The 115,343-nt window shown below is 55.0% G+C and carries 99 protein-coding genes (1 of these 99 running past the window's edge); 58 read left to right on the top strand and 41 right to left on the bottom strand.

What is annotated here, in order from left to right; genetic code table 11:
• Both AUP42_RS12720 and AUP42_RS12715 read right to left on the bottom strand, forming a co-directional pair.
• Nucleotides 1–306: the 5' portion of a cupin domain-containing protein gene (locus AUP42_RS12720; RefSeq protein WP_062951990.1), read on the bottom strand. 93 nt of this gene lie to the left of the window's left edge; 306 of the gene's 399 nt are visible here — the first part of the coding sequence; it begins with the start codon at nucleotides 304–306; its stop codon lies beyond the left edge, outside the window.
• A 32-nt stretch (nucleotides 307–338) separates the two neighbouring features.
• Nucleotides 339–1,556 carry a PLP-dependent aminotransferase family protein gene (locus AUP42_RS12715; RefSeq protein WP_062951989.1) on the bottom strand — a complete coding sequence of 406 codons (1,218 nt, stop codon included), beginning with the start codon at nucleotides 1,554–1,556 and terminating at the stop codon, nucleotides 339–341.
• A gap of 231 nt (nucleotides 1,557–1,787) precedes the next feature.
• Here AUP42_RS12715 and AUP42_RS12710 point away from each other — a divergent pair, with 231 nt between their 5' ends.
• From AUP42_RS12710 to AUP42_RS12660, 11 genes are all read left to right on the top strand, one after another.
• A complete protein-coding gene (locus tag AUP42_RS12710; RefSeq protein WP_062951988.1) occupies nucleotides 1,788–3,029 on the top strand; it encodes a hydrolase in 1,242 nt (413 codons plus the stop codon).
• Nucleotides 3,030–3,033: 4 nt separating this feature from the next.
• Complete coding sequence (locus AUP42_RS12705) at nucleotides 3,034–4,053, top strand: arginine N-succinyltransferase (protein ID WP_062951987.1); 1,020 nt, start codon at nucleotides 3,034–3,036, stop codon at nucleotides 4,051–4,053.
• Nucleotides 4,054–4,071: 18 nt separating this feature from the next.
• Nucleotides 4,072–5,553, top strand: a complete 1,482-nt coding sequence (astD, locus tag AUP42_RS12700) for a succinylglutamate-semialdehyde dehydrogenase (RefSeq protein WP_062951986.1) — start codon at nucleotides 4,072–4,074, stop codon at nucleotides 5,551–5,553.
• Nucleotides 5,550–6,911 carry an N-succinylarginine dihydrolase gene (astB, locus tag AUP42_RS12695; protein WP_062951985.1) on the top strand — a complete coding sequence of 454 codons (1,362 nt, stop codon included), beginning with the start codon at nucleotides 5,550–5,552 and terminating at the stop codon, nucleotides 6,909–6,911. The genes astD and astB overlap by 4 nt, the downstream gene beginning before the upstream one ends.
• 119 nt (nucleotides 6,912–7,030) lie before the next feature.
• On the top strand, nucleotides 7,031–8,443 hold the full coding sequence (locus tag AUP42_RS12690; RefSeq protein WP_062951984.1) for an aminotransferase: 1,413 nt from the start codon (nucleotides 7,031–7,033) through the stop codon (nucleotides 8,441–8,443).
• A gap of 102 nt (nucleotides 8,444–8,545) precedes the next feature.
• Nucleotides 8,546–9,007 carry an Lrp/AsnC family transcriptional regulator gene (locus tag AUP42_RS12685; RefSeq protein WP_062951983.1) on the top strand — a complete coding sequence of 154 codons (462 nt, stop codon included), beginning with the start codon at nucleotides 8,546–8,548 and terminating at the stop codon, nucleotides 9,005–9,007.
• Nucleotides 9,008–9,218: 211 nt separating this feature from the next.
• Complete coding sequence (cysD, locus tag AUP42_RS12680) at nucleotides 9,219–10,124, top strand: sulfate adenylyltransferase subunit CysD (RefSeq protein ID WP_062951982.1); 906 nt, start codon at nucleotides 9,219–9,221, stop codon at nucleotides 10,122–10,124.
• The gene (gene cysN, locus AUP42_RS12675) at nucleotides 10,124–12,043 is read left to right on the top strand and encodes a sulfate adenylyltransferase subunit CysN (RefSeq protein WP_062951981.1); all 1,920 of its coding nucleotides are present in this window, start codon (nucleotides 10,124–10,126) and stop codon (nucleotides 12,041–12,043) included. Before cysD ends, cysN begins: the two co-directional genes overlap by 1 nt.
• Before the next feature lie 161 nt (nucleotides 12,044–12,204).
• Nucleotides 12,205–12,969, top strand: coding sequence for an ImuA family protein (locus AUP42_RS12670; RefSeq protein ID WP_062951980.1), 765 nt, complete (start codon nucleotides 12,205–12,207; stop codon nucleotides 12,967–12,969).
• The gene (locus tag AUP42_RS12665) at nucleotides 12,887–14,485 is read left to right on the top strand and encodes a Y-family DNA polymerase (RefSeq protein WP_231858271.1); all 1,599 of its coding nucleotides are present in this window, start codon (nucleotides 12,887–12,889) and stop codon (nucleotides 14,483–14,485) included. Before AUP42_RS12670 ends, AUP42_RS12665 begins: the two co-directional genes overlap by 83 nt.
• 1 nt (nucleotide 14,486) lies before the next feature.
• Nucleotides 14,487–17,828 carry an error-prone DNA polymerase gene (locus tag AUP42_RS12660; protein ID WP_231858270.1) on the top strand — a complete coding sequence of 1,114 codons (3,342 nt, stop codon included), beginning with the start codon at nucleotides 14,487–14,489 and terminating at the stop codon, nucleotides 17,826–17,828.
• Nucleotides 17,829–17,892: 64 nt separating this feature from the next.
• Here AUP42_RS12660 and AUP42_RS12655 read toward each other — a convergent pair whose 3' ends face one another.
• The 5 genes from AUP42_RS12655 to AUP42_RS12635 all read right to left on the bottom strand — a co-directional run bounded on the left by AUP42_RS12655 (nucleotide 17,893) and on the right by AUP42_RS12635 (nucleotide 24,936).
• Nucleotides 17,893–19,656 carry a M14 family metallopeptidase gene (locus AUP42_RS12655; RefSeq protein ID WP_062951977.1) on the bottom strand — a complete coding sequence of 588 codons (1,764 nt, stop codon included), beginning with the start codon at nucleotides 19,654–19,656 and terminating at the stop codon, nucleotides 17,893–17,895.
• On the bottom strand, nucleotides 19,653–20,507 hold the full coding sequence (locus AUP42_RS12650) for an ABC transporter permease (protein WP_062951976.1): 855 nt from the start codon (nucleotides 20,505–20,507) through the stop codon (nucleotides 19,653–19,655). Before AUP42_RS12650 ends, AUP42_RS12655 begins: the two co-directional genes overlap by 4 nt.
• 4 nt (nucleotides 20,508–20,511) lie before the next feature.
• The gene (locus AUP42_RS12645) at nucleotides 20,512–21,435 is read right to left on the bottom strand and encodes an ABC transporter permease (protein ID WP_062951975.1); all 924 of its coding nucleotides are present in this window, start codon (nucleotides 21,433–21,435) and stop codon (nucleotides 20,512–20,514) included.
• A 69-nt stretch (nucleotides 21,436–21,504) separates the two neighbouring features.
• Nucleotides 21,505–23,037, bottom strand: coding sequence for an ABC transporter substrate-binding protein (locus AUP42_RS12640; protein WP_062951974.1), 1,533 nt, complete (start codon nucleotides 23,035–23,037; stop codon nucleotides 21,505–21,507).
• Nucleotides 23,038–23,103: 66 nt separating this feature from the next.
• Entirely contained in the window at nucleotides 23,104–24,936 is a 1,833-nt protein-coding gene (locus tag AUP42_RS12635; protein ID WP_062951973.1) for a dipeptide ABC transporter ATP-binding protein, read from the bottom strand.
• A gap of 627 nt (nucleotides 24,937–25,563) precedes the next feature.
• Here AUP42_RS12635 and AUP42_RS12630 point away from each other — a divergent pair.
• Both AUP42_RS12630 and AUP42_RS12625 read left to right on the top strand, forming a co-directional pair.
• Nucleotides 25,564–26,277, top strand: coding sequence for a GNAT family N-acetyltransferase (locus AUP42_RS12630; RefSeq protein ID WP_062951972.1), 714 nt, complete (start codon nucleotides 25,564–25,566; stop codon nucleotides 26,275–26,277).
• Between the two features lie 70 nt (nucleotides 26,278–26,347).
• Nucleotides 26,348–27,289, top strand: coding sequence for a glucosaminidase domain-containing protein (locus AUP42_RS12625; RefSeq protein WP_062951971.1), 942 nt, complete (start codon nucleotides 26,348–26,350; stop codon nucleotides 27,287–27,289).
• A gap of 33 nt (nucleotides 27,290–27,322) precedes the next feature.
• Here AUP42_RS12625 and AUP42_RS12620 read toward each other — a convergent pair whose 3' ends face one another.
• From AUP42_RS12620 to AUP42_RS12610, 3 genes are all read right to left on the bottom strand, one after another.
• Nucleotides 27,323–28,519: a CmpA/NrtA family ABC transporter substrate-binding protein gene (locus AUP42_RS12620; RefSeq protein ID WP_062951970.1), complete on the bottom strand. Its 1,197-nt coding sequence runs from the start codon at nucleotides 28,517–28,519 to the stop codon at nucleotides 27,323–27,325.
• A 3-nt stretch (nucleotides 28,520–28,522) separates the two neighbouring features.
• The gene (locus AUP42_RS12615) at nucleotides 28,523–29,110 is read right to left on the bottom strand and encodes an ANTAR domain-containing response regulator (protein WP_007091383.1); all 588 of its coding nucleotides are present in this window, start codon (nucleotides 29,108–29,110) and stop codon (nucleotides 28,523–28,525) included.
• 122 nt (nucleotides 29,111–29,232) lie between these two features.
• Entirely contained in the window at nucleotides 29,233–30,624 is a 1,392-nt protein-coding gene (locus AUP42_RS12610; protein ID WP_231858269.1) for an MFS transporter, read from the bottom strand.
• Nucleotides 30,625–31,317: 693 nt separating this feature from the next.
• Between AUP42_RS12610 and nirB the strand changes: the two genes are divergently transcribed.
• Genes nirB through AUP42_RS12585 form a run of 4 tightly spaced genes read left to right on the top strand, consistent with a single transcriptional unit; the run spans nucleotide 31,318 to nucleotide 37,858 of the window.
• Nucleotides 31,318–33,786: a nitrite reductase large subunit NirB gene (nirB, locus tag AUP42_RS12600; RefSeq protein ID WP_062951969.1), complete on the top strand. Its 2,469-nt coding sequence runs from the start codon at nucleotides 31,318–31,320 to the stop codon at nucleotides 33,784–33,786.
• A gap of 5 nt (nucleotides 33,787–33,791) precedes the next feature.
• The gene (gene nirD, locus AUP42_RS12595) at nucleotides 33,792–34,142 is read left to right on the top strand and encodes a nitrite reductase small subunit NirD (protein WP_062951968.1); all 351 of its coding nucleotides are present in this window, start codon (nucleotides 33,792–33,794) and stop codon (nucleotides 34,140–34,142) included.
• Nucleotides 34,132–36,867, top strand: coding sequence for a nitrate reductase (locus tag AUP42_RS12590; protein ID WP_062951967.1), 2,736 nt, complete (start codon nucleotides 34,132–34,134; stop codon nucleotides 36,865–36,867). The genes nirD and AUP42_RS12590 overlap by 11 nt, the downstream gene beginning before the upstream one ends.
• On the top strand, nucleotides 36,839–37,858 hold the full coding sequence (locus tag AUP42_RS12585) for a precorrin-2 dehydrogenase/sirohydrochlorin ferrochelatase family protein (protein ID WP_062951966.1): 1,020 nt from the start codon (nucleotides 36,839–36,841) through the stop codon (nucleotides 37,856–37,858). Before AUP42_RS12590 ends, AUP42_RS12585 begins: the two co-directional genes overlap by 29 nt.
• Here AUP42_RS12585 and AUP42_RS12580 read toward each other — a convergent pair.
• Nucleotides 37,855–38,802 carry a LysR substrate-binding domain-containing protein gene (locus AUP42_RS12580; RefSeq protein WP_062951965.1) on the bottom strand — a complete coding sequence of 316 codons (948 nt, stop codon included), beginning with the start codon at nucleotides 38,800–38,802 and terminating at the stop codon, nucleotides 37,855–37,857. The genes AUP42_RS12585 and AUP42_RS12580 overlap by 4 nt on opposite strands.
• A gap of 117 nt (nucleotides 38,803–38,919) precedes the next feature.
• On the opposite strand from AUP42_RS12580, the gene AUP42_RS12575 reads away from it, so the two are divergent.
• The 3 genes from AUP42_RS12575 to AUP42_RS12565 are packed head-to-tail and all read left to right on the top strand — an operon-like array spanning nucleotide 38,920 to nucleotide 40,362.
• Complete coding sequence (locus AUP42_RS12575; RefSeq protein WP_062951964.1) at nucleotides 38,920–39,312, top strand: tautomerase family protein; 393 nt, start codon at nucleotides 38,920–38,922, stop codon at nucleotides 39,310–39,312.
• A 40-nt stretch (nucleotides 39,313–39,352) separates the two neighbouring features.
• A complete protein-coding gene (locus tag AUP42_RS12570) occupies nucleotides 39,353–39,796 on the top strand; it encodes a cupin domain-containing protein (RefSeq protein ID WP_062951963.1) in 444 nt (147 codons plus the stop codon).
• Entirely contained in the window at nucleotides 39,793–40,362 is a 570-nt protein-coding gene (locus tag AUP42_RS12565) for a DUF4865 family protein (protein ID WP_062951962.1), read from the top strand. The genes AUP42_RS12570 and AUP42_RS12565 overlap by 4 nt, the downstream gene beginning before the upstream one ends.
• On the opposite strand, the gene AUP42_RS12560 is transcribed toward AUP42_RS12565, so the two are convergent.
• Nucleotides 40,353–41,555, bottom strand: a complete 1,203-nt coding sequence (locus AUP42_RS12560) for a pyridoxal phosphate-dependent aminotransferase (RefSeq protein ID WP_062951961.1) — start codon at nucleotides 41,553–41,555, stop codon at nucleotides 40,353–40,355. The genes AUP42_RS12565 and AUP42_RS12560 overlap by 10 nt on opposite strands.
• 168 nt (nucleotides 41,556–41,723) lie before the next feature.
• Between AUP42_RS12560 and AUP42_RS12555 the strand changes: the two genes are divergently transcribed.
• Both AUP42_RS12555 and AUP42_RS12550 read left to right on the top strand, forming a co-directional pair.
• On the top strand, nucleotides 41,724–42,359 hold the full coding sequence (locus tag AUP42_RS12555) for a CDP-alcohol phosphatidyltransferase family protein (protein WP_062951960.1): 636 nt from the start codon (nucleotides 41,724–41,726) through the stop codon (nucleotides 42,357–42,359).
• 156 nt (nucleotides 42,360–42,515) lie between these two features.
• A complete protein-coding gene (locus AUP42_RS12550) occupies nucleotides 42,516–43,610 on the top strand; it encodes an ABC transporter substrate-binding protein (RefSeq protein ID WP_231858268.1) in 1,095 nt (364 codons plus the stop codon).
• A gap of 125 nt (nucleotides 43,611–43,735) precedes the next feature.
• On the opposite strand, the gene AUP42_RS12545 is transcribed toward AUP42_RS12550, so the two are convergent.
• A complete protein-coding gene (locus tag AUP42_RS12545) occupies nucleotides 43,736–45,247 on the bottom strand; it encodes a S41 family peptidase (RefSeq protein WP_062951959.1) in 1,512 nt (503 codons plus the stop codon).
• A gap of 327 nt (nucleotides 45,248–45,574) precedes the next feature.
• On the opposite strand from AUP42_RS12545, the gene AUP42_RS12540 reads away from it, so the two are divergent.
• The 7 genes from AUP42_RS12540 (at nucleotide 45,575) to rsmA (ending at nucleotide 55,159) form a co-directional block, all read left to right on the top strand.
• Nucleotides 45,575–47,350: an acyl-CoA dehydrogenase gene (locus tag AUP42_RS12540; protein WP_062951958.1), complete on the top strand. Its 1,776-nt coding sequence runs from the start codon at nucleotides 45,575–45,577 to the stop codon at nucleotides 47,348–47,350.
• Between the two features lie 195 nt (nucleotides 47,351–47,545).
• Nucleotides 47,546–48,664: an LPS export ABC transporter permease LptF gene (gene lptF / locus AUP42_RS12535; protein ID WP_231858267.1), complete on the top strand. Its 1,119-nt coding sequence runs from the start codon at nucleotides 47,546–47,548 to the stop codon at nucleotides 48,662–48,664.
• Complete coding sequence (gene lptG, locus AUP42_RS12530) at nucleotides 48,661–49,764, top strand: LPS export ABC transporter permease LptG (protein ID WP_062951956.1); 1,104 nt, start codon at nucleotides 48,661–48,663, stop codon at nucleotides 49,762–49,764. Before lptF ends, lptG begins: the two co-directional genes overlap by 4 nt.
• A 4-nt stretch (nucleotides 49,765–49,768) precedes the next feature.
• Nucleotides 49,769–51,952 (top strand): LPS-assembly protein LptD, encoded by a 2,184-nt coding sequence (locus AUP42_RS12525; RefSeq protein WP_231858266.1) that lies wholly within the window; start codon nucleotides 49,769–49,771, stop codon nucleotides 51,950–51,952.
• Nucleotides 51,953–51,964: 12 nt separating this feature from the next.
• Nucleotides 51,965–53,236: a peptidylprolyl isomerase gene (locus tag AUP42_RS12520; RefSeq protein ID WP_231858265.1), complete on the top strand. Its 1,272-nt coding sequence runs from the start codon at nucleotides 51,965–51,967 to the stop codon at nucleotides 53,234–53,236.
• A gap of 20 nt (nucleotides 53,237–53,256) precedes the next feature.
• Nucleotides 53,257–54,288, top strand: coding sequence for a 4-hydroxythreonine-4-phosphate dehydrogenase PdxA (gene pdxA, locus AUP42_RS12515; RefSeq protein ID WP_062951953.1), 1,032 nt, complete (start codon nucleotides 53,257–53,259; stop codon nucleotides 54,286–54,288).
• 4 nt (nucleotides 54,289–54,292) lie between these two features.
• The gene (rsmA, locus tag AUP42_RS12510; protein WP_062951952.1) at nucleotides 54,293–55,159 is read left to right on the top strand and encodes a 16S rRNA (adenine(1518)-N(6)/adenine(1519)-N(6))-dimethyltransferase RsmA; all 867 of its coding nucleotides are present in this window, start codon (nucleotides 54,293–54,295) and stop codon (nucleotides 55,157–55,159) included.
• A gap of 21 nt (nucleotides 55,160–55,180) precedes the next feature.
• Here rsmA and gmk read toward each other — a convergent pair whose 3' ends face one another.
• Both gmk and AUP42_RS12500 read right to left on the bottom strand, forming a co-directional pair.
• Complete coding sequence (gene gmk, locus AUP42_RS12505; RefSeq protein WP_062951951.1) at nucleotides 55,181–55,813, bottom strand: guanylate kinase; 633 nt, start codon at nucleotides 55,811–55,813, stop codon at nucleotides 55,181–55,183.
• 10 nt (nucleotides 55,814–55,823) lie between these two features.
• Nucleotides 55,824–56,708 carry a YicC/YloC family endoribonuclease gene (locus tag AUP42_RS12500; protein ID WP_062952173.1) on the bottom strand — a complete coding sequence of 295 codons (885 nt, stop codon included), beginning with the start codon at nucleotides 56,706–56,708 and terminating at the stop codon, nucleotides 55,824–55,826.
• Between the two features lie 190 nt (nucleotides 56,709–56,898).
• On the opposite strand from AUP42_RS12500, the gene AUP42_RS12495 reads away from it, so the two are divergent.
• Entirely contained in the window at nucleotides 56,899–57,723 is an 825-nt protein-coding gene (locus AUP42_RS12495; protein ID WP_062951950.1) for an SDR family NAD(P)-dependent oxidoreductase, read from the top strand.
• Between the two features lie 21 nt (nucleotides 57,724–57,744).
• Here AUP42_RS12495 and mltG read toward each other — a convergent pair whose 3' ends face one another.
• The 5 genes from mltG to fabD all read right to left on the bottom strand — a co-directional run bounded on the left by mltG (nucleotide 57,745) and on the right by fabD (nucleotide 62,226).
• Nucleotides 57,745–58,719 carry an endolytic transglycosylase MltG gene (gene mltG, locus AUP42_RS12490; RefSeq protein WP_062951949.1) on the bottom strand — a complete coding sequence of 325 codons (975 nt, stop codon included), beginning with the start codon at nucleotides 58,717–58,719 and terminating at the stop codon, nucleotides 57,745–57,747.
• Nucleotides 58,720–58,752: 33 nt separating this feature from the next.
• Nucleotides 58,753–60,012: a beta-ketoacyl-ACP synthase II gene (gene fabF / locus AUP42_RS12485; protein WP_062951948.1), complete on the bottom strand. Its 1,260-nt coding sequence runs from the start codon at nucleotides 60,010–60,012 to the stop codon at nucleotides 58,753–58,755.
• A gap of 87 nt (nucleotides 60,013–60,099) precedes the next feature.
• Entirely contained in the window at nucleotides 60,100–60,336 is a 237-nt protein-coding gene (locus AUP42_RS12480; protein ID WP_007090351.1) for an acyl carrier protein, read from the bottom strand.
• Between the two features lie 169 nt (nucleotides 60,337–60,505).
• Complete coding sequence (fabG, locus tag AUP42_RS12475; RefSeq protein WP_062951947.1) at nucleotides 60,506–61,246, bottom strand: 3-oxoacyl-[acyl-carrier-protein] reductase; 741 nt, start codon at nucleotides 61,244–61,246, stop codon at nucleotides 60,506–60,508.
• 38 nt (nucleotides 61,247–61,284) lie between these two features.
• Complete coding sequence (fabD, locus tag AUP42_RS12470; RefSeq protein WP_062951946.1) at nucleotides 61,285–62,226, bottom strand: ACP S-malonyltransferase; 942 nt, start codon at nucleotides 62,224–62,226, stop codon at nucleotides 61,285–61,287.
• Nucleotides 62,227–62,728: 502 nt separating this feature from the next.
• Here fabD and rpsF point away from each other — a divergent pair.
• From rpsF to AUP42_RS12410, 12 genes are all read left to right on the top strand, one after another.
• Complete coding sequence (gene rpsF, locus AUP42_RS12465; protein WP_062951945.1) at nucleotides 62,729–63,106, top strand: 30S ribosomal protein S6; 378 nt, start codon at nucleotides 62,729–62,731, stop codon at nucleotides 63,104–63,106.
• A gap of 22 nt (nucleotides 63,107–63,128) precedes the next feature.
• Complete coding sequence (gene rpsR / locus AUP42_RS12460) at nucleotides 63,129–63,362, top strand: 30S ribosomal protein S18 (protein WP_062951944.1); 234 nt, start codon at nucleotides 63,129–63,131, stop codon at nucleotides 63,360–63,362.
• Between the two features lie 47 nt (nucleotides 63,363–63,409).
• Nucleotides 63,410–64,348, top strand: coding sequence for a DUF2232 domain-containing protein (locus AUP42_RS12455; RefSeq protein WP_062951943.1), 939 nt, complete (start codon nucleotides 63,410–63,412; stop codon nucleotides 64,346–64,348).
• Nucleotides 64,348–64,953 (top strand): 50S ribosomal protein L9, encoded by a 606-nt coding sequence (gene rplI / locus AUP42_RS12450; protein ID WP_062951942.1) that lies wholly within the window; start codon nucleotides 64,348–64,350, stop codon nucleotides 64,951–64,953. The genes AUP42_RS12455 and rplI overlap by 1 nt, the downstream gene beginning before the upstream one ends.
• A gap of 187 nt (nucleotides 64,954–65,140) precedes the next feature.
• Complete coding sequence (locus tag AUP42_RS12445; protein ID WP_062951941.1) at nucleotides 65,141–66,679, top strand: replicative DNA helicase; 1,539 nt, start codon at nucleotides 65,141–65,143, stop codon at nucleotides 66,677–66,679.
• A 42-nt stretch (nucleotides 66,680–66,721) separates the two neighbouring features.
• Nucleotides 66,722–67,843 carry an alanine racemase gene (gene alr, locus AUP42_RS12440; RefSeq protein WP_062951940.1) on the top strand — a complete coding sequence of 374 codons (1,122 nt, stop codon included), beginning with the start codon at nucleotides 66,722–66,724 and terminating at the stop codon, nucleotides 67,841–67,843.
• 58 nt (nucleotides 67,844–67,901) lie between these two features.
• Complete coding sequence (locus AUP42_RS12435) at nucleotides 67,902–68,675, top strand: MlaE family ABC transporter permease (RefSeq protein WP_062951939.1); 774 nt, start codon at nucleotides 67,902–67,904, stop codon at nucleotides 68,673–68,675.
• Between the two features lie 9 nt (nucleotides 68,676–68,684).
• The gene (locus tag AUP42_RS12430; RefSeq protein WP_062951938.1) at nucleotides 68,685–69,461 is read left to right on the top strand and encodes an ABC transporter ATP-binding protein; all 777 of its coding nucleotides are present in this window, start codon (nucleotides 68,685–68,687) and stop codon (nucleotides 69,459–69,461) included.
• Nucleotides 69,462–69,515: 54 nt separating this feature from the next.
• Nucleotides 69,516–70,928: a DNA repair protein RadA gene (gene radA, locus AUP42_RS12425; protein WP_062951937.1), complete on the top strand. Its 1,413-nt coding sequence runs from the start codon at nucleotides 69,516–69,518 to the stop codon at nucleotides 70,926–70,928.
• A 62-nt stretch (nucleotides 70,929–70,990) separates the two neighbouring features.
• Nucleotides 70,991–71,677: a CvpA family protein gene (locus AUP42_RS12420; RefSeq protein ID WP_062951936.1), complete on the top strand. Its 687-nt coding sequence runs from the start codon at nucleotides 70,991–70,993 to the stop codon at nucleotides 71,675–71,677.
• Between the two features lie 62 nt (nucleotides 71,678–71,739).
• On the top strand, nucleotides 71,740–73,200 hold the full coding sequence (gene purF, locus AUP42_RS12415) for an amidophosphoribosyltransferase (RefSeq protein ID WP_062951935.1): 1,461 nt from the start codon (nucleotides 71,740–71,742) through the stop codon (nucleotides 73,198–73,200).
• Entirely contained in the window at nucleotides 73,197–73,910 is a 714-nt protein-coding gene (locus tag AUP42_RS12410) for an SDR family NAD(P)-dependent oxidoreductase (protein WP_062951934.1), read from the top strand. The genes purF and AUP42_RS12410 overlap by 4 nt, the downstream gene beginning before the upstream one ends.
• A gap of 53 nt (nucleotides 73,911–73,963) precedes the next feature.
• Here the strand turns inward: AUP42_RS12410 and AUP42_RS12405 are convergent, their stop codons facing one another.
• The gene (locus tag AUP42_RS12405) at nucleotides 73,964–74,869 is read right to left on the bottom strand and encodes a LysR family transcriptional regulator (protein ID WP_062951933.1); all 906 of its coding nucleotides are present in this window, start codon (nucleotides 74,867–74,869) and stop codon (nucleotides 73,964–73,966) included.
• A gap of 103 nt (nucleotides 74,870–74,972) precedes the next feature.
• Between AUP42_RS12405 and AUP42_RS12400 the strand changes: the two genes are divergently transcribed.
• Complete coding sequence (locus tag AUP42_RS12400; protein ID WP_062951932.1) at nucleotides 74,973–76,010, top strand: aldo/keto reductase; 1,038 nt, start codon at nucleotides 74,973–74,975, stop codon at nucleotides 76,008–76,010.
• A 213-nt stretch (nucleotides 76,011–76,223) separates the two neighbouring features.
• On the top strand, nucleotides 76,224–76,724 hold the full coding sequence (locus AUP42_RS12395; protein WP_197468285.1) for a TlpA disulfide reductase family protein: 501 nt from the start codon (nucleotides 76,224–76,226) through the stop codon (nucleotides 76,722–76,724).
• A gap of 45 nt (nucleotides 76,725–76,769) precedes the next feature.
• On the opposite strand, the gene der is transcribed toward AUP42_RS12395, so the two are convergent.
• The 3 genes from der to AUP42_RS12380 form a co-directional block, all read right to left on the bottom strand.
• Nucleotides 76,770–78,251: a ribosome biogenesis GTPase Der gene (gene der / locus AUP42_RS12390; protein WP_062951930.1), complete on the bottom strand. Its 1,482-nt coding sequence runs from the start codon at nucleotides 78,249–78,251 to the stop codon at nucleotides 76,770–76,772.
• A 122-nt stretch (nucleotides 78,252–78,373) separates the two neighbouring features.
• The gene (locus tag AUP42_RS12385; RefSeq protein WP_082824761.1) at nucleotides 78,374–79,714 is read right to left on the bottom strand and encodes a PQQ-like beta-propeller repeat protein; all 1,341 of its coding nucleotides are present in this window, start codon (nucleotides 79,712–79,714) and stop codon (nucleotides 78,374–78,376) included.
• A 49-nt stretch (nucleotides 79,715–79,763) separates the two neighbouring features.
• On the bottom strand, nucleotides 79,764–80,414 hold the full coding sequence (locus AUP42_RS12380; protein WP_062951928.1) for a tetratricopeptide repeat protein: 651 nt from the start codon (nucleotides 80,412–80,414) through the stop codon (nucleotides 79,764–79,766).
• A gap of 452 nt (nucleotides 80,415–80,866) precedes the next feature.
• On the opposite strand from AUP42_RS12380, the gene AUP42_RS12375 reads away from it, so the two are divergent.
• The 3 genes from AUP42_RS12375 to AUP42_RS12365 all read left to right on the top strand — a co-directional run bounded on the left by AUP42_RS12375 (nucleotide 80,867) and on the right by AUP42_RS12365 (nucleotide 82,583).
• A complete protein-coding gene (locus AUP42_RS12375; RefSeq protein WP_062951927.1) occupies nucleotides 80,867–81,292 on the top strand; it encodes a hypothetical protein in 426 nt (141 codons plus the stop codon).
• A 112-nt stretch (nucleotides 81,293–81,404) separates the two neighbouring features.
• A complete protein-coding gene (locus tag AUP42_RS12370) occupies nucleotides 81,405–81,800 on the top strand; it encodes a DUF2794 domain-containing protein (RefSeq protein WP_231858264.1) in 396 nt (131 codons plus the stop codon).
• Nucleotides 81,801–81,887: 87 nt separating this feature from the next.
• Nucleotides 81,888–82,583 carry a tetratricopeptide repeat protein gene (locus tag AUP42_RS12365; RefSeq protein ID WP_231858263.1) on the top strand — a complete coding sequence of 232 codons (696 nt, stop codon included), beginning with the start codon at nucleotides 81,888–81,890 and terminating at the stop codon, nucleotides 82,581–82,583.
• A 113-nt stretch (nucleotides 82,584–82,696) separates the two neighbouring features.
• Here AUP42_RS12365 and AUP42_RS12360 read toward each other — a convergent pair whose 3' ends face one another.
• The 3 genes from AUP42_RS12360 to AUP42_RS12350 all read right to left on the bottom strand — a co-directional run bounded on the left by AUP42_RS12360 (nucleotide 82,697) and on the right by AUP42_RS12350 (nucleotide 84,240).
• Entirely contained in the window at nucleotides 82,697–83,044 is a 348-nt protein-coding gene (locus AUP42_RS12360; protein WP_007091369.1) for a hypothetical protein, read from the bottom strand.
• Between the two features lie 78 nt (nucleotides 83,045–83,122).
• Nucleotides 83,123–83,377 (bottom strand): GIY-YIG nuclease family protein, encoded by a 255-nt coding sequence (locus AUP42_RS12355; RefSeq protein WP_082824775.1) that lies wholly within the window; start codon nucleotides 83,375–83,377, stop codon nucleotides 83,123–83,125.
• An 80-nt stretch (nucleotides 83,378–83,457) separates the two neighbouring features.
• Nucleotides 83,458–84,240, bottom strand: coding sequence for an SDR family oxidoreductase (locus tag AUP42_RS12350; RefSeq protein WP_062951924.1), 783 nt, complete (start codon nucleotides 84,238–84,240; stop codon nucleotides 83,458–83,460).
• 339 nt (nucleotides 84,241–84,579) lie between these two features.
• On the opposite strand from AUP42_RS12350, the gene AUP42_RS12345 reads away from it, so the two are divergent.
• On the top strand, nucleotides 84,580–86,199 hold the full coding sequence (locus AUP42_RS12345; protein WP_062951923.1) for an inverse autotransporter beta domain-containing protein: 1,620 nt from the start codon (nucleotides 84,580–84,582) through the stop codon (nucleotides 86,197–86,199).
• A gap of 36 nt (nucleotides 86,200–86,235) precedes the next feature.
• Here AUP42_RS12345 and AUP42_RS12340 read toward each other — a convergent pair whose 3' ends face one another.
• Together AUP42_RS12340 and AUP42_RS12335 are read right to left on the bottom strand one after the other, a co-directional pair.
• Nucleotides 86,236–86,895 carry a 2-dehydro-3-deoxy-6-phosphogalactonate aldolase gene (locus AUP42_RS12340; protein WP_062951922.1) on the bottom strand — a complete coding sequence of 220 codons (660 nt, stop codon included), beginning with the start codon at nucleotides 86,893–86,895 and terminating at the stop codon, nucleotides 86,236–86,238.
• Between the two features lie 32 nt (nucleotides 86,896–86,927).
• Nucleotides 86,928–87,923 (bottom strand): 2-dehydro-3-deoxygalactonokinase, encoded by a 996-nt coding sequence (locus AUP42_RS12335; RefSeq protein ID WP_231858262.1) that lies wholly within the window; start codon nucleotides 87,921–87,923, stop codon nucleotides 86,928–86,930.
• Nucleotides 87,924–88,166: 243 nt separating this feature from the next.
• On the opposite strand from AUP42_RS12335, the gene AUP42_RS12330 reads away from it, so the two are divergent.
• Complete coding sequence (locus AUP42_RS12330) at nucleotides 88,167–88,556, top strand: DUF6152 family protein (RefSeq protein WP_231858261.1); 390 nt, start codon at nucleotides 88,167–88,169, stop codon at nucleotides 88,554–88,556.
• 3 nt (nucleotides 88,557–88,559) lie between these two features.
• Nucleotides 88,560–89,033: a DUF6644 family protein gene (locus AUP42_RS12325; RefSeq protein ID WP_062951920.1), complete on the top strand. Its 474-nt coding sequence runs from the start codon at nucleotides 88,560–88,562 to the stop codon at nucleotides 89,031–89,033.
• A gap of 553 nt (nucleotides 89,034–89,586) precedes the next feature.
• Here AUP42_RS12325 and atzF read toward each other — a convergent pair.
• Genes atzF through AUP42_RS12300 form a run of 5 tightly spaced genes read right to left on the bottom strand, consistent with a single transcriptional unit; the run spans nucleotide 89,587 to nucleotide 96,627 of the window.
• Nucleotides 89,587–91,377, bottom strand: a complete 1,791-nt coding sequence (gene atzF / locus AUP42_RS12320) for an allophanate hydrolase (protein WP_062951919.1) — start codon at nucleotides 91,375–91,377, stop codon at nucleotides 89,587–89,589.
• A gap of 49 nt (nucleotides 91,378–91,426) precedes the next feature.
• On the bottom strand, nucleotides 91,427–93,061 hold the full coding sequence (locus AUP42_RS12315) for a dipeptide ABC transporter ATP-binding protein (RefSeq protein ID WP_197468284.1): 1,635 nt from the start codon (nucleotides 93,059–93,061) through the stop codon (nucleotides 91,427–91,429).
• Entirely contained in the window at nucleotides 93,058–93,945 is an 888-nt protein-coding gene (locus AUP42_RS12310) for an ABC transporter permease (protein ID WP_062952171.1), read from the bottom strand. The genes AUP42_RS12315 and AUP42_RS12310 overlap by 4 nt, the downstream gene beginning before the upstream one ends.
• Before the next feature lie 47 nt (nucleotides 93,946–93,992).
• Complete coding sequence (locus AUP42_RS12305; RefSeq protein ID WP_062951917.1) at nucleotides 93,993–95,018, bottom strand: ABC transporter permease; 1,026 nt, start codon at nucleotides 95,016–95,018, stop codon at nucleotides 93,993–93,995.
• 4 nt (nucleotides 95,019–95,022) lie between these two features.
• Entirely contained in the window at nucleotides 95,023–96,627 is a 1,605-nt protein-coding gene (locus AUP42_RS12300; RefSeq protein ID WP_062952170.1) for an ABC transporter substrate-binding protein, read from the bottom strand.
• A 139-nt stretch (nucleotides 96,628–96,766) separates the two neighbouring features.
• On the opposite strand from AUP42_RS12300, the gene AUP42_RS12295 reads away from it, so the two are divergent.
• Both AUP42_RS12295 and AUP42_RS12290 read left to right on the top strand, forming a co-directional pair.
• Entirely contained in the window at nucleotides 96,767–97,666 is a 900-nt protein-coding gene (locus tag AUP42_RS12295; protein WP_062951916.1) for a LysR family transcriptional regulator, read from the top strand.
• Between the two features lie 275 nt (nucleotides 97,667–97,941).
• On the top strand, nucleotides 97,942–99,687 hold the full coding sequence (locus AUP42_RS12290; RefSeq protein ID WP_062951915.1) for an ABC transporter ATP-binding protein: 1,746 nt from the start codon (nucleotides 97,942–97,944) through the stop codon (nucleotides 99,685–99,687).
• Between the two features lie 55 nt (nucleotides 99,688–99,742).
• Here the strand turns inward: AUP42_RS12290 and AUP42_RS12285 are convergent, their stop codons facing one another.
• The 7 genes from AUP42_RS12285 to AUP42_RS12255 form a co-directional block, all read right to left on the bottom strand.
• The gene (locus tag AUP42_RS12285; RefSeq protein WP_062951914.1) at nucleotides 99,743–100,540 is read right to left on the bottom strand and encodes an ABC transporter ATP-binding protein; all 798 of its coding nucleotides are present in this window, start codon (nucleotides 100,538–100,540) and stop codon (nucleotides 99,743–99,745) included.
• Nucleotides 100,537–101,586, bottom strand: coding sequence for a FecCD family ABC transporter permease (locus AUP42_RS12280; protein WP_062951913.1), 1,050 nt, complete (start codon nucleotides 101,584–101,586; stop codon nucleotides 100,537–100,539). Before AUP42_RS12280 ends, AUP42_RS12285 begins: the two co-directional genes overlap by 4 nt.
• Complete coding sequence (locus AUP42_RS12275; RefSeq protein WP_082824759.1) at nucleotides 101,573–102,706, bottom strand: ABC transporter substrate-binding protein; 1,134 nt, start codon at nucleotides 102,704–102,706, stop codon at nucleotides 101,573–101,575. Before AUP42_RS12275 ends, AUP42_RS12280 begins: the two co-directional genes overlap by 14 nt.
• A gap of 78 nt (nucleotides 102,707–102,784) precedes the next feature.
• On the bottom strand, nucleotides 102,785–105,082 hold the full coding sequence (locus AUP42_RS12270) for a TonB-dependent receptor (RefSeq protein WP_062951912.1): 2,298 nt from the start codon (nucleotides 105,080–105,082) through the stop codon (nucleotides 102,785–102,787).
• A gap of 173 nt (nucleotides 105,083–105,255) precedes the next feature.
• The gene (locus tag AUP42_RS12265; RefSeq protein WP_197468283.1) at nucleotides 105,256–106,302 is read right to left on the bottom strand and encodes a FecR family protein; all 1,047 of its coding nucleotides are present in this window, start codon (nucleotides 106,300–106,302) and stop codon (nucleotides 105,256–105,258) included.
• A gap of 165 nt (nucleotides 106,303–106,467) precedes the next feature.
• A complete protein-coding gene (locus tag AUP42_RS12260) occupies nucleotides 106,468–106,998 on the bottom strand; it encodes a sigma-70 family RNA polymerase sigma factor (protein WP_062951910.1) in 531 nt (176 codons plus the stop codon).
• A 417-nt stretch (nucleotides 106,999–107,415) separates the two neighbouring features.
• Nucleotides 107,416–108,111, bottom strand: a complete 696-nt coding sequence (locus AUP42_RS12255; RefSeq protein WP_062951909.1) for a GntR family transcriptional regulator — start codon at nucleotides 108,109–108,111, stop codon at nucleotides 107,416–107,418.
• 175 nt (nucleotides 108,112–108,286) lie between these two features.
• Between AUP42_RS12255 and AUP42_RS12250 the strand changes: the two genes are divergently transcribed.
• From AUP42_RS12250 to AUP42_RS12225, 6 genes are all read left to right on the top strand, one after another.
• Nucleotides 108,287–109,324 carry a C-terminal binding protein gene (locus tag AUP42_RS12250; RefSeq protein ID WP_062951908.1) on the top strand — a complete coding sequence of 346 codons (1,038 nt, stop codon included), beginning with the start codon at nucleotides 108,287–108,289 and terminating at the stop codon, nucleotides 109,322–109,324.
• Nucleotides 109,325–109,410: 86 nt separating this feature from the next.
• Nucleotides 109,411–110,427: a TRAP transporter substrate-binding protein gene (locus AUP42_RS12245; RefSeq protein WP_062951907.1), complete on the top strand. Its 1,017-nt coding sequence runs from the start codon at nucleotides 109,411–109,413 to the stop codon at nucleotides 110,425–110,427.
• Nucleotides 110,428–110,503: 76 nt separating this feature from the next.
• Nucleotides 110,504–111,103 carry a TRAP transporter small permease subunit gene (locus tag AUP42_RS12240; protein WP_062951906.1) on the top strand — a complete coding sequence of 200 codons (600 nt, stop codon included), beginning with the start codon at nucleotides 110,504–110,506 and terminating at the stop codon, nucleotides 111,101–111,103.
• Complete coding sequence (locus AUP42_RS12235) at nucleotides 111,096–112,424, top strand: TRAP transporter large permease (protein WP_062951905.1); 1,329 nt, start codon at nucleotides 111,096–111,098, stop codon at nucleotides 112,422–112,424. Before AUP42_RS12240 ends, AUP42_RS12235 begins: the two co-directional genes overlap by 8 nt.
• 22 nt (nucleotides 112,425–112,446) lie before the next feature.
• Entirely contained in the window at nucleotides 112,447–114,054 is a 1,608-nt protein-coding gene (locus AUP42_RS12230; RefSeq protein ID WP_062951904.1) for a GMC family oxidoreductase, read from the top strand.
• A gap of 38 nt (nucleotides 114,055–114,092) precedes the next feature.
• Nucleotides 114,093–114,950 (top strand): fumarylacetoacetate hydrolase family protein, encoded by an 858-nt coding sequence (locus AUP42_RS12225; protein WP_062951903.1) that lies wholly within the window; start codon nucleotides 114,093–114,095, stop codon nucleotides 114,948–114,950.
• The last annotated feature ends 393 nt before the right edge of the window (nucleotides 114,951–115,343 follow it).

Here is a 115,343-nt window from a genome sequence, read left to right as displayed (position 1 = left end):
GGTTTTATCGGTCGCCCCATGCCAATGCTTTTCCCCCGGTTCGAACCAGACGATATCGCCGGGGCGGATTTCTTCGCGGGGCCCGCCTTCACGCTGCGCCCAGCCAAGGCCGCTTGTGATGATCACGGTCTGGCCTAGCGGATGGGTGTGCCATGCGGTGCGGGCACCCGGTTCAAACGTTACGATGGCACCGCCGACGCGCGCCGGATCGGTGGTTTGAAACGGACTGTCGATCCGGACCGTACCGGTAAAGTAATCCGGCGATCCCTTGGTCGATGCCTTTGATGCGTTGCGTTGGATGTTCATGATGATCCTTCGGCTGTGTTTCGCAATACGCCTTACTGATTGTGCACACGCCGGATCAGCAATGCCAAGCGTTCGATGCCGTCGCGAATGCGATCCGCCTTTTCAGTGGCGAAGCTGAGACGTGCGGTATTACGGCCCGTGTGGTCACAGAAAAAGGCCTGACCGGGGACGAAGGCGACCTTGGCGTCGTGCAGGGCCTGTTCCAGCAATTGGCGACTATCGATATTTTCCGGCAGGGTCAGCCAGATGAACATCCCGCCTTCGGGTCTTGTATAGGACACGGTTTCAGGCATGAATTCGTCAAGGGCGGCCAGCATCGTATCGCGTTTGGCGCGATAGGCATCGCGGGTGGTATCCAGATGCCCCGGAAACAGTTTGCGTGCCGCACGCAGGGCGACTTCCTGATTGATGGTCGACACATGCAGATCACCGGCCTGCTTCATCAGAACCAGCCGTTCGATCACCGGACGCGGCGCACAGACCCACCCGATCCGAAGGGCAGGCACCAGCGTTTTGGAAAATGTGCCAAGCTGGATGATGGTTCCGGCCTGCGGATCGCCGTTGGTTTCATCAAGGGCAAGCAACGATGGCAAGACATCGCCTTCGTAGGACAGCTTGCAATAGGCTGCGTCTTCAAGAATGACCGTACCATATTTACGTGCAACTTCAAGCACCGCCAAGCGCCGATCAAGACTATAGGACCGCCCGGTCGGGTTCTGGAAATCCGGCGCCAGATAGGCAATGCGCACACCACGTTCAAAGGCTGCTTCGAGTTCGGCAATCACCGGGCCATCGTCATCCATATTCACCCCGATATAGGTCGGACGGCGCATGGAAAAGGCCTGCATCGCGCCAAGGTAGCTTGGTTTTTCCACGACGATTTCACGCCCCGGTTCCAGCAGCAAACGGGCAAGCATATCAAGCCCCTGCTGCGCGCCACAGGTAATCAGAATGTTATCAATCCCGCGCACTGCCCCGCTGGCGGCCAGATCATCGGCAATCCATTGACGAAGCGCGGGCAGGCCTTCGCTGATGGAATATTGCAGGCTTTTGCGACCGGCGACCTCGTCGGTCGTCAGGTCACCATAAACGGCGTTGAAATCGGCCAGCGGGAAAAGCGACGGGTCGGGCACGCCCCCGGCAAAGGAAATGATTTCCGGCCGGTCGGCCACTTTAAGCAAATCACGGATTTCGGATGCGGTAAGCGCACGGGCATCGCGAACGATCAGGTCATTCCATTGGACAGTCATGGGGCTTCTCTTTAGGTCAGTGTTGTTGCCATTATTTGGTAAGAAAGACTGACCTAAATCAAGTTTATTTTTCTACGGATATTAATTTTGAAATAAAATTACCTTCATGCCTTTTGCTCGCCCGCATGTAATTCCGTTTCCGTCCCCCGATCCCGCACCACCTGCCGGGCGTTTTTTGGCACGATAAACCCAATAATCAATCAACAATGCCAAAATGTCCCGAAGGTTATCATGACCGAATATGCAAAGTTTCAGCCTTGGCTCGACTGGCTTGATCAGCGTTACGATGAAACGCTTGGTCGCCTGAAATCGTGGTCGGCGATCAATAGTGGCACGGGCAATATCGACGGTCTTGACCGGATGCGCGATGCCATTCTGGATGCCTTTGCCGAACTTGATGCCACAACCACCGTCATCGACCTGCCCGATGGCGAAGCAGTCGCCACGGACGGCAGCATCGCGCCCGTGTGCTATGGCAAGCTTTTGCATTTTTCCAAACGGCCACAGGCCCCGGTTCGGGTTTTGCTGTGCATTCATTATGACACGGTCTTTGCCATCGACAGTGCCTTTCAAACCCCGCGCCTGATCGATGAAAACACCTTGAACGGGCCGGGTGTTGCCGATGCCAAAGGCGGCATCCTGACGATCCTCAATGCGCTAAGCGCGCTGGAACGAAGCCCGTTTGCGGGTGGCATCGGCTGGGACGTGATCCTGAACCCGGATGAAGAAACCGGCTCCATCGGATCGGCACCGTTTCTGGCGGAGCGCGCCCGTACCGCCGATTTCGGCATGCTGTATGAACCGGCACTGGAAGACGGCACCCTTGCCGGGGCACGCAAGGGATCAGGCAACTTTTCCGTCCGGATCAAGGGGCGCGCCGCCCACGCGGGCCGTGAATTTCATGCCGGGCGCAGTGCGATGGTCGCGGCCAGTGACTGCGTCATGCGCCTTGATCAGCTTAACGGCAAGGTTGGCGAGGCCACATTCAATATCGGCAAGATTGATGGCGGCGGGCCGGTCAATGTCGTGCCCGATAGCGCCGTCGTGCGCTTTAATGTCCGGGTTTCAAACCATGACGAACGCCATCAGGCCGAAAATGAAATTGCCGATGTCATTGCCGCGATCAATCAGCGTGACGGCATCACGGCCGAACTGCATGGCCAGTTTGGCCGCGCGCCAAAACCAATGGCCGGCAGAACCAGGGCGCTTTTTGAATGGGTGCGCGAGCTCGGTCATGACCTTGATCTGGACATCTCATGGAAGGCAACGGGGGGCTGTTGCGATGGCAACAATCTGGCCGAGGTCGGATTACCCAATATCGATACCCTTGGGGTACGCGGTGGCCTGATCCATTCCGATCAGGAATTTGTGAAGCTCGACAGTTTGATCGAACGGGCAAAGCTTTCGGCCCTGATCCTGATGAAAGCCGGTTCAGGCGATTTACCCGACGCATTGAAAAAGACGGAGATATAAAATCATGATGCGTGTCCGCCCCGCCCGTATGAGCGACCTTGACCGGCTGGTTGATCTGGCATCCTCGGCCAGCAAGGGTTTGACCACCCTTCCGGCCAATCGCGACGTGCTCGAAGCCCGCATTACTGAAAGCATCGAGGCCTTCGGGGCCGATATCGACGGCCCCGGTGGTGAAAGCTATTTCATGGTTCTCGAAGATACCACCAATGGCAAGGTCGCAGGCACCTGCGCGATCTATGCCGGGGTCGGGTTATCAAAGGCCTTCTATAACTACAAAATCCTGAAACTGACGCAGTATTCGCATGAACTGAATGTCACGGTGACGTCACGCCTGCTCACACTCGTGAACGATTATCAGGGTGCTACCGAGGTCGGAACTCTTTACCTTGACCCGGACTATCGCAAGGACGGCAACGGGCAGCTTCTGGCGCGGTCGCGATATCTGTTGATGGGGTGCTTCAAGGAACGGTTTTCGGAAATGGTCATGGCCGAAATGCGCGGCTGGCAGGATGAAAACGGCAAATCACCGCTTTGGGAAGCGCTGGGATCGCATTTCTTCAATATCCCGTTCCCCGATGCCGATTACATTTCGGGGATTGGCAATAACCAGTTCATTGCCGATCTGATGCCGAAATATCCGATCTATATCGAAATGCTGCCCAAGGCAGCACAGGATGTGATCGGCAAAACCCATGATGAAACGCGCCCGGCACTGAACCTTTTGAAAAAGGAAGGTTTCCGGTTTTCAAATGCGGTCGATATTTTTGATGGCGGACCCTGCGTTGATGTCCGGCTTGATGACATCCGCACCATCCGTCATTCCAAAATCGCCACCATCCGCAAAATTGTTGATCGCAGCCCGTCTATGGAACGCCATCTTGCCTGTACGCTGGAACTTCGCGGCTATCAGGCAAGCTGGCTTTATATGACGATTGTTAATGGTACGCATGTCGATCTGGACCGCGATCAGGCCGAAATCCTTGGTCTGCGTGCTGGCGATCAGATCCGTTTTGTCACCGATTAACACGCAGGAGCAGGCATCATGGCCCAGAAATCAAATCCCGCCCTGTTCATCAATGGCACATGGCAGACCGGCAATGGTACGCCGTTTCACGCCGAAAACCCGGCCAATGGTGACATCATCTGGCAGGGTAATTCCGCCAGCCCAGATGATGTTAACACCGCGATCATGGGGGTACGAAACGCCTTTCCGGCATGGGCAAAACGCGATCTGAATGAACGGATTGAAATCCTTGAACGGTTTGCCGGGTTGCTCAATGATCACAAGGACGCACTGGCACGCACCATCAGCCTTGATGCCGGAAAGCCGCATTGGGAAGCCCTGACCGAAGTCGGCGCAATGGCTGGCAAGATCGCGATTTCGATCAAGGCCTATCATGATCGCACCGGCACCCGCCACGGCGATGCGCCGGGCGGCGGACAGGCGATCTTGCGCCATAAACCCCATGGGGTGGTTGCGGTCTTTGGTCCCTATAACTTTCCCGGTCATCTGCCGAACGGCCATATCGTCCCGGCCCTTCTGGCGGGCAATTGCGTGATGTTCAAGCCATCCGAGCTAACCCCGCTCGTCGCCGGGGAAACCGTAAAGCTCTGGCAACAGGCTGGATTGCCCGACGGGGTTCTGAACCTTGTGCAGGGCGAACGCGAAACCGGTATTGCCTTGGCGCAGCATCCGGGTATCGACGGGCTGTTCTTTACCGGCAGTGTTCCGACCGGGCGCCATTTGCATCATGCCTTTGCCGGGCAGATGGACAAAATCCTGGCCCTCGAACTTGGCGGGAATAATCCGCTTGTGGTCTGGGACACCGCCGATCTCGATGCCGTCGCCCATCATACCGTCATGTCGGCCTTTATCACGGCGGGGCAGCGTTGCACCTGTGCGCGCCGCCTGATCGTGCCATCCGGCACAAAAGGCGATGCAATGATCGCCGCGATCAATGATTATTGCGACAGGCTGATCGTTGGCGTACCGGATGATGATCCCGAACCCTTTATGGGGCCGGTAATTTCCAACCGGGCGGCCGATGGCCTTATCGCGGCACAGGCAAAACTTGTTGCCGATGGCGCCAAAATCATCCGCGAAATGACGCGACCCGATCCTGCCCGCCCGTTCCTGACACCGGGTCTGATTGACGTGACCGATGTAAAGAACCGCGCGGACGAGGAACTGTTTGGCCCGATCCTGCAAATCATCCGGGTCGATCACTTTGACGACGCGATCCGTGAAGCCAACAATACCCGTTTTGGCCTTGCCGCCGGGTTGCTGTGCGATAATGCTGACCTTTGGCAGCGCTTCATCCATGAAAGCCGCGCCGGGATCGTCAACTGGAACAAGCAACTGACCGGCGCATCCAGTAGCGCCCCGTTTGGCGGCATCGGCGAAAGCGGCAACCACCGCCCGTCGGCCTATTACGCCGCCGATTATTGCGCATGGCCGGTCGCAACCCTTCAGACCGACAAACTGATCGCCCCCGATACCGCCCCCAAAGGAGTCCGCCCATGACCCGATACGCCATCGAAGCCAATTTTGACGGTCTGGTCGGGCCAACGCATAATTATGCGGGATTAAGCTTTGGCAATGTCGCATCAACCAGCAATGCCAGCACCCATTCCGATCCAAAATCGGCCGCCCTTCAGGGCCTGACCAAGATGAAGGCCCTGCATGACATGGGCTTTGTGCAGGGCGTGCTGCCGCCCCATGAACGCCCGCATGTCAAAACCCTGCGCGATGTTTTCGGCTTTGGCGGATCGGATGGCGATGTTCTGGCCTCGGCCTGGAAAACCAATCCGAACCTTGTTCTCGCGGCATCATCGGCATCCCCGATGTGGACGGCCAACGCCGCAACCGTTTCGCCTAGCGGTGATACTGCCGATGGCAAGGTGCATTTCACCCCGGCCAATCTGTGCGCGATGTTCCACCGATCCATCGAACATCCGGTGACGGGTCGTGCACTTGCCGCGACATTCGCCAATCCCGATCATTTCACCCACCATGCCGCCCTGCCCGGCACGGATCATATGGGGGATGAGGGTGCGGCCAACCATACCCGTTTTTGCGGAGACTATGGCGCGCGCGGGGTCGAATTTTTTGTCTATGGCCGCCACGCTTTTGATCCTGGCAAAACCCGGCCAAACCGTTATCCGGCGCGCCAGACGTTCGAAGCCAGCAGCGCGATAGCACGCCATCATGGCCTATCGGAAAACGGTGTCGTTTATGCGCAGCAAAACCCGGACCTGATTGATGCCGGGGTCTTTCATAATGACGTGATTTCGGTCGGCAATGCCAATGTCCTGTTCCATTATGAGGACGCCTTTGTCGACACGCCCGCCGTCATTGACGACATCCGGCGCAAGATGGACGGCATTGCCGATTTCACCAGCATTGAAGTGCCCAAAAGTGCCGTGCCGCTTTCTGACGTGATCAAAAGCTATCTGTTCAATTCACAGCTTTTGCGCCTACCGGAAAATGGTCAGATGATGCTGATCCTGCCGACCGAGGCCGAAGAAACCATATCGGTCCGCGATTACCTTTATGACCTGATCGGCAAGGGCACTACACCGATCAGACAGATCAAGTTTTTCGACCTGCGCCAAAGCATGCGCAATGGCGGCGGGCCTGCCTGTTTGCGGCTCCGCGTTGCCTTGACCGATGCCGAACTTGCTGCCACCAATCCCCAAAGCCTGATCAACGATCAACGCTTTGCCGAACTGACAAGCTGGGTCGAAAAACATTATCGTGACCGCCTGAGTGCGGATGATTTACGCGATCCAAAGCTTCTGAACGAAGTCCGAACAGCACTAGATGAGCTAACGCAACTTCTTGACCTTGGCCCGATTTATGATTTCCAGCGGGATGGATAAGCCATCCCGCATTCCCTGCCGTGCAGCCGGGTTGCTTCGAAATTTAATACCGGGCCAACCGTGGCAGAATAACCGGAATAACAAGTTTCACGCCCCACACAAAGTCCGGGAGACCCGCCATGTCGACCCCCTATGATACCGAACTCCTTAAAAGATCGGATGCCGCCAATATCCTGCATCCGGCATCCGTGGTTGCCGATGTATCAAACAACGGCCCGGCCCGCATTTTTGTCGAGGGCAAGGGCGCGTTCATTACCGACACCGACGGCAACAGGATGCTGGACGGGGTTGGCGGACTTTGGTGCATGAATATCGGCTATGGCCGGACTGAGATCGGCAATGCGATGAAGGCCGCATCCGATCAGATGGGCTATTTCCATACCTTTGCCGGGGCATCCAACCCGGCCCAGATCGAACTGGCCGAAAAGCTGGTGGCAAAGATGCCGGGTCACATAACAAAGGTCTTCTTTGGCAGCTCCGGGTCGGACGCCAACGACACATTGATGAAGATCGTCTGGTATTATAACGGGCTTCGCGGCAAACCGGAAAAGCGCAAGATCATCGCCCGCAAGCAGGCCTATCACGGCACCACCATTGCCACCGCCAGCCTGACCGGGCTTGCATCCTTTCATCGCAATTTCGGCCTGCCGATCCCCGAAGTCAAACACACGTCACTCCCGCATTATTACCGCGAAGCCAAACCGGGCGAGAGCGAGGAACAGTTTTCGGCCCGGCTGGCAAACGAGCTTGAAGACCTGATCATCGCCGAAGGTCCTGAAACGGTCGGAGCCTTCATTGCCGAACCGATCATGGGGGCCGGTGGAGTCATCACCCCGCCAAAGGGCTATTTCAAGGCCGTTCAGGCGGTTCTGAAAAAGCACGATATCCTGTTCATCTGTGACGAGGTTGTTTGCGGTTATGGCCGCACCGGGCATTGGTTTGGTCATCAGCTTTATGACATTCGCCCCGATATGATCGCCACCGCCAAGGGCCTGACCAGCGGCTATTTCCCGATGTCGGCAGCCTTTATCAGCGATGATATCTGGAAAGTCCTGCGTGACGGGTCGGCAACCCTTGGCGCATTTGCCCATGGCTTCACCTATTCCGGCCATCCGGTCGGGGCGGCCGTGGCACTGGCGAACCTTGCAATCATCGAAGGTGAAAATCTGGTCGCGAATTCCGCAGAAACCGGAGCCTATCTGCATGCGCGGCTTAACGACACCTTTGGCCATCATGCCCATATCGGCGAAGTGCGCGGTGTCGGCCTGCTGGGTGCCTTGCAGCTGATGGTGGACCGCGACACCAGAACCGGGTTCGATCTGAAACACAAGATCGCCGCGCGCTGTGCGGCGGCGATTGGTAATCATGGTGTAATTGTCCGCCCGCTTCCAACCGCAGACAGCCTGGCATTTTCCCCGCCCCTGACGCTAAGCCGGGACGAAGCCGACCAAATGGTCGATGCGATCAAAAAGGGCATTGATCAGGTGATGGGCGAACTGAGTGCCGAGGAACGCAAGGGCATTGCGGCCTGATTTTCGAAACACCCCAAATCCTGCCCTACTTGCCCGACCGGAATACTGGTCGGGCCGTTTTTTTATGTGTAAGGTGGCGCAAACAAGATAACGGCGACCCCGATGATCAAGATCGACGAGATCAACCTTAAAATCCTGCGCGCCCTTCAGGCCAATGCAAAGCTGACCAATCTTGCCCTTTCAAAGCTGGTGGGACTAAGCCCGAGCCCGTGCCTTGACAGGGTCAAAAAGCTTGAAAAAGAAGCCGTGGTCAAACGCTATCGCGCGGTACTTGATATCGAAAAAATCTGCCCGCATGTCCGGGTCTTTGCCGAGGTCACACTGACCGGCAAGACCGCCGCCGATTACAAACGCTTTGCCGATGCGGCCAAAACCATCCCCGAAGTCGTTGCCGCCTACCGGATTTCAGGACCGTATGATTATATGCTGTGCCTCGTCTGTCGCGATGTGCAGCATTATCATTCCCTGTCCGAAGACATGATCCACGGCAATCTTGGCATTACCAAATTCATCGGCCATGTCGCTTTGGCCCAGACCAAGGCATTCAAAGGCTATCCGGTTTGACGTCCGGGCTTCATCGACCACAAAGAAAACACCCAAAGAACATATTTCCTTTGTACTAGAAAATATGTGGTTATCTTTTTTGTGTGATTTGGATAGATCGCGCTTGCATCAAAGCCGTTTCCATATTACCCATCAAAGCAACGTGAAATACATTTATAAACACAAATTTTGTGTTATTTGCCACCGTTTTGATTGATCGTCAGGAACGAGAATGCAGCCTAATCTGACCCATCTCCGCCAGCTTGAGGCCGAGAGTATTCACATTATCCGCGAAGTTGCGGCGTCGTTCGAACGGCCGGTGATGCTTTATTCCATCGGCAAGGATTCGTCGGTTTTGCTGCATCTGGCGCGCAAGGCATTTTACCCGGCCCCGCCGCCCTTCCCGTTGATGCATGTCGATACCACGTGGAAATTCCGCGAAATGATCGAATTTCGCGACAAGGTGGCGGCGGAATATGGCTTTGAGCTGATTGTTCATATCAATCAGGAAGGCGTTGATCAGGGCATTGGCCCGTTCACCCATGGATCGAGCCTGCATACCGACGTCATGAAAACCCAATCGCTGAAACAGGCGCTGAACAAATACAAGTTCGATGCAGCCTTTGGCGGTGCGCGCCGGGATGAGGAAAAGGCACGCGCGAAAGAACGCGTATTTTCGTTCCGCACCGAAACCCATCGCTGGGATCCGAAAAACCAGCGCCCGGAGCTTTGGGATATTTACAACGCACGGATCAACAAGGGCGAAAGCATTCGCGCCTTCCCGATCTCGAACTGGACCGAGCTTGATATCTGGCAATATATCTATCTCGAACAGATCCCGATTGTGCCGCTGTATTATTCGGCCAAGCGCCCGGTTGTTGAACGTGACGGCATGCTGATCATGGTCGATGACGATCGCATGCCGCTTAATCCGGGTGAAAAACCGGAAATGAAATCGGTGCGTTTCAGAACGCTTGGCTGCTATCCGTTGACCGGTGCGGTTGAGTCCGAAGCCGCCACCCTGCCCGACATTATCCAGGAAATGCTGCTGACCCGTTCAAGCGAACGTCAGGGGCGCATGATCGACCATGATCAGGCCGGTTCAATGGAAAAGAAAAAGCAGGAAGGCTACTTCTGATGTCACACAAATCCGATCTGATTGCCGATGACATTCTCGGCTACCTGAAAGCCCAAGAGGAAAAAAGCCTGCTGCGTTTCATCACGTGTGGCAGCGTTGATGATGGCAAATCGACCCTGATTGGCCGTCTGCTTTGGGATTCCAAACTGATCTTCGAGGATCAGCTTGCGGCCCTTGAATCTGATAGCCGCAAGGTCGGCACCCAGAATGGCGAAATTGATTTCGCCCTGCTGCTTGACGGGCTTCAGGCCGAACGCGAACAGGGCATCACGATTGATGTCGCCTATCGGTTCTTTTCGACCGACAAACGTAAATTCATCGTCGCCGATACCCCCGGCCACGAACAATATACCCGTAACATGGCAACCGGCGCCTCGACCGCCGATGTCGCCGTGATCCTGATTGATGCCCGCAAAGGTATCCTGACACAGACCCGTCGCCACAGTTTCATTACCTCGTTGCTGGGGATCAAGCATGTGGTATTGGCGGTGAACAAGATGGACCTGATAGACTATGATCAGGCCAAATTCGACACCATTGTTGCGGACTATAAAGAATTCGCCAAAGACCTTGGCTATAGCTCGATCACGCCAATCCCGTTATCGGCCCTTCGCGGCGATAACATGATCGAAGCCAGCCCGAATACCCCGTGGTATGAAGGCCCGACACTGCTGAGCCATCTTGAAACCGTTCAGGTCGAACAGGATGCAATTGAAAAGCCGTTCCGTCTTCCGGTGCAGTGGGTCAACCGTCCGAACCTTGATTTCCGCGGCTTTTCCGGCACCATCGCGTCGGGCATCATCAAGCCGGGCGATCCGATTGCCGTCACCGCATCGGGTCAGACCAGCAAGGTCAAGGAAATCGTCACCTTTGACGGCAACCTTGATCAGGCCTTTGCCGGTCAGGCCGTCACCTTGACGCTTGAAGATGAAATCGACATTTCGCGCGGCGATGTTCTGGCGCGTCCGGATGAACGCCCGGAATTTGCCGACCAGTTCGAAGCCCGTATCATCTGGATGCACGAAGATCATCTTCTGCCCGGCCGCCCCTATATCATCAAGATGGGCGCACAGGTCACCAACGCGCAGATCAGCGACCTGAAATACAAGGTCAATGTCAACACGCTGGAACATATTGCCGGCAAGACGCTGGAACTGAACGAAGTCGGCATTGCCAATATCGCAACCGACAAGGCACTTGCCTTTGATCCCTATGATGACAACCGCCATTCGGGCCGGTTCATCATCATCGACCGTTATTCCAACGCCACCGTTGGCGCAGGCATGGTCAACCATTCGCTTCGCCGTGCGACCAACGTCAAATGGCAGGAAATGGACATCAACAAAAAGTCACGTGCCTATCAGAAAGGTCAGCAATCGGCCGTTCTGTGGTTCACGGGTCTTTCGGGTGCCGGTAAATCGACCATCGCCAACCTGGTCGAGAAAAAGCTGCATGCCATGGGCAAGCACACCTACACCCTTGATGGCGACAATGTCCGTCACGGATTGAACAAGGACCTTGGCTTTACCGATGCCGACCGGGTGGAAAACATCCGCCGCGTCGGTGAAACCGCCAAGCTGTTTGTCGATGCCGGGATCATCACGCTGGTATCCTTCATCTCGCCGTTCAAAAGCGAACGCCAGTTTGCGCGCAACCTTGTCGAAGACGGCGAGTTCATCGAAGTCTTTATCGACACCCCGATTGAAGTCTGCGAACAGCGCGACGTGAAAGGCCTTTATAAAAAGGCCCGCGAAGGCAAGATCGCCAACTTCACCGGGATCGACAGCCCGTATGAAGCACCAGAAAACGCCGAGATCACAGTCAATACATCCGATCAAACCGCCGAACAGGCCGCCGAGATCATCGTTGCCAAGCTTGAAGAATTCGGTGTTCTGGGTGCGTGGTATCCGGAAATCTGATCATCTGACGTCCATAATTCAAATGCAAAACCCGATGCTCCTGGCATCGGGTTTTGTTTTGGCACAATGACTTGGACCGTTCCTGACATTTCCTGGATCGATGATGCTTGACTCCTGTTTCATCCTGACCACATAAAAAGAACAAATCAGGAACAAATGTCATGTCGGACAGACGTCTTCATCTTGCCCGTGCCGCGTTGCAACGGGCCGAAAAACAATGGAAAGGACAGGTTACCTGTCTGCCCGGCGGGGTGGACCGGATCATTCGCCGTGCCTTTGGCGGGGTCGATCTTCCACATCATATCAGCATCGGCGGCATTGCCCCGGTTGGCCTGCATGAAATCATGTGCGGCCATGATGATACCGCCGCATCGGTTCTGGCATGGTATCTGGCGCGACTTTCCATCGGGGACCAGACAGGCAAAAGCCTGTTTTGGGTTCGACAACGGCGCGCGATTGATCAGGGCGGGCTTTACCCGCTTGCGCTGCCAATAACGGACATGCCGGTCATGATGGTGGTTGATCAGCAGGCCACCGCCCTTTGGACCTGCGAGGAAGCGGCAAAATCCGGACAGATCGCCAGCATCATAGTCGAAACCACGGATTATGACCTGACCGCGGCACGCCGCCTGCAACTGGCCTGCGAAGCCGGGCACACCCGCCTGATTGCGATCCGGCATATGCGGTCCGATGGCAAAACCATCGCATCCAGTGCGCATACACGCTGGCGGATAACGCCGGATGCACCGGATGCAACGAAACATTCAACAACAGGCAACCGACACATACTCAGCCTGATCGGGGGACGCGGGGTTCGACCGGGCAGCTGGAGAATGCAAATTGATGCAACAACGTTTTCTTTATCTGTGGCTGACGCATTGGAAAACAGATTGCCACCGGATCGATATGCCGAAAACCGGGGATGACAGCCCCAAACCGGAACCGGTCGTGATAACACGCGCCGATCACAAGGGCGTTCTTGTCTGTGGCAGTGACAAGGCAGCACAATCACGCGGACTTGCACCGGGCATGCGCCTTGCCGAAGCACGCAGCATATATCCCGCCCTGCACGATATCCCCGAACAGCCCGATCTTTATGAACGCCATCTGGCCCGTTTGATCCGGGCGATGGACCGATACAGCCCGTGGGTTGCCCGCGACCGGTTCCTGCAGGAAGCAGGTCAGGACGGCCCCATGGATGGGGGCGATGCCGGATTGTGGCTCGAAATTACCGGCGGCAGTCATCTTTTTGGCGGGGAAAGCGCCCTTCTGGAATTGGTTCTGCGCGATGGGAAATCACGCGGCTATGCCTGCCGGGCGGCCATTGCCGATACGGCAGGTGCGGCATGGGGTGCGGCACGATGCCACCCTGCCCCGGCTGAACAACGGATTTTAAGCCTGCCGCGCGACCACGATATTGCCGCCGGTTTTCCGATATCCGCCCTGCGCCTGCCCGAACAGACACGGGTCACCCTGTTTCGGCTGGGGCTGAAACATCTGGGCGACATCACCCCGATGCCGCGCGCCAATATCACCACACGTCTGGGGCCGGAAGTTTTGCAACGGCTGGACCAGTTTTATGGTCGCCTGCCCGAACATCTGAATTTCGATCTGCCAGATCGGCCATGGCTGATCCGGCGCAGCTTTGGCGAACCGCTGGGCGATGCGGCCAATCTGGCAATTGCCGTTGAAAGCATGATCACGGAACTATGTGATAATCTGGCGCAGGAAAATCTTGGCCTGCGTCGGATCATCCTGCGCTGTGTGCGGGTTGATGGGCATACCCATACCATCACACTTGGCACAGGAAGCCCGTGCCAGTCCGCCCCGCATGTCTTGCGGTTGCTGGCGGAAAAAATGCCCGGTGTCGATACCGGTTTTGGCATCGAACAGGTGATTGTCTATGCCCCGTGGGTCGAACATGTGGCCTTTCGCCAGTCGCGCCTTGATCAGCAACAGGAAGAAACCACCGACCAGATTGCCCTTGCCCAGTTGATCGACCGGATTTCCCATCATCTCGGCCCACGCGACATGCTGTTTCATCCCGGCCACCACGCAAGCCATTTGCCTGAACGGGCTTCGGTGCGACAGGCTGTTAACGCCCGGACATATCCGGCCAGACGCACCGACATGACATTACCCAAACGCCCGGTGCGCCTGATCGACCCACCCGAACCGGTCGAAATCCTTGCGCGCGACACCAATGGCACGCCAAGCCGCCTGCGCTGGCGCAAAATGGCGGTCGATATCATCCATGCCGAGGGACCCGAACGGATTTGTCCGGAATGGTGGCAATGCCTTGATCAGGATGAATATGCCCTATCCCCCAAAACGCGGGATTATTTCCGCATCCGTGATCAGGCAGGCCGGTTGTTATGGGCCTTTCGCACCGGCACAACCGGGCAGGACATCTGGTCCATCCATGGATTGTTCGGGGACTGACATGACCGATTTCCCCCTTCCCCAAACGGCACCTGCCTATGCCGAATTACAGGTCAGCAGCAATTTTTCCTTCCTGCGCGGCGCTTCCCACGCCGAGGAACTGGTTCTTATGGCCGCGACCAAAGGATTGCATGCCATTGCGATAACCGACTGCAACACCTTGGCCGGGGTCGTGCGTGGCCACACGGCACATCAGCCCCACAGGGACCGGCTGAATTATATTGTCGGCTGTCGGCTTGATCCCGTCGATGGTCCGTCGCTGTTATGTTACCCGACGAACCGCACCGCCTATGCCCGGCTATGCCGGTTACTGACCCTTGGCAAACGCCGTGCGCCAAAGGGCGAATGCGAAATTTATCTGGCGGATATCATAAGTCACGCCGACGGATTGCTCTTCATCGCGGTCCCGCCACAAGTCCCCGATGACACCTTTCGCACGCAGTTGATCGCCCTTAAACGCCACTTATCAGGCCGTTTGTGGCTTGCCATCGGGCGGTTCATGGACGGGTTTGATAGCGAACGGCTGGCCTTTACCGAGGCGGTCGAGGCAGAACTTGCCATCCCCGCAGTTGTCACCAATGACGTTCATATGCATGTCCGGTCGCGCAAACCGTTGCAGGATGTCCTGACCTGCATCCGCCATCATTGCCGGATCGAGGATGCCGGATATCTGCTGTTTCCCAATGGTGAACGCCATATCAAAAGCCCGCAGGACATGGAGAAACTTTTCCCGACCCATCCCGAATGGCTGGCGCGCACGATTGAAATCGCCGATCAATGCCAATTCTCGTTATCCGAATTACGCTATGAATATCCCGATGAAAATGACGGATCAGGCGAAGGCACACAGGAACGCCTGACCCGCCTGACATGGGAAGGTGCGCATAAACGCTATCCCGACGGCATCCCCGACAAGGTCCGGGGATTGATCGAAGCAGAACTTAAACTGATCGACGAACTCGGCTATGCCCCCTATTTCCTGACCGTGCATGACATTGTCGCCTTTGCCAGATCGCAAAACATTCTGTGTCAGGGACGCGGATCGGCGGCCAATTCATCGGTCTGTTTCTGCCTGCATGTCACATCGGTTGACCCGGCCAAGGTGGAACTTCTTTTTTCGCGCTTCATCAGCAACGCACGGAACGAGCCGCCCGACATCGATGTTGATTTTGAACATGAACGTCGCGAAGAGGTGATCCAGCATATCTATCAACGTTATGGCCGGGACCGCGCCGGGTTGACGGCAACCGTGATTTCATACCGGTCGCGCAGTGCCATCCGCGATGTCGGCAAGGTGTTCGGCCTGCCCGAAGATACCATTGTCAAACTGACCAAAACCATCTGGGGATCGGGCAGCAAGGGGGCCCATGATGAAATGATGCGCCAGTCGGGCATTCATCCCGATGAACCGCGTCTGAAAGCCGTTCTTGATCTTGCGGGCGAACTGACCGGTTTCCCGCGTCATCTGTCGCAGCATGTTGGCGGTTTTGTCATCACCCGTGGCCCATTATGCGAATTGTCCCCGATTGCCAATGCCGCGATGGAGGACCGCACGACCATCGAATGGGACAAGGACGATATCGATGCGCTGGGCATCCTCAAGGTCGATGTTCTTGCCCTTGGAATGCTAAGCTGTATTCGCAAGGCATTCGATGAACTGCGAAACCACAAGAATATCGATCATGATCTGGCAAGCCTGCCCAAGGAAGACGGGCGTGTTTACGACATGCTGGAAAAAGCCGACAGCATCGGCACGTTTCAGGTCGAATCCCGCGCACAAATGAGCATGCTGCCGCGATTAAAACCACGCAGCATCTATGACCTGACCATTCAGGTTGCCATTGTCCGCCCCGGCCCGATCCAGGGCGGCATGGTTCACCCCTTCCTGCAACGGCGCATGGGCCGCGAAAAGGTCGATTACCCATCAAGCGAACTGGAGGCCGTTTTGAGGCGCACCTGTGGCGTGCCCCTGTTTCAGGAACAGGCCATGCAGATCGCCATTGTCGCCGCCGGTTATACCGGCGGCGAAGCCGATGAGCTGCGCCGTGCCATGGCAACCTTTCGCCGCACGGGCACGATTGGCGCGCATCGCGACAAATTCATCAATGGCATGCTGAAAAACGGATATGACGCCGAGTTTGCCGAACGGTGCTTCAAACAGATCGAAGGCTTCGCCGATTACGGTTTCCCCGAAAGCCATGCCGCCAGCTTTGCCATCCTTGCCTATGCATCATCATGGCTTAAATGCCATCATCCCGATGTGTTTTTATGCGCCCTTCTGAACGCACAACCAATGGGGTTTTATGCCCCGGCGCAACTGGTTGCGGATGCCAAGAATCATGGTGTCCGGGTACTTGAAATCGATATCAATCACAGTTTCTGGGACAATCATCTGGAACGGGAACCGGGCCGCGCCAGCGGTCATCTTTCCGTCCGGCTGGGCTTTCGCCAGATCAAGGGGTTCGGGCAGTTCGATGCCCTATCCCTGATATCAAACCGCCCGGTCGGCGGGTTTCAGGATATCTTTCTGATGGCACGCCAGACCGGGTTATCGCCCGCCGCCCTTGAAAAACTGGCTGAGGCCGATGCGTTTGGCTCCCTTGGCCTGTCCCGGCGCGAAGCATTGTGGGCGGTCCGCCGGTTTGGCAAGGGGCGCAAGGCCCCGGCGGCCCTGCCCCTGTTTGAAGCAGCCCAGAATTTCAACCACAATATGGGCGTTTCCGCCGAATTCGGGCCCGAGGCCCCGGTCAATCTGCCAATCATGGGACCAGGCGAAGAAATCATCGAGGATTACGCAAGCCTGCGGCTGTCGCTTAAGGGGCACCCGGTATCGATGCTGCGCGATGCCCTGTCCGCAGCCGGGGTTTGCAAATCGACCGATCTGGTCAATTTCAAGAATAACGAACGGATCAACCATGCCGGTCTTGCCATTGTTCGCCAGCGCCCCGGCACCTCGTCCGGCGTGGTTTTCATAACGCTTGAGGATGAAACGGGCATCACCAATCTTGTGGTTTGGAGCAAGGTGATGGAACAGTTCCGCCGCGAGGTCATGACCGCAACCGTCCTTGGCGTATCAGGCAAGCTTCAGCGTGAAGACGGTGTCACCCATATCATCGCCGATAAACTTGTCGATCTGTCGGGGATGCTGCAAAGCCTGACGGATAACACCCGAATTGCGCGCGCCAATAACACCCATCCCCGCAATCTGCGCTGGGCCACACCCGCAGCAGGACCATCCGATCAAACCGGCCCCCTTGCCCAAAACCTTGAACAGCTTGAACAACGCCACGGCAAACAGCAAAACACATCACGCCTTAAGGTCGATAGCCACGATTTCCACTAATCCCTCAAACGAAAACACCCCGGCATTTGCACCGGGGTGTTTTGCAAAAGACCGACATGATCGATCAATCTTTATCAAGGCTCTGCCATGCGTCATAGGCGGCAACAACCGTTGCCAGCTGCGCGGTATGGGCCGCGATGAAGGCATCGCCATAGATCGTTTCATCGGGATATTCAGTAATCAGGGTCAATGGCACGTCATGGCGGTCATCAACCGAAATCATGCATGGGAAACCATTGATGATCCGAAAACCGGTATCACCGGCATGAATGCGATAAAGATCAATCTGTGCCGCGTTGAATGCCAGAAGCCCCGGAATGGCCGCAAGTTTTCGGGTAACCTGATCGATAAAGTTTTCCGCCCGTTCCGACCATTCATCATGATGGCGCATGATCAGGAAAAACCCCTTTGGCAGGGTCCACATGCCAAACCCGCGCGGAACATATCCCGAAAGCGGCCGGGTCCATTCATGACAGGGATAGCCATGCAGATTGACATGCAGGCTTGCCTCGCTGATGGCACGCGCCCGAACCCGGATTTCCTTTTCATAAAGGCCATCACCGCTGCGGTATTCCATATCATCGCCAAGCGCTGTATAGCGCGCCGCGTGATGCATATGGTTCGGGTTATCGACAATCAGGCGCTGATGAAGGGCATAACCATCCGGGTTTTCCAGCGGTGAAATCGTGAAATGTGCCCCATCACGCTTCGCCAGCTCCAACGCCCCACGAAGTGCGCCCGCAACACCGGAAATCTCGTTGGGATGCTGCCCGCCACTGATCATGACTGGCAAATCCGTACCCTTGTGATAGCGCGCATTCAGAATGCGCCCGGACCGTGACATCGCGTGGAATTCTTCGCCGCTGATCCCGTCAAGCTCTGCCCGGATTTGCGCAACCGTCAACGGGCGGGTGGCGCGATCAATCTGTTGCATCTCACCCGTTGTTTCGTCCTTTGACAGGGGGCGCAATTCAACCGTGACATGGGCCTCGCCATCCCCATCACCAGCACTGGACACCTGACGGATTTCCGGGACAATCTGCCCCGGCTGCAATCCACGATCACCCAGCGGGCGGCCCGATTTGACCTGAAAATATTCCAGGAGCGAGAAATAAAAATCCTCATGCAGGGCTTCATGCAGGCTCAGAACCTCGTGGCCATGGGCGATCTTCTGATCATGCCCGGGCAGATCGACCGTGATATTCAGCTCTTCGAAATAGGGTTCCTGATCGCCCCAGTCATGATCGGCAATGGCCGTCATGGTCCGGGCAAAAAGCGCCTCATATTCGGTTTCAATCCGTTCATCGCGGACAATCTGACCATCGGCATCGGCAATCCGCACCCACCCGGTCGGCGACAGGTGGGTTTCATCAACCACATCCTGATGCACTCGGTTTGGCGCAAAGACTTCATGACGGGTTTCCGCCCCGTCTGAGCCGCGCAGGATCACATCATAGGTGCAATCACAACGATCCGATGCCTCGAACGTGATCAAGGCTGGCGCAACCAGTGCCGCCAAGGGATAGGTTTCAAGCAGGAAACGATTATCCGCCGCATTTTCATGACGCGGATAACGCACCGTGATATCGGCAATGCCCGACTTTGCCAGATCAATATCTTCAAGGAAGAAATGCAAAAGCGGCTTATAGGCACTGCGAATGCGCGCCTGGATCCCCTTCTCGGCCAACTTTGCCTCGGCTGCGGCACGGGTTTGGGCATCGTTAAACAGCCATGCCTCGATAAACTGCCCGGGGCGGGCGGCCTTGACGATTTCATCAATCAGATTTGGGAGGGTCGGCGCAAAGGTGGTGGCGAAAATCTGTGTCATTTGGACGTCCTGCCTGTGGGATCAAGGCTATCGCGCAGCCAGTCGCCCAGAAGGTTCAGGCCAAGTACGGTCAGAAGAATGGCAAGCCCGGGGAAAACCGATACCCACCAGGCATTCTGCAAATAGGTCCGCCCATCCGCTAGCATCCCGCCCCAGCTCGGAATCAGGGGATCGACACCCAGTCCAAGGAAGGTCAGGCTGCTTTCAAGCAAAATGTTGGTCGCAACATTAAGCGTCATCAGAACAATCACCGGCCCGATCAGGTTGGGCAGAAGGTGACGGAACAGGATATGAATATCGCGCACGCCAATCGCCTTGGCCGACTGGATGAATTCCCGGTCCCGCAATGATAGAACCGATCCCCGCACCAGACGGGCATATTGCACCCATTGCGCAATGATCAGCAGAATGATCATGTTGGTCAGTCCACCGCCGATAATCGCGATAAAAGTGATCGCCAGCAAAATGAACGGCAATGCCAGCTGCACATCGGCAAAGCGCATCACGATCATGTCCCAGAAACCGCGATAATATCCCGATATCAGGCCCATGATCACGCCAATGACAACCGCCCCGGCAACGGAAAGCAAACCCACCTGAAGCGATATTTTACCACCTGAAACCACACGCGCCAGAACGTCACGCCCCAGCGGATCGGTGCCAAAAATATGATCGGTATTGGTAAACGGCGCAATCAGGCGGGCCGAAAGATCAATCTTGTCCGCCCCACCGGGAAACAGCAGATCGGAAAACACGACCAGAAAACAGATGCCACCGGTCAGAACAGCACCCAGAACGAATTCAAGATTTTTAAAGCGCGCAAACCGCGCCTTGGTTGCAGTGGTCGCCATGGGGTTACTCCGTCCGGATACGTGGATCAATCAGGCCATAGGCAATGTCGACAAGCAGGTTCACCCCGACAATCATGATCGACAGAACCGTAATCACGGCCTGCAGAACCGGATAATCACGTGCACCAACGGCATCAAAAGCCAGCGTGCCCATTCCCGGCCAGTTAAACACCAGTTCGACGACAACAATCCCGCCCAGAAGATTGCCAAACTGCAAACCGAAATAGGTCACAAGCGGGATCGCACAATTGCGAAGCGCGTGTTTATAAAGAACGACCTTCTCGCTAAGCCCCTTGGCGCGTGCGACCATAATGTATTGCGACTGAAGGGTTTCCAGCATCGAGGTCCGCACAAGCCGCACATTGGTTGCGGTCAGGATCACCCCCATGGTGATCGCCGGCATGATGAAGTTCTCAATCCCCGTCATGCCACTTGGCGGCAGAAGCCGGAACGTGATTGACAGCAACAGCACCAGCATGATCGCCAGCCAGAAATTCGGGAATGACAGGCCAACCAGCGACAGGATGCGAATGACCTGATCGGGCCATTTGCCCCGCGAAATGGCCGCCTTGATCCCCAGTGGGATCGAAATCACGATGGATACGAACATCGATGCAAACGCCAGCATCAGGGTCGCGGGCAATGCATTACCAATCAGGGTGGAAACCTGCGTTCCACCAAGGAAGGATCGACCGAAATCAAGGCTGAAAAGCCCCAGCATGAAATCGGCATACTGAACAAAAAATGGCTGGTTCAAACCAAGGGATTCACGAATACGTGCAAGGTCTTCCTCGGTGATGCTGCCGGCCCCCTGGCTTAACATCAGCGCCGGGTCACCCGTCAGGCGGATGGCAAACGAGACAATCAATGTCACCGCGACGACCACGAAAATCGCCTGCAAAAGGCGTTTGATCAGAAAACCAGCCAAAACACTTGTCCTTTAAAGAAATAGGCATGAAAGCCGCCCGGCATCTGTCCGGGCGGCTTTCGCTTCACATCAGTCGACAGTCACTTCCGTCAGGCGCAGACGGCTGTCGGGAACCGGGGTGAAATTCTTGACGCGCTTGGAAACCCCAAAGATCGCATTAAGGTTATAAAGCGGCATTTCCAGCGCACGATCGGCCGTGTAATGCGCAATCGACTGCAGGATTTCTTCACGTTTGGCACGATCGGTAATCGCACGCTGGGATTCCAGCAGCTTGTCGAGTTCCGGATCGCTGTCATACGGGTTCCACTTTTCGCCCGTGTGATACATGGAATAAGCGGTATTATCATAATCAAGCGTCCAGCCACCCCACGACTGCTGGAACATCGCGCCGGTTTTACCCGCCGGAATGATGTCGTTAAGCAGAACGTTGGTTTCATATGGCTTGATCGTCGCATTCAGGCCAATCACCTGAAGGTAGCTGGCAACGGCCTGAACAACTTCGTTAAAGGTTGCGTCATTGCCGCGAATGTCGATCTGGATTTTCGTGCCCGGTGCAACACCGGCTTCTTTCAGAAGCGCCTGTGCCTTGGCCGGATCATACGGCAACGGTTTCATCGACGGGTCATTGCCAAACGACAATTCACCCTGGAAACTTGCAATCGGCGATGCCTGACCACCAAGGATCGAGTCAATGATCGCCTGACGATCCACACCGTAAATCATCGCCTTACGGACTTTTTCATCCGCCGTGATGCCATTGCCGGTGTTAAAGCGAAGCGCATAAACCGTCGGGCTTACGGTGGTGACGATATCGATGTTTTCGTCTTCCTGAATGGTCGGGATCATACCAATCGGAATGGTCGGCGGAATGACAAGATCAACGTTCCCGGCCTGAAGTTCCGCAACCGCGGTCGACGGTTCACTGATGAAGCGATACTTGATGGTCGAAAGTTTCGGCGCACCGCCCCAATGATCGGCATAGGCTTCAAGAGTCAGACCAACTTTCGGCTCATAGGAAACCATTTTGAACGGACCGGTGCCGATCGGATGGGCGTTAAAATAATCTTCGCCTTTTTCCGCGATATATTTCGGCGGAACAATCATCGCACCATAACCGGCAAGCTTGGTCAGAAGCACCGGATCCGGCTGGGTCAGATGCATGTCGACGGTGTTTTCGTCAATAACTTCGACCGATTTGATCGCAGCATAGTTTGACCGCTGCGGTCCCTTTTTGCCTTCATCACCCATCAGGCGATCAAAGGTGAATTTGACCGCTTCGGCATTGAAAGCTTCGCCATTCTGGAAAGTCACGCCTTCGCGCAGATGGAAACGGATGCGCGTGCCGCCATCAAATTCTTCCCATGATGACGCAAGCCCCGGAACCAGTTTGGCATCCGGCCCGCGATAGGTCAGACCGTCATAAATATTGGTCGCAACCGACGACCAGTTGACCAGAAACGTATCGACCGGGTCCCAGCTACCGGGGTCCTGTGGTGATGAGATGGTCAAGGTGCCTTCGGCATATGCCGGCGCAGTTGCCATCAGGCCGCCCGCAAAGGCAAGAGCCATCAGCGCACTGCGCATTCCCTGTTTTTTCGTCATGTTATTTTTTCTCCGTTGTTGGTGGCTTGGCGCGAGGGGAGACAAGGCTTGCGACCCAAGGGCCGCTTAACGTGCGTCGGCCACAAAGTGACCGGGCGCAATTTCACGATGGGCAAGAATGGCCGGTTCATCACCGACCCGGCGGATCGGGCTTGGAATTTCACCATCCATCAGGATGCGGTCGCGCACGATTGTGGGATCCGCGACCGGCACGGCACTCAGAAGCCGCTGGGTATAAGGATGTGTCGGCGTTTCAAGAACCTGCTGGCGCGATCCAAGTTCGGCAACCTGACCAAGGTAAAGCACGGCGACCCGGTGGCTCATTTTTTCGACCACCGCCATGTCATGGCTGATGAACAGATAGGCAAGCCCGTGTTCTTCCTGAAGCTCCATGAACAGATTGATGATCTGCGCCTGGATCGACACATCAAGCGCCGAAAGCGCCTCGTCGGCAATGATCAGCTTGGGATTGGATGCCAAGGCGCGCGCGATGCAGATACGCTGGCGCTGACCGCCGGAAAATTCATGCGGGTAACGATTGGCATGGGCCGATGTCAGGCCGACCCGTTCCAGCAACTGGTCAACGCGTGCGGCAATCTGTTTTTCACCGTCAATCAGGCGGTGCGTGCGGATCGGCTCTGCAATCGAAAATCCGATTTTCTTGCGCGGATCAAGGGACGCAAACGGATCCTGAAAGATATACTGGATTTCCTGACGCAGGCGCTGCTGTTCACCTTTGCCCATGTCACTAAATGCGCGGCCTTCAAAACTGATATTGCCGGCCGTTGCCTTCTGCAATTGCTGGATCGTTCGGCCGATGGTCGATTTGCCCGATCCGGACTCTCCAACAAGGGCAAGCGTCTCGCCACGATAAATATCAAAACTGACATTCTCGACCGCATGCACCCGGTGGGAAACCCCGCCAAACAGGCCCTTTTTGATGTCAAAGCGCGTCACCAGATCACGCACCGACAATAACGGGGCCTCGTCGTAACGTGCTGTGTTCTGGATATGCTCCGTCCCGACCAGACGCGGCGTATCGCCATCCATCATCGTCACCGGGAACCGTTTGGGGAATGCTTCGCCCGTCATGCTGCCCAGTTTGGGCACCGCGGACAACAGGGTTTGGGTATAGGGATGGGCCGGATTGGCAAAAATATCGGCAACCGTACCTTCTTCAACCTTTTTGCCCTTCCACATGACGACAACATCATCGGCAACCTCGGCAACGACCCCCATGTCATGAGTGATGAAAATCACCGCCATGCCAAGTTCCTGTTGCAGATCGCGGATGATGGTCAAAATTTGCGCCTGAATGGTCACGTCAAGGGCCGTTGTCGGTTCATCCGCAATCAGGACCTTGGGCCGGCAGGCAAGCGCCATGGCAATCATGACGCGCTGGCGCATCCCGCCCGAAAGCTGATGGGGATACCGCCCCAGAAGTTCCTGCGCATCGGGCAGTCGCACCATATCAAGCAACCGTTTGCTTTCAACAAGCGCATCGGGCTTCGACATGCCTTCATGCAGCATCAGGGATTCCGCAATCTGATCGCCGATGGTGAAAACCGGGTTCAGCGACGTCATCGGTTCCTGAAAGATCATCGCGATGTCTTTGCCGCGAATGCGGCGCATCTGTTTTTGCGATAGCGCCAGCAAATCTTCATCGCGATCTTTTGACGTAAACCGGATGCGCCCCGATGCATAGGATGCGCCCATCATATCGGCCAGACGCATGATCGACATCGATGTCACCGACTTGCCCGATCCGGACTCTCCGACAATTGCCAATGTTCTTCCGGGTTTCACGGCAAAACTCAGATTTTCGATGACCCGGCTGTCGCCGAACTCAACGGACAAATCTTCGACGGACAGGATCGGAACAGAAACAGAATCAGTCACGCAAACATCCTCGGCAATGTAAGGCGGATGCGCGGGTGGCGCGCACCGGTCAAACCGGTGTCAGTGCTGCAAGACGTGATTGGCGCCAGATCGGGTTTCTCGTCCGGCACGGTGGGGGCCGTAGCCTTATGACGATGCGTAACGGAAAGTTGTAACGCGGTCCCTCTTAACGACGATTGCCAACAACCCTGATACCGAATTCATGGTTTTTTATTTTGTATACAAACCTCATCATTTATTCGACAAATTGTCAACGAATTGAATTTAACTAAATTCAATTCGGTTTGAATGCCCTGTCGCCGCATAATCCACCGCACAGCGCGGACGCATTAAAGGTTTGTTTCAAAACCATAATTTCGCACCGCAGCATTTCTCCTTATATCACGGGCAACCCAACACGCCTTACAACCCAAAGACGAACGCATCACAACACTTTCGTCACACGCCCCAAAGACTCCTCATGACCCGGTGTCAAACCACCCTTCCATTTGCCAAATCGGGCCAGTTTTTCGGTCATCCCTTAAGCCCCGCAAAATTGGCTCCCTTCATTTTGCCAAAACGGCTCTTTATGACGCACCAATAATATCCCAGACTGCATGCCCCTCGCCTCGCAACAAAGGTCATCAGATGCCATCCGAATATAAAAACGAATTTGGTCAGCCGGTCGGCCGCCCGGTTGAAAACTGGAAAGAATGCCCGATGCCACCACGCAGTGACATGGCGGGCCACCATGTCATTGTCAGCCCGATTGATGTAAAACGCGACGCCAGGCAGCTATTTGACGCCAACCGCGAAGCCATGGACGGATCGCGCTTTACCTATCTTTTCACGGACGCATTCACCGATTTTGACGCTTATCAGGCGTGGCTTGAAAGCATGGCCGCCACCAGCGACCCGATGCTGCACACCATCATCGACAAGGCATCCGGCACCGCAGTAGGTGTCGCCGCCTTCATGCGGATTGATACCAAATTTGGCGGCATTGAAATCGGCAATATCAACTATTCCCCGGCCCTGTCGCAAACCATCGGCGGCACAGAGGCGATGTATCTGATGATGAAACGTGCCTTTGACGAACTTGGATACCGCCGGTACGAATGGAAATGCGACGATCAGAACGCCCCGTCACGCGCCGCTGCCCTGCGATACGGCTTCACCTACGAGGGCACCTTCCGCAACCACATGGTCTATAAGGGGCGCAATCGCGACACTGCATGGTTTTCGATCACCGATCTTGAATGGCCAAGCGTCAGGGCCGCGTTCGAAGCATGGCTTGCCCCCGGCAACTTTGATGAGAGCGGCAAACAACGCAATAGTCTGCAAAGCTTCCGCAAGGTATAATCACGCGCAGGGAACAAGTGAACACAAGCAACGCGCGCATCCATGATCGCGCATAGCGGGAGGTTATGCCATGCCGTCCTTTTCCGTTTGCCTGCAAAAAAGCATGAAATACCTGATAACAAGCATCTTTCTGATCGGCGCGGCACAAATTGCACGCGCCGATATTACCCTGCCGATGCCCGCCCCGGACCAGATCAATCGGATCGAGCTTGACGGTTACGAACAGCTTGAAGAGCTTTACGAAAGCCTCGATTACACCCAGCAAAGCTGGCAGGAAGGCAAACGCGAAGTTCCGCGCCTGTTCCTGCAAACCATCCCCGAAAGATGGCGAAGTGAAATCAGCGATCAGGTCACCGTTGCCACCAAAAAACGGATTTTCTTCCGCACATTAGGGCCGCTTGCCCTGCTCGCAAACGAGGAAATCGAATTCCAGCGCGCCGCACTGGAAAAGGCCATTGCCGATGGTGACAATACCGTAATTACGGAACTTGCCACCCAGTACAGGGTCGATGGCGCCCCGGGTGACAGCACAACCATCGCCGAACTGCGCGAACGGATCAATCCGGTGCCGCCGTCACTTGTTCTGGCGCAGATGGCAATTGAAAGCGGCTGGGCCACATCGCGCTTTGCCGCCCTTGGCAATGCCCTGTTCGGCCAATGGACCTATGATGGCGAGGGCATCACCCCCGAACAGCAACGCACACATCTGGGCGATTATAAAATCGCCTCCTTCCGAACCCCGTTCGGATCGGTGCGCGCCTATCTGCTGAACCTCAACACCCATAATGCCTATGCCGATCTACGTGACATGCGCGCAAGCGATATCGCGGCAAACCGTCAGTCAACCGGCATGGAACTGGCCGAAGCCCTGATCCGCTATTCCGAACGCGGGGAAGAATATGTCAAGGAAGTCCAGGCCGTCATCCGGCAGAACGGCTTGCAGGAAGTCGACAATGCCGTCCTTGAAGGGCAATATTATCACCTGATCCCAATCGGTGCGACGGCCCAATAGGTTCGCATTCAAAAGCCGACAGCCGGTGCCGGGCTATTCCCCGACACCGGCAAAGCTGCGCATGTCAAATATGCTGTTATCCAGAAACGCATCCGGGCCGACAAACGCCCGGTCGGCGGCATCATTCACGCCCTCAACCCGCCAGTCATCATGCGGAAGCGCAACATCAAGCCCCTTGACCGCACGGCGATAAAGGTCGGGACGGTAAATGTCGGAAATAAGCGTATTGAAATCGACGCTAGCATCCACCTGCCCCCACCGCTGCATCTGTGTGCCAACCCACGCCCCCTGCGACAGCCACGGGAACGTTGCGGTATAGCGATAAAACACATGGCGATCAGGCGCCTCAATCGGATTGTCCCCGGGTTTAAGCACCGGTCGGCCAAGCAACGATGCCCGCAGAATATCAAACGATGCGCCGACGTGATTTTCACCAGACAGCAATTGCGCCAGTTCGGTGCGGTTTTCCGGCTGATCGGCCCATTCGGCCGACCGGACAAGCGCACGCACCAGTGCATCCACCGTATCGGGATTGGACTGCACCCAGTCTTCGCGCACGCCAAGAACCTTTTCCGGGCTGCGCGCCCAGATATCTTCCTTAAGCGCGACAATCACGCCATCCCCATGGAACACCGCCCGCTGGTTCCATGGCTCCCCCACGCAATAGCCATCGACCCAGCCATTGCGCAGACTGTCAAACATCCGTGGTGGCGCAATCACGCCAATATTGACGTCCTTATCGGGGTCAATACCGCCCGCCGCCATCCAGTAACGCAGTTCGTAATTATGGCTCGAATACGGGAATACGGTCGCAAAGGACATGATCGGACGACCGGCCGCCCGGTCCTCGTCGATCACCTTTTTAAGTGCCCGTGCCGAAAGCCCGCGCGGCCCATGCATCGCCGCCGGATCCGCTTCAAGCATCCGCTGATAAAGCCGGGTTGAAACCGTAATCGCATTCCCGCCGCGCCCCAGCGCCATCGGCACCGCAATGCGCTGCGACGGCATCCCGCCAAGCCCAAGCCGCGCTGCCAGCGGAATACCCGCCAGCAAATGCGCCGCGTCATAAACCCCATAAGACAGCTTGTCGCGAATGGCGGCCCAGGACATTTCCCGGATCAGGGTCAGGTCGATATTTTCTTCCTCGGCAAAGCCCTTGGCACGCGCCACGACAGGCAGGGCACAATCCACAAGTGGCACAAAGCCAAGTCGAACCTGTTTAAGGGACATGCGTTAGAACTCCAACTGAAAGGCCGTGATCACGCTTTGCGCGATTTCAGAAATTTTGCGGTTCTGTTTCATGGCATTTTTGCGCAGCAGGTTATAGGCCTCGTCCTCGCTCAGCCCCTTTTCCTGCATCAGAAGTCCTTTTGCCCGATCAATCAACTTGCGATCATTAAGCTTGGCCTTGGCTTCGTCCCGTTCCCGGCGCAACTGGTCAAACGCGTTGAAACGCGAAATGGCCATTTCGACGATGGGCCGAATACGATCCTGACGCAAGCCATCAACGACATAGGCACTGACCCCGGCCTCTACCGCCTCGCGGATCGTGTTGCTGTCGCTTTGATCGACAAACATCGCAATCGGGCGCGCAATAACACGCGATACCTGAAACATCTGTTCCAACGTATCACGGTCCGGGTTTTCAAGATCAATGATGATGATGTCGGGGGCCAACGCCTGAATGCGTTCGACCAGATTGTATGACGTGCCGATGCGGCTGACGCGGGTATAGCCACTTTCGACAAGGCCGCGCTCAACAATGGCGGCACGGTCCGGGTTTTCGTCGATCACCAGAATGCTGAAGTCTTCAAGCTTCATTTAAACCAACCCAAATCCCTGACGATCAAGGTCTCTCTCCTGTCTGTTCTTTTTCGCCCGAACCTTGATGGCCCGGTGAGAACCGGGATGCGGCACATGCCGCATCCCGGAAAGATCGTACGTTATTCCGCCGGAACCGCCTGCGCACCGGATGGCAGCGCATCGCGTTCCTGCATGGCTTTTTCGAAACGTTCCTTTTCCTCGGCCACGGTCTTTTCCGAGAAACGAACCGCAAGCGCTGCAAAGGAACAGATAATCACGGCAATGCCAAGATACATCAGGCCCTGCTGATAGGTCAGCGCCTCGGATTTGAACAGGAAGCCCGCGGCAACCGCCCCGGCATTCCCGCCCGCACCGACAATACCGGCAACCGAGCCAAGCGCCTTGCGGTTAACAAACGGAACAATCCCGAATGTTGCCCCTTCGGACATCTGCACGAAAAGCGAGAAGACCACCATCATCGAAACCGCGATGACCAGCGCATCCATCATCGAAAACGCAACAAGTGCAACACCTTCGATGAACAGCGCCAGGAACAGGAATTTGACGCGACCCGAAAGCCCGCCCTTGGCGGCAAACTTGTCGGAAAACACCCCGCCCAGCGTACGGGCAAAGATGTTCATCAAACCAAACAGACCGGCAATCAAACCGGCTGTCTGAAGGCTAAGCTCGAACCGGTCAAAGAAATAGATCGCGGCGATGTTGTTGATCGTAAGCTCGACACCGAAACACGCCCCGTAAACCAGAAACAGCGCCCAGACCCGGTAATCCTTGGCCGCGGCCAGCATGCCCTTGGTCGCACCGGCATGATCATCTTCCGGTGACAGGGCACCGCTTTTGCGCATGTCGGCATAGTTGCCATCCGGCGCATCGGTGGTGAAGAACCAGTAAAGTGCCGCAACCACCAGCATGATCACACCCGGGAAGACCATCGCCAGACGCCAGCCCATGGTTTCCGAAACGCCAAAGCCAAGCACCATGGCAAGGATCAGCGGCATGACCATCTGTGTCACACCCCCGCCAAGGTTGCCCCAGCCCGCCGTGGTCGCATTTGCGGTACCGACAACGTTCGGCGCAAACATGGTCGAGGTATGATACTGCGTGATCACGAACGATGCCCCGATCGAACCGATGGCAAGACGCGCCAGCAGGAATGTTTCGTAACTATCTGCAAGCCCGATCAGCATGACCGGCAAAGACCCCAGAACCAGCAACGCCGTATAGGTCTTGCGCGGGCCGATTTTATCGCAAAGCGGCCCGATCAGAAGGCGCACAAGAACGGTAATCGCGACAGACGCGATGATGGTATTGCCGATTTCACCCTTGGTCAGGCCAAGATCATCGCGCACAAGCGGCATCAGCGGTGCGATACCGAACCAGCCAAAGAAACACAGGAAGAACGCAAGCCAGGTCAGGTGGAAAGTCCGCATCTGAACAGTCTTGAGACTGAAGAGATTGATCCGCGGAGCCTTGTTTTTGATTTCCATAACAATGAAGCCCTTCGTTTGGGTCACTCCGAACCGGTTTCCCGGTTGTCGCGACCGACGGTTATTTCCCCAAGGGCCGCACGCTTCATCAGATGGATTCCGCTGGCGGCCCGTCATTCGTTTCGACTGCGGCTGCGCCATCGTTGCGCGCCAAAATCAAACGTCTGATCGCCCGCCATTGGACGAAGAACTGTGAGTCACCCGTCATTGGGCCTGCTTCCGTCGAAGCGGCTCACACGAAACAAGTTGTGCAAACCGCGCGCCAATTTTTTCGCAACGCGGAAATTTTCAAATAATTCCCTGAAATTCAATACAATTTATCCACCGCAACTGCACAGACGAAAAACCCGCCCTGTCTGGAAGCAGCATGTTTGCACATTTTTTAATCTCATCATTTTGTGTGTGGTTATTTTTTAAACAATCACAGGTTTCGTGCAATTCTTGCTTATCCCGTGGGCATCAAAAATCTTATTTTAAATCAGTATTTTGCAAGTTTTTCGGCGCAATCTGCAGTTCTGGCACGCAACTTGTATAGTAAGGGACAAGAGCGCGGGCAAGGTCGCCTGCTGCCACGGCAGAAATGCCAACCCCATATATAGAATCCAATGGCGGGTTCACCCGGATAACGACGTCCGTTGCGAGATTGCCTTTTTGACAGGCAGTGCGCACCGGGCGTTTTTTTTTGCCAATTCGCTTCCCGCGATCAGGAGCCAGAGACAAATGAACCACGTCCCTGCAGCACTTACCAAGAAACCCCGCCTTGTCGTCATCGGCAACGGCATGGCCGGCATGCGCACCGTCGAGGAAATCCTCGGTCGCGCCCCTGACAAATACGAAATCACCGTTTTCGGGGCCGAGCCACGCGTGAACTATAACCGCATCATGCTATCCCCGCTTCTGTCGGGCGAAAAGGAATTCAACGATATCGTCATCAATACTGCCGAATGGTATCAGGAAAACCGTATCCATCTGTTTTCCGGCGATCCGGTGGTTGAAATCGACCGCACCCGCAAGGTCGTCATTTCCAAAAGCGGCACCGAAACCGCCTATGACCAGCTTCTGCTGGCCACCGGGTCCGACCCGATCATGATCCCGGTCCCCGGCCACAAGCTTTCGGGTGTTGTCACCTTCCGCGATGTCGATGATGTCGATACCATGCTGAAAACCGCGGCAAATGGTGGCCCGGCTGTCGTCATCGGTGGTGGCCTTCTGGGTCTTGAGGCCGCCGTCGGCCTGCAGGCGCGCGGCATGTCGGTCACGGTCCTGCATCTGGCCGGTCACGTGATGGAACGTCAGCTTGATCCGTCGGCCGGTTACCTTCTCGCGCAGGAACTTGGCCGTCGGGGCATCAATGTCATTACCGAGGCCGACACCGCCGAAATCGTCGGCACCGATTGCGTAACCGGCGTCCGGCTTAAGGACGGGCGCATGATCCCGGCTGATCTGGTGGTCATGGCTGTTGGCATCCGCCCCAACGGGCGCCTTGCCGCAGACGCGGGACTGACCGTCGAACGCGGCATTGTCGTTGACGATGTCATGACCACCAGTGATCCGGATATCTTTGCCGTTGGCGAATGCGTGCAGCATCGCGGCCAGTGCTATGGCCTTGTTGCACCGCTGTTTGAAATGGCAAAATCCTGTGCCGATCATCTTGCCGAAATCGCAACCGATGGCTATGCCGGTTCGGTGACCTCGACCAAACTGAAAGTCACCGGGGTCGATGTTTTTTCCGCCGGTGATTTTTCCGGCGGTGGCGAAACCGAAGAAATCGTCTTCCGCGATGCCGGACGCGGCGTTTACAAACGCATCGTTCTAGAAGACGGCAGGATCAAGGGGGCCGTCCTTTATGGCGATACATCCGATGGCGGCTGGTATTTCCAGCTGATGAAGGATGGTCAGGACGTGACCGAACTTCGCGATACCCTCGCCTTTGGTCAGGCCTTTGCCGGGGGATCTGCCGGAAACCCTCTTGATGCCGTTGCCGCCCTGCCAGACGACGCAGAGATTTGTGGCTGCAACGGCATTTGCAAGGGAACCATCGTTTCGGCCATCACCGAAAAGGGCCTGACAACGCTTGACGAAGTCAAAGGCCACACCAAGGCATCCGCATCCTGTGGTTCATGCAGCGGCCTTGTCGAAAACCTTCTGGCGGCAACCCTTGGCGGTGATTATCAGGCGGCTGCGGTCAAACCGATCTGCACCTGTACCGATCATGACCATGACAATGTCCGCCGCCTGATCAAGGCGAAAGAACTGAAATCCATGCCAGCCGTCATGCAGGAACTGGAATGGAAATCATCGGACGGCTGCCATGTCTGCCGCCCGGCGCTGAACTATTACCTCCTCGCCGCATGGCCGGGTGAATATGTCGATCATGGTGCGTCGCGCTTCATTAACGAACGCGTTCACGCCAACATTCAGAAAGACGGCACCTATTCGGTGGTGCCCCGCATGTGGGGCGGTCTGACCAACCCGCGCGAATTGCGCGCCATTGCCGATGTCGCTGACAAATTCGATATCCCGACCGTCAAGGTCACCGGCGGGCAGCGCATTGACCTTCTGGGTGTGAAAAAGGAAGACCTGCCTGCCGTCTGGGCCGATCTGAATGCGGCCGGGATGGTTTCGGGTCATGCCTATGGCAAGTCCCTTCGCACGGTCAAAAGCTGTGTCGGACAGGAATGGTGTCGTTTTGGCACCCAGATGTCGATGAGCATGGCCGTCGACCTTGAAAAAATGACCTGGGGCTCCTGGATGCCCCACAAATTCAAGATGGCCGTATCAGGTTGCCCGCGTAACTGTGCCGAAGCCACGATCAAGGATTTCGGCGTTGTCGCAACCGATGGCGGCTGGGACCTTCATGTCGGCGGCAATGGCGGCATTCATGTGCGTGCGACCGAACTTCTGTGCAAGGTCACAACCGATCAGGAAGTAAAAGAATATTGCGGTGCCTTCATCCAGCTTTACCGCGAAGAAGCCCGCTATCTGGAACGCACCGCACCGTGGATCGAACGTGTTGGCCTGAAACATGTTCAGGAACGTGTGGTCGATGATGCCAAAAATCGCGCCGCCCTGTTTGAACGTTTCATGGAAAGCCAGAAAACGGCACAGGTTGATCCGTGGGCCGAACGCGCCAGCCAGGGCGTGGATGCGCACGAATTCAAATCCCTTTCCCTGATCGCAGCGGAGTAACGGCAATGACGGATATCGTAAACTGGGTAAATGTCGGACCGGTCGCCAATATCCCGCTTCAGGGCGCGCGCACCTTTCAGACCGAAACTGATCGCATCGCGATTTTCAGAACCCTTGATGATCAGGTCTACGCCCTTCTGGATCGTTGCCCGCACAAGAACGGGCCGCTGGCACAGGGGATCGTGCATGGCCATTTTGTCACCTGCCCGCTGCATAACATGGTCTTTTCGCTTGAAACCGGCGAGGCACAGGGCCCCGATGACGGCTGTGCGGCCAAGGTGGAACTGCGCGTCATTGACGGCACGGTCCATATCGGCCTGACGGCGGAACAAATCGGTCTGCGCCATGCGGGGTGAGGTTAAAACCACCTGTCCTTATTGCGGCGTTGGCTGCGGCCTGATCGTCTCCCCCACCCGGGACGGCTGGGCGGTCGGGGGCGACCCCGATCACCCGGCCAACCGGGGCCGGTTGTGTTCAAAGGGTGCCGCCCTGATCGATACGATCACCGCCGAGATGAAGCGCGATTTCCGCCTGCTGAAACCCGAAATCGACGGCAAAACCGTCGACTGGCCAACGGCCACACAGGAAACCGCGGATCGCCTGCGCGCAACCATCCAGAAACACGGCCCGAAATCGGTGGCGTTCTATGTTTCCGGTCAGTTATTGACCGAGGACTATTATATCGCCAACAAGCTGATCAAGGGCTTCATCGGGTCGCCGCATATCGATACCAATTCCCGGCTTTGCATGGCATCAACCGTGGTCGGGCACAAACGTGCCTTTGGCGCCGATGTCGTACCGGGATGTTACGAAGACCTGGAAATTGCCGATCTGGTCATCCTGACCGGATCGAACCTGGCATGGTGCCATCCGGTCCTGAACCAGCGTTTGCGCGCAGCCAGGGAAAAGCACGGCACCAAGATCGTCGTGATCGACCCGCGCAAAACCGCAAGCTGCGACACCGCCGATCTGCACCTGCCAATCAAACCGGGCAGCGACGTTGCCCTGTTCAACGGCTTGCTGGCATGGCTTGACCAGAACGGTCATTGCGATCTTCAATATGTCGCCCGCCATGTCAGCGGCTATGAAACCGCCATCGCCGAGGCACGCGCGGACTGCCCCGATATCGAGAGTACAGCCAAAAAATGCGGCCTCGATTATCCTTCCGAGATCAGCGCGTACGCCGATCATGACGGCTCGGGTCTGGGGAAACTGGAAACGTTCTTTAACTGGTTTGCCGCCTTTGACCGCACGGTCACCGTGTTTTCGCAAGGTGTCAACCAGTCCAGCAGCGGCTCTGACAAGGTCAATGCGATCATCAATACCCATCTGGCGACCGGACGGGTCGGCAAACCGGGATCAAGCCCGTTTTCCGTCACTGGCCAACCCAATGCCATGGGTGGGCGCGAGGTTGGTGGCCTTGCCAACCAGCTTGCCGCCCATATGGACCCGAACGATGTTAACGACGTTGACCGCGTCCGCCGGTTCTGGAAATCCGATATTCTGGAACCGGGCGAGGGATACAAGGCGGTCGATATGTTCCGCGCCATCGAACGCGGTGAAATCAAGGCCGTCTGGGTCATGGCAACCAATCCCGCCGTCAGCCTGCCCGATGCGGACCGCGTCCGTCTTGCCCTGTCGCGTTGCCCGCTGGTGATCGTATCGGACACGGTGAATGACACCGACACGCTGCGTTATGCCCACATCAAACTGCCCGCCGCCGGGTGGGCTGAAAAATCCGGCACGGTTACCAATTCCGAACGCCGCATTTCCCGTCAACGTCCGTTCCGCGAACTACAGGGCGACGCCAAACCCGACTGGTGGATCATGACTCAGGTCGCACGCGCCATGGGCTATGGCAAGGCGTTCAAATACCGCGATCCTGCCGATATTTTCGCCGAACATGCCGCCCTGTCGGAATTTGAAAATGACGGCATGCGCGCCTTTGATATCGGCCAGTGGCACAAGGCAAAGAAATCGACCTATGATGCCATGGAACCGTTCCAATGGCCGGCATCGCGCAAACATCAACCCGCTGGCGGCGCCGAACGCCTGTACGGCAATGGCATTTTCACCACCTCAAACGGGCGGGCCCGTATGCTGGCGGTTGCGCATAAACTCCCCATGTCGCAACCGGGCAAGGAATTCCCGCTGATCGCCAATAGCGGCCGGTATCGCGACCAATGGCACACCATGACCCGTACGGGCACCGCCGCGCGCCTTTCAGCCCATCGGCCCGAACCGCTGCTCGAAGTCAATATCCTTGATGCCAAGCGTTACAAGCTGACCGATGGCGGCCTTGCCCGGATCAAAAGCAAACGCGGCACCGCCCTGATGCGGGTATCCGTATCAGACGCCCAGATGCCCGGCGAAGTCTTCATGCCGATGCACTGGAACGATGTTTATTCATCGGCGGGCGGTATCGGGCGTTTGCCAACCGCGCATGTTGATCCCTTTTCCGGGCAACCGGAAACCAAACATATCCCGGTTTCCATCGAACCGTTTGAACCGCTGTGGCAGGGATTGCTGTTTTCCAACACGCCGGTTGATCTTTCAGACCTGCCCTATTGGGTGGCGGCAACTGGCCCCGGCTGCATGATCTACGAAATCGCCGGTGACAGGCCCTGCCTGTTCAAATCCATGCTACCGATGGCGGCCAACAATATTGGTGATGAAAACGCCATCGAGCACATCATCGAATATAACGACGGCAAAAAAGGCGTTCATCGCTATGCACGCCTGAATGGCGACCGTATCACCGGCGCACTTTTTGTCGGCCCGGATCGCCCCGCCCTTGGCCGCGACTGGATATCGGCACTGCTGGGCAATGATGCGATCAGCGGGCCGGAACGCAATGCCCTGCTTGCCGGGCGCATGCCCGATGCCGGGGCCATCAATGATCGTTTGATCTGTTCGTGCTTCTCGGTCGGGCTGGCGGCCATCACACGCGCCATCCATGACCAGAATGCGGTCAGCACCGCCGATATCGGTCGCCTGTTGCAAGCCGGAACCGGATGCGGCTCCTGCCTGCCCGAACTCAAGGAGATTCTTGATGACGCATTACCGCGCGCCGCAGAATAAGCAGCAGTATAAAACGGCCAAGCCCGAAAACCTGTATGGCCCTGAAACGGAAAACCGGGAAACCTTCCCCTTCTTTCCGGCCTTTGTCCATGTCACCGGCAAAAAGGTCGTCGTGCTGGGCGGGGGTGAGGTCGCGGCGGGCAAACTCCGCCTTTTACTGCGCAGTCAGGCCGATATTACCGTCATCGCCCCGGAACTGTGCACCGACATCGCAACGATGGTCGATACCGGCGCGATCCGTTGGGAAGCAACCCCGTTTGTCGATACCATGCTAAATGGCGCGGTGATGATCTTTGACGCCGCCGATGACATGCACATGACCCGCCGGGTCAAGATCGCGGCCAAACGGCGCAACATCCTTTTGAATGTCGTCGACAAGACCGAACATTGCGATTTCATCGTCCCTGCAATCCTTGACCGGGCACCGGTGATGGTCACGATCTCGACGGGCGGCTGCGCCCCGGCACTGGCCCGCATCATCCGCCAACGGCTTGAAACCACCCTGCCGGCCTCAATGTCACAATTGGCAAGCCTCGCCCGCAGCGCCCGCCGTCGCGTTGCCGCCCACCTGCCCGACAATGTCGCAAGACAACGGTTCTGGACGCATTTTTTCCAGAACGGTTTGCAGGACACCCATCTGACGCAAAGCACCCCGCAGGACCTTGACGCCGCTCTGACCCGCTTCGTCCCCGAAGGCAGTTCCGCCACCGTCCCGGGCGGTCAGATCCTGCATGCGGATGTCATGGCTGACAATGCCTTTGACCTTGCCCATGGCATTGCACGCGCGATTGAAACATCCGACATCATCTTCCACATGCCCGGCATCGCCGCCGACATTCTGGGCCTTGCCCGCCGCGACGCCACCGTAATCGAACTCGAAAGCAGCGGCGATGACGGAAACATCGATGACGACGCCCGCGAACGCCTGAAACACCAGGCCGCCTTTTTCGCCCGCCAAGGCAGCAATATCACCTGCCTTTATCGTAATTAGGCCGCATGTAACCGTTCCAGATACCCCGGCATCGCATCACGCACCGATCCCATCAGGATATCGGCCAGCCGCCGCACGATATCGCTTGGCTCGCTCTCAGAACCCAAAAGGTTAAGGTCAAGCGACGGCAGGGCCGGAAGCCCCCCATCAATGACACGAAGATTGGCGGGCAATCCGATCGGTGTCCGCACCATGACGCCAAGCCCGGCCGCGGTTGCCGCCCACAACCCGCCAAGACTGGGACTGACGAACGCCATCCGCCACGCAACCCCGGCCCGATCAAGCGCCGTTGTCGCGCAATCGCGTAACAGGCAGGGAGGCTCGAACGCAACAAGCGGCAGGGGATCACCGCCTAAAGTCATCTGCCGCCCCCCTACATCATCCGGGGCCAGAAACGCGCCCCCGTCTTGCCCCGCTGCCGTGATCCAGCACATCGGGACTTCGGCAATACGGGCAATATAGGGTGCGGATGCTCTATCCATCCCCGGCTGCCCCCATGTCAGCGCCAGATCAATCTGCCCCTTTTCGATCCGCTCGATCAAATCGGCATTACGGCCAACCCGTGCCTCGATCCGCACTTTGGGATGGGCGCGGGCAAACTGCCCCAAAATGGCGGGCAAAAGCGCTTCACCAAAATCTTCCTGCAAACCCAGCCTGACCCAGCCCTCAAGGTCCGCACCATGCAGGGCGGTTGCCGCCTCGTCATTCAGGTCAAGCAAACGGCGCGCATAAGACAGCATGGTTTGCCCGGCATCCGTCAGCGCCAGATTACGCCCCGCTTTGCGAAAGATCGCCGTGCCAGCCTGTTCTTCAAGCTTTTTCATCTGCGCGCTGACCGCCGATGTCGAACGGCCCAGACGATCCGCCGCACGCGCATAACTGCCAAGGTCCATGCCCGTCACGAAACTGCGTAGCACATCAAGATCAAAATTTACGCGCCGCATCTCTCAATCCTGTTTTTCCGGACTATTAATTCAAAATAATCTGATTTTCAGGATTAAATTGCGCTGCGATAAGGAACACGTCAAGTCCTTCCGCCACATGATCCAAAGAGGCCCATCATGCCCTTCACCCGTATCTCGCTTCGCAAAGGCAAATCAGCCGAATATCTGCGCGCCGTTTCCGATGCGCTGCATCAGGCCCTGACGGAAACCTTTCACGTCCCCAAAGATGACCGGTTTCAGGTCATTCATCAGCATGACGCTGCCGAACTCGACTTTGACCCGAATTACCTTTCTGGCCTGCGCAGTGACGATTTCATCCTGTTTGCCATTACCGCAGGCAAGCCGCGCGACACGGCAACAAAACGGAATTTCTACAAACGCCTGACCGACCTGTTGGCGCAAAAAGCCGATATACGCCCCGCCGACGTCATGATCGTGATCACCACCACCGCCTACGAGGACTGGTCATTCGGGAACGGCGTAATGGCAACCGATATCGCCCAATCCTGATCTTCACGGTTTGAAATCCCGAACGGAACGGAGGCCAAAAATGCCCAAAGAAAATCCGCTGGGCGGACAGCACCATCGCGCGCCCGAACATATGACAATTCGTCGCGCCAACACTAATATCAGCGCTGTGCCAGACGGCATTTCGACCGGCCCGTTTAAGGTAGAGCCCCTTTTGCAAAGCTCCATTGACGGCGAAAATACAGCCATGCGCGCAATTGTCGGCCCCGGTGTCATCACACACTGGCACAGCCATCCGCGCGGACAACTGCTTTATGTCCTCTCGGGAAAGGGGCGTGCCTGTGTTGAGGGCGGCGAAATCGTCGATCTTCATCCCGGCGACAGCATCTGGTTCGCTCCTCATGAACGCCACTGGCACGGCGCCACCGATGACATGACTTTCAGCTATCTCAGCATTCAGGCAATCGCGGACGGCGCATCTGTCCACTGGTTTGATCCGGTTACCGTCAAGGAGTACGCATCATGATCGCCATGCAATACAGCTTCACCCTGCCTGCCGATTACGACATGACCATCATTGATCGCCGTATCTCGGAAAAAGGCCCGATGCTGGACGGTTTCGCGCATCTGAAATTCAAAGCCTACCTATCGGCACGAAAATCAGATACCGCCACAGGCAATCAGGAAAACCTGTATGCACCGTTCTACGTCTGGAACGATCCACAGGGCATCAGCAACTTTCTCTGCGGCCCCGGTTTCACCGGTCTTACCCAATCCTTTGGCCGCCCATCGGCCAAGACATGGATCGTCTGGGATTGCGATCTGGAGGCAGATTTCAAAAATGCCCGCTTCGCCAGCCGCATGACATCGGCAATCGCGCCCGGCACCAATCTTGAGTCACTTCGCACTATCATCGGAAAATCGACGCCCCCCGTGCAAAAGAATCTGGCCGGTATTGTCACCGGTTTTGATCCGACATGCTGGACACGCGTTGATTTTCGCCTGTGGTTTGATCTGCCTGCCCCGGAAACAGTCGGCAACGCGACGATCTATTCCATCGGCCATATGTCGCTCGGCCAAGATCAAACCTGACGCGTTAAAAACCGCGCAAGCCCGTCCATCGCCCTGTGAATGCGGTCTTCCGATACCGCATAACAGGCGCGGATATGGCCTGCCCCCTCTGGCCCGAATGCATCGCCGGGCGCAAGGCCGATACCCTCGGATAGCAAAAGATCCTTGGCAAAGGAAAGCGTATCCTCAACCCCATCAACCCGGAAAAACGCATAAAACGCGCCGTCTGCTTCGGGCAGGTGGATGCGGTTCATGTCGCGCAAACGTTCGATGATTGCTGCACGTGCACGGCTATATCTGGCGCGAGAGCCCGCAACAAATTCCTCGCCCTGTTCAAGGGCGACAATGCCTGCCTGCTGAATGAACCCAGCCGGACAGGACACATTGAATTCCATCAGCTTTTCAAGTTTACTGCCAACCCCCTTGGGTGCAGTGATCCAGCCCAGACGCCAGCCTGTCATTGCCCAGCTTTTGGAAAAGCTGTTGATCACCATGATCCGCGTATCGTCGCTGACATAAGGCACAAATGACGGTGCTACGTCCGATCCGTCATAGATCAGGCGCGCATAAACCTCATCCGCGATCAACCAAATGCCCCGTTCAGAGGCAAACTCGACCAGCTTTTTCTGATCCTCGGCGGGCATGACCCAGCCGGTCGGATTATTCGGCGAATTGATCAGTATGGCGCGCGTATCGGGCGCACAGGCGGCAATGAATTCATCGATATCAAGCTGCCAGCCGTCATTCCCGGACCGCAACGGCACGGTTGTCACCTGCGCGCCCAGAACCTTTGGCATCGCAACGATGTTGGGCCAGATCGGGGCTGTGGTCACCATCCTGTCGCCCGCCTTCAGGATCGACTGCATCGCAATCATCAGGGCATTTAACCCCGATACCGTCACGGTGATGTTTTCACGGTCCAGTGCCGTGCCATAAAGTCGATTGCCATAAACCGCCAGCGCATCGCGAAGTGGTGTGATACCCCGGTTGGGCTGATAGAAAGTATCGCCCGCCTCAAGGGCCGCAATCGCCGCCTTGCGAATGAATTCCGGGGTCGGCTGATCGGGTTCACCAAACCATAGCGGCACGATATTTTCGCGCCCCATGCCCAGATGGGCAACCTCGCGGATCAGCGACGCGCCAATGTCACGCACGTCATGTCGAATGCCGTTTGCGGTAAACGGGGAAACAGGCAGGCTATCTGAAACGGACATCTGGGGCGCACCGATAAGGGATCAAAGGTTTTCCAACCGATAGCCAATCCCGTTTTCAACGCCCCGTCAATCGGACAATTTTCAACCGGCATCATCACGCGTGCATGATTTCCCCAAAGACCGTGATAGGATTATGATGCGCCTGCAATGATTTAACCGGAAACCAAAATGTTTGATGCCCGTCTGCGTCCCCTGATCGACAAACCGCTCAATGCCGTCGCCCGCCAGCTATCAGGAAGCGGCATTACACCGAACATGGTCACCGGCCTTGGTTTTGCCTTTGGTCTTCTGGCTGCCGCCGCACTCGCCTTCCGGCTTGATCACATCGCGCTTGGCCTGATTATACTCAGCCGCATCATGGATGGTCTTGACGGCGCCGTTGCCCGCCATACCCAGCCCCGGTCCCGCCATGCCGGATCAAAATCACAGGAAAGCGACCTTGGCGGCTATTACGATATTGTCGCCGATTTCCTGTTTTATGCTGGCATCATTCTCGCCTTTGCCATCGGACGGCCGGAGCATGCCCTTATGGCGGCATTCCTGATTTTCTGTTTTGTCGGCACCGGATCAAGTTTTCTGGCCTATGCGATCATCGCGGCCAAAACCGGCCGCAACCATGAAACACAGGGCAAGAAAAGCTTCTATTACCTGACCGGCATTACAGAAGGCAGCGAAACCATCCTGGTCCTTGTGCTAATATGCGTTTTTCCGCAATGGTTTAATCAGATTGCCGGGATTTTCGGGGCGTTATGTCTACTGACGACGGTGGGCCGCGTAATGCAGGCACGTCGGGACTTCGGATAAGGCAAACACCCCGCGTTCGGGAAACTTGAAGTCGTGATCGGCGCGCGCCATATCAAACAGTCTGATAACACAAACAATAATCTTCTTTTTCAACCGGTTCGGCAAAATATGAACAAGCACGAAGATCGCGCATCAAGACCGGTAAAGAAGCCCGGATTGTCCATCCGTTTTTGTGCCATCGCCGCGGCTGCGATGATGCTGTTTGGCTGCGGGGAAAGCGGCCCGATTAAAATCGGTTTCATTGCCGGTATTTCCGGTGACGGTGCCGATACCGGAATTGCGGCACTTCATGCGCTTGAGCTTGCCGTCGAACAGGTAAACCAGCAAGGCGGCATTCACGGTCGCAAACTTGAAATCATCGCACGCGACGATCAGAAAAATCCCGAAACGGCAAAGGCTGCGGTTCGCGAATTCAAGGAACTTGGCGTGACCGCCATTATCGGACCAATCATAAGCTCGGTCGGCATGGCAATGCTGCCGGTGGTCAACGAACTTGATATCGTGACCATTTCACCGACCGCTTCCGCTGCAGAATTCACCGGCCTTCGCGATAACTTTTTCCGCATGAATTCAACCACGCGGGAAAATGCCGATGCCTATGCCAGACGCAATATCGATAAGGGGCGCATGCGCATTTCCCTTGCCCTGGACGGTGAAAACGAAGCCTTCACCGAAAGCTGGTACCGTGAATTCCTGCTGACCTTTGACAAGCTCGGCGGTCGGGTTGTCTCGAAAGTCTGGTTCAACACCGCCGATACCACCAAACCGGATGTCGCCCGGCAACTTCTGGCCGATAATCCCGATGCGATCATCTTTGTTGCCAACGGTGTCGACAGTGCCGAACTGGCAAAGGAAATCCGCAAAACAGATCAAGATATTCCGCTTTCGACCGCCGAATGGGCCGGAACAGAGCAATTGATCACCCTTGGCGGGGACGCTGTCGAAGGCATGGAACTGCTGCAAACCTATGATCGTTATGCCACCAATCCGCGCTATCAGAAATTTGTCGCCGATTACCGTCAGAAATTCAATGAACAGCCCGGCTACACCAGTGTCCTGGCCTATGACGCAATGACGGTCCTGACCGCCGCCATGGAAACCCGGGCCCCCGATCAACCGCTTTCCGATGCGCTTGTGACCCTGCCACCGCAACAGGGCCTGCATCAGGAATTGATGTTTGATCAGTTCGGCGATGGAAAACGCAATGCCTATTTCGTGAAGATCAAAAACGGGCAGTTCATTCTGGAATAGAATATTACTTAGTTTTCAATGATGCATGCCTTTTCAGAGGCTTCCCATGAAAAGGCATACAAAGCTTCAAAAGGCTCAAATTACATTAGTTCTACGGCATCTCCCAAAATCGTCAGGCTTTAAAATTAAAGGCCCGCACGCAAGAGAGGCTCGACCTGGTCCCGATACACTGCAAGCCTCCCGTCACTGAAATAGCCCACAGCACATTCCAGAACGGTATCGCGCTGCAACTCCTTGTCCTCGCCATCGCTTTCGGCATCGACCTGGTTATCATTGGTCGCAGACTTGCCAATAGGCGTAACATATATATCGCGTTCGCAACTTGCCGCATCCATTGATGCCAGAACCTTGCGCGGGTCACGACGGCGTGGCGGCAACGCGTGCTCCAGATCGACTTCGCGTTCGAACGGCTCGGCATCCTGAAGTTTGACTTCGATATCCGGAATGACGCCGTTACCCTGAACGATATGGTTTTCCGGCGTTGTGTAATACCCGGTCGTGATTTTAAGCCCGCCGCCCGACGTCAAGGGCATGATGCGCTGCATTGACCCTTTGCCGAATGACTGTTCACCAATGATAACGCCTCGCCCGTTTTCACGAAGAGCCGCTGCCATCAGTTCAGCCCCGGATGCCGACCCGCGATCCAGCAGGATCGCCATGGGCACACCATCGAAATAATCACTGCTGTCAGCTTCATAACTGCGCAGCTTGCGTTCACCCCGTCCTTCGGTCGCGACAATCAGACCGTCGCTCAGGAACTGATCGGCAATGTCTGCGGCACTGTCAAGTAAACCGCCCGGGTTGCGGCGCAAATCGACAATGATCCCACGCGGGTTCCCGATCTGGTCTTCCAGCATTTCAAGATATTCGCGTGTCTGATCAAGTGTGCTTGCATCAAAACGCGATACCCGAACATAGGCGAGATCATTATCAATGATTGACGCTGTCACAGACGGGACCTCGATCCGGGCACGTTTGACGGTAACATCAAAATTTTCCTGCTTGCGCTGGATTGTCAGTGTCACGGGGTCACCAATCCGCCCGCGCATCAGACGAACGGCCTCTGCAATCGGCTCGCCCTTCATATCATGACCATCGATATGAGTAATCCGGTCGTTGGGCTGCAACCCGGCCCGTGCGGCAGGCGTATCGTCAATCGGCGATACGATACGGATCAGTTTGTCTTCGTCCTGTGAAATAACGATCCCGACACCGGCAAAACTTCCTTCGGTGCTTTCCTGTAAACGGCGGAACATCTCGTCTGTCATATAAGCACTATGCGGATCAAGGTCGTGCAGACTTTCATCGAGCGCCGCCCCGACGATAGCGGATGGCGTGTTATCTTCTGCTTCGAGTTCCGGCAAACTTGCAATCGCCCGCTCGACAAAGGCAGGGCGATCAATGTTTTCGACATAAGTGTCAGAGAGAACCTGCACGGCTTCGACAAACAGCTTGTCTGCACGGTCATACTGATCACTGGTTGCACTATCTGCGACATAATCGCGATAGGCATCCAGAAATAGCTGTTCATCATCGCTTGGCCAAACCGGACCGGCACATGCCACCAACCTGGTCCCGGCAAATGAAATCACCACTGCAAGTAAGATTGGCAATATTCCTTTGCGCAGCACGGCCATACTCCTGTGTTTTCTCATTCTTTTATATCGTGTCCCGATTACCGGTTTGGCAGTTTAGCCTGCCAAACCCTGAATGGCGACCCCGCAACCACCTCTCGATCCGATTTATATCGGAACCAGTATGTATTATTGCCAGTACTGCAGTGCAACGTTTGCGGATTGAAAGCAATAATACACGACGAATGTCTGAGAAGAATTTGTCACTTTCTGACGGAAACGGACTCGATCTTGCTCGCGCATCTGATTATGCTGTGCTGCAAGAACAACGTCCCGTAACGAGGGCGATACCGAGCGGGCGCCTCACAATTCAGGGAGACGTCTTTTTCCATGAGCGATTACACACCACCAATCCATGATCTGCGGTTTCTGATCCATAATGTGATCGGTTTGAAAATCGTTTCGGATATTCCCGCCTTTGCGGAAACCACTCCTGACCTTGTCGATGCGATCCTTGAGGAAGCAGGTAAACTGGCAGCAGGTGTGCTGGCACCGTTAAACCGCGTTGGGGATAAGGAAGGTTCCGTGCTTCAGGACGATGGAGGTGTCCGTACCCCGACTGGCTGGAAAGACGCCTATGGAAAATTCTGCGACGGTGGATGGCAAGGCATCAGCGCCCCTGAAGCTGAGGGGGGTATGGGCCTTCCCCTGCTTGTCGGAGCCGCGGTTGGCGAGCTTTGGCATTCGGCAAATATGGCATTTTCTCTTTGCCCGATGCTGACTGCTGGTGCTATCGAACTTCTATCGGCACACGGGTCTGAGCAGCAGCGCAAACTTTATCTGTCACGAATGATCTCGGGGGAATGGACCGGCACCATGAACCTGACAGAATCCCAGGCAGGTTCGGATCTTTCAAAAGTTCGCAGCTTGGCAATTCCAGCCGATGACGGTAGCTATCGCTTAACGGGACAAAAGATTTTCATCACCTATGGCGATCACGAGATGACAGATAATATTGTCCATCTTGTTCTTGCCCGAACTCCCAATGCACCTGAGGGCGTCAAAGGGATTTCACTATTTATTGTACCCAAGTTCCTTGTTAACGCGGACGGCACGACAGGTGAACGCAACGACGTGAAATGCGTATCGCTCGAACACAAGCTTGGTATTCATGGCAGCCCGACTGCTGTGCTTTCATTTGGGGATCAGGGGGGGGCCACCGGATATCTGGTCGGCGCGGAGGGACAAGGCCTCGCCTGCATGTTTACCATGATGAACAATGCGCGTCTTTCGGTTGGTCAGCAGGGTGTTGCGATCTCTGAACGTGCCTATCAGCAGGCAGTGTCTTATGCACGTGACCGCAAACAGGGTAAGTCCGCAACTACGGGGCAGGATGATACCATTATTCATCACGGTGATATTCAACGCATGCTGATTCGAATGCGGTCAACAACCGAGGCAGCACGCGCGCTATCGCTTTATGCAGCCGTTCAGCTTGATATCGCCCATCACCATGAAGACCCGGATGCCCGCGCGGCAGCACAGGTACGGGCCGACCTCCTGATCCCGATGGTCAAGGGCTGGTCAACAGATTTGGGGGTCGAAAATGCTTCCCTTGGAATTCAGGTTCACGGCGGAATGGGCTTTATTGAAGAAACCGGCGCAGCCCAACATCTGCGCGATGCGCGCATTGCGCCGATTTACGAAGGCACAAATGGCATTCAGGCGCTGGATCTGATCGGCCGGAAGCTCCTTCGTGATAATGGAGCCGCGATGCGGTCACTGATTACCGAAATGCGTATGTCTGTATCCAAGCCGCATCTTGATGACAATTTGTCTAAAGCGGCGCGAATGTTCGCCTATGCCATCGATCAACTGGAACAAACCACAAAAGATATCCTCGCCAAGTGCAAAAACTCATCTGGCCTCGCTCAGGCTATCGCCTCCCCCTACCTCCGGCAGACTTCGATTTGTGTGGCAGGTTGGTTAATGTTCCGCTCTTTGGAAAAACTGACTGATAGCGACATTGAAGAGGGCTTTGCCAAAGCAAAGGGCCTAAGCTGTAACTTCTTTTTGGCGCAAATCGTTCCTGAAGCCGATTTCATGGCACGGCAGATCGCCAATACGCGACACGAATTGCTGCATGAAACCGCGCCATTATTCTGACACAGCGTTGACGTTGAAATCCTCCAACCTCTTCCGGAACAGATTCTCCAGAAGAGGTTGCTTTCGCCTTTAACGGCAATCGTTTGCAGCATACTCCACCGCAATCAGCCAGCCCCGTCGCGTAACAGTGTAATTGCCGGGATTTACCCCTAATTTCCTGTTTCGGTTTTTGAACGCTTCTCTATAATCCGGCCAATGAATCGTTTAACCCGATATATGCTGAAACAGCAGTTCATCATGATGGTGTTTGTGACACTTGGCTTGCTATGTGTCATTTGGCTGTCGCAAAGCCTGCGTTTCATTGAAATGATTGTGAACCGCGGCCTTTCGGTATCGGTATTTTTGCAGCTAACATCTCTGCTGCTTCCAAGCTTTTTGGCGATTATTTTACCGATCTCGCTCTTTTTCGTTGTAGTTTTCACATATAACAAACTTATTCAGGACCGCGAGTTGATCGTTATGCGATCCGCCGGGTTAAGCCAGTGGGCTCTTGCAAAACCGACACTCATACTAGCATTGCTGACCGCCGCTTTCGGTTATTTCCTGACGCTGTTTTACCTGCCTTACAGCTACCAGCAATTCAAAGAACTGCAGTTCTCAATCCGCAACGATTTCTCATCCGTTCTGCTGCAGGAAGGCAGCTTTACCGACCTTGACGGTCTGACAGTCTATATCCGGGAAGTCGGGCAGGATAACGAGCTACTTGGCATTCTTGTCCATGACGCCAGAGATCCAAACAAACAGGCCACAATGATGGCCAAAAATGGTGCTCTCGTTCGCACGGAAAATGGTCCGCGGATCGTGTTGCTTGATGGAAACCGCCAGGAAGTCAACACAAAGGACGGCACGATGTCGATCCTCTATTTTGACCGCTATGCTGTCGATATTGCGCATAATGCAGAAGATCCGGCCCTTCGTTACAAAGAAGCGCGTGAACGAAGTGTATCCAATCTTCTAACAACCATACCGCCTGATGTTTTGCCGAATGACATTGGTTCATTTCGCGCTGAAGGACATGATCGGCTACTTTCACCGCTACACTCCATCGGCTTTGCAAGCATTGCGCTAGCAGTTCTGGTCTCAAGCAGCTTCTCTCGTAGGGGGCAGACCGGGCGCCTTTTATTTGCGATTGCAATTATGATCGTCTTCCAGGTGATCAGCATTACAATGAAGAACCTTGCTGCAAAGAATCCCGACCTTGTTCCCCTTATGTATTTGAATGCGCTTCTTCCAATCGCAGGGGGTCTCTACTGGACATTCCGCGGGCCGCAAATCCGCGCGAAGGCTGGAAGCCGGGACGAGGTTCCAACATGAGAATCTCCCCGACCCTAACCTGGTATTTCGGCAAACATGTTCTGATATCAATTCTGGGAATTCTCGCCCTTTTGATCGGATTGATCCTGATCGGCGATACAATCGAGTTGCTGCGTCGCGCGGGTGGACGCCCAGATGCGACGGTTGGTATCGTGTTTCAAATGGCAACCAGTCGAATTCCATTCATGACAGAGAAGGTCCTGCCGTTTGCTGTCTTGTTCGGATCGATGTTTTCGTTCTGGAAGCTTACTGGCAATCAGGAGCTTGTCGTCACACGTGCAGCAGGTGTTTCTGCCTGGCAATTCCTACTTCCGCCAATCATGTGCGCGATTTTGCTAGGCTCTATTCAGGTTATGGCGCTTAATCCGCTATCTTCAATTTTGCTACAAAGATACGAAACGCTCGAGGCCCGGTATCTTCAGGGCAACAGCAGTGTCATGAATCTCTCGTCAAATGGATTATGGCTGCGTCAGGGCACGCAGGACGGACAGGCCGTAATATACGCCCGCGAAGTTCGTGGGCAGGCAACAGATAGAGTTGACTTACGGAACGTCACCGTTTTCCGTTTTCAGAATGCCGATGATTTCACAACCAGAATTGATGCGCAGCGTGCAGTTCTCGAGCCCGGCACATGGCGTTTCTATGACGCATGGACCTTCCATCCGGGACGGGCTAGTGAGTTTTCATCCGAATTGATGTTGCCCACAAATCTGACCGCACGAAAAATCCAAGACAGTTTTGCGTCTCCCGAAACGATGTCGTTCTGGGACCTGAGGCCGTTTATCAACCTTCTGGAACGCGCCGGCTTCAACGCAACTCGCCATCGCATCCATTTTCACAGTTTGCTGTCGCGTCCATTGCTGCTTTGCGCAATGGTTCTGATTGCCGCTGCATTCTGTCTTAAATTTTCTCGACGTCGCCGCGCATCTGTTGTTATCGGTGGGGGGGTCGCGACCGGTTTCATTCTTTATTTTTGTACCGATGTCATTTCAGCACTTGGCGTTTCAGGTGGAATCCCGCCCGTCTTGTCGGCTTGGGCACCTGCAGGTATATCTTTGCTATTGGGAGTTTCCACCTTGCTTCATCTGGAGGACGGCTAGCTGAATGGCTCATACAGGGGGAATGATAAAAAGACTGGCAACGGGGACCATCCTGGGCTGTGCATTTGCTTTGGCCGGAACGTATTCGATTGCCGCCAAGGCACAGCAGTCCGATGAAGTGACCACTGCAAACGACGAACAGTCCAAGATTCTTTTCAGTGCGGATGAAGTTGACTATAACCGGGAACTTCAAACGGTAACAGCGCGCGGCAATGTCGAAATCTCGCGGGATGGTCGTATTTTGCTGGCCGATACCGTCAGCTATGACAGATCACAGGACGTGCTTACGGCGTCTGGCAATGTCAGTATTACCGAACCAACCGGTGAAGTGACGTTTGCAAGTCATGTCGAACTCTCGGGTGATTTCAAGGAAGGCATTGTTGAAGACATTTATGTTCTTCTTGATGAAAACACTCGAATTGCCGGTACCGGCGCGCGCAGAAGCGGCGGGAATTTTACCGAAATTGCCAAGGCGGTTTACTCTCCTTGCAAGGTTTGCGAAGACGATCCAGAAACACCACCGCTTTGGCGCATCAAAGCAGCCCGTGTTCTTCACGATGCCAAAGAAAAAACCGTGGAATACGAAGATGCTCGACTGGAATTTGCAGGAATTCCGGTTCTTTATTCGCCGTATTTCCAACATCCTGATCCAACAGTTAAACGTCAATCAGGTCTTTTGGCTCCATCTTTTGGTAGCACGAGTTATGTCGGATCGTTCTTCGAATTGCCCTATTATTGGGCTATTGATCAAAGCAAGGATTTGACCCTTCGTCCTATCTACACAACGGACGAAGGCCCGGTTCTCGCCAGTGAGTATCGCCAACGCTTTGACAGCGGTGAAATGGAAGTTGTCAGTAGTGTTACCAGTGACGATACGGACGACTTTCAGGGGCACATTGATGCAAAAGGCCGCTTTGACATCGATAAAACATGGCGGTGGGGATTTGATGCAGAACAGGCTTCTGAAAAGACCTATATGAGCCGATATGGTTTTGGCTCACCATCTGTTTTGACCTCCAACCTGTTTACCGAGGGTTTCAGAGGGGCTAGTTATAGCCGTGTCGACGGCTATTATTTCCAGGGGCTAAAAGCCGAAGATGATCGGGATACGACACCCATAATTTTACCACATGCACAATTCCACGGTCAAACGGCTCCGGCGAAATATGGCAGTTACACCACCCTTGATTTGGATGCCTTGTCACTCACCCGGGAAGAAGGGGCGGATTCTCATCGCCTTTCCGCCAAAGCAGGCTGGGCACTGCCCTATATCGGATCACTTGGGGACGTAACAAAGCTCTCGATGTCCATTCGCACCGACAATTACATGGTTTCGGATGTATCAAGAGATGGTCAACAGGATTACAACGGATATACAGGCCGAATTCTTCCATTGGCAGCCATCGACTGGAACATGCCATTTGTGAACAATCAGGGCAGCTACCATCATATTGTCAAACCGATTGTCATGGCCGCATGGTCGCCAAACGGCGGAAACCCTAACGAGATTCCGAATGAAGACTCCCAGTCATTCGAGTTTGATGACATCAATATTTTCTCACATGACCGATATAGTGGCCTTGACCGTGCAGAAGACGGTTTTAGAACCAGCTACGGCCTTGAATGGGGGGTCTACGGCGAGGAAGGAGGATATACCAGTGCCATGTTCGGCCAAAGCTATCGCGCCAACAAGGGCGATACCTTTGAAGAAGGCTCTGGCCTCGAAGATCATCTGTCGGATTATGTCGGCAGAGTAACCGTCTCTCCAAACGAATATGTCGACCTGACCTATCGCTTCAGGCTTGATAATGAAGATTTCTCGACACGCCGAAATCAGGTATCAGCAGGTTTGGGTGAAAAGGAAACGTTACGCCTTAATCTGGATTACGTTCACTTTGCAGAAGATGCGGGCAGTGAGGAGTTCGGGCAACGAGAAGAGGTTTACTTCCGTGCTGAACGACAGTTCGGTGAATTCTGGTCGGGAATGGCTTATAGTCGTTATGATCTTGATCAGAACGACCCTCTTGAATACGGTTTCGGCTTTGTTTACGAAGACGAATGCTTCGTGTTTGACGGTCAGGTCAGAAGAACGTTCTACGAAGACCAGGATCTTGGTCAGTCGGATGAGATTCTTTTCCGATTGGTATTCAAAACACTTGGCGAATTTGCGTCAGCAGCCGGATTATAAGGCAGTACAGCTTTGCATATCACTAGACTTTCCCATCTCGTCGCAGCAATTGCCGTTGTGCTTTTTACCGTTGTTTCAATTTCGACAGCGCGAGCTCAAAGCACCATAGGCGTCGCAGCCGTCGTCAACGATGCTCCGATTTCGGTGGTGGATCTGATCGAACGTATCAAGCTTGTAGCCGCCTCCTCAAACATCCCGATGAGCCCGCAGCGCAGCCAGGAAATGGCACCGCAAATCTTACAGCAGCTGATCAACGAGAAGCTGCAACTGCAGGAAGCAGAACGTCGTGGTTTTGAGGTAACCGACGCAGACATTGAACGGGCCCAAAACCTGATTGAGCAAAATTCGGGATTACCCCCCGGAGGATTGGACCAGTTTCTAGCTCAAAATGGTATCGCAACGGAAACTATCCGAAATCAAATCCGTCCGCAAATTGCATGGCAGAAACTTCTAGGATCAATGCGACGCGAAATCCAGATTTCCGATACCGAGATTGATGACAATCTTGAACGTATTCGCAGCAATCAGGGAAAACCGCGAAACAATGTTCAGGAAATTTTCCTGCCTGTCGACAATCCCCAGGACGAGACGAAAGTTTATCAAAATGCCCGCGAGGTGATCCGGGCTCTGGAACAGGGTGCCAACTTTGGTGGCCTTGCGCGGCAGTTTTCGGCAAGTTCCAGTGCGGCAAACGGTGGCAATCTTGGCTGGCTTTATTCCGGCGAAATGGCCGGAGAACTGCAGCAAGCCGTCAATCAGATGCAGCCCGGTGATGTAAGCGATCCTATCAGAACCATTCGCGGATATTACATCCTGAAATTACTTGATCGTCGTCGAGGCGATGCTAATGCTCTGACAGATGTCCGACTTGATCTTTACCAGTTGTTTGTCCCGATAGCGGCCAACACCCCGCAGGATGAGGTAAATACCAAACTCGGTATCCTGCAAAATGCCAAAGAGAACGCCGATAGCTGTCAATCACTGGCCAATGTTGCAGTTGATCTCGGATCGGAAATGAGCGGCAAGACCGGAGGCATTTCTCCAAATGACCTCGCCGGTCCGGTAAGAAATGCAGTTGCAAACCTGGACAAAGGCGGCATTTCCGACCTGATCAAGGTAGATGGTGGCGCGCTCCTTGTTATGGTCTGTGACAAAACCGAAGAAAGTACGCTTCCGGACAGGGAAAACATTCGGGAACGCCTTGAAATGGAACGCCTTGAAATTCTTGCACGCCGCAAACTGCGCGAATTGCGCCGCAATGCGTTTATCGATATCCGGATGTGATCCGGAAAGGACGCAAGCCTATGAGCGATATCAAGCCGATCGCAATGACACTGGGCGAACCGGGCGGCATTGGCCCGGAGCTTGCCATCAAGGCGTGGCTTGGCCGCGCCGACCATAATCTGCCGCCGTTTTTTATTCTGAGCCCCAAGACAATCATGGATCAAACTATCGAAAGTCTGGGACTATGGGTAAAAACCAAGGTGATAGACGAAGCCAGCCAGACAGGCCAGTTCTTCGAGGATGCCCTTCCCGTTTTGGAGATTCCAGGTAACGCTGAGGATATCAAGCCCGGGACGGCATCCAGTAAAACCGCGTCCGTTGTCATAGATAGCATTACCCATGCCGTTAACCTGACACGATCAGGATCCGCAAGTGCTGTAGTGACCAACCCGATCCAGAAGAGTGCACTTTATCAGGCGGGCTTTAAACATCCTGGTCACACAGAATTTCTGGCAGAACTTTCCGGTTCAGATGCAGTTCCGGTCATGATGCTGGCAAACAGCAAGTTGCGCGTCGTACCGATGACAATCCACATCGCCCTGTCCGAAGTTCCCAAACAACTGACAGGTGAGATGATCAAACAGTTGGTCCGCATCACAGCAAAGTCGTTGCAACGTGATTTTGGATTAAAAAAACCGAGGCTCGCGATTGCCGGATTAAACCCGCATGCAGGTGAAGACGGATCAATGGGGGATGAAGAAATCAAGGTCATGCGCCCCGCCATCATGGCATTGCGGGATGAGGGCTTCGATGTTGTTGGCCCCCTGCCCGCCGATACCATGTTCCACGCCGAAGCACGTGCAAACTACGATGTCGCTCTATGCCCCTATCACGATCAGGCTCTGATCCCCGTCAAAACGCTTGATTTCCATGGTGGTGTGAATGTCACGCTCGGATTGCCTTTCATCAGAACGTCCCCGGATCATGGAACGGCTCTTGATATTGCAGGTAAAGGCATAGCACGACCGGACAGCCTGATCGCTGCGATCAAAATGGCGGCGGACATGGCACGAAAACGAGCAGCCGGCAAAGCCGCCTCACAAGGAGCCTGACATCGTGTCAGACCAGAAAAATGAAACCGCCAACCTTGCCAATGACGGGCTCCCGCCCTTGCGCGAAGTAATTGCAACACATGGTCTGTCGGCTCAAAAGAAGTTCGGCCAGAATTTTCTTTTTGATCTCAACCTGACGGGACGGATCGCACGTGCGGCGGCACCACTTGAAGATGCCACTGTAATCGAAATTGGTCCGGGTCCGGGCGGCCTGACACGTGCCCTGCTTTATAATGGAGCCAAAAGCCTAACAGTTATCGAGCGTGATCCCCGCTGCCAGCCTGTCCTTGAACAAATCAGCAATCATTACCCCGGCGCACTTCATGTGATTGACGGTGATGCACTGGAAGTTGACGTCACCTCACTTGGTCCGGCCCCACGAAAGATTGTCGCCAACCTTCCCTACAATGTGGGCACCCAACTGTTGCTGGGCTGGCTGATGCAGATTGACCAGTTTGCCAGTCTGACTTTGATGTTCCAGAAAGAAGTTGCAGAACGTGTTGTTGCTGCCCCGAAAAGCAAAGCCTATGGCCGTCTTTCAGTCCTGTGCCAGTATCTATGTGACTGTCAGATACTGTTCGATGTCCATCGCAGTGCATTTACTCCACCGCCCAAGGTAACCTCTGCCGTCGTTCAACTACGACCGAAAACAGATCGCGGAGAAGCTGTAAATCTTGTCAGTCTGGGCAAGGTCACACAGGCAGCCTTCGGCCAAAGACGCAAAATGTTGCGCGCCAGTCTGAAGACATTGAACATGGATGTCGGGATTTTATTGGAACGTGCACAAATTACAGAGACTGCACGTGCCGAAGAATTAAGCGTGGCCGATTTCGTCCGGTTGACACGTATTCATGATGAAATGGCCGCCTGAACAGGCGGCCATTTCAGATCATCAATCTGTCAAAAGCTTTTTAACGAACCCCGGCAATTGGGATTGGCGTTCACGCTTTACGCGCTCTGCCCCGATAATATGCTGAACATCGGCAAGACAACGATCTAGGTCATCGTTGATCAGCACATAATCAAATTCTTCCCAATGGCTGATTTCGGCACCGGCTTTCGCCATACGCTTCATGATCACATCGTCAGCATCCTGCCCTCGGTCTCGAAGACGACGTTCCAGTTCGGCCGATGAGGGCGGCAAAATGAAAACAGACACAACATCATCACCGCCCTTCTCGCGTATTTGCCGTGCCCCCTGCCAATCGATATCAAACAGAACGTCATGCCCTTCCGAAAGCGCCTTTTCGACCGGGCCGCTTGGCGTGCCGTAATAATTGCCAAACACTTCGGCCCATTCCAGCAATTCGTCATCGGCAATCATATGCTTGAACGCGTCAACGGATTTGAAGAAGTAATGGATGCCCTCCTCCTCGCCCGGACGTGCCGCACGTGTTGTTGCTGAAACCGAAAGTGAAATCTGGCTATCCTTTTCCAGAAGCTGACGCGTGATTGTGGTTTTCCCGGCGCCAGAGGGCGCACAGAACACCAGCATTACACCACGACGTTTTACCTGATCAGTCATCGGGGTATCCTTATTCAACGTTCTGAACCTGCTCGCGCAGCTGATCGATAATCACCTTCAATTCCATCCCGCAATTGGTCAGTTCGATATCGTTCGCCTTGGAACACAATGTATTGGCCTCGCGATTGAACTCCTGACACTGGAAATCAAGCTTGCGGCCAATTGCTCCGCCCTTTTTGATCATGTCACGTGCAGCAACGATATGAGCCTTCAGCCGATCAATTTCCTCACGAACATCAACCTTGGTCGCAAGCAGCGCCGCTTCCTGATGAAGTCGTTCAGGGTCGAATTTACCGGCTTCCATCAACTCGTCGATCTGGCGTTTGAGCTTTGCCTTGATCGCGTCGCTTCGAACCGATGCACAGCTTTCGGCCCGCAAAACAGTTTCCTCGATACGATCGATATGACCGCGCAGCATTTCATCAAGCTTAGCGCCTTCTTCGGCGCGATGGGCTTCCATCTGATCAAGCGCCTCGCCGAAACTTTTGAGGATCGCAGCATCAAGTGTTTCACGACTGTCGTCGTCTTCCTGCTGTTCAACGGCTTCAAGAACACCGCGCACATTCATAAGATCAGCTATGGTGCCAGCCGAAAGACTGCTGGCACGGTCAAATTCCTCGGCCAGAGCAACCAGTTCGGCAAGCAGATCCCGATTGATACGATAGGCACTGCTTTCCCCGGGACGGACAACATTTAATGTTACGCCCATATTTCCCCGTTTGAACCGCTTGGAGATTGCCTCTCGAACCGTTGGTTCCAGACGTTCAAAACCACCATTCAGGCGTGTGCGAACATCCAGCCCCTTACCATTGACACTGCGCAGCTCCCAGGTCCAGCCAAAGCCTTCTGCGCCGCCGTCGGTACGTGCGAACCCGGTCATGCTTGATACGGTCATATTCTTGATCCAGTCTGAATTGTCGGTTGCCCGTTTATAACGGTTGTGCCCCGACGCGCCAAGGGATTGTCGTTTGGGGCAGATCATGAAGACAAGCTGTAATTGCCCGCATTTCATAATGCTGCCCTAATGCTGTCCCATGGTCCGCCCAAACAATCCGGAACATCGTCCAACGGGATCACGAGCAACCATGTCACTGCAATACCATGCCATCCTGATTACCGGTGCCAGCTCGGGCATCGGGGCCGCACTTGCCCGTCATTATGCCAGAACCGGGGTTACTCTTTTCATCAGCGGCCGAGATCAAACACGTCTGAAACTGGTCGAAAATGAATGCCGGGCGGCAGGCGCGAACGTTTTTGCCGACGTGCTTGACGTAACTGAGCGCGAAACGATGGCGGAATATGTCACCAAATGTGATCAGATCACACCGCTGAGCCTGATTGTCGCCAATGCCGGTATTTCGGCAGGAACCGGCAGCGAAGGCGAGGACCCCGATCAGGTACGCGATATCTTTGCAACAAATGTCGCGGGTGTTCTGAACACGATTGATCCTGCGATCACTTTCATGTCAGCACGCGGGCACGGACAGATCGCACTGGTTTCGTCGCAGGCATCATGGCGAGGGCTGCCATCCGCACCGGCCTACTGTGCCAGCAAGGCGGCGGTAAGGACCTATGGCGAAGGACTGCGCGGTGCCCTTGCCCCGTTCGGGATCAAGGTTAATGTGATTTGCCCGGGCTTTGTCAAAAGTCGCATCACCGATGCCAACGACTTCCCCATGCCATTCTTCATGCAGGCGGACAAAGCCGCAATCAAGATCGACAAAGGGCTCACGAAGAACAGAGGGATGATCGCATTCCCATGGCAGATGAATATCCTGATCGGTGTTTTGAAGATTGTGCCGCAATCGTTACTCGACCTGGCAGCATCACGCATCCCGCGCAAGGCTTCGAAAAATGAGGTACATCAAAGACTGGAGTCCCCACCCGAACATGCACAGCCCCGTCAGTAACAGGGAAGCATAACCCGTTACCTATTGGCCGTCCCGGATACGACGCCAGCGCGCGACATTGCGGTTGTGTTGGTCCAGTGTCCGGGCAAACGCATGACCACCGGTGCCATCAGCAACAAAGTAAATCTCATCAGTTTCTGCAGGATGCAGAACCGCAAATATCGCATCCCGGCCCGGATTGGTTATTGGTCCGGGAGGCAATCCCGCCGAAACATAGGTATTATAGGGGCTGTCGAATTTCAGATCAGCCCGGGTCAATGCTCGATCAAGCGGTTCATTCGGGCTGATGGCATAGGCAACCGTCGGATCGGACTGCAAACGCATGTTCATCCTGAGCCGATTGACGAATACACCTGCAACACGCGGGCGTTCGGCGGCAATACCGGTTTCCCGCTCTACGATAGACGCCAGAACAATGGCTTCATCGATGGTATCAAACGGTAGATTGGCCTCTCGCCCCGGCCATAATTGCGCCACCAGCGCATCATGAGCCGCCGCCATACGATCAATAATGCTCTGTTTCGTATCACCAAACGAGAATTGATAGGTTTCGGGTAACAGCATACCGTCGGGCGGGATGTCGGAAATTTCACCTGTCAGACCATCGACAAGATTGATACGAGCAACGATTTCGCTAGACCGCAGTCCTTCGGGGATGGTCACAAACCGCTTAACGGTATCACCGGCAGCAAGAATTTCAGCCGCCTGCTTCGGACTGACCCGTGCGGGGAAATGATATTCACCGGCACGCAACGAACGATCCAGTCCGGCAATACGTACCCCAAGCAGAAATACAAGAGGTTCCTGAATGATGTTTTCACGACGGAATATGTCCGCAATCCCGCGAACACCTGTACCCTGCGGGATGACAATATCACTGCCCTGCACCAGTTTGCTGGGCGATGTATATTGCACATAAACATACACCGCCGCCCCACCAATGGTGAGAGCGGCGGTGATGCATAAAAAGCCAAGAACAAGCAGAAAACGCTTCAAGGGGTTTCCCTCTGTCAGGTTGAATCTGCTGTCTTAAACGCCTTTGAAGACCAGCGAAGCATTGGTACCGCCAAAGCCAAACGAGTTCGACAGTGCGACATTGACTTTGCGTTTTTTTGCTTCGAGCGGAACCAGATCAATCCCGAGGCACGCTTCGGACGGATTGCGAAGGTTAAGGGTTGGCGGAACCACACCTTCATGGATAGCAAGGATCGAGAATACGGCCTCAATCGCACCTGCGGCACCAAGAAGATGACCCGTTGCCGATTTGGTCGAGGACATCGAAAGTTTCGATACCGAATCCCCGAACAGACGTTTTACCGCACCGAGTTCGATTTCATCACCCAACGGAGTCGACGTGCCATGTGCGTTCACATAATCGACGTCTTCCGGGTTGATGCCGGCATTGCGAAGAGCATTGCGCATCGAACGGAAACCGCCATTGCCATCTTCGGCCGGAGCCGTGATGTGATAAGCGTCGCCCGACATGCCATAACCGGCAACTTCGGCATAGATTTTCGCACCGCGTGCTTTGGCATGTTCATATTCTTCAAGCACCACGCAACCGGCACCCTCACCCATGACAAAACCGTCACGGCCCTGATCCCAAGGGCGCGATGCCTCGGTCGGGGTATCATTGTAACCGGTCGACAGCGCACGTGCTGCGGCAAAGCCAGCCATACCCAAACGGCAAACAGCGGCTTCGGCACCACCAGCAACCATGACGTCGGCATCACCAAGCATGATCATGCGCGATGCATCGCCAATGGCGTGTGCACCGGTTGAACATGCGGTCACGACGGCATGGTTCGGACCTTTAAGACCATGTTTGATCGAAACCTGGCCAGAAACCAGATTGATCAGGCAGGATGGAATGAAGAATGGGCTGACACGGCGGGTCTTGCCGTTATTCACCAGTTCCGTGGCTTCGGAGATCTTAGGCAGACCACCAATACCCGAACCAATCAGAACACCGGTATTTTCCTGGTCTTCGTCGGTTTCGGGTTTCCATCCGGAATCGGCCAATGCCTGATCGGCAGCGGCAACACCATAGACGATAAAATCGTCCATTTTCTTCATGTCTTTAACCGAGACATGATCTTCCGCGTTGAAAAGTCCGTCACCCACACCACGCGGCACAAGGCCTGCGATCTTGGCCGGGATATCGGACACATCGAAGGTGTCGATGCTTTTGATTCCGGATTGGCTGTCCAGCAATTTCTGCCAGGTGTTCTGTGCACCGCTGGCAAGCGGAGTAACAGCACCAATACCGGTAACAACTACGCGTCTCATCCCGCACTACGCCTTTATTTTATGAATACAGCAAAGACGAAAAGGGCGCCTGAGGATGCCCTCTGGCGCCCATGTCTCACGGCAAGATTAGCCGTTCGCCTTTTCGATGAAGTCGATCGCGTCTTTAACGGTCAGAATTTTTTCTGCTGCGTCATCAGGAATTTCGCAACCGAATTCTTCTTCAAACGCCATGACCAGTTCGACAGTGTCCAGGCTGTCGGCGCCCAGATCGTCGATGAAGCTTGCGTTTTCGGTGACCTTGTCTTCCTCGACACCGAGGTGCTCGACAACGATCTTCTTCACGCGATCTGCGACATCACTCATAGCTCAAATCCTTCAATAGGTTTTCTGTCAGTTGGTTTTGGTTGGTTCTTCGCGCCTTCCCCCTATTGAAGGAACTTGCGAGGACCGGAATCCGACAACCGCAATTGCCGGTTTCGTGATTTTGTATAGCGGCCTCTTTTAAACAGAAAAGCAAGCAACCCGCAACGGGTTAAATCATCGCCATTCCGCCATTCACATGCAAGGTCTGCCCGGTAACATAAGCTGCTTCGTCGCTTGCCAGATACAGAACCGCTGCTGCAATCTCCTTGCTTTCCCCCATGCGCCCCGCCGGAATGTTGGCCAGAAGCTTTTCTTTCTGCCCATCATCAAGCTCGTCGGTCATCGCCGTGGTAATGAACCCCGGTGCAACACAGTTAACAGTAATTCCGCGAGATGCAACTTCTTGTGCGAGCGATTTTGACCAGCCGATCATGCCAGCCTTCGCTGCAGAATAGTTGGTTTGCCCTGGATTCCCGGTCACACCAACGATCGAGGTAATATTGATAATGCGGCCATGGCGGCGCTTCATCATGCCGCGCAACGAGTTGCGCGCAAGTTTGAATGCCGCAGTCAGGTTGACATCAAGGACCGCCTGCCAGTCTTCGTCTTTCAAACGCATCGCCAGCTGATCACGGGTGATCCCGGCATTATTGACCAGAATATCAAGCTGCCCGCCAAGGGCCTCTTCTGCTTCCTTGATCAAACCGGCGACCGATTCCGGATCAGACAGGTTACCCGGAACGACGACAGCATTTTCGCCGATTTCCGCAGCAACCGCCTGAAGACGTTCAGCACGCGTACCTGAAAGAGCAACCTTTGCACCAGCCGAAGCCAGAAGTTTGGCAATATCACCGCCGATACCACCGGTCGCACCGGTTACGAGTGCGGTTTTGCCTGCAAGATCAAACATCAATCCATCCCTTTGGGTTCGTCTGTTTCGCGCAACACTTAAAGCGTGCTGAGGAAGCTTTCAATATCGGCCGGACCGTTAACAGCCGAACCGGTCAGGTCACGGTCAATACGGCGAACCATACCACTCAAAACTTTACCTGCGCCCAGCTCCACCAAATCGGTGATACCCTGCTTTTTCATATAAAGAACAGACTCACGCCAGCGCACGGTTCCGCAAACCTGCTCCACAAGGAGTTTACGAATGGTTTCCGGATCAGCAGTTTTTTCCGCAATCACGTTTGCGACAACCGGTTTACCCGGGGCATTCATCGTTACCGAAGCCAGTGCTTCGGCCATACGATCCGCAGCCGGTTGCATCAGCGGGCAATGGAAGGGTGCCGATACCGGCAGCAAAACGGCACGCTTTGCACCCTTTTCCTTGGCGATCTCGATCGCGCGTTCAACAGCCGCTTTATGACCCGATACAACGACCTGTCCGTCGGCATTGTCATTTGCAGCGGTACAAACATCGCCTTGGGCGGCTTCTTCGGCAACGGCAACGGCGTCGACATAGTTAAGCCCCAGAAGGGCTGCCATCGCGCCAACCCCGACCGGAACGGCTGCCTGCATTGCCTGCCCGCGGATTTTAAGAAGGCGGGCCGCATCAGCAATCGCAAAGGTACCGGTAGCAGCAAGGGCGGAATATTCACCCAGCGAATGCCCAGCAACCAGATCGCATTTGTCGGTCAGTTTGAAACCGCCTTCGGCTTCCAGAACGCGTGTAACCGCAAGGCTGACCGCCATTAGGGCTGGCTGCGCATTTTCAGTAAGCGTCAATTCGTTTTCAGGGCCTTCGAACATCAGGGTGCTGAGTTTCTGCGACAGCGCATCATCAACTTCCTGGAAAACTTCGCGGGCGACCGGAAATGCGTCAGCCAGTTCCTTGCCCATACCTACCGCTTGCGACCCCTGACCGGGGAAAACGAATGCGCGTGTCATTATATATAATTTACCCTTGTCTGCTTTCGTAAGGACCCGCTTCTGTCAGGCCCCTTTCCGAGCTACCCTTGATACTGCCCGCAAGCCCCGTGTCAAGAACAGACGACAATGTCATGCGACTTTCCGTAGCTTTGTTGCCCGCAAAGTAACAGACTTGCCAAACGTCGAAAACAAAACCTTGTTGCGCGGTGCAATGTAACGGTTTTGGCGATTGGCATGTGTCTCCCTATATATAATGTCGGTCGCATCCTGCAACCGGCCGCAAAAAGCACTGATTTCTGTCGATTCAGAAAAATATGTCCATGACAACGGCACCCGTTCTGGCACAGGCGATTTAAGTCAGATTTCACCAGAAGTTCCGGCGGGCATTTACGGTTGCATGCCCTGTGGAAAAGTGTATATTCCGCCGTCTCACGGCTCCTTGCCGGGATTGCCCGGCTATGCCTGCATGGCACGAGGTCATGTAAGGAAGAGATAAGCCACAAGGAGTAATAGGAGTATTATGAGCAAGTACGAGAGCGTGTTTATCGCACGTCAGGACTTCTCGACCGCACAGGTCGAAGCCCTGAATGAAAAACTCACCCAGACCGTCGAAGGTCTCGGTGGCAAAGTTGCCAAAACCGAATATTGGGGTCTGCGTTCCCTGGCATACCGTGTCAAGAAGAACCGTAAAGGCCACTATACCCTCTTCCAGATCGAAGCCGACAACGCAACGATTGCGGAATACGAGCGTCAGATGCGCCTGAACGAAGACGTTCTGCGTCAGATGACTGTCAAGGTTGAAGAGTTCGAAGAAGAACAGTCAGCCATTCTGCGTAATCGCGACGAGCGCGGTGGTCGTGGCGGTAATCGTCGCGGCGGTCCCCGTCAGCACGGCTAACAGATAGCGAGGAGAATATATTATGGCTGGACGTCGTCTGTTTTTCCGTCGCCGCAAAACCTGCCCGTTCTCGGGTGCGGATGCGCCGAAGATTGACTACAAAGATGTCAAACTGCTGCAGCGTTTCGTTTCCGAACGCGGCAAAATCGTTCCGAGCCGTATCACTGCGGTTTCGGCCAAGAAGCAGCGCGAGCTGGCGAAAGCCATCAAACGTGCACGCTTCCTGGCGCTGCTGCCTTACGCAGACCAGATCTGAGGCAGTCGGCAAGAGATCCTTTTGCGGTCTCGGGCCAGGAGTAGCTGATGTCGCGTAATACCCTAATGGCGGTCGGTGCAGGTCTGGGCAGTTCTGTCCTGTTTCTGCTGGTGTTGTCGGGTAATCCGTTGGCGCTGCTGCTCTCCTATTTCGGGCATCTGCCACTTTTCCTTATTGGATTTTGGCAAGGTCCAAAACGCCTGCTGGTTGCGGCAATTGCCGCATGCAGTGCCCTGGTTCTGCTGGGGGGACTGCTGCCTTTCACGGTCTTTATGGTCGTGTTTGCCGGACCGGCGATGTTGTTGACCCGCATGGCGCTGGTCATCCGCAAGGACGAAATCGGGAAACCGGGTTTTGTTCCGACCGGAATACTGGTCAGTGCCATGGCCGTGATGATTGCAATGGTGATGATTATCATCACCGGCAGCGTAACGGCGGAAGGTTTGGACATTCAGGAATTCATTTCGCAGTTCCTGGGCCAGATGTATTCGGAAATGGGCGTCCCAATGACGCCGGAAGTCCAGAATGTCATCGGTATGTTCCAGACATACTTCCCGGCGATTGTAGCGGTAAGCTGGCTTCTTATGCTGTTTGCCAATGCTGCGATCGCACAGGCAATTCTGGTGCGCTCCGGCCGCAATTTGCGTCCGTCGCCCGATCTGGCCTCGATGGCCTTGCCTGGCTGGTCACTGTTTGCGTTTGCCCTGGCCGGGTTTCTTATCGGTTTTGCCGATGGTTCTCTGGCCTATGTGGCGCGAAACGTCGCGGTGGTGCTGGCAGTGCCGTTCCTTTTGCAGGGATTGGCGCTGGTGCATGGGCAGGCAGCCCGTTGGCCGCAAAAACGTATGATACTGACGGTATTCTATATCGTCGCGGTTCTGTCCACGTGGTCGTTTGTCGCGATCACCGGACTTGGAATTGTAGAGCATTTAATCAGGCTGCGGGGGAAACAACCGATGACCCGTAGCAATGAGGAGGATCGGTGATGGAAGTTATTCTGCTCCAGCGGGTAGAAAAACTCGGTCAGATGGGTGACGTAGTCACCGTCAAGCCGGGCCACGCCCGCAACCGTTTGCTGCCGCAGGGCATGGCCCTTCGCGCAAACAAAGCGAACCTTGCTGCTTTCGAAGCAAAGAAAGTACAGCTGGAAGCTGACAACCTGGAACGCCGCAAAGAAGCCGAAGCGGTTGCCGAGAACATGGGTGAACTTGCTGTTACCCTCGTTCGTCAGGCATCTGACGTCGGTCAGCTTTACGGTTCGGTTACCGCTCGTGATATCTCGAACGCGGTTACCGAAGCAGGTTTCACTGTTGCCCGTACCCAGGTCGTTCTTGATCAGCCGATCAAGACCCTTGGTCTGCACCAGGTCAAAATCAACCTTCACCCGGAAGTTTCCGTTGAAGTGACCGCCAACGTCGCACGTTCCGAAGAAGATGCCGCCGAGCAGCTTCGTAAGGGCGGCGCCGTTCTGGGCACCATCGACGAAATGGAAGCTGAAGAAGCTCTAGAAGCTGCTGAAGAACTCTTCGAAGAAGACGTTCCGGCTGACATTGCTGATGAAGTTGAAGGCGAAGAAGAAGCCAACGTTTAATCGTTGCCCTTCATTCGAAGCCATTTTGGAAACGGCGTATCTGCAAGGATGCGCCGTTTTCTTATGGTTTTGTAATATATTTCAGCTTTTTATCCCTAAAGTCACCTCTGCGCTTGCGGTATACCGGCTATGAGTTATACCGATTAGCCCTTTCGGCCCAACAAGATGACTGATACCTTTTTACGTCATGACTGATCCCCAGCTAGATGCCCTGTTCGCACCCCTCGAAGAAAACCACGGTGGCAACACCGGAATGGTGCTCGAACGGACTCCGCCTCATAACTTCGAGGCCGAGGCTGCTTTGCTTGGGGCTATCCTCAATAATAACGCTGCCTACGAGCGCGTTTCAGATATCCTGCGCCCCGAACATTTCGCGGACGCCCGCCACGGTCGTATCTTTGAGGCGTGCGGCAAACTGATCGAACGCGGACAGCTTGCCAACCCGGTGACCCTGTCGGCGTTCTTCCGTCAGGACGAACATCTCGCCGAAATCGGTGGTGCGCAGTATCTGGCCGAATTGTCCAACAACCTTGTCTCGGTGATTAACGCCGGCGACTACGGTAAACTCGTCTATGACCTGTATCTGCGCCGCGAACTGATCGAAATCGGTGAAGACACCGTCAACGAAGCCTATCGCTACGAAATTGAAACTGACGCTGCCAACCAGATCGAGAAAGCCGAACAGAAGCTTTTCTCTCTGGCAACAGCGGGTGCGGCAGAATCCGGTTTCGTTGCGTTCGGCCCTGCCCTGACCAAGGCGTACGAGAATATCGAACATGCCTATAAAAACGCAGGCAAGGTTGTCGGGGTTACCACCGGTCTGCGCGATATCGACCGCAAGCTTGGTGGTCTGCATCCGTCCGACCTTCTGATCCTTGCCGGACGCCCGTCAATGGGTAAAACCGCCCTTGCAATGAACGTGGCGTTTAATGCAGCGATTGCATCGCATCAGAACCGCCGTGCCGGTACAGACATGGGTGACGAACTAAAAACCGGTGCAGTTGCAGTCTTCTCGCTCGAGATGGCGGCGGAACAGCTTGCCGGGCGACTTCTGTCCCAGGCGGCCGAAGTTTCCGGCGACAATATGCGCCGCGGTGATTTGAACGAAGACGATTTCCAGCGTCTTGTCGTTGCCACCCAGGAACTCAACACCGTTCCGCTTTACATCGACGATACGCCAGCCCTTCCGGTTTCGACCCTGCGCACACGTTGCCGTCGACTGAAACGCCAGCACGGCCTTGCGATGATCGTCGTCGATTACCTTCAGCTTCTGGCACCGCCAACCAACTTCCGCGGAGACGGTCGAGTGCAGGAAGTTTCCGAAATCACCCGTATGCTCAAAGCAATCGCCAAGGAACTCGAAGTTCCGGTCCTTGCCCTGTCGCAGCTCTCACGTGCCGTCGAACAGCGCGAAGACAAACGTCCGCAGCTTTCAGACTTGCGTGAATCGGGCTCGATCGAGCAGGACGCTGACGTCGTCATGTTCATTTATCGTGAACAATATTACCTCGAACGTGCGGAACCGGCACAACGCCCGGAAGAAGCAACCGACAAGTTCGGCGAGCGCTACTCCCAGTGGCAGGAACGTCTGAACCACGTCTACAACACCGCAGAAGTCATTGTTGCCAAACAGCGTCACGGCCCGGTGGGCAACGTGCGCCTGTTCTTTGACGGGAACTACACCAAGTTTGGCGACCTTGACCATATCGAAGAAGAATATGAATAGGCCTTGGGCCTGAACCGAAACGGACTCCACGGGGTATTGCGAATGAGCGTTCTTCCCGCCGCCGGCCGTGCTGCTGAGTGTGCCGAACTTCAGATCAATCTGAGGGCGATTGCAGATAACTACCAGATCATTAAGAAACGCTATAAAGGGCGGACTTGTGGTGCGGTTGTCAAAGCAGATGCCTATGGCCTTGGCGCACAAACCATTGTGCCGGTTCTGAAAAAGCAGGGTTGCCGTCTTTTCTTTGTCGCGCAGGCAAATGAGGCAGCAGATCTGTTTCCGTTGTTACGAGGCGGCGGTCGCATTGCTGTCCTGAACGGTGTTCTTCCCGGCGACGAAGAATTCTTTATCGAGAACGACGTCATTCCGGTTCTCAATGACCTTGGCCAGATCGAACGCTGGTCAAATCTGTGCCGCGAACATGAACGCCCGGCACCAGCCTTCATCCATCTTGATACCGGCATGAACCGTCTGGGCCTTGCCCCGCGTGAGATCGGTGAGCTGGTTGATCGCTATTCGTCTCTTTTGTACGGCTTTGAAAAGGCGGGTTACATGACCCACCCTGCAGCCGCCGACGAGGCTGAAAATCCGGTCACGGCCGAGCAGTACGAACTGTTCATGAAATGGTATCGCCGCCTGCCGCCAGCCCCACGCGGTTTCTGTAATTCTTCGGCGATTTTCCGCAATAACGATTACCATCTTGAATTCTGCCGCCCGGGATTTGCGCTTTGGGGCGGAAATCCGACCCCGGAAACCACCAACCCGATGCGACCAGTAGTCAAACTGACGGCCAAGGTGCTTCAGACTCGTCAGATCGACGCTGGCGAAGCGGTTGGTTATGGCAATACCTGGCGCGCCGAACGTGCAAGTCGCATCGCGACGATTGCGGTTGGCTATGCCGATGGCTGGCTACGTTCGCTTTCAAATGCGGGTAAAGTCCGCATCAAGGGGCATGAAGTGCCTTACGTCGGGCGGGTTTCGATGGATGCCATCAGCATCGACATCACCGATCTTCCGGGCAAGCCGTTGCAACCCGGCGACATGATTCCGCTGATTGATGACAAAATGACAGTTGACGACATCGCAAGTGCTGCGGGTACAATCGGTTATGAGGTACTGACTTCTCTTGGACATCGCTACCGGCGGGTCTATACAGAAAGCTGACTTGAATAAATCGGCCAATGCCACTGACTGGCCTGCAACAGGGGAAATAATAATTCCAATGCCGATCTTTGCGCCGGTTGGCCGTATGTTCCTTGCCTTTTTGGCCCTTGTAGGTCGCGTCACGGTCTTTGCCGGGCGTACCATTGGCCATATGGTAACACCGCCATTCTATTTCCGACTGATATTCAAACAGATGTGCGAGATCGGCTATTTCTCGTTGCCGGTCGTCGCCATGACGACCCTGTTTGCCGGGATGGTTTTGGCCCTGCAATCCTATTCAGGATTTTCACGCTTTTCTGCCGAAAGTGCGGTTGCCACGGTTGTTGTCATTTCGATGACACGTGAACTGGGCCCGGTTTTGGCGGGGCTCATGGTTGCCGGACGTGTCGGTGCGGCCATTGCTGCTGAAATCGGCACGATGCGCGTTACCGAACAGATCGATGCGCTGGTGACGCTTTCGACCAATCCGTTCAAATATCTGGTTGTGCCGCGCGTCATTGCCGGGCTGGTAACCCTGCCGGTGCTTGTTCTGATCGGTGATATCATCGGGGTGCTGGGCGGGTATCTTGTCGGGGTCAACAAGCTTGGCTTCAACGACGGGTCCTATATCCGCAATACGTTCCAGTATCTTGAACAGCTTGACGTGATTTCGGGTCTGGTGAAGGCCTCTGTATTCGGGTTCCTGATCACGCTGATGGGCTGCTATCACGGCTATCATTCACGTGGCGGCGCACAGGGTGTGGGCCAGGCAACGACCAATGCCGTGGTTTCAAGCTCCATCCTGATCCTGATTTCGAACTATATCGTCACCGAACTCTTCTTCACACGCTAAGGGCGGGATATGAGCGACACAGCCAAAATCTCGCTTCGTGATGTGCACAAGTCCTTTGGCCCGAAAAAGGTGCTGCAGGGTGTCAATCTGGATGTCGGGCCCGGCGAATCTGTTGCCATTATCGGCGGTTCGGGCACCGGCAAATCTGTCACCTTGAAATGCGTTCTGGGCCTGCTTGTTCCCGAACAGGGATCCATCAAGGTCAATGGGACGGAAATGGTTGGCGCATCGCGTTCAACCCGCGAAGACATGCTTGCCCATACCGGCATGCTGTTTCAGGGGGCAGCATTGTTTGACTCCCTGCCGGTTTGGGAAAATGTCGCCTTTGGGCTGATCGAAGGCCGCGGTATGAAACGCAAACAGGCCCGTGATATTGCGATTGCACGCCTTGCCGATGTCGGCCTTGGTTCCGAAGTCGCCAACATGTCCCCCGCGTCCCTTTCAGGGGGTATGCAAAAACGTGTCGGTCTGGCACGTGCCATTGCGACCGAGCCAGAAATCCTGTTTTTTGACGAACCGACCACCGGTATCGATCCGATCATGGGCGATGTGATCAACGACCTGATTGTCAAATGCACCCGTGAACTTGGAGCCTGCGCCATGACCATCACCCATGACATGGCAAGTGCCCGCAAGATAGCTGATCGCGTTGCCATGCTCTATCAGGGAAAAATCATCTGGGATGGTCCGGTTTCTGAAATCGACAAGGCCGATAACCCCTATTTGCAACAGTTCGTTTCGGGTGATATCGAAGGTCCGCTGGATCTTGATCTGAAGCATCTCTGATTACCGATCAAGCCCCTCGCCCGTTTCGTTCCATCCTTATGCGCGGAGCCACCAGTGGCCAAAACCCAAAGTCGTTTCATTTGCCAGAATTGCGGTGCCGAATACCGAAAATGGACCGGGCGTTGTGATGCGTGCGGTGAATGGAATTCGATTGAGGAAGAACGCATTGAAGCAGGACCAAAGGCGACCGGCGGCATCGCGACAGGGTCCAAGGGAAAGCAGCTTGATTTTGTAGCCCTTGAAGGTGAAAGCGCAAGCCCGCCCCGCATCATCACCGGCATTGCCGAACTTGATCGTGCGGTTGGTGGTGGGCTGGTGCCCGGTTCAGCCCTTCTGGTTGGCGGCGATCCGGGGATTGGTAAATCGACGATCCTGTTGCAGGCCGTTGGCGTTCTGTCAGCCAGACATAAATGCGCTTATATCTCGGGCGAGGAAGCGGTTGATCAGGTGCGCATGCGTGCCGCCCGTCTTGGACTTGAAAAATCCAAGGTCGATTTCGCCGCCGCCACCAGCCTACGCGATATTATCGCCACACTGGATCAAAGCGCGCATGAAGTCGTGGTCATCGATTCCATTCAGACAATGTATGCCGATACCCTTGATAGCGCCCCGGGTACAGTATCGCAGGTCCGCGCGTGTGCGCTTGAACTGATCCGCCTTGCCAAGCGCAAGGGATTTGCCGTGATCCTTGTTGGTCATGTCACCAAGGAAGGGCAGATTGCTGGCCCACGTGTTCTGGAACATATGGTCGATACGGTTCTTTATTTCGAAGGCGAACGCGGCCATCAGTTCCGTATTTTGCGCGCGGTCAAAAACCGTTTCGGTGCCACCGATGAAATCGGTGTGTTTGAAATGGGTGATGCGGGTCTTGTCGAAGTCCCAAACCCGTCGGCCCTTTTCCTTGCTGACCGCGAAGCGCCGGTATCGGGTACTGCCGTGTTTGCCGGGCTTGAAGGCACCCGCCCGATGCTGGTGGAAATACAGGCACTGGTCGCGCAATCGGCACTTGCCACACCGCGTCGCGCGGTTGTTGGCTGGGATTCGGCCCGTATGAACATGATCCTTGCGGTTCTTGATGCCCGTTGCGGATTACCGCTTAGCCAGTTTGACGTTTATCTGAACGTTGCGGGCGGTATGCGCGTCGGCGAGCCCGCGGCCGACCTTGCGGTGGCAGCCGCCCTGATATCGGCGGTCGCAGATGCACCTGTTCCCGCCGAAACCGTTATTGTCGGGGAAATCGGCCTTTCAGGCGAAGTCCGCCCCGTCGGTCAAATCGAATCGCGCCTGAAAGAAGCCGCCAAACTCGGCTTTGCCAATGCCTATTCGCCACGTACCGGCGCAAACGGCAAGAAGAAGATCACGATAAAGGGCCTGGACCAGCGTGAAATCGGCCATCTTCAGGATTTGGTAAATCTCTTCGGCGACGATGTCCGCGACAAGGTGCGTCCACGCGAAGGCATGTATTGATCATTGGCTGCCTTTGTGTGCGCGTGCTTGCGAACAGACTGACCAACAGGATTTACTGAATTATGGATTTCTCCAGCCTGCCCGATCTTGGTGCACGGGACGTATTCGATCTGGTGATTGTGGGCATTGTCCTGATCTCGGGTCTGTTTGCATTTTTCCGGGGCTTTATCCATGAAACCCTGTCGATGATGGGCTGGGTCGGGGCTGGTGTCTGTGCCTTGTACGGGTACCCTATTGCGCGTCCCTATGTCCGCGATCTGATCCCGTCTGAACTGATTGCCGATCTGGCAACCGGGGTTGGTCTGTTTCTGATCACCTTCCTGATCTTTTCCTTCATCAGCGGCCGGATTGGCCGTGCAGTTCAGAATTCCGGACTTGATAGCCTCGACAGCACCCTTGGCTTTGTCTTTGGTCTTTTGCGTGGCGGACTTATCGTCTGTATCGGCTTTCTGGCCCTGTCATGGCTTTTGCCAGCAACCTCGCAGCCAGACTGGGTTCGCGATGCCCGCACACGCCCGGTTCTGGAAGAAGGCGCGTTCCTGCTGATGCGCGCAATGCCCGATGAAATCTTTGACACAACGGCCGAAGAAATGGCCCGTGCGCAACGTGATGCAGAAATCAACGATCAGACATACCGTCAACTTCTGGGTCCCGAGCCAAAAGGTGCTGGACCCAAGCCCCTAAACGGGTATACAAGGCCCTCGCGCGATGATTTGGATCGTCTGATAGAGGCGACCACCAACGAGTGAGGCGACAGGGTTTCGCATGGGTGCGGCATCCTGCGCCACCGGCGAGAGAGCGGAACCCACTCATGCTGACCACCAATCCATTTGACGACGACAAGCTGCGTGAAGAATGCGGTGTTTTCGGTGTTTTCGGTTCGCCCGATGCGGCGGCCCTGACGGCCCTTGGCCTGCATGCGCTTCAGCATCGCGGACAGGAAGCCGCCGGCATCGTTTCCTATGACGGCGAAGATTTTCCGGCACACCGGGCGTCCGGTCAGGTCGGGGACATCTTCGGTTCTCAAGACGTAATCAAAAGCCTGCAGGGCCATCGTGCGATCGGCCATGTGCGCTATTCCACAGCCGGTGGCAAAGGCCTTCGCAACGTGCAGCCGCTATTTGCCGATTTCGAATTCGGCGGACTGGCAATTGCGCATAACGGTAACCTGACCAACGCGCTTGCCGTGCGTGAACGCCTGGTCAAACGTGGTTCGATTTTCCAGTCGACCTCCGATACCGAAACCTTCATTCACCTGATCGCAACCAGCCTGTACGAGAAGATCGTTGATCGTCTGATTGATGCTGTCCGTCAGGTCGAAGGCGCATACAGCCTTGTGGTCATGACTCAGAAGAAACTGATTGGTGTACGTGATCCCCTGGGTGTTCGTCCGCTGGTTTTGGGCAAGCTGAATGACAGCTACATCCTGTCTTCGGAAACGGTTGGCCTTGATATCGTTGGCGCGGAATTCATTCGCGATGTCGAACCGGGCGAGATCGTTGAAATCACCGATGATGGCCTCAAATCAATCAAACCGTTCAAACCGGTGAAATCGCGTTTCTGCATTTTCGAACATGTCTATTTCGCCCGCCCCGACAGCATTGTCGAAGGCACAAGCGTTTATGACGTGCGCAAAAATATCGGTCGCGAACTGGCACTGGAATCCGGTGTTGAAGCCGATGTGGTCGTGCCGATCCCCGATTCCGGCGTGCCTTCCGCTCTTGGCTATGCCGAGGCCAGCGGTGTTCCGTTTGAACTGGGCATCATTCGCAACCATTATGTCGGCCGGACCTTTATCGAGCCGACAGATCAGATCCGCCATCTTGGCGTGAAGCTGAAACACAACGCCAACCCCGGCAAACTCAAGGGCAAACGCGTTATTCTGGTCGACGATTCCATTGTTCGCGGCACGACCTCGACCAAGATTGTCGATCTGGTCCGTCAGGCCGGTGCTGCGGAAGTCCATATGCGCATCGCAAGCCCGCCGACCACCAATCCGTGCTTCTATGGTGTTGATACGCCATCGAAGGAAAAACTGATGGCGGCCAATCACGACATTGAAAGCATGGCAAAGATCATTGGTGTCGACAGCCTTGCCTTTGTCACCATTGATGGCCTTTATCGCGCTGCCGGTCTTCCGGGACGCGACAATGACAGTCCGGCCTTCTGCGATGCCTGCTTCACTGGTGATTACCCGATCCGTCTGGTCGATCATCAGGCCGAGAACAAGGACCGTAAACTCAGCCAACTTGTCGAAAGGCAGTCCGCATGAGTGACGCAAAGCGCCTTGAAGGCCGCGTCGCCCTGATCACAGGGGCCTCGCACGGGATCGGTCGCGCGGTTGCAAAACGTTTTGCCGCCGAAGGTGCCACTGTCATTGCGCTGGGTCGCAATGTCGGTGCGCTTGAAGAACTTGATGACGAAATCCGGGCTGACGGCGGGAAACTTGTACTGCTGCCGATGGACTTGACCATGTATGAAAAGATCGATGCCATGGGTGCATCGATTTATGAACGCTTTGGCAAGCTTGATATCGTCGTTGGCAATGCCGGACTTCTGGGTGAACTTGCCCCGGTCGGTCATATCGATACACAGGTGTTTGAAAACACGTATGCGACCAACGTCACGGCGAACTTCCGTCTGATCCGCAGTGTTGATAAACTCCTGCGTCTTTCCGATGCCGGGCGTGCAATTTTCGTGACCTCGAATGCATCGTCCAAGGGGCGTGCCTTCTGGGGCCTTTATGCTTCGACAAAGGCAGCCCTTGAAAGTCTGGTGCTGTCCTATGCCCAGGAACTCGAAGAAACGCCTGTACGCGTTAATCTGATCAATCCGGGCCGTATCCGCACCAAGATGCGTGCCGAAGCCTATCCGGGTGAAAATCCCGAAACGCTCCCGACTGCTGAAAGCATCACTGACGTGTTTGTCGATCTGGCTGCGGCTGATTGTACACGCCATGCAGAAGTCGTCGACGCCTACTGATACGGCAGCGATCGAGATTGTGAAGGCCGGACAGGTTGATTGTCCGGCCTTTTTCAATTCAGGCGGATGTTTTCGGCACAGAAATCGAGAAACGCTCGAACACGGGCCGGCAAATGCCCGCGCCCGCCGATATAAACGGCGTTAATATCGACGCCGCCACCGGGATAAAATTCGTCCAGCAAGGGTTCAAGCCTACCATACGCCAGATCGTTTTCGATATGAAACCGGGCAAGCCGCACAATACCGCCCCCGGCAACGGCCAATTGACGCGCACTTTCTGCATCCCCAACATCAAATACGCCACCCGGCATTACAGACACCTCCTGCCCGTTTACCCGAAACGGCCAGTCCGGAATAACACGCTGAAAGTTGTACCCGATCAATGTATGACCTTGCAGTGTATCTACGGTCGTTGGTCGCCCGTGTTTTTCAAAGTATGCCGGGGACGCAGCAATCACCATCCGGCATTGGCCAAGCTTGCGCGCAATCAGTCCGGATGACTGTAATGGACCACTTCGGATCGCGACATCAGCGCGTTCCTCATACAGATCCATCACCTTATCGCTGACCGTCACATCCAGCGTGATATCGGGATACTTTTCCCGAAATCGCGGTACCAGTGGCAAAAGGCGGTGCAGGCCGACCGGCACGTTGGCCGTCACGCGCAACCGTCCGCGCGGTGTCATTGCAGTTGCGGCTTCCTGTTCTGCCTCATTCAGATCGGCAATGATATCAAGTGCCCGCTCATAAAAACGCTGCCCTTCGGATGTCAAGTGCAACTTGCGGGTTGATCGATTGAACAATCGCGTTCCCAGCCGGTCTTCCAACCGGCCAACAAGCTTGCTAACGGCGGATGGTGTCATGTTGAAATCGCCCGACGCAGCCGAAAACCCGCCGCGTTCAACGACACGCACAAAGACTTCCATCTCGCCGGATCGATTGGTTTCAAGTCGAGCCATAGTGAATTCAACTCACAAATCTTCTTCTTAGAATATCCCTAGTTGAAAATGCGCCCTTTGTCCATATTCCGTCCATGAACCATTTCCAGCGACGGAGAAGACAATGGAATACAGACAATTGGGGAATTCCGGTTTGCGCGTTCCCGCACTTAGCTTTGGCGCCGGCACCTTTGGCGGTCGGGGCCCCCTGTTCGGCGCGTGGGGTACAATTGACGCCCGTGAAGCCAGCCGCATGATCGATATCAGCCTCGAAGCAGGCCTGAACATGTTCGACAGTGCCGACGTCTATTCCGATGGTGCGTCTGAACAGGTTCTGGGCGAAGCCATCAAGGGACGCCGCGACAGGATTATTCTGTCGACGAAGCTTGCCCTGCCTGTTGGCGATGGCCCGAATGACTTTGGCACCTCGCGCCACCGCCTGATCACGGCAACCGATGCCGCCCTGAAGCGGCTGGGAACCGATTATATCGACCTGCTGCAACTTCACGCCTTTGATGCCTTCACCCCGATCGAGGAAGTCCTGTCAACACTTGATGACCTCGTACGTGCCGGGAAGCTGCGCTATATCGGCGCATCGAACTTTGCCGGGTGGCAGATCATGAAGTCGCTCGCCCTGTCTGATCGCCTTGGTTACAGCCGCTATGTCGCCCATCAGGTTTACTATTCACTGGTCGGGCGCGATTACGAATGGGACCTGATGCCGCTGGCGCAGGATCAGGGACTGGGCGCACTGGTCTGGAGCCCCTTGGGATGGGGCCGGTTGACTGGCAAAATCCGCCGCGGCACATCGATACCGGATGGCAGCCGCCTGCATGAAACAGCACAATTCGGCCCGCCGGTCGAAGAAGATCATCTATATGACATTGTCGATGTGCTTGATGAACTGAGTGCCGAGACCGGCAGAACCGTCCCACAGATTGCCATCAACTGGCTGCTGCAGCGCCCCACCGTGGCGTCGGTGATTATCGGTGCCCGCAATGAACAGCAATTGCGCGACAATCTGGGTGCGGTTGGCTGGTCCCTTTCCAGCGAACAAATCGCCCGCCTTGATGCCATCAGCAAAAGGCAGCCGCCCTACCCGCATTACCCCTATTTCATCCAGGAAGGCTTCGCCCGACTGAACCCGCCCCTATTTGCATAAGGGTTATGAATACCTGCCACAGGGCCGATCATCCGACGTTGATCACAACGGATTGATCGGCTCTGACTTGTCTTTACCGACATCAACGGCTAGTCGGAATATCCGGTTTGATCATGCCATGGATACCCGATGCGATTTCTGCGCTGCCTTATCGTTTCTGCAATATTTGCCGCCACAGCACCTGCCTTCGGGGGGACTGAAGCATCACCGCTGATGCTAATGGGTGAAAGCAGCCAGTTTGTCGAACTTGATCCCCAACGGATTGCACGCAACACCCGATTTTATGACCGGCGAAATCACCCGACCGATATCAGCGCCTATCGCGGCAAGGTGGTTCTGGTCAATTTTTGGGCCAGCTGGTGCCTGCCCTGTATGGCCGAAATGCCGTCGCTTGACCGGTTGGCCAATGATCATTCCAATGATGACCTCGCCATCATTCCGATCTCGATAGACGAAGACGGATTGCTGGCTGCCATTCCCTTTTACCGCCGACTGGGCCTTGAAAACCTTGATCTTTTTGTCGACCCGAATGGCGAAACCGCCTATAGCGACCGAGATAATCCCAGGGATGCCGAATTTGCCCTTTATGGCCTGCCGATCACATATGCCCTTGATCGTGATGGCCGTATTCTTGGCTATATATCGGGACTGGTCGATTGGCGGTCAGACGATGCCGCGGATTTCATTGACCGCCTTTTGGAAGCTGCCAAATAAAAACGGGGGCATTCCTGCCCCCGTTTGATGTTTATCGATCAAGCCCTAGCGCTTTTTCTTCTTGTTGCCATAGGGGTTATCACTGCTGCGCAGATAAATGCGGATCGGAACGCCAGGCATGTCGAAATCTTCGCGAAGCCCATTGATCAGGTAACGCGTATAACTTTCGGGCAGTTCTGCCGCCTTGGAACAGTTGATAAAGAAACTTGGCGGACGCGATTTGGCCTGGGTCATATACCGCAGGCGGATACGACGCCCCGAAATGACCGGCGGCAAATGGCGTTCGGTAATGGCTTCGAGCCAGCGGTTAAGCTGCGATGTCGGAATACGGCGGCTCCAGATATCATAGATATCAAGAACGGTCGGCATCAGGCTGTCCGTGCCACGCCCGGTCAGCGCCGAGAATGTCAGGATCGGGATACCCTTGGCCTGCGCAAAGGACGTATCAAGCTTGTCACGCAGTGCCGACATCACACCGGCCTTGTCTTTGACCGCGTCCCACTTGTTCACAGCAATGATCAGCGCACGGCCTTCTTCAAGGACCATGCGTGCAATCGTCAGGTCCTGCTTATCAAGCGTATTGGTCGCATCAAGCATAATGACAACGACCTGTGCATAACGGATCACACGCAGGGTATCAGTGACTGAAAGCTTTTCAACGCGATCATCAATCTTCTTCTTGCGGCGCATCCCGGCGGTATCGACCAGACGGATCGGACGCCCTTCATAGGACCAGTCAACCGCGATGGAATCACGGGTCAAACCGGCCTGCGGCCCGGTCATGACACGGTTTTCACCCAGAAGTTGGTTCAGAAGGGTCGATTTGCCCACATTCGGACGACCTACAATCGCAAGCTGGATTTTCGAATTGTCCTTGCGAACAACTTCTTCCTCGCCTTCATCGTCTTCGTCATATTCGATTTCAAAGGACGGAAATGAACCATCATCCTCGTCCATTTCGTCATCTTCGAAATCGTCATCAATGGCGGCAAGATCGCCTTCCTGCCGTGCCTTGCGCTGCTTGTCGCGATATTCTTCCCAATGAGGGCGCATGATATCGATCAGCAATTCCATGCCAAGCCCATGCTCCGCCGAGATCGGTGCAACATCGCCAAGACCAAGACCGTAGGCCTCGTAAAGGCCGGCATCCTGATCCTTGCCCTCGTGCTTGTTAGCAATCACATAGACCGGTTTCTTGCGCTTGCGCAACCAGTCGGCAAAGTGATTGTCAAGCGGGGTCAGGCCCGCACGGGCATCAATCAGGAAAAACGCGATATCGCATTCCTCAAAGGCCATTTCGCTTTGCTGGCGCATTTTACCTTCGATGGAATCGTCAAACGCCTCTTCCAGACCAGCAGTATCGATAATGTCGAATCCCATATGGCCAAGACGCGCCTTGCCATAACGGCGATCACGCGTGACGCCCGGCTGGTCATCGACCAGCGCCAGCTTCTTGCCGACCAGACGGTTAAACAGGGTCGACTTCCCGACATTGGGGCGACCGATAATGGCTACTTTCAGCGACATCTGACTTTCAGACTCATTGTTATAAAACGGCGATGTGCGCCGAGGGGCAGTTTACCCCGTTCCGGCGCACGCGCATATCAGGCAAAAGATCGGATCTTTTGCGAAAAACTGCGTTCGACCTGTCAGCGATACGCGATTAGATCGGCATCCGCAGTCAGGAAGTAAAGACTGTCACCCGCAACAGACGGCGGCAAGGTGATAGGGCCGGAAACTTCATCCTTGCCCATGATCTCGCCACTATACGGGGAAACGGTCATGATTTCGCCCTGCTCGTTTCCAACGATCAACCGATCGCCTACGAGAACCGGACCGGTCCATACCATCGGCTCTTCCTGATCTTCGGGATCGACAAAACGAGGCAAAGCGGTCACCCATTTAACCTGTCCGGTGTCCCGACGCAAGGCAATCAGATCATTTGTGTTGGTAAGAACGAAAACATAGTCGCCAGCAACCCACGGTGATTGAATGCCACCGGCCTCCAGTTCCCAGACGCGATACCCAGTCCGCAGGTCAATCGCAACGGTCAGGCCGGCATTGCTTGTCGCAATCACCAGATTGTTGTCGATCACCGGAAGGCCACGAATATCGGCAATGGCCGACACCGCATCGGTACGCCCGGCTGATGCCAGCGCATCGGACCAGATCACCTGACCGTTTTCAACACGCAGCGCATACATTTCACCGGTGGTATAGGCAGAAATAACAACCCCCTGATCCACGGCCGGGCTCGCACCGCCGATAAAGGATGCGCCTTCTGATGCACCACGATGGGACCAAAGCGTATCACCAGTCATCGCATTCAGTGCGACAGTCTGGTTATCGACCGTCACGACAAAGACACGCCCGCCACGGACTGTCGGCGCACCGCGCATCGGGGCGGTCACCTGCGAACGCCACATGACGGTCGCACTTGGCGCATCAATCGCGATGACCTCGGCAAAGCCCGTCGTCGCGTACAAAATACCGTTTTCATAGGCAAGACCGCCCCCCAAAAGGGTGCTGTCTTCGTCCTCGTCCTTCGCCAGTTCAAGCGACCAGATACGTTTGCCGGATTTGGCACTGAAGGCACGAACAACGGCATCCGCATCAATGGTAAAGACAACTCCGCGCGCAACAATCGCCTGGTTCAGCAGAAGATTGTCATCCATCGACCCTTCGCCAATGCCAACCGACCAATCCTGTCGCAAGACGTCGTTTTCAAGACCGACATGATGCAGGGCATGGCTTGGCAGACCACCATTCTGGGGCCAGTCGACCATCGGCTCCGGTTCCGGCAGGACCACACGCTGGTCGCTTAGTGCCACATCGGGCTGAACCGTGCTTTCAAGTGACAGCACGGCAAGACGTTCACCGGGAAGCGGCGGATCTTCGGATTCACCAAGCCAGCTGGAACATGCCGAAACGGCAACCGACATGCCCATAACGCACAAAAGGGATTTAATGTTGCGTGGTCTCAAAACCATATCCTCTGATCCAGTCCCTGTGAACAGGTTGCCGCTTTCATTACGCCAATCAGGCGTCAACGGCCTTCAGAATTTCACTCGCACGTGCACGCATGCCCGACGGTGCTTCGCTGTCATCGGCGATTTCGGTCAACAGCGGCTTGGCTGCCTCGATTTCGCCGGCAGCAATATGCAACATCGCAATCATTTCACGCGCAGAGTAGTACCAGGGATTTTCCGGCACAGCGATTGGTTCAAGACGCGCAATCAAGTCTTTTGAATTTGCACCATCGGCATTGTTCATCGCGATCTGAACCACGGCAAGATCACGATAAATCTTTTCGACGTCGCTATTACCTGCGATTGCCTCAAGCTCGGCAACAGCAGAATCCTTTGCTCCGGCCCGCAGATAGACAGCAGCCTTCTGGAAATGACCAAGGGCGACAAAACCGGCATTGCCATCCGCGATGATCGCGTCAAGCGCACCAAGTGCCGCATCCTGTTTCTCTTCGCCTGCCTGTGCCAGTTCGATGGCGTTTGCCATGCGCGTACCGTTTTCGATGCGCGAATTTTCCTCGTAGCTTTTCCAGCCTTCACGTCCGGCAACACCCAGCACGATCACGGCGGCCACGCCAACGATGTATTTGCCGTATTTGCGCCACAGCGCTTCATTGCGCTCGCGCTTGAGGTCTTCTTCGACTTCCTGGAAAATATCAACCACGAAAACCGCTCCAATCCGATCAAAAGAAAGCGGGCAACCTGCCCGCTTATCAGAATTAATTCCGGCAAGGATTTAACGCGCCAGTGCGCAAGGGGTCAAGTCCGCTGGACATCCGGAACCGCCAATATCGCAATTAAATCCCGCAAGTCCGGTTTTCATGCCCCAAAGAGCCCCCGGCCACCCTGTTTTGGGTGATGTAAACACATATCGCAGGAAAGAATTGCCGCCTGAGACAGATAACGATGCCTGAAAACGAACCGGAACCATTACCGGAATGAATGTCTGTGTTCGAATAATCGGTAAAACCGGCTGAAATGTGGCCAAACTGCCTCGACATTAAAGAGGGCTTTTGGGTTGGCCAAAACGGCACGTGGATTGCATTTGTAAATTCGGGAAACGGAATTTTAATCGTCACCGGGCAAATAGTGACCGGTCGATGCACGGAGATCAGGATGAAAAGCTTGTACAAGGCGCATAGCCGTCAAGAGGCGAAACGGATGATCCGCCAGCGCATTCTGGCTGGATTATTCGCAACGCTGCTTGGCGTCGGGGTCTCTGGCTGCGACACCACCGCATCCGACGTTGCGGGTACCAATCTGTTCACAGGCGTTGAATGGTATATCGCCCTTGATGTTGTCAGCATCATCAACACCGACAAAACACTTGTCGATCACGTCGTTTCCCTCTCGACCGGCCGGGATTGCTCAACCATCCGCAAGATTGACGGCAAATCCTATTGCAAAAAGGACCCGGTTCCCGAACCTCCGCTTTATTGCTATCGCACTCTGGCCTCGGTCAGCTGCTATCGTACGCCTGATCCATATAATACCGGCGCCCAAACCGTTGATTGGCCACCGACCCGGTCACGCAGCCTGTAACCCGGGCAACCATCTGAAATTCCAACGATATTTGTAAAAACTTCGCCCCGGCAGCCTATTCAAACTTGAGGCTGCGGACAAAGCGCGTTACCGTGTCATAAGGGCGTCACAAATGCCCGAACCCGGCCTTCTGAAACTACGTCCGGAGAAAGACATGGGTACATTGTTCAATCTGGCTCAATACCGCAAAGCCAAAAGCTTTGTGCATTTCGACCGGACTGAACTGATGCAGCTCATGAATACCTATTCCAGACAGGTCGCAAGTGGTGCATGGCGTGACTACGCCATTGATCATCTTGATGGCATGGCCATGTTCTCGATTTTCCGTTCCTCGCACGAAACGGCCATCTTCACCGTCATCAAGCTTGGTGCAGATCACAAGAATGCCGGGCATTTCGTTGCACTTCACAGCGGTGAAAAAATCAAACAAAGCTCCGAAATCCAGAACGTTCTTGATGCCGTTGAAAAACGCGCCCGCAAAGTCGTCCCGCTGTTCAAATCCCGTTAAAGATCGGTCCCTCCTTTTGCCCCTTTCCATTTTTTCTTCCGCGCGCCCGTTCGCGGCATTCGCCCTTTTGTATACGGCCTGCTTGCCTTGGCATTCGCATGTCACGCGCCTCCGGCCCGCGCAGATTACACAAGCGGCTACAAGGCCTATCAGGCTGGCAATTATGAAATGGCCCGCGCGCAATGGCGCGTTGCCGCACAGGAAGACGATCCCCGTGCACAATATGCCCTTGGGCTGCTTTATTACCGTGGACTTGCCGGGCCACAGGATTACCGGCAGGCTGCCGAATGGTTTGCTCTGGCCGCGCGTGCCAATCATCCCAATGCGATCTACTATCTTGGCCTGATGTATTTCAATGGCTGGGGACTGCGCTATGACCAGTTTCGCGCAACCGAGTTCTTCAAGCGTGCTCTTCGCGCTGCACCCAGCAATTCCGATGCAGCCTTTTTGATTGGCGAACAATATTTTCACGGACGCGGGGCAGAACAAAACTATGTCGAAGCCGCCCACTATTACAGGATCGCCGCCGAAAACGGCATGCATGCTGCCCAGTTTCTATTGGGCACCATGACTGAACGCGGCTGGGGTGTTGAACCCGATTATGCCGATGCCTATTACTGGCTGCGCCGTTCAGCACTTGGCCCCCTGACCCTGCCGCCCGGTGTCGAACTTGAAATGGACCCGGCAACCGCAATCGCCAATCTGGAACCAAAGCTGCGTCTGGAAGAAATCAGACGCGTCGATGAATGGTTAAAGGAGTTGCTAGTTCCTCAAATGAAATAACCTGATAAGTGTACCGCAAAACGAAGAGCTTTATATTTCTAAAAGCATTAATTTCATCTACTTTCAGATTAAGAAAGACTTACTTATAGCTTAATTGCCGTAGGAAAGTCCAATCAGTGATCTGACTCTTCGACAAAATTCTCGGCAAGGCCGGTATTGTATTCCATGCCCTCGCGGGTCAGGACGATGCTGGCCGGGTAACCTTCACGCACCAGTCCCTTGCGCGCCAGTGCAACCCAGACCGCCGGGTTGGCAAAGCCGCTGGCATCGCGCGCGGCAACCACGAATTTCCCGACATGAACATGATCCCCATGCGCATGCGGAATACGCAAAAGGGTCGCATCACCCGTGGCTTCGTCAATCGATCCCGAATTCGGGTCCTTGGCGATAATCTGCGCCAGCACAAGCGTGCGCAGTTGCAGGTTATTGAGCTTCAGCGGATTTTTGCGTTGTACCGGCATGATGTCGTCCTGATGGTTTCAAACTGTTGGCCCACATATCTGCGAGTGCGCGCAAATATTCAAGCCCTGATTTGTTTATCACACGCCCCCTGCCAGCATTTTGCGCAATTTCCGGTCACGCTTTAAATGCCATTCGCGGCTCATCGCCTCGCCAAAGGTGCGGAACCGTTCGACATAAACAAGGTCCCATTGCCGCCCGCGCGTCGTCTTTGCCCCCTTGCCACTGTTATGCGTGGCAAGCCGGGCCTCGACATCGGTTGACCAGCCGACATAGGTGCGCGGGCGGAGAACCTCCCGCTCGCGCAACACATAGACAAAGGTGAATGACGCCATGCTAGCACCACCCTTTGCGCCGGGCATTTGGTGATATGCTGGATTTCGTTGCAGACCGTCCTGTAGCGAAAGACGACATATCAGCCCATGGTGGAGTTGAAGGCACCACCATCAAGCAGCACATTCTGTCCGACCATAAACTTTGCGTGTTCGCTGCACATGAAGGCACAGGTCGCCCCGAAATCAATCGGATCACCAAAACGCCCGGTCGGAAGACCCGCCTGCGTTTTGGTACGTGCCTCTTCTAGGCTGATATCCTCGTTCTTCGCCCGATTGGTCATCAATGCATTGATGCGATCCGTATCATGTTGGCCTGGCAAAAGGTTGTTCATGATCACGCCATCTTTGGCCACCTGGCGTGCGGTCCCGGCAACAAAGCCAGTCAACCCGGCACGTGCCGCATTCGAAAGGCCCAGATGCGGGATCGGCGATTTGACCGAACCTGACGTGATATTAACAATCCGGCCCCATTTGCGCGAAATCATGCCCGGCAAAACCGCGGTTGCCAGCAGGATCGGGGTCAGCATGTTGGACTGAACCGCCGCCTCCCATTCCTTCTGTCCCCAGTCGGACCAGACACCGGGCGGCGGACCACCGGCATTATTGACCAGAATATCGGGCATGCCTTCGGCCGCCAGAACCTTGTTGCGACCCTCTTCGGTGGTGATGTCACACGCAACCGTGGTGACTTTCACACCAAACGTATCGCGGATATATTCCGCCGTTTCGTTTAACGGCCCTTCGGAACGCGCATTCAGCGTCAGATCAACACCCGCTTCCGCCAGCTTGATCGCGCAACCACGCCCAAGTCCCTTTGATGACGCGCAGACAATCGCCTTGCGGCCCTTGATTCCCAGATCCAATGGATCCTCCCATTCTGGAGTTCTTGCAATGGCAGGAATTTAGACCGGCCTGCCAAGCGGGTCAAACCCCGTTCCAGTCCTTTCAGAATGATCGTTCAAAATGGACCGAAATAACGTCCCACATCCCGGAGACAGGCAAGCTGCGAACGGCGGACCTTCCTACTGCAAATGATTGGAACCGTTCCAGAAAAGTAACCCGAAGATATATGGCTTCATTGAAAATTACCCGGAGTTGACATAAACAGAAGACTGAACGCATAAAATAAAAAGCATAAAACTAATCAATAAGATGGGATAATCACCGGGTGCGTTCACCGGGACAGTCGGGCAAAACGTACAATGAAATCCGTTAATCTTCATGGTCTTTTGACCGCGTGGCTTGCATTACTGGTGGTTGATGGCACCAGCAATGCAGTAATCGCGCAAGATCAGGACGTGCCGAAATGGGGTTCGCATATTGACTTTGAAGGCAAGGCCGGTACCGAGCGCAGCCTTGGCGAAGGTGACATGTTCATCCCTCTTCTTCAAAACAATGACAGCATGTTATTTGCCAATTTTCGAGCACGCTTTGATGACGACAACGGCCGCGAAGGCAACTTTGGCCTTGGCATCCGCCACATGCATGAAAGCGGCTGGAATCTGGGTGGTATTGCCTATTTCGATCGGCGCGAAAGTGAATGGGGAAACTACTTCAATCAGGTAACCCTCGGTGCCGAGGCGCTTTCAACCGACTGGGATTTTCGTACCAATGCCTATGTGCCGCAGGGCAGTCGTGTTCGCAATGTGGACGCCTTGAACGAGGTCAGCCTGTCGGGCACAACCATCAGCTTCCGTGGCGGCGAAGAACGCAGCATGGCTGGCTTTGATGGCGAAATCGGTTGGCGTCTACCGGTCTATGAACCAGAAGAACCCCAGCAAATCAGACTGTTCGCCGGTGGATATCATTTCTTTGCCGACGAGGTCGCGGACATAACCGGTCCGCGACTGCGGGCTGAAATGGCATTCGACGAGGTCCCCTGGCTTTGGGACGGATCACGCTTTTCCATCGGCAGCGAATGGCAACATGACAATCCGCGCGGTTCACAAGGTTTCGTGACGGCACGCCTTCGCATTCCGTTGCAATTCTTTGGTTCAGGCCGCAAACGCCTGACACCGATGGAACGGCGCATGACTGATCCGGTGATCCGCGATATCGATATTGTCAGCCAGTCCGGTGCCTTCGGCCCGGTTGAAACCGCAACCGGAACCGCCGATGGCCAGACATTGACGGTTATTACCTCCTCATCGGTGGCCAACACAGCAGCACTGAATACTGCACTGGACACAGCAGGTGCCAACACGGTTATCATCGGTGGGACAATTGATGTAACGACCCAGGTAAATATGGTTGCCGGTCAAACGCTGGTCGGGTCCGGCAATATCACTGTCAAATCCCCTTCCGGTCGCGAAGCGATCCTGACTGTCTCTGGCGGCAAAATCGCGGCGACGGACCAAAATAGCCCCTATGCTCTGTTAATGAGAGACAATACCAAACTGATCGGAATGACCGTCAGCAATTCGGATAATGGCGGGACTGGCATTTTTGCCGTTCGCGCTGACAACACAACCGGCGTCACAATCGAAAACAGTACACTCACGGCCTTCGGTGCGGCGGGGGGCGGCGTCGGCATTGATGCGCGTAATTCAACCAATCTGGTGGTTCGCAATAACACCATATCGCCATCATCAAATACCGCTGGTGCGGTCGGAATTATCATTTCAAATTCCACCAATCCCACCATTGCCAACAATGCGTTTTCGTTTTCAACAGGCACCCTTAAAACTGTTATTTCTTCTAGTGGCGCAGGAACAACAAGCTTCAACGCTGCCTCTACCGGGAACACGACAAATGATGGCAGTTGTAACCTTTCTGGTGCAACGACAGGCTCTGTGGGCTTTAGCACCATCAACTGCCAATAGATCAAACGTTTGTTAATCGATTAAAGGCAAAACGCTTTAACCAAACACCGCATCATGCGCCGCGACATAGGCCATGGCGGCCTTTGAAACGTCACTGGCCGCCATACCGGGCTTATAGATGCCGGACCCAAGCCCAAAGCCGTCACAACCGGCCTTGGCATAGGTCGCAAAATCATCCGGCCCGACCCCGCCAACCGCATAGACGGGCATGTCTTTTGGCAATACGGCGCGCATTGCCTTGATGCCCTCCGCACCGATGATGCTGGCCGGAAAGATTTTAAGCCCGCTTGCACCGGCCCTGATCGCGGCAAAACATTCGCTCGGTGTCAGAACACCGGGCCATGATCCCATGCCAAGTTCCCTGGTTTTGGTGATGACCGCACTATCGCAATTGGGCGACACGATGAACTCGCCCCGTGCCGCCTTGACCCGTTCGACGTCATCCTCGGTCAAGACCGTACCGGCACCAATCAGAGCCTCATCACCAACTTCTGTCTTCATCGCCACAATGCTTTCAAGCGGTTCTGGCGAATTCAGCGGCACTTCGATCATCGTGATCCCGGCATCGACAAGGGCACGCGCCATTGATGCCGCCTCGTCGGGTTTCACACCGCGCAGAATGGCAATCAACCGGCGATGCGACACGGGGGTTGCCGCGTCCGTGATCTGCGAATTGACCGAAGTCGGATATGCCATTTTACACCTGCAAAACCTGAAAAAAGATACTGTTACGATATGTTTATTACGCGATAGGCACTTGCCAGACCAGCGATCGTGATCGCCTCGCCATCCACTGCATCGGCATCAAACCCATGGGCTGCCAGTGCCTTGCGATATAGTCCCGCCAGTTTGCCATCGCCGATCAATGCAATCTGGGCAATCTGGGCAATCTGGGCAATCTGGCTATCCCTGCCAAGATCACGAACCACATCGGCAATTTCCGATCCGATGACCGCACCGGAAAGGACGGAAGCCCCCGGCTGGCTTGCGGCATCGGCATTGCCGACCAATCCGCTGGCACGCACGGTAAATAACCTGTGCAGGAAGCCGGTTGGCGCACTTGCCGCCTCGCGCACGGTTTGCTCGAACACGGCATCATCCCACCGGTCATCCATCGAATGCCGCAGGATCGATTGCTTTGACAGCAGGGCAAAGACCTCGCCCGTCATATAGGTTTTAAATCCGCGGATCGCACCGCCGGAAACCCGCGCCCATTTCGAATGGGTGCCGGGCAAACAGACCCAGCCATCAAATGCCGGGTGGGCCGCCATGAACCCGACAAGCTGGGTTTCCTCGCCGCGCATCACATCGGGATCATCAACCTGTTTAAGGCCCGGCAAGATCGCAACATCAATCCGCGGATCGGAAATATCGGGCCGAACAGCCCCCGATGCCAGTTCTTCGGGGCGCACCGGCACGGAACAATAAGGCGCTTCAAGCCACCCCTGCTTTGCCCCGGCCATGCCGCAGATAACAACCTGCACCCGCACAGTCGCGTCACGCGGCAACCACCGATCAATCAGGCCAATCAACACACCCTCGAAACTAAGCGCATCATCGGCGGCAATGGCATTCATGCCAAGCGGGCTTGAAGCCTGATCAAGGATGCTGTTGCCATCATCCATCGCCCATGCGCGAACGTTCGACGTCCCCCAATCCACCGCAATCCATGCCGGATGTGCAGGCTGTGATGACGGGGAATGCAAAGACGGAGATACGGCCACATTGATCCTCATATTATTGTTATCGGCTTTATATCCTCATACAATTTGAACAGGAACCGGTCAATCATCATCCGGATCAATCGCCGACGGGGTAACAGGAAATCCACCGCACTTATCTCATCACCGCTTGCGCCATAATTGAAGTCTCACACGCTTGTGAAATCATAAGGCGAGAAAATTGTGTCATTCTCTCCGGGTTTGAGGGGCCTGCATATGCTCAATCCAGACAGGAGATACAGAAACATGCCCACTCGTATCTGCAAGGCTTTCATGCTTGCCGTGACGGTCATACTGATCACCCCGTCCCTGCCCGCCTTCGCCCATCACGGCTGGTCCTGGGCCGAAAGCACCCAGATGACCCTTGAAGGCACAATCGAAAGCATTTCGATGAACCCGCCCCATCCCTCGCTGACAGTCACCGACGCCGAAGGCACAGTCTGGCAGGTTGATCTGGGAAACCCCAATCAGACAGCACGATCAGGCTTCACCGGCGACACTGCGCAGCCCGGTGATGCGATTACCGTGATCGGAAACCGGAACAAGGACCCGGCAGAAGCACATATGAAAGCCGTCCGCATCATCATCGACGGCCAGAATTACGATCTGTATCCCGAACGCATTCAGGGAAACTGACGTTTGCAGGAACTTGCGACCTGGCTGGAGGCAAGCACCCTTGCCACCGCATTACGTAGCCCGGGGCCGCTTTATATGCTGGTCAATGCAGCGCATATTCTCGGGCTTTCATTGCTGATCGGTGCTATCGTTCCGCTGGATTTGCGACTTGTCGGGATCATTCGCAGGCCCGATATCCGGGTGATCGGACCGTTCCTGTCGCGTGCGGCAGGATGCGGTTTTTTGCTTGTTCTTCTGACCGGTCCGGCACTCTGGTCGGTCAACGCGATCGAGTATCTCGACAACACGGCTTTCCGATGGAAGATGCTGCTTGTCGCACTGGGTATCGCCACCATTGTAATACAGCATGTCGCACCTGGCTGGCACCATACCATCACCACCGGCAGGATAACGCACCCAACCCGTATCATGGCCGCATTATCGCTGCTGATCTGGCCCTCCGCCCTTCTCGCGGGGCGATGGATCGGGTTTTTCTGATTTCTTTGTTGCAAACAGGCATTGATCTGTTTGCGATCTTCCAACTCACATGCTCCGGCAACCAATCACAAATCTAAACGGCACACAGACTTTCACCGCAAAATACTATATAAATATATAGAAACGGCATTAGAGATCGCAGTGCAATAGATAGTTGGTAGCGTCCCCTCCCAAGATTAACAGATTGCTGTAGATATACATTCGGTTCACAAAAACTCGAACTCCCCCTGCATAAAAAAATACAGAGCCGAAGAGTCTGGCATTTTAAAAATCCAGTTAAAATTACAGGTAATACGAAACTTGAAATAATTTCTCAAGGATTATGGCAAAGAGCAAATCTTGAAAAGGGTATATTGATGACTCTTCCCACACGAAAACCCAACCGTTAAATTACCTCAAGAGGGCTTTCAACCCTAAACAGAAATTCCCGCATAACCTTGATCAGCGTCGATTTTTCTTCGAAACCAACGCTGGGAATTTCCGGCAACCCGACATATCCGTCCTCAAGCGCAATACCATCAATACAACCGCCGAAAGGCTGGAAGATTAATATTCAACCCGTCTTGCCCATCTTCTCAAGATATGTCCGCCAACTGGACAACTCGGTAATATCGGTGGCGCCATCCAGACCTGCGGCTTCGCACAGGAACCCTTTTTGGCGACTGCCATCTTCGAGTTCAACGGTACCCAGACACAATGGTGATGGAATCCCGGCAAGGAAACTGCCGATTGCCGATTTGGGAACGGCCCATACCTCAACCTCGATTGATCCGCCGGTATCGGTATTGACCAACATACCGGGACGTTTGGGCGGGCCACCGGCCAAGGCATAGAAGCTGTATTTTGCGGCTGTCCTTGTTTTACGGATCAAGCGGGCCGCCCGTCCGGTCAATTCACCATTAAGCGGCAAGCCGGACATATGTGCCCCACAGACCACGAGCCCGATTTCATCGTCACCGATGGCCGGTTCGGAATAGCGGATCTCGTCGCGGGTCCATCCTGTTGCGCCGACGTCACCGGCCTCAAGCAAGGCTGCCAAGGATGCAACTTTCGCATCTTCGCCTTTGCCTGCCAGAATTGTCAGACTGCCTGGACGGCCGTCTTTGCGGGGGCCGGTCGGAACCGCAATGCCACACATATCAAGCAGGTTCACAAAGTTTGTATAGGTCCCCAAACGCGCGTTTGGTCCGATCGGGTCGGCCGCGATGTCGTTCACCGTCACGAAATGCGGAATGGTCGGCACACAGATGGCATCAATCCCCGTCAACGCATTCTCGCACTGACGTTGCAGGGCTTTTAACCGGTAAAATCCGTTAAAAGCATCCACCGCCGTCAAATCCAGCCCCGGCTCAAGAATGGCTCGTGTTGTTCGATGCAGGGTTTCTGGTTTTTCAGTAAGGCGTGAGCCGACCGCAGCAACACGTTCGGCCAGCCATGCGCCCTGATAAAGCATGCTTGCGACATCATAGAAGGGCGTAAAATCGATCTCTGTAATTTCGCAACCAAGTGCTGCAAGCCTCGCGACATCGCCATGAAAATGATCGCGCTGGCTATCGTCACCAAACGTCTCGAGAGTTCGGGCATCCGGCACCGCAATACGCAAAGGAAGCGCTTTTGACAATCCACCCTTTTTGACGAAATTCCGGCTATAAGCATCAACGGCGTCAAATTGTGCTGCAACATCAAACACGTCCCACGCGTCCGATACATTCAGGGCAAAAATTGAAATCGTATCCAGCGTCCGGCATGCCGGAACAACGCCGGTTGCAGACAGGGTGCCCAGTGTAGGCTTCAGGCCAACAATGCTGTTAAGTGCGGCAGGTACACGGCCCGACCCCGCCGTATCAGTACCAAGGGAAAAACTCGCGATCCCGTGAGCAACCGCCACGGCAGACCCCGACGACGATCCACCCGGTACAATCGCAGGATCAATTGCATTAAGAGGTACGGGATAGGGGCTTCGCACCCCGACAAGACCGGTTGCAAACTGGTCCAGATTGGCCTTGCCGAGACAGATCGCACCGGCAGCCCGCAATTGGGCAACAACAAAAGCATCTGACGGCACGTCATATGCAAAATCCGGACAGGCCGCCGTTGTCGGCATCCCCATCACGTCAATATTGTCCTTGGCAATATAAGGAATTCCCCACAAGGGACGGCCATCATAAGCACCAAGTTCCCCGGCCGCGGCCAACGCCTCATCACGCGCAGTGTAAATCAGGATACCCGGATCGCCGGTCGCATCCAAACGACGAAATGCTTCTTCTACTACCTGCTCTGGACGCAAACCGGATGCGTATGCCTGCCGCAATGCGGCAAGTGTGAAGGGAAGATCAGCAATCATTTTGGTATTCCGTCTGTGGCGTTGTTGAATGTTCTGAAAAGTCGGAAGGTCAGGCGATTTCACGTTCCGGGGCCTGTGGGGCCGCGGACAGCAATTCGCGTGTATAGGGGTGTTGCGGATTTTCCATCAAGGTTGCGACAGGACCGGATTCAACGATGCTGCCATTTTGCATGACGATCACATGATCACAGAGCAACCTGACGACGTTGAGATCGTGGCTGACGAACAGGTAGCTGATGCCTAGCCGCACACGCAAATCCGCCAGAAGGTTCAGGACAAGCGCCTGTATGGACACATCAAGGGCAGCTGTCGGTTCATCAAGGATCAGGAAATCGGGTTCGGTCGCGAGCGCACGGGCAATACCTACGCGGGCCTTCTGCCCACCGGAAAGCTGATGCGGGAACCGGTCAAGAAGATGCGCCGGGAAGCCTGTCATCTCCGACAGTTCTTCGGTGCGTGTGGTTACCGCATCGCCGCGCATCCCCATCAGGCGATGCAAAGGATCGGCAATGGCCTGACGGGCGGTAAAGCGGGGGTTCAGGCTATCGGTCGCATCCTGAAACACCATCTGGATTTTCGATCGCAACGGATGTTTGGCAAAACCTGCTGCTGGCAATGTCGCGATATCTTCGCCGCGATAGAAAATGCCGCCCGATGTGGAATCCAGCAACCGCACCAGCATCGAAGAAGTGGTTGATTTCCCACAACCTGATTCGCCAACCAGCCCGACACTCTCACCTTCATGGACAGTAAAGCTGATTTTCCTGACCGCATGAACCGGGCCGCTTTTGCCCTGATAGGTTTTGGCAAGATTGATCACGTCAATCAGTGGCTTTTCGCCAATCACGTGCGGTTCAAGGTCCGGTCGCTCGCCTTCGGGTAAAAGGGACCGAATGGTCCCTCTCCGGCGCGGGGTCGCATGGACAAGTTTTCGGGTATAGGCGTGTTGCGGGTTGGTGAACAGTTCAACCGGATCGCCGGCCTCGACAATAAGGCCGTCCTTCATCACGACAATCCGGTCGCAATATTGCGATGCCAGACCAAGATCATGGGTGATCAGGATTGATGACATGCCCCGTGCACGCACCAGATCATCCACCAGGTCCATAACCGCCTTCTGGGTGGTGATATCAAGCCCCGTGGTCGGTTCATCGGCAATGATCAGTTTCGGATCGCAAGCAAGCGCAAGCGCAATGACAACCCGCTGACACATTCCGCCCGAAAGCTCGAACGGATAGGCTTCATAGCGTGCTGCCGCATCGCGGATTTTAACCGCCTCAAGCGCTTCAATCGCCTTGATCTTGGCATTGTGACGGGTGGCGCGGCTGTGACGACGCAGAACGTCTTCGATTTGATGACCAACCTTACGGATCGGATTGAGTGCCGCACGGGGGTTCTGGAAGATCATGCTGATTTCGCGGCCGCGAATGTCGCGCATGTCGCGCTCGGACGCGCGGCGCAGATCAATACCGCCATAGACCGCTTCGCCGGATTTGATTGTCCCGCCAGCATCAAGGATGCGCATCAAGGCATAGGACGTAACCGATTTTCCCGACCCACTTTCGCCGACGATGCCTAGGCGTTCGCCTTTTGCCAGTTCGAAATCGATCCCCTTGACCGCATTGACTTCGCCGTTTCGCGTCCGGAAGGCTACGCCTAGTCCCTTGATGGATAGCATTTTCATGTCCTCCGTCGCGGATCGACGATATCGCGCAGACCATCGCCCATCAGATTAAATGTCAAAACCGCGATCATCAATGACAACCCTGGGAACAGGGCCATCCACCATTCACCCGACACGATGAAGTTCGCCCCCTCGGCCACCATAATCCCCCATTCCGGGGTCGGCGGACGGACCCCCAAGCCGATAAAGCTCAGCCCCGCGGCATTGAGGATTGCCCAACCAAGGTTCAGCGACACCTGCACCATCATTGGCGGCAAGGCATTCGGAAAAATGTGAAACGCCAGAATGCGCGCATCACTGTTGCCCGAAAGCTTGGCAGCCAGGGTAAAGCCGGCGTTTCGACGAATATTGACCTCGGCTCGGACAAGGCGGGCATAGAACGGAATATTGATGATCGCAGTTGCGTAAATGATGTTCGCAACCGAATTGCCAAGGGCCGCAACAACGCCCATCGCCAGAACAAACAGCGGAAAGGCCATGATGGTATCAAGAACGCGGTTCAGCGTGATGTCTGTCCAGCCGCCCCGATAACCTGCAATCGCCCCCAGAAATGAACCGATAACAAATGAAAGTGCCACCGCCGCAACCGAAATCACCAGATCAAGGCGGGTGGCGACAACCACGCGGCTAAAAACATCACGGCCCAGATTGTCCGTTCCGAACCAGTGGGCCATGGAAGGTGGCTGCAGGACACTTGCAGCATTGGTTTCCAGCGGATCGTAAGGCACGATTGACGGGCCAAATACGGCGGCAAAAATCAGAACCCCGAACATTGCAAACGCAAATGCCGTAACCGGATTTTCGCGCAGCACATAAACCAGATGGGCAAAGCCACCGGACCTTGATTTGGCTGGCTGGGTAACGTCGGTAACTGCATCGGCCATTTCAGGTTCCGCAGCAGACGTTTCGGAGGCGGATGACAAAATCTTGTTCATTTTCCTGAGGTCCCGAAACGCGGATCAATCAGCGAATAAGCCAGATCAATCACCAGATTGAGGAAGACGAAAAGAAACGCCATCGCCAGGACAAATCCCTGAACCGCGGCATAGTCCGACACAATCAGGGCTTCGACCGCATATGATCCGATTCCCGGCCAGGCAAAAACCTTTTCGACAAGAACGTTCGCGCCCAGCACAAAGGAAAACACCATGCCAAGTGTCGTCACCACCGGTAACAACGCATTGCGAAACGCATAACCGTAAAGAATACGCCCCGATCCCAAACCGGCAGCACGGGCCGTTCGAATATAATCCGATGAGAGGGCCGAAAGCATGGCGGCCCGGGTCATGCGGGCAATCGGTGCAAGGGTGAAAAGCGCCAATGTCACAGCCGGAAGAATGAGCTGTTTGAATGCGCCAAACCAGGTTTCCCAATCGCCGACCAGTGCGGCATCAATCAGGAAGAAACCCGTCACATGCGGAGGATCAAGATAGATAAAATCAAGTCGTCCCAAGGGTGACGGCGAGATACCCAGCAGGTAATAGAAGATGTAAATCAGCATCACACCGGTAAAGAAGGTCGGAAGCGAAACCCCCATTGTCACAAGCAATCGACAAATCTGGTCAACCCAGCTTCCCGGTCGCGTTGCCGCCAGAACACCAAGCGGCACCGCCACCAGACAAGATAACAGCAACGCACTTAGCGTCAGTTCAAGCGATGCCGGAAGGCGACTGGTAAGTTCGGTCAGAACCGGTCGGCCGGTTGAAACCGATTGCCCAAGATCACCCTGAAACAGTTGACCAAGGTAGACCACGAACTGTTCCGGAAGCGGTTTGTCGAGACCAAGCTTTGCCCGGGTTTCTTCAATTGTTTCGGGCGTTGCCATGATCCCGGCAAACTGGACGGCCGGATCACCAGGCAAGGCACGCGTCAGGACAAAGCTGATAACGATGACCCCGAACAGGACCGGAATGGCCTGTGCGATGCGTGTCAGAATGCTGGTTCCCCGGACTGCCATGATTTTAGCTTTCCACCGTTGTCAGGCCGCGGATATCAAGCTGACGATGGAACCAGAATTCATAACCACCCGCCCCGTTCAGTGCGACGTTAAGGGCTGGCTGCCACAGCGGAATACGCGGCAAATCTTCAAAGACGATATCAATCATGCGCATGATCTTGGGCGCATATTCCGGATCATCCATGGCCATATGCAGGGTTTCATTGGTCAGCTGTTCAACCTCGGCATTGGAATAGTTCGACGAGTTGAACAGATGTCCTTCCTGATAGGCCCAGAAGAAGTAATAGTCGGGCGTATTCAGCCAGCCGCCGAAGTTTTCCAGATGGAAATCAAGGCGCTTTTCCACCAGTGCCGCCGTACGCCAGTTGGCACCCGGGATCTTTTCAATCTCGACTTTGATGCCAAGCTTGCCAACCGCCTCCTGAATAAGCAGGGCGGTCGGTTCCATCCACGAAGACAAATCGGTTGAAATGGAAAGCTTGGTTTCAAATCCATCGGCAAAGCCCGACTTGGCCATATGTTCCTTGGCCTTGTCCAGGTTGGTGTCATAGGGCGACTTGCGCGGCCACGCGATATCGGTTGCCTTTGCCTCGCCCCCCCAAAGCGGCGCACCACGACCATAGGCCGCCGCATTAAAGATCGCCTCATACGGTACGGCATAGGCAATCGCCTTGCGCACGTCAGGGTCCTGGAACGGTTCAAATTTGGTGTTCAGGCAAAGTGAATGGATACAGTTTTCAATCGGGGTTGAATGCACCGTGACTTTACCGGCCAGTTCTGCGGCATCCTTGTCGGGAATATCAAAGGCAACCTGAACGTCACCCCGTTCGATCAGGGCGCGGCTGGTGGCCGCAGACGGAACTTCGCGCATGATCACACGACGCACCGGCGGGACCGGCCCGCCAACCCATTTATCATTACGCTCGAAGACGACCTGCTGACCGGCATCCCAACGGGTAACGGTATAGGCACCCGAACCAATGGTGTTGGTATGCAGATATTCCATTGCCCACGGATCATCCGTGGTTGCATGTTCCTTGGCCACCTTCGAATTGATGATGAAGGGTACTGGCACTGCCAGATCGGGAAGTGCAAGCTTGGATGCCTGATCAAGGATGACAACAAAGGTCTCGTCATCAACAGCCTCGAATTGATCGGGGCGAACAAAGCCACCGGCTTTCATCTGAACTGTCGGGAATCCGCCGACACTGACCGCACGATCAAACGACCATTTGACGTCTGCTGCCGTTACCTTGCTGCCATCGGTGAAAACCGCATCGGATTTCAGCTTGAAGGTGATCTTCATGCCATCGTCGGAGAAGGTCCAGCTTTCAGCCAGCTCCGGCACAATGGTGGAATAATCATAGGAAAGACCACCGCCTTCGGCAGGCTTTGACCCAAAAGACACCAGACGGTCATAACAGTTCACCGCAATCTGGTAACTGGCACGGTTGGTCCCGGTGCGATGCAGATCAAGACTATTGACCGTCTGGGCGGACACGGCAACCAGCGTGTCGCTTCCTGCCGCCAATGCGGACAATGAACGCGCGAACGGCAATGTGCCTGCAATTACAGCACCGGCTTTTAGAAAATTGCGTCTCGTAACCATCGCCAAACCCCCCATGAGCAGCATGATTGGATGTAATCCTGATAGTTTGCAGTTTTTCGCGTTCGCGAAAATTGCTATGATTTCACCAATCCGTTGCAAAAAATGCACCACCATTTGCATCATCAGGAAAATGCAACCCATGCGGCATCTGCAAACCTTCCGATTGATTGAGGCCGTTGCCCGCGCAGGATCAATGCGCAAGGCTGCCGAAGATATGAACCTCACAGCTTCGGCCTTGAACCGGCGGATTAACGGGTTCGAGGATGAATTTGGGACAGAACTGTTTGAAAGACTGCCCAGCGGGGTGCGACTTAATCCGGCGGGCGAACTTCTTTTGCACCATTATCGGGCAATGGCATCCGACCTGGAACGCGTGCAAGGGCAGGTCGCCGACCTTTCCGGGGAACGGCGCGGCCATATCTCGATTGCCTGCTCACAGGCTCTTTTGCCCTATTTCCTGCCCCGGCAGATCGCCGAATACCGCAAGGATCACCCCGGCGTAACATTCAGCGTCAATATCCGTGATCGGGCGCAAGCCGAACAGGAACTGGCAAGTTATTCAAGCGATCTGGCTCTGGTGTTTGAGCCCGTATACCTTGTCGATTTCGAAGTCATCCACACGATCCCGCAAACGGTTAACGTGGTGATGCGCTCTGATCATCCCCTGGCAACCAAACCGGAAATTCGTTTGCGCGATTGCCTGAACATTCCCCACGTCGCACCGACCCACCGGTTTGGTGTCCGCCACTTGTTGGATTTTGCCGCCCGCCGTAATTCCCGACAGATGTCGCCTGTTATTGAAACCGAAAGCTTCGAACTGATCCGGCACTATGTAATGCATGAAAATGTGATCGGATTCCAAATTCCGATCGGCCTTCGAACGGAAGAAAATGGCATCCTAATCAACCGTCCGATCTCGGAACGGGATCTGCCAGCAGGCAGTCTTATTCTCGGCCAGATGCGTGGACGTACCCTGCCCGTGGCATCCGCCAGATTTGCAATGCAATTGGCACATGCGCTGGGGGAGTTGTCACCCTGATGCCTGTCTCAAAACTTGCTGCCGGGCTATCGAGTTCAGAATGAAAAGAGGGGGTGATTATAAATAGCTGAAGCCTCGATCAAAGGGCCTGAACATTCCTGCTTGGGTCACCTCTGTCAGAATTACGCCCCCGAAATCACAACTATCCGGCAGCCCGGCGCAATAACAGTTAAAGTTCGCATCGCACCAATTGCTAATAGTAATCAATTTCGCTATTTCATGTCTTCGTAGCTGCTCCGACGCTGTGAGTGAACCTTTGCCACCGGATCCTCCCCATGCTCAAAGAATTCTTTTCCTACTATCTGCCGCATAAACGGCTCTTCATGCTCGATTTCGGGTCGGCTGTCCTGTCGGGTATTTTGTCCCTTGGCTTTCCGGTTGCGGTTGCCGGTTTTGTCGATGTGCTGTTACCCAAACAGGACTGGCTGCTGATTGGATTGGCGGCTGTCGGATTGCTTCTGGTCTATCTTGCCAATACCGGCTTGATGGCCGTCGTCACCTATTGGGGCCATGTTCTGGGTATCACGATCGAAACCGAAATGCGCAAACGCGCATTCGACCATTTGCAAAAGCTTTCCTTCCGCTTTTACGACAACCAGAAGACAGGCCATCTGGTGGCACGCATCACCAAGGATCTGGAAGAAATCGGCGAGGTCGCCCACCACGGCCCCGAAGACCTGTTTGTGGCGGTCATGACCTTTGTCGGGGCGCTGATCCTGATGTTTACCGTGCATATGGAACTGGCGCTGATTGCAATGACGATTGCGCCGCTGGTGATGTGGCTGGTCGTCCGGTTCGGTGGGGAAATGACACGCAACTGGCAAAGCCAGTTTGGCCGTGTCGGTGCCTTCAACGCCCGGATCGAGGAAAATGTAGGTGGCGTACGCGTAGTGCGTGCCTTTGCCAACGAGGATCACGAACGCGCCCTGTTTCACAAGGATAACGAGCTTTATCGCCATGTGAAATTGCAGGCCTATGGCATCATGGCGATCAGCCTTGCGATCAATTACCTCGGCATGCGAATTGTCCAGGTCGTCATTCTGGTGACGGGGACATATTTCGTTGTGACCGGCGGGTTGACGGTTGGCGGGTTTGTCGGCTTCCTGCTGTTGGTCAATGTGTTCTATCAACCGCTTGAAAAGATCGCTGCTGTTGTCGAAACCTATCCCAAGGGCATCGCCGGTTTCAAAAACTATCAGGCATTGCTGGCCACCGAACCCGATATTGTCGATCGCGATGGTGCGCGTGATATCGAAAACCTTTCCGGCAATGTCGCATTTGACCAGGTCGGCTTTGGATACAGCCCGGAACGCACTGTACTCAATGATATCAATCTTTCGATCAAAGCCGGTGAAACGGTTGCATTTGTCGGGCCATCCGGTGCGGGTAAAACCACTCTTTGTTCGCTCGTACCACGTTTTTATGATGTGACAGCGGGCAGGATCACAATCGACGGGATCGATATTCGCGACATCAAAATGAAATCGCTTCGCCGTCAGATCGGCATCGTCCAGCAGGATGTTTTCCTGTTCGCCGGAACATTGCGCGACAACATTGCCTATGGCCGTCTTGACGCGACCGAGGATGAAATCATTGATGCCGCCCATCGCGCCCGCCTGCGGGAACTGATTGCAGATATGCCTGACGGGCTTGATACCGTGATCGGTGAACGCGGGGTCAAACTTTCGGGCGGCCAAAAACAACGTGTCGCAATCGCCCGTATTTTCCTAAAAAACCCGCCGATCCTTATTCTGGACGAGGCGACCTCAGCACTCGATACTGAAACCGAACGCGCCATTCAGCAATCGCTTGATGAACTGGCCGAAGGGCGCACGACACTGGTAATTGCGCATCGTCTGGCCACCATCCGCAATGCCGACCGGATCGTCGTGATAACGCAAGACGGCATTGCCGAAGAAGGTACCCATGATGCCCTGATTGCCGCCGGTGGCACCTATCGGCGCCTGCATGAAGCACAATCACTTGGCATCAGGACCGATAACAAGTCGGACTGCGCCTGAGAGGTAAAAGGAAACGGGCCGGCTATTGCAAAGCCGGGCCGTTTCATGTTTGCCGTTATCGGGCAAGCCGTTCGCCGGAACGAATGGGCCGTATCACCTGCACCGCAGGCCGCCCTTGCTCATCTCGCGAAACCGATGTTTCCACATGATAGACGCGCGCCAGATTATCAGGCGTTAACACCTCGCCGGGGGTGCCGGATGCAACGATTTGACCGGCTTCAAGCAATACAATCCGGTCGCAATAACGTGCCGCCAGATCAAGATCATGCAGGGCGGCAATCACAACCCCGCCGCGCTCAGTCAACCGTTCACGCACAAGATCAAGCACCACCATTCGCCAATGCAGATCAAGTGCCGATGTCGGTTCATCAAGCAGCAAAACATCCGGGTCACGCAGCAGTGCCAGCGCAAGCCCGACCAGCTGTCGCTTGCCACCTGACAGAACATGCAGCGGCGACAGGGCAAAATCATCCAGCCCAAGCCGGTTAAAGATATCCTCTATCCGATCAGCCAGTTCGCGATCCGAAAAATCAAGATCAAGGGCGCGCGCCGTACTCCACATCAGTTCGGTCGGCATCAGGACACTGGGATTGGGCGGTGTTTGCGGCATGGTTGCCACCCGGCGATGCCATGCCATAACGTCCATATCATCCCGGTCGCTGCCATCCAGAACGATTCGGCCATGATGGGTCTTCTCGCCGGTCAGGCACCGCATCAGGGTCGATTTACCCGATGCATTCGGGCCAAGAAGCCCCAATACCTCGTCATCTTGCAATTCAGGCAGATCGACATCATGCAATATCCGGGTCCGGCCATAGGATGCGGAAATACCGGTGGCGGAAAAGATCGTCATATCGTTTTCCTCCGTCCGGCAAGAAGCCCCAGAAAGACCGGCACGCCGACAACAGCAGTCAGAATGCCAACCGGAATAATAACGCCCGGCACAAGTGCCTTGGACAGGAAAGACGCCAGCGACAGGATCAATGCCCCGCAAATTGCCGATCCCGGGACCAGCAAACGGTGATCCTCGCCCAGAAGCAGGCGGGCAATATGCGGCCCGACCAACCCGATAAAACCGATCGCCCCGACAAAGCAAACAGCAAAGGCCGCCAGAACAGAAATGCGCAGAATGACCCACATGCGAAGCCGGGCAACATTGATCCCCATACTGCGCGCATGAGCCTCGCCCCCGCGCAGAAGTGTCATGATCCAAACCTGCCGCAGGGAAAAGGGCAGAATAACCACGAAGCACGCCGTCACCAGCCCGACTTCAAGCCATCCGGCACGGGTCAGATTGCCGATGGTCCAGAATACGATCTGCTGAACCGCTTCGGCACTGGCCAGATATTGCAACCCGGCGGTCAGGGCATTGCAAAGGAACACCAGTGCAATCCCGAACAGAACAACGGTCTCGCGTGCGCCGCCGCTCCAACGCACAATCAACAGGATCAATATCCCAGATCCCAGCGCGAAAAGCAGTGCCATCACCGGTAAGATCGCGGTTTCGGGCAGGAAGGGCAGAACCGGAACAAGCACGATTGCAAGGCTGGCCCCGAGAACCGCAGCCGATGACACGCCAAGCGTAAAGGGACTGGCAAGCGGATTATCAAGAATGGTCTGGGTTTCGATCCCTGCCAGCCCCAATGCAGCCCCAACCGCAAGCGCAATCAGTGCATCAGGCAACCGGACTTCCCAAAGAATGATCCGATGCCGAAGCGCCAGCGATTGCGGATCAAGAATACCCCCGACAATATCGCCGATATCAAGCCCGGCTGGCCCCGCCGCCAGATCAAGACCAAGGCTGAGAAAAAGCGCCAGAACCATTACGGATATGATCAACAACCTGCGACGATGAATGGCTCCAAACCGGTCATGAAGCGAAAGATCAGCGGGCACCATGATGTACCGTCGCGCTGTGAACACCATGAAGGTCGAACGGTAACCAGGTGTCGTAGATATATTGCATGGTCTTTTCCGGATGAAGATCGGCAAACAGGTCTGGATGGATCCATGTTGCAAAGGCTTCGAGCGCCACGATGTTAAAAGGCGAGTTATAAAAATTGTGCCAGATGCTGTGTGCCCGGTCGCTTCGAACGGCATCAAGGGCTGCAAATTCCGGCGCAGCGAGATAGCGTGCGAGACTGTCGGCCGCCATTTCGGCCGTCATACCTGCCCCCAGCGCAACCGGCAAAGCCCCATCTCGATATTCCTTGGCCGTACCCGATGCTGTCCCGATCCAGACATCCGGATTTTCCGTCAGCAGAAACTCAGCCGTATGCTGGGCCGTTGGTCCGGGGGCGACGGCATCGGCAATATTAAGGCCGCCCGCCTCACCAACAAACGGTCCCAGCATGCCCTCTGCCATGCCCCAGCAACATTCGAAACGACCGGGATGGGCCTGCAAAAATACCGTCGGACGGACATCAACATCCGCGACCCGTTGGCGAATGGTCTCAAGCCGGCTTTGGTAAAAGGCAATATAGTCGCCTGCCCGGTCCTCCGCCCCCAGTACACGACCGAGAATTTCGATGGAAGGCAGGGTGTTGTTCAATGGATCAGCTCGAAAATCGATAAAGATGATTTGCGTACCTGCGGCGGTCAGCTGATCAATCATTTCTGCATTTTTTGCCCCCGGGCCGTGGTCATTCAGCCCGAAAATCGCCAATTGCGGGGCCAGATCGATAATCTTTTCGACCGAAACGCTATCCTCGCTGCGCCCGCCAAATAAGGGGATGTTTTTTGCTTCAGGGAAACTGGCAAAAAGCTGCTGTTCAAGGTCGGGCTGAGTCCAGCCAAGCGGCGTCATCATACCAACCAAACTGCCAACCGGATCATATGGCCGCAGCATGGCCAAAAGCGGAATATACCGCCCCTCGCTGATTACCAGTCGTTCGACCGGCGTTTCAATGCGCACCTGTCGCCCGGCAAGGTCGGTTATTTCAATCGTTCCAGCCCGCACAGGAAGGCTTGCCATCAAAGCCAGACCCGTCAGAAAAAGCGCGCGCATCACATGCGGCATACCACTTTGCCTCCGTTAACAGAAAAACCTGGGACCAGCGAACCGGTCCCAGGCAATGCATCCAAATCCTTTAAAACCCTAGAAGCGCGCCTTCGCCATCAACAGGAAAGACCGGCCCGGTTCGTAAAGCGGGACAACGTTGGTGAAGTCCTGCCCGTAAGATGCACGATCGGAATACTCTTCATCAAAGATGTTGTTTGCTTCGATGCGAAGCGTCAGATAGTCAGCTGCTTCGGGTTGATATTCGGCATAAAGCCCGACGACCTCATAGGCTTCCTGTGCCGTTCCACCCGCATCGGTCGTATCGGTATTTTTCAAGGCGGCATCAAGCGTCCCGCCCAAGGTCAGATTGATCGTGTCGATCCGGTGGGCGGCTTCGAGCGCGATGATCCGACCAAGCGGCGCACCAAGATATTGGGTACCGTCAGAATCACCCGGGTTGCCGTTCACGGTGATTTCGCTGTCGGTATAAGACACCCGGATAAAACCTGGGCCCCAATTATAACCGGCACCGAGATTGTAGCCGCGTGTTTCGAAATCGACGACAACCGAAGGACCGGGTGTCCAGCCCGGATCACGGGCATTGTCAAATACACTGCGGAAAATACCGGCATTAAAACTGAACCCTTCGTGATGAACTTCAAATCCGGTGGTGTAGTTTTCCGAACGAACCGGCTTGATACCGTCGCTGTAATCCCATGCCGGGTTCAGGATAAAGTTTTCAGCCAGTGCGATGCCACCCCAGACATTGGAATAACCTGCATTGACTGTCAGAAAATCGGTAACGTCAACCGCCGCAGATACGTTGCCACTCAGTCCATCATTTTCAAACTCGGTACCGTCAATGCCTGTAAATTTCTGTGTATCGCCACGCATACCGAACGATAGACGCAAAGGATCAAACGGCTGGATACGTGCCTGCGCATAGGCACCAAAATTGGTTGCCTCTTCATCTACATCGGTATCCGGCCCATCGTATTCGGCAACGTCATTATAAAAATCGACGCCGGTCGTAACCGTATCGCGGTCCGTCAAATTGAAGTCGTTTTCGAACTTTCCCGAAAAACTGCTGGTCGTGCCACGACTTTGTTCAGTCAACGGCGCGTACAGATATGTCTCGCTATAGGCCAGAACCGCTTTGGGATCCCAAAGCCCCTGTGCACCGGCCTGTCCGTAATTGAACGCAAAGTTACGACGACGCATATCATAACCAAGTTCGTCCGGTTGGTTCCGGTTGGTAAGATCGGTCATGTTGGCACGATACGGACGCTGGGCGCGGTCGCGGACCTGTTCCCCGGAAAATTCGAAACGGTGACCGTTTTGGGCTTCGTAGGCAGTTTTGATCAGACCTGAACGCATGTCGGCTTCAGTGCCAGGGACCTGCTCCCCATTCCCTGCCTCGTAATCGTCACCCTTGGCCCATTTGAAATAGCCCAACAATTCAAAGGCACCGGCTCGTCCATAGGATGACAGATCGTTGCTGAAGGTTTCGCTGTCGGTGTCATAACTACCTTTGACAAACCCGCCAAGTGAACGGCCCGGTTCCAGGACATCGGCAACATCGACGGTTTCATAGACAATCGCACCACCAAGCGCCCCCGGCCCGGCATCCGCCGGGGCCACACCCGGATCAATCCGGGCCGCCTTCAGAAGGCTGGGGTCAATCAGGTTTGTTCCGCTATGGTGAAACACCTTGTTATTCTGGCGCGCGCCGTCAATGGAAACTGCAAGATTGGTTTCCTCGATCCCGTTAACATAAAGCTTCTGGTTTAAGGGGATCGATCCACCGACCGAAACACCGGATTCACCGGCAAAAACCTGTTTGACGTCTTGTGGATTACGACGTTCAAGATCTTCTCGCGTAACACGGACCGAGTTTGCCCGATCTGCGGCCCCTGGACGATCATCAGCCACACTGGCAGCTTCGATCAGGATCGGGCTGACCATGGTTTCGGATGCGTCACTGCTTTGCGCCGAACTTGTAATCGTGACTGAGCCGTCATCAGCAATCCGGTACACAAGCCCGGTTCCGGCCAGAAGACGTTGTAGCGCAGCCTCGGTATTCATCAGACCGACGACGCCATTGGTTTCAACATCACGCACCAGATCGCCATGGGCCGAAATCTGAAGACCGGCCTGCTGCCCGAAAAGGGCAAGCGCATCGGCAAGTGGTTGTCTGGCAATATCGAAATCATGTTGCTGGCTGGCCTGTGCCAGTTCACTGATTGCGGCTTGGGCAGCCGTGGCCGGCACCGTATTTTCCATCGCACCGGCCGAAAATGCGATCCCCGAAACCGCAAATGCCGATAATGCTGTCGACATCGCAAAGGTACGACGCCATTTCCCCGAAGCCATCGACAAATTAACCCCCGTCATAAAGTTCAGTCTCCGCCTGGTTTTACGTTTTGCAGAATGGGTGATTTGCAAATGCGAATTAAGTTCACCCTTTAACCAAGCAACGAAGGGGGGCGTGGCGATATTCAAAAAAAGTTGAGATTTTTTCGCAATATCATTCTTCGCCGTGTTTTCACGGCGATTTCAGACAAGCACTATTCGGGTGACAGCATAAGAATCCATGGCGAAATTTCGCGAAGCACAGCACCTTGCGCATCTGCAATCGCGGCAAGGGCCGCCTTGGGGTCTTCAAGGTTATAAATCCCGGTCAATGGCTCACTTCCGAGTGCATCATCGCTGATCAAAATCCAGCCATCGAAATAACGGTCAACCGTTTCAACGACCTCGGCAACCGACTGATCCTTGGCAATCAGTCGTCCGCCACGCCATGCCGCCACCAGTTCGGGCGCCATCGTCTGACGAACAAATGAACCATCCGGGTCAACATGCACCATGTCACCGGCACCAAGTTCGGATACATTGTCCGACTGGCTCCCACGGCTATGTTCCACACGAACCCGCCCGTGTTCGACCGCGACATCAACACCGTATCCACCGCGACGGACATCAAACGCCGTCCCGAGAACCGTTGTTTCCGCTTCGCCGGAAATCACACGAAACGGTCGATCCGTCATTGGTACAACGTCGAAAAACGCTTCACCTCGCAGCAGTTCAATCTGTCGTTTGTCCCCGGCAAAAGCCAGCGCAACCGCACTATCTGGAGCAAGATGCAACATGCTGCCATCCGGCAGTTCGACCACGCGTATCTCCCCGATCGGGCTTTGATAATCCGCATTCAGATCAATCATCCAGCCCGGCAAGGCAAAGACCAGCAGGCACGCGATCAGAGCAGATCCCGACAGCCCCAGCGACAGCCCCAGCGACAGCTGCCGCGGCCAGAATGAACGCCCGCCTCGCCCGCGCACCGGGACAACTGGACCGGCATCCGTATCCGGCCTCGCAACGACGCGATCTTCGCGCGAAACGGTCGGTTGTACTTGTCCTATCCTGTCCTGCCATTCCGCAACATGGACCGGCACAGTCATATCAAGCATCTGCCAGACACGCAGTGTCTCGTTCCAGTCGGCACGGTTTTCCATACTGCTTTCCAGCCACGCGTCATGGCGCGCGCGCAAATCCCGGTTATCGGGATCGTCGCCTAGCAAGGCGATCCACTCGCTTGCCGACTCTGGTTTCGTCATATCGTTCATCGCTTCGCATCTCTCCATGTGCTTCGCAGGACAGGGGCCGCCTTTGCGGTCCGTTTTGCGGGATTTTTCATGTCCTGACACATTGCGTTGCTTCCTTACTGAATAAACGATGGCAGTCTGCTGAATTTTCAATTTTTCAGCATTTATTGCGCACGCTTACCTCTCCCTTGCCAAACGCGTTTTGCAATGCTCTATCGCGTCGGTCACCAGCGCGTGCGCTGTACCTACCGAAATATCAAGCCTTGCGGCGATTTCAGAAAATTTGCACCCGCCAAACCGGTGCATTTCAAGGGCGATGCGCGACCGGGCCGGAAGCTCCGCCAATATCTGCTCAAGCAGCCTGAGTTCGCTTCGTGCGATGGCTTGTGCTTCAGGGCCCGGCCGATCTTCGGGAACGGCGTCGGTCATGCTGTTTTCATCAATGCCAACATGGTTGCTTTCGCGTACCATCTTGCGACGGCCATCTATGGCAAGGTTGCGAACGATCCGGAAAATATAGCCAACCGGCTCATCAAGCCTATCATCCATTTTAACGGCACCGGCACGTTCCAGCCGGAAATAGGCATCCTGCACGACATCCTCGGCAGCAGCACGATCTCCGACAATTGCGCGCGCGTAATTGACCAGTTCGCGCCTTCTGGTCACGAACAGGGCGAGCAATTCCTCGTCGCGCCAACTTGCAACCATGGGCCCCCGACAGATCACATCCCGCAGCAAAGCAACTGCGAATTGTTTGCATTTACTTTGAATTTTTCATGCTGTCAAACATCCAAACACTCGCCATCACCGACAAACCGGGTGCGAATTGTCCGAAATCAAGGGAAATCCCCGTGTATCCCCGTCCATTTCACGGATCGAAGCACTGTTCGTGAAAAGATTACCCCCTTACGATGCGGGGTTCTTTTTATGTTTAGAATGGAACGGGTGTGGCGCGATTATAAAATCGATGCGAGCAAGGAAAACAAGGATATTATACCCTCAGGAGAGAACAGAACCAATCCTCTCAAGGGGAAACAGATTTTGAGCCGGATGAGATGTATTCGACCAATGTCTGTATACATCGCAGCGGATCACTTTCATCCCCCAAGAACACGACAAAAGTGATTACGAAAGCAATATTGCATACTCTTCATCAGTGCGACGGCGGCTTTTGGTACGCTGGTTAATGTTTGCAGACGGCAGTGAAATCGATCGATTGATCACCAGAATATGCTCTTCCAGCAAAGCCTGCGCCTCATCAAACTGGCGGTTCGCCATCAAATCACGCATCTGCGTATGTTCGGCAAACGAGCGTTGCCAGAAATCTCCTTCCCCCGATTGCAAATGGGCGCGCAGAGCTTCCAGCGCGGTGGCGGTCAGATCATACGCTTTTTCCAGATAGCGGTTGCCAGCATGATGCAGGATCACACGGTGATAGGCACTATCGGCGCGGCTATAAAGCGCGAATTCATCAACATCAATGGCGTGCTTCATTTGCACGATTGCCGCCGAAAGCCCCTGCACAAGGCTATCGGGATCACGCGCCAGCGCACTGCCAAGCGCCTCACGCTCCAGCATCGCACGAAAGTGGCTCATTTCGTTTACTTCCTGCGGTGTCGGTGTGAACACATAAGTACCGGCTTGGGGTACGATGCTGACCAGTCCCATATCGCGTAGGTCCGTGAATGCTGCCCGTACCGGCGCTTTGCTCATGCCAAGCGCGCGGGCAATCTGCTCCTCGGACAATCGTTCGCCAAATTCAAATTTGCCCGACACGATTGCATCGCGAAGTCGTTCACAAGCCTCTTGAGTGAGCGACACAGCAGTCTCCTTCGAAATTCAGATCAGTTCCGTGATGGCACCATTTACCATCAATCCCATGATTTTGTTCGCCTATCAAACACCAAAAAAACAATATTGACAAGGAATTAAAATTCTAGAATTCTAGAATGACAATTCATGATATCCGATGCCGACGAACCCCAAAGAGGTCCATATGTCTCGCTTCCGCCTACTCACACCCGATGCTCAATATCCGGACGATGCGCAGATCGAGCGTCGCACGTCTGGCGACCAGGTCGACTGGGATATTTACCGGGAACGTTCGCCTGAAAACATTCCGGCCGATGTGCTGGGCAAGTGTGATGCGATGGTGGTGTGGCATGAAATGCCGGTCACGCGTGACGTGATTGCAAAGCTTGATCGCTGCCAGATCATCGTGCGTGCCGGTGTGGGGTTTGACCACATCGATCTGAATGCCGCCGCCGAAGCGGGCATTCCGGTCTGCAACACCCCGGATTACGGTACAAGCGAGGTCGCCGACCATGCCATCGCCTTGATGCTGACCATGCGTCGCGGCATCAACTCCTATCACAGGAACCTGATGGACTCCCCCCGCGCTGGCTTTGACCATGCCCGTGCCCCGCTGCTGGCTCGCCTTCGCGGTAAAACATTCGGGGTTGTCGGGCTTGGCCGCATTGGCATTGCCGCCGCATTGCGGGCAAAGGCATTTGGCATGCGTGTTTTGGCCTACGATCCCCTGGTGTCCCGGGGCACGGAAATTGCTGTCGGGGTTGACCGCTGTGACCGGCTTGAAGGCCTGCTTTCACAAAGTGATGTGGTCAGCTTGCATTGCCCGCTCACGACCGAAAGTCACAAGATGATCAATGCAGAAAGGCTGGCGATGATGCAGCCCCATGCACTGCTGATCAACACCGCACGCGGCGCGATCATCGATATTGATGCTTTGCTTGATGCCTTGCGAAACGGCACGATTGCCGGTGCCGGTATTGATGTCCTGCCCGCAGAGCCGCCCGCACCTGAAGATGCCATTGCCTTGGCTTATGCCAATGGCAAGGATCCGATTGTTGGTGAACGCCTGTTCCTGACTCCCCATGCCGCATGGTCGAGCCCGGAAAGTGTGGCCGATGCCCGCCGCCTTTCGGTGGAAACCGCGATGCAATATTTACGCGACGGTTCCCTGCGTAATCTCGTTAATGCACCGGCTCAGAAACGGTTTAGTGGCGCTGCCTGACTTTGGCGCACGGCACGATCTCGCGTACGATACGGTCCAAAGGCATGGGATCACCAAAACATGCCGCAAACAGGGAGGAAAACACAATGAAACGCACTCGTCTGAAAGTCGCACTTGCTGTCTTTATGCTTAGTGGCACAACCGCCACGGCACAGGAATTTGATCTCACATTTCAGTCGGTTGATCCGGCAGGAAACCCCAACTTCGCCATTCAAAAAGAATGGACCGAACGCGTTCATAAAATGTCGGGCGGGCGCATTGCCATCGAACTGCTGCCCGTGGGCTCGGTCGTGGAATATAACGAAACCCAGGAAGCTGTCGGTTCCGGTATTCTCGATGGCCACATTACCGATGTAAGCTATTTTTCCGGCAAGGATCCGGCATTCGGTCTGATCGCCAACCCGATCGGCGCATGGGCGTCGCCCGACGAAATGTTCCGCTTCATCAACTATGGTGGCGGTTACGAGTTGATGAACGAACTTGAAGGGCCCTATGGCTTGCGTTTTGTCGGCGCGACAACAACCGGCCTTGAAGGCTTTGTTTCTGACCGTCCGCTTGACGGGGTTGCCGATCTGAAAGGTCTGAAAGTCCGTGCGCCGGAAGGCCTCATTCAGGAAGTCTTTGCTGCAGCGGGCGCAGTACCGGTGAACCTGCCTTATTCCGAGGTTTACACATCCCTCGACAAGGGCGTTATTGATGCCGCCGATTCCACGGTGTTCTCAACCAACCACCAGCAAGGCCTGCACAAGGTCGCAGTTCACCCTGTCTATCCGGGCTTCCATTCCATGCCACTGGTCGAGGTCGCCATGAACCTTGAAAAATGGAACTCGATGCCCGAAGACCTGCAGGAAATCATGACTGTTTCTGTACGCGACTTTGCCCAGGATGCCGTTGCCAGATTGTCGATCAATGATCTCAAGGCGGTGGCAGAAGCCAAAGCAGATCCTTCGATCACCGTGCACAACTGGTCGGCAGAAGAACGTGCAAAGTTCCGCACTATTGCCATGGACCAATGGTCAAAAGTCGCTGCAAGCTCTGAAAATGCGCAAAAGGTCTACGACTTGCTGACCGAATATCTGAAATCCCAAGGTCTCTTGAACTGACAGGGTGCCTCCGGGCGCAGTCAATGCGCCCGGACCTTTCCCCGATCATCACTCCGCTCGAAACGATTGGTCAGCCATGTCAGTGCCCCCCGATCATACCCCTGCCACGTCCGATACACAGCAATCCGTGACACCCCAATTGGAATATTTGCCACAAGCCGGTTGGCTTGGACGCGCCATCACCCTTGCCGCACGTCCCTTTGCGATTTGTATCATCGCAGCCATGGCAATCCTCGTGATGGAGGTTTTCCTGCGCTACGTGTTCAACCGTCCGACCGTGTGGGCACATGAAACAACCATATTCCTAAGTGCCGTGACCTTTATCTTTGGCGGACTTTACTGTGTTGCACGCAACACGCACATCCGCGTCGTCCTGATCTATGATGTGGTCAGGTCGTCTGCACGCCGTGCTCTTGATGTGGTCATTTCAATTGCCTGCCTTGGTGTCAGTCTGTTTTTCGCGTGGGCCGCGTGGCTGATGGTGAAAAAGGCGATGTTTCGCCCCGATGGCAGTTTCTTTCTGGAAACCACCGGCAGTGCCTGGAACTCACCCACGCCCGCAGTTCTGAAAATATTCCTGCTCTGCGTGCTCGTTGTCATGAGCGTCCAGTTTCTCATCCTCACTTTCAATTACGCACGTGGCAGCAAAGCGCCACAAAGGCACGACGATGTTTGACCTTATTGATCTTGGACTGAACCTCAAGGCGCTGGGGATCGGCTGGGGAACATTGCTGATGTTCGCCCTGCTGATTGCGCTGCTCTTGACCGGCGCCCCGCTTGCCATGGTGACCCTGCTTGTTGCCCTGGTCTTTGCCGTGGGCTGGTTTGGGCCAAGCTCGGTGCCCTTGATCACAAGCCGCGTATACAGTTTCGTGTCATCTTTTGTGTTTGTCTCTGTACCGATGTTCGTACTGATGGCAGCCATACTTGACCGGTCTGGCATTGCCCGCGACCTGTTTGATGCAATGAAGCTTATCGGTGGCCGCCTGCGCGGTGGGGTTGCCGTTCAGACGATTTTCGTCGCCGTCATCCTTGCCGCAATGAGCGGTATTATCGGCGGTGAAATCGTGTTGCTTGGTCTTGTCGCCCTGCCACAGATGCTGCGCCTTGGCTATAACCGGCGCTTGGCCATCGGTGTTGTGTGCGCTGGCGGTTCACTGGGCACAATGGTGCCGCCCTCCATCGTCTTGATCATTTACGGTTTGACCGCGAATGTCTCGGTCGGGGATCTTTTTACCGCGGCTTTTCTGCCGGGCTTCATGTTGGCCGGGCTCTATATCGCCTACATTCTGCTGCGTTCCTATCTTGATCCGAACGCCGCCCCGCCGCCACCTGTCGAACGCGTCGCGCTCCGCGATAACTTGCCGCTGCTCCGTGGTCTTGTTCTGCCGCTTTTGGTCGTGTTTTCCGTACTGGGATCAATTTATGGCGGCATCGCTTCGGTCACAGAGGCTTCTGCCATCGGCGCCGCGGGTGTGATCCTGTCTACGATTTTGCGCCGGGAATTCTCCTTTGGCATGTTGCTTGATGCGGCCCTGCATACATTGGCAACAGTCGGCATGATCATGTGGATTGGCATCGGCGCAAGCGCACTGGTCGGTGTTTATAACCTGATGGGCGGTATCCGCTTCATATCACAGATGATTACCGGCATTTCAGAGGAGCCGATGGTGATTATCCTGTTCATGATGCTGATCCTGTTCATTCTCGGCATGTTTCTCGACTGGGTTGGTATCGCACTTTTGACCATGCCCATTTTCGTGCCGATCATTCTTCATCTTGGTTATGACCCGGTCTGGTTTGGTGTGCTGTTTGCCATGAATATGCAGGTCTCTTTCCTGACGCCGCCTTTCGGGCCCGCCGCGTTTTACCTCAAAAGCGTGACCCCGCCCGACATCACCCTTGGCGAGATATTCAGATCACTTGTGCCATTCATTTGCCTGCAGGTGCTGGCCGTTGGTCTGCTGGTCCTCTTCCCGGCAATCGCAATTTACTAACACAATATTTCCAGGTACCGACATGACACGCAATTTAGACGGCGAGTACGACTACATCATCATTGGCGCCGGGACGGCAGGATGTGTGCTTGCGAACCGGCTCAGCGACAATCCCGCCAACCGAGTTCTTCTTATCGAGGCGGGCGGCAAAGATACCTATCCCTGGATCCATATTCCGGTTGGTTATCTATACTGCATGGGCAATCCGCGCACCGACTGGATGATGAAAACCACAAGCGAAGCAGGCTTGAACGGGCGCCAACTGGCCTATCCGCGCGGCAAGGTTCTGGGGGGATGCAGCTCGATCAACGGCATGATTTACATGCGCGGTCAGGCTGCGGACTATGACGGTTGGGCACAGATGGGCAATACCGGCTGGGGTTGGGATGATGTGCTTCCCTACTTCATCCGTTCCCAGGACCGCCCCGGTGGTGATGGCCAAATCCACGGGCAGGGCGGTGAATGGAAAGTCGCCCGCCAGCGTCTTAAATGGGATTTGCTCGATGATTTTCAGCGCGCCGCCGAAGAAATGGGAATACCACCAACCGATGACTTTAACGCTGGAAACAACGAAGGGGCCGGCTATTTTGAGGTCAACCAGAATGGCGGCCGTCGCTGGAGTGCCGCGCGGGCTTTTCTTAAACCGGCTCTCAATCGCCCCAATCTGCGGCTTTTAACCCATGCCCATGTTCAAAAAATCACGTTTGAGGACGGCCGTGCAAAGGCGATGAACATCCTTCGTGACGGCATGATGCTTCATGCCTCGGCCAAGGCAGAGATCCTTCTCGCCGCCGGTGCGATCCATTCGCCCTTACTGCTTGAAGCATCGGGTATTGGTCAGGGCGAACGTCTTCAAGATGCGGGTATCGATGTGTATCGCGATATGCAAGATGTCGGCGAAAACCTTCAGGATCATCTTCAGCTAAGGATGGTTTTCCGCGTTGAAAATGCCCGCACGCTTAATCAGATCGCCAATTCCTGGTCGGGAAAGATCGGCATGGCGGCAAGCTATTTGTGGAACCGCTCCGGCCCCTTGTCCATGGCCCCCAGCCAGTTCGGGATTTTCACCAAAAGCAGTCCCGAAATGGCAACGCCGGACCTTGAATATCACATTCAACCTCTGTCAACCGACAAGCTGGGAGAACCATTGCATCCCTATCCGGCTGTGACGGTATCGGTCTGCAACCTGCGCCCGGACAGTCGGGGCTCCACCCACATATCGAACGCGGACCTGTCCGCCCATCCCGACATTTCACCACGCTATCTAAGCACAGACAGTGACATTGATGTCGCTGTGCGCGCACTGCGCCAGGCACGGCACTTGATGACCATGCCTGCTTTGAAAAAATATGCCCCGTCCGAAGACGTGCCCGGCACGGACAAAACAGATGATGCCAGTCTGGCCCGTGCCGCCGGTGACATCGGTACAACCATTTTCCATCCCGTTGGAACGTGCCGCATGGGCGTTGATGACGGTGCAGTGGTTGACCCGCAATTGCGGGTACGCGGCGTGGAAGGCTTGCGGGTGGTCGATGCATCCATCATGCCGCGGATTGTATCGGGAAACACCGCGACACCGGTGGTGATGATTGCGGAAAAAGCCGCTGACATGATCTTGCGCTCAGCCTGATAGCGCATTTGAAAGAACATTTTTGAAAGGACTGGATTATGAAGTTTCTCCGCCACGGACCGATTGGTGACGAAAAGCCCGGATACCTTGATCAGGAAGGAAACATCCGCGACCTCAGTCGTTTGATTGCCGATTTCACGCCCGAAACCGTGAATTGCGAACAACTGGCGGCCCTGGCTGCTCGCGACCTGTCTGATTTGCCGATTGTCGATCCCGGTACACGGATCGGCCCGTGTGTTGGGGCGGCACGTAACTTTTATGCGGTCGGTTTGAACTATGCCCGTCATGCACGCGAAACCAACAACTCCGAACCCAAAGAACCGGTGCTGTTTTCAAAATCCACATCGTGCATCTGCGGGCCGAACGATCCCATTATCTTGCCGCGCGGCTCTGTCAAAACAGATTGGGAGGTTGAACTTGGCATCATTATCGGCCGCCCGTGCAGCTATGTCAGCAAGGACGACGCGCTTGATTATGTCGCAGGCTTTTGCACGATCAACGATGTCAGCGAACGCGCCTATCAGATCGAGCGCGGCGGACAATGGATCAAAGGAAAATCAGCACCGAATTTCGGACCGATCGGCCCGTGGCTTGTAACACCCGACGAAGCAGGCGACCCTCAAAACCTGACCTTGAAGCTTTCTGTTAACGGCGAGACCGTGCAGAACAGCTCTACCTCCGACATGATTTTTCCTGTGGCCGAGATCATATCCTATATGTCCGGTTTCATGCGCCTTATGCCGGGCGATATCATTGCAACCGGAACGCCGGAAGGGGTGGGTCTAGGCCTGACGCCACCTCGCTTTCTGAGCACGGGTGATATCGTCGAACTATCGGTCGAGGGTCTCGGCACACAGCGCCAAATCGTCGTCAGTGAAAGCGATCCCGTCGCCTAAACTCGTCCTCAGATTTCTAGAGGGGTCAAGTTTAAGCCTTTCCAGGAACCCGCTGCGCCAACAGCGGGTTTTTTTATTGTCTGATCCATATGCCTCTGCAGTCTGCGCGCGGGCTACCGCCCGTGCTCAACCTTCGGCTTAAAATCGCTCCACTGGAGCGATTTCTTGACAGCCTGAGCCTTCAGGCATAACCCGACCAGACAATCAAAAATGCAAAAGACCCGCCGAATGGCGAGCCTTTGACATTTTGGTTACGGGGGCAGGATTTGAACCTACGCAGTCTGCGCGCGGGCTATCGCCCGTGTTCAACCTTCGGCTTAAAATCGCTCCACTGGAGCGATTTCTTCACAGCCTCAGCCTTCAAGTTATGAGCACAGGCCCATAAGGCAGGAA

This window comes from Thalassospira lucentensis (assembly GCF_001613805.1).
Taxonomy (GTDB): Bacteria; Pseudomonadota; Alphaproteobacteria; order Rhodospirillales; family Thalassospiraceae; genus Thalassospira; species Thalassospira lucentensis_A.
This window is presented reverse-complemented; position numbering and strand designations above follow the sequence as displayed.

Coding starts and splice junctions, on each gene's coding strand:
- AUP42_RS12715 (WP_062951989.1), bottom strand. CDS start 1,556: ATGACTGTCCAATGGAATGACCTGATCGTTCGCGATGCCCGTGCGCTT.
- AUP42_RS12710 (WP_062951988.1), top strand. CDS start 1,788: ATGACCGAATATGCAAAGTTTCAGCCTTGGCTCGACTGGCTTGATCAG.
- AUP42_RS12705 (WP_062951987.1), top strand. CDS start 3,034: ATGATGCGTGTCCGCCCCGCCCGTATGAGCGACCTTGACCGGCTGGTT.
- astD (WP_062951986.1), top strand. CDS start 4,072: ATGGCCCAGAAATCAAATCCCGCCCTGTTCATCAATGGCACATGGCAG.
- astB (WP_062951985.1), top strand. CDS start 5,550: ATGACCCGATACGCCATCGAAGCCAATTTTGACGGTCTGGTCGGGCCA.
- AUP42_RS12690 (WP_062951984.1), top strand. CDS start 7,031: ATGTCGACCCCCTATGATACCGAACTCCTTAAAAGATCGGATGCCGCC.
- AUP42_RS12685 (WP_062951983.1), top strand. CDS start 8,546: ATGATCAAGATCGACGAGATCAACCTTAAAATCCTGCGCGCCCTTCAG.
- cysD (WP_062951982.1), top strand. CDS start 9,219: ATGCAGCCTAATCTGACCCATCTCCGCCAGCTTGAGGCCGAGAGTATT.
- cysN (WP_062951981.1), top strand. CDS start 10,124: ATGTCACACAAATCCGATCTGATTGCCGATGACATTCTCGGCTACCTG.
- AUP42_RS12670 (WP_062951980.1), top strand. CDS start 12,205: ATGTCGGACAGACGTCTTCATCTTGCCCGTGCCGCGTTGCAACGGGCC.
- AUP42_RS12665 (WP_231858271.1), top strand. CDS start 12,887: ATGCAACAACGTTTTCTTTATCTGTGGCTGACGCATTGGAAAACAGAT.
- AUP42_RS12660 (WP_231858270.1), top strand. CDS start 14,487: ATGACCGATTTCCCCCTTCCCCAAACGGCACCTGCCTATGCCGAATTA.
- AUP42_RS12655 (WP_062951977.1), bottom strand. CDS start 19,656: ATGACACAGATTTTCGCCACCACCTTTGCGCCGACCCTCCCAAATCTG.
- AUP42_RS12650 (WP_062951976.1), bottom strand. CDS start 20,507: ATGGCGACCACTGCAACCAAGGCGCGGTTTGCGCGCTTTAAAAATCTT.
- AUP42_RS12640 (WP_062951974.1), bottom strand. CDS start 23,037: ATGACGAAAAAACAGGGAATGCGCAGTGCGCTGATGGCTCTTGCCTTT.
- AUP42_RS12630 (WP_062951972.1), top strand. CDS start 25,564: ATGCCATCCGAATATAAAAACGAATTTGGTCAGCCGGTCGGCCGCCCG.
- AUP42_RS12625 (WP_062951971.1), top strand. CDS start 26,348: ATGCCGTCCTTTTCCGTTTGCCTGCAAAAAAGCATGAAATACCTGATA.
- AUP42_RS12620 (WP_062951970.1), bottom strand. CDS start 28,519: ATGTCCCTTAAACAGGTTCGACTTGGCTTTGTGCCACTTGTGGATTGT.
- AUP42_RS12615 (WP_007091383.1), bottom strand. CDS start 29,110: ATGAAGCTTGAAGACTTCAGCATTCTGGTGATCGACGAAAACCCGGAC.
- nirB (WP_062951969.1), top strand. CDS start 31,318: ATGAACCACGTCCCTGCAGCACTTACCAAGAAACCCCGCCTTGTCGTC.
- nirD (WP_062951968.1), top strand. CDS start 33,792: ATGACGGATATCGTAAACTGGGTAAATGTCGGACCGGTCGCCAATATC.
- AUP42_RS12590 (WP_062951967.1), top strand. CDS start 34,132: ATGCGGGGTGAGGTTAAAACCACCTGTCCTTATTGCGGCGTTGGCTGC.
- AUP42_RS12585 (WP_062951966.1), top strand. CDS start 36,839: ATGACGCATTACCGCGCGCCGCAGAATAAGCAGCAGTATAAAACGGCC.
- AUP42_RS12580 (WP_062951965.1), bottom strand. CDS start 38,802: ATGCGGCGCGTAAATTTTGATCTTGATGTGCTACGCAGTTTCGTGACG.
- AUP42_RS12575 (WP_062951964.1), top strand. CDS start 38,920: ATGCCCTTCACCCGTATCTCGCTTCGCAAAGGCAAATCAGCCGAATAT.
- AUP42_RS12570 (WP_062951963.1), top strand. CDS start 39,353: ATGCCCAAAGAAAATCCGCTGGGCGGACAGCACCATCGCGCGCCCGAA.
- AUP42_RS12565 (WP_062951962.1), top strand. CDS start 39,793: ATGATCGCCATGCAATACAGCTTCACCCTGCCTGCCGATTACGACATG.
- AUP42_RS12560 (WP_062951961.1), bottom strand. CDS start 41,555: ATGTCCGTTTCAGATAGCCTGCCTGTTTCCCCGTTTACCGCAAACGGC.
- AUP42_RS12555 (WP_062951960.1), top strand. CDS start 41,724: ATGTTTGATGCCCGTCTGCGTCCCCTGATCGACAAACCGCTCAATGCC.
- AUP42_RS12545 (WP_062951959.1), bottom strand. CDS start 45,247: ATGGCCGTGCTGCGCAAAGGAATATTGCCAATCTTACTTGCAGTGGTG.
- AUP42_RS12540 (WP_062951958.1), top strand. CDS start 45,575: ATGAGCGATTACACACCACCAATCCATGATCTGCGGTTTCTGATCCAT.
- lptF (WP_231858267.1), top strand. CDS start 47,546: ATGAATCGTTTAACCCGATATATGCTGAAACAGCAGTTCATCATGATG.
- lptG (WP_062951956.1), top strand. CDS start 48,661: ATGAGAATCTCCCCGACCCTAACCTGGTATTTCGGCAAACATGTTCTG.
- AUP42_RS12525 (WP_231858266.1), top strand. CDS start 49,769: ATGGCTCATACAGGGGGAATGATAAAAAGACTGGCAACGGGGACCATC.
- pdxA (WP_062951953.1), top strand. CDS start 53,257: ATGAGCGATATCAAGCCGATCGCAATGACACTGGGCGAACCGGGCGGC.
- gmk (WP_062951951.1), bottom strand. CDS start 55,813: ATGACTGATCAGGTAAAACGTCGTGGTGTAATGCTGGTGTTCTGTGCG.
- AUP42_RS12500 (WP_062952173.1), bottom strand. CDS start 56,708: ATGACCGTATCAAGCATGACCGGGTTCGCACGTACCGACGGCGGCGCA.
- AUP42_RS12495 (WP_062951950.1), top strand. CDS start 56,899: ATGTCACTGCAATACCATGCCATCCTGATTACCGGTGCCAGCTCGGGC.
- fabF (WP_062951948.1), bottom strand. CDS start 60,012: ATGAGACGCGTAGTTGTTACCGGTATTGGTGCTGTTACTCCGCTTGCC.
- AUP42_RS12480 (WP_007090351.1), bottom strand. CDS start 60,336: ATGAGTGATGTCGCAGATCGCGTGAAGAAGATCGTTGTCGAGCACCTC.
- fabG (WP_062951947.1), bottom strand. CDS start 61,246: ATGTTTGATCTTGCAGGCAAAACCGCACTCGTAACCGGTGCGACCGGT.
- fabD (WP_062951946.1), bottom strand. CDS start 62,226: ATGACACGCGCATTCGTTTTCCCCGGTCAGGGGTCGCAAGCGGTAGGT.
- rpsF (WP_062951945.1), top strand. CDS start 62,729: ATGAGCAAGTACGAGAGCGTGTTTATCGCACGTCAGGACTTCTCGACC.
- rpsR (WP_062951944.1), top strand. CDS start 63,129: ATGGCTGGACGTCGTCTGTTTTTCCGTCGCCGCAAAACCTGCCCGTTC.
- AUP42_RS12455 (WP_062951943.1), top strand. CDS start 63,410: ATGTCGCGTAATACCCTAATGGCGGTCGGTGCAGGTCTGGGCAGTTCT.
- rplI (WP_062951942.1), top strand. CDS start 64,348: ATGGAAGTTATTCTGCTCCAGCGGGTAGAAAAACTCGGTCAGATGGGT.
- AUP42_RS12445 (WP_062951941.1), top strand. CDS start 65,141: ATGACTGATCCCCAGCTAGATGCCCTGTTCGCACCCCTCGAAGAAAAC.
- alr (WP_062951940.1), top strand. CDS start 66,722: ATGAGCGTTCTTCCCGCCGCCGGCCGTGCTGCTGAGTGTGCCGAACTT.
- AUP42_RS12435 (WP_062951939.1), top strand. CDS start 67,902: ATGCCGATCTTTGCGCCGGTTGGCCGTATGTTCCTTGCCTTTTTGGCC.
- AUP42_RS12430 (WP_062951938.1), top strand. CDS start 68,685: ATGAGCGACACAGCCAAAATCTCGCTTCGTGATGTGCACAAGTCCTTT.
- AUP42_RS12420 (WP_062951936.1), top strand. CDS start 70,991: ATGGATTTCTCCAGCCTGCCCGATCTTGGTGCACGGGACGTATTCGAT.
- purF (WP_062951935.1), top strand. CDS start 71,740: ATGCTGACCACCAATCCATTTGACGACGACAAGCTGCGTGAAGAATGC.
- AUP42_RS12410 (WP_062951934.1), top strand. CDS start 73,197: ATGAGTGACGCAAAGCGCCTTGAAGGCCGCGTCGCCCTGATCACAGGG.
- AUP42_RS12405 (WP_062951933.1), bottom strand. CDS start 74,869: ATGGCTCGACTTGAAACCAATCGATCCGGCGAGATGGAAGTCTTTGTG.
- AUP42_RS12400 (WP_062951932.1), top strand. CDS start 74,973: ATGGAATACAGACAATTGGGGAATTCCGGTTTGCGCGTTCCCGCACTT.
- AUP42_RS12395 (WP_197468285.1), top strand. CDS start 76,224: ATGCTAATGGGTGAAAGCAGCCAGTTTGTCGAACTTGATCCCCAACGG.
- der (WP_062951930.1), bottom strand. CDS start 78,251: ATGTCGCTGAAAGTAGCCATTATCGGTCGCCCCAATGTCGGGAAGTCG.
- AUP42_RS12385 (WP_082824761.1), bottom strand. CDS start 79,714: ATGGTTTTGAGACCACGCAACATTAAATCCCTTTTGTGCGTTATGGGC.
- AUP42_RS12375 (WP_062951927.1), top strand. CDS start 80,867: ATGAAAAGCTTGTACAAGGCGCATAGCCGTCAAGAGGCGAAACGGATG.
- AUP42_RS12370 (WP_231858264.1), top strand. CDS start 81,405: ATGCCCGAACCCGGCCTTCTGAAACTACGTCCGGAGAAAGACATGGGT.
- AUP42_RS12360 (WP_007091369.1), bottom strand. CDS start 83,044: ATGCCGGTACAACGCAAAAATCCGCTGAAGCTCAATAACCTGCAACTG.
- AUP42_RS12355 (WP_082824775.1), bottom strand. CDS start 83,377: ATGGCGTCATTCACCTTTGTCTATGTGTTGCGCGAGCGGGAGGTTCTC.
- AUP42_RS12345 (WP_062951923.1), top strand. CDS start 84,580: ATGAAATCCGTTAATCTTCATGGTCTTTTGACCGCGTGGCTTGCATTA.
- AUP42_RS12340 (WP_062951922.1), bottom strand. CDS start 86,895: ATGGCATATCCGACTTCGGTCAATTCGCAGATCACGGACGCGGCAACC.
- AUP42_RS12330 (WP_231858261.1), top strand. CDS start 88,167: ATGCCCACTCGTATCTGCAAGGCTTTCATGCTTGCCGTGACGGTCATA.
- atzF (WP_062951919.1), bottom strand. CDS start 91,377: ATGATTGCTGATCTTCCCTTCACACTTGCCGCATTGCGGCAGGCATAC.
- AUP42_RS12315 (WP_197468284.1), bottom strand. CDS start 93,061: ATGAAAATGCTATCCATCAAGGGACTAGGCGTAGCCTTCCGGACGCGA.
- AUP42_RS12310 (WP_062952171.1), bottom strand. CDS start 93,945: ATGGCCGATGCAGTTACCGACGTTACCCAGCCAGCCAAATCAAGGTCC.
- AUP42_RS12305 (WP_062951917.1), bottom strand. CDS start 95,018: ATGGCAGTCCGGGGAACCAGCATTCTGACACGCATCGCACAGGCCATT.
- AUP42_RS12300 (WP_062952170.1), bottom strand. CDS start 96,627: ATGGTTACGAGACGCAATTTTCTAAAAGCCGGTGCTGTAATTGCAGGC.
- AUP42_RS12295 (WP_062951916.1), top strand. CDS start 96,767: ATGCGGCATCTGCAAACCTTCCGATTGATTGAGGCCGTTGCCCGCGCA.
- AUP42_RS12290 (WP_062951915.1), top strand. CDS start 97,942: ATGCTCAAAGAATTCTTTTCCTACTATCTGCCGCATAAACGGCTCTTC.
- AUP42_RS12285 (WP_062951914.1), bottom strand. CDS start 100,540: ATGACGATCTTTTCCGCCACCGGTATTTCCGCATCCTATGGCCGGACC.
- AUP42_RS12280 (WP_062951913.1), bottom strand. CDS start 101,586: ATGGTGCCCGCTGATCTTTCGCTTCATGACCGGTTTGGAGCCATTCAT.
- AUP42_RS12275 (WP_082824759.1), bottom strand. CDS start 102,706: ATGCCGCATGTGATGCGCGCGCTTTTTCTGACGGGTCTGGCTTTGATG.
- AUP42_RS12270 (WP_062951912.1), bottom strand. CDS start 105,082: ATGACGGGGGTTAATTTGTCGATGGCTTCGGGGAAATGGCGTCGTACC.
- AUP42_RS12265 (WP_197468283.1), bottom strand. CDS start 106,302: ATGACGAAACCAGAGTCGGCAAGCGAGTGGATCGCCTTGCTAGGCGAC.
- AUP42_RS12260 (WP_062951910.1), bottom strand. CDS start 106,998: ATGGTTGCAAGTTGGCGCGACGAGGAATTGCTCGCCCTGTTCGTGACC.
- AUP42_RS12250 (WP_062951908.1), top strand. CDS start 108,287: ATGTCTCGCTTCCGCCTACTCACACCCGATGCTCAATATCCGGACGAT.
- AUP42_RS12245 (WP_062951907.1), top strand. CDS start 109,411: ATGAAACGCACTCGTCTGAAAGTCGCACTTGCTGTCTTTATGCTTAGT.
- AUP42_RS12240 (WP_062951906.1), top strand. CDS start 110,504: ATGTCAGTGCCCCCCGATCATACCCCTGCCACGTCCGATACACAGCAA.
- AUP42_RS12235 (WP_062951905.1), top strand. CDS start 111,096: ATGTTTGACCTTATTGATCTTGGACTGAACCTCAAGGCGCTGGGGATC.
- AUP42_RS12230 (WP_062951904.1), top strand. CDS start 112,447: ATGACACGCAATTTAGACGGCGAGTACGACTACATCATCATTGGCGCC.
- AUP42_RS12225 (WP_062951903.1), top strand. CDS start 114,093: ATGAAGTTTCTCCGCCACGGACCGATTGGTGACGAAAAGCCCGGATAC.